At 55.4% G+C, this 115343-nt stretch carries 103 protein-coding genes, 2 tRNA genes and 1 other annotated feature (2 of these 106 running past the window's edge); of the genes, 65 read left to right on the top strand and 40 right to left on the bottom strand.

Annotation, left to right across the window (positions count from 1 at the left end):
* On the bottom strand, positions 1-761 hold the 5' portion of the coding sequence (locus GWQ27_RS01255; protein ID WP_275906487.1) for a TraB/GumN family protein. 118 nt of this gene lie to the left of the window's left edge; 761 of the gene's 879 nt are visible here — the first part of the coding sequence; the start codon lies at positions 759-761; the stop codon falls past the left edge of the window.
* A 70-nt stretch (positions 762-831) separates the two neighbouring features.
* On the opposite strand from GWQ27_RS01255, the gene GWQ27_RS01250 reads away from it, so the two are divergent.
* Positions 832-1164, top strand: coding sequence for a DUF1904 family protein (locus tag GWQ27_RS01250; RefSeq protein ID WP_005311886.1), 333 nt, complete (start codon positions 832-834; stop codon positions 1162-1164).
* A 118-nt stretch (positions 1165-1282) separates the two neighbouring features.
* On the opposite strand, the gene GWQ27_RS01245 is transcribed toward GWQ27_RS01250, so the two are convergent.
* From GWQ27_RS01245 to GWQ27_RS01225, 5 genes are all read right to left on the bottom strand, one after another.
* Complete coding sequence (locus GWQ27_RS01245) at positions 1283-2113, bottom strand: SDR family oxidoreductase (protein ID WP_275906486.1); 831 nt, start codon at positions 2111-2113, stop codon at positions 1283-1285.
* 114 nt (positions 2114-2227) lie between these two features.
* Complete coding sequence (locus GWQ27_RS01240) at positions 2228-3673, bottom strand: OprD family outer membrane porin (RefSeq protein WP_275906485.1); 1446 nt, start codon at positions 3671-3673, stop codon at positions 2228-2230.
* A 508-nt stretch (positions 3674-4181) separates the two neighbouring features.
* A complete protein-coding gene (locus GWQ27_RS01235; RefSeq protein ID WP_275906484.1) occupies positions 4182-6125 on the bottom strand; it encodes a methyl-accepting chemotaxis protein in 1944 nt (647 codons plus the stop codon).
* A gap of 95 nt (positions 6126-6220) precedes the next feature.
* A complete protein-coding gene (locus GWQ27_RS01230) occupies positions 6221-7123 on the bottom strand; it encodes a DMT family transporter (protein ID WP_219593493.1) in 903 nt (300 codons plus the stop codon).
* 538 nt (positions 7124-7661) lie between these two features.
* Complete coding sequence (locus GWQ27_RS01225; protein ID WP_275906483.1) at positions 7662-12860, bottom strand: RecQ family ATP-dependent DNA helicase; 5199 nt, start codon at positions 12858-12860, stop codon at positions 7662-7664.
* A gap of 261 nt (positions 12861-13121) precedes the next feature.
* On the opposite strand from GWQ27_RS01225, the gene GWQ27_RS01220 reads away from it, so the two are divergent.
* Entirely contained in the window at positions 13122-13748 is a 627-nt protein-coding gene (locus GWQ27_RS01220; RefSeq protein ID WP_275906482.1) for a class I SAM-dependent methyltransferase, read from the top strand.
* Positions 13732-14793 carry an HNH endonuclease gene (locus GWQ27_RS01215; protein WP_234576518.1) on the top strand — a complete coding sequence of 354 codons (1062 nt, stop codon included), beginning with the start codon at positions 13732-13734 and terminating at the stop codon, positions 14791-14793. The genes GWQ27_RS01220 and GWQ27_RS01215 overlap by 17 nt, the downstream gene beginning before the upstream one ends.
* Here GWQ27_RS01215 and GWQ27_RS01210 read toward each other — a convergent pair.
* Both GWQ27_RS01210 and GWQ27_RS01205 read right to left on the bottom strand, forming a co-directional pair.
* A complete protein-coding gene (locus tag GWQ27_RS01210; protein WP_275906481.1) occupies positions 14788-16677 on the bottom strand; it encodes a DNA phosphorothioation-associated putative methyltransferase in 1890 nt (629 codons plus the stop codon). The two genes, GWQ27_RS01215 and GWQ27_RS01210, sit on opposite strands and share 6 nt — an antisense overlap.
* 205 nt (positions 16678-16882) lie before the next feature.
* A complete protein-coding gene (locus GWQ27_RS01205; protein WP_275906480.1) occupies positions 16883-17218 on the bottom strand; it encodes a hypothetical protein in 336 nt (111 codons plus the stop codon).
* Positions 17219-17659: 441 nt separating this feature from the next.
* Between GWQ27_RS01205 and GWQ27_RS01200 the strand changes: the two genes are divergently transcribed.
* Complete coding sequence (locus GWQ27_RS01200) at positions 17660-18994, top strand: site-specific integrase (protein WP_275906479.1); 1335 nt, start codon at positions 17660-17662, stop codon at positions 18992-18994.
* A gap of 11 nt (positions 18995-19005) precedes the next feature.
* Here the strand turns inward: GWQ27_RS01200 and GWQ27_RS01195 are convergent, their stop codons facing one another.
* Positions 19006-19929: a hypothetical protein gene (locus GWQ27_RS01195; protein WP_275906478.1), complete on the bottom strand. Its 924-nt coding sequence runs from the start codon at positions 19927-19929 to the stop codon at positions 19006-19008.
* Between the two features lie 482 nt (positions 19930-20411).
* Between GWQ27_RS01195 and GWQ27_RS01190 the strand changes: the two genes are divergently transcribed.
* The 3 genes from GWQ27_RS01190 to GWQ27_RS01180 all read left to right on the top strand — a co-directional run bounded on the left by GWQ27_RS01190 (position 20412) and on the right by GWQ27_RS01180 (position 22804).
* Complete coding sequence (locus GWQ27_RS01190) at positions 20412-20588, top strand: AlpA family transcriptional regulator (RefSeq protein WP_275906477.1); 177 nt, start codon at positions 20412-20414, stop codon at positions 20586-20588.
* A 387-nt stretch (positions 20589-20975) separates the two neighbouring features.
* Complete coding sequence (locus GWQ27_RS01185; protein WP_275906476.1) at positions 20976-21644, top strand: inovirus-type Gp2 protein; 669 nt, start codon at positions 20976-20978, stop codon at positions 21642-21644.
* Positions 21645-21766: 122 nt separating this feature from the next.
* Positions 21767-22804, top strand: coding sequence for a Fic family protein (locus GWQ27_RS01180; RefSeq protein ID WP_275906475.1), 1038 nt, complete (start codon positions 21767-21769; stop codon positions 22802-22804).
* A gap of 179 nt (positions 22805-22983) precedes the next feature.
* On the opposite strand, the gene GWQ27_RS01175 is transcribed toward GWQ27_RS01180, so the two are convergent.
* From GWQ27_RS01175 to umuD, 3 genes are all read right to left on the bottom strand, one after another.
* Positions 22984-24555, bottom strand: a complete 1572-nt coding sequence (locus GWQ27_RS01175; protein ID WP_139732913.1) for a hypothetical protein — start codon at positions 24553-24555, stop codon at positions 22984-22986.
* A gap of 343 nt (positions 24556-24898) precedes the next feature.
* Positions 24899-26158 carry a translesion error-prone DNA polymerase V subunit UmuC gene (gene umuC / locus GWQ27_RS01170; RefSeq protein WP_275906474.1) on the bottom strand — a complete coding sequence of 420 codons (1260 nt, stop codon included), beginning with the start codon at positions 26156-26158 and terminating at the stop codon, positions 24899-24901.
* A complete protein-coding gene (gene umuD / locus GWQ27_RS01165; RefSeq protein ID WP_275906473.1) occupies positions 26139-26582 on the bottom strand; it encodes a translesion error-prone DNA polymerase V autoproteolytic subunit in 444 nt (147 codons plus the stop codon). Before umuD ends, umuC begins: the two co-directional genes overlap by 20 nt.
* 86 nt (positions 26583-26668) lie before the next feature.
* On the opposite strand from umuD, the gene GWQ27_RS01160 reads away from it, so the two are divergent.
* The 6 genes from GWQ27_RS01160 to GWQ27_RS01135 all read left to right on the top strand — a co-directional run bounded on the left by GWQ27_RS01160 (position 26669) and on the right by GWQ27_RS01135 (position 36627).
* Complete coding sequence (locus GWQ27_RS01160) at positions 26669-26887, top strand: DUF3283 family protein (RefSeq protein ID WP_345893527.1); 219 nt, start codon at positions 26669-26671, stop codon at positions 26885-26887.
* A 367-nt stretch (positions 26888-27254) separates the two neighbouring features.
* The gene (locus GWQ27_RS01155) at positions 27255-29447 is read left to right on the top strand and encodes a sigma-70 family RNA polymerase sigma factor (RefSeq protein ID WP_275906471.1); all 2193 of its coding nucleotides are present in this window, start codon (positions 27255-27257) and stop codon (positions 29445-29447) included.
* Positions 29444-30940, top strand: a complete 1497-nt coding sequence (locus GWQ27_RS01150; protein WP_345893526.1) for an ATP-binding protein — start codon at positions 29444-29446, stop codon at positions 30938-30940. The genes GWQ27_RS01155 and GWQ27_RS01150 overlap by 4 nt, the downstream gene beginning before the upstream one ends.
* Positions 30937-33846 (top strand): Z1 domain-containing protein, encoded by a 2910-nt coding sequence (locus GWQ27_RS01145; protein WP_275906470.1) that lies wholly within the window; start codon positions 30937-30939, stop codon positions 33844-33846. Before GWQ27_RS01150 ends, GWQ27_RS01145 begins: the two co-directional genes overlap by 4 nt.
* Positions 33797-34843 carry a PD-(D/E)XK motif protein gene (locus tag GWQ27_RS01140; protein ID WP_345893525.1) on the top strand — a complete coding sequence of 349 codons (1047 nt, stop codon included), beginning with the start codon at positions 33797-33799 and terminating at the stop codon, positions 34841-34843. Before GWQ27_RS01145 ends, GWQ27_RS01140 begins: the two co-directional genes overlap by 50 nt.
* Complete coding sequence (locus tag GWQ27_RS01135; RefSeq protein WP_275906469.1) at positions 34840-36627, top strand: AIPR family protein; 1788 nt, start codon at positions 34840-34842, stop codon at positions 36625-36627. Before GWQ27_RS01140 ends, GWQ27_RS01135 begins: the two co-directional genes overlap by 4 nt.
* 111 nt (positions 36628-36738) lie before the next feature.
* Here GWQ27_RS01135 and GWQ27_RS01130 read toward each other — a convergent pair whose 3' ends face one another.
* The 14 genes from GWQ27_RS01130 to GWQ27_RS01065 form a co-directional block, all read right to left on the bottom strand.
* On the bottom strand, positions 36739-38316 hold the full coding sequence (locus GWQ27_RS01130; protein ID WP_275906468.1) for a DNA cytosine methyltransferase: 1578 nt from the start codon (positions 38314-38316) through the stop codon (positions 36739-36741).
* 423 nt (positions 38317-38739) lie between these two features.
* A complete protein-coding gene (locus GWQ27_RS01125; protein WP_275906467.1) occupies positions 38740-39012 on the bottom strand; it encodes a hypothetical protein in 273 nt (90 codons plus the stop codon).
* Positions 39013-39369: 357 nt separating this feature from the next.
* The gene (locus GWQ27_RS01120) at positions 39370-39627 is read right to left on the bottom strand and encodes a hypothetical protein (RefSeq protein ID WP_275906466.1); all 258 of its coding nucleotides are present in this window, start codon (positions 39625-39627) and stop codon (positions 39370-39372) included.
* Positions 39620-40030 carry a hypothetical protein gene (locus tag GWQ27_RS01115; protein ID WP_275906465.1) on the bottom strand — a complete coding sequence of 137 codons (411 nt, stop codon included), beginning with the start codon at positions 40028-40030 and terminating at the stop codon, positions 39620-39622. Before GWQ27_RS01115 ends, GWQ27_RS01120 begins: the two co-directional genes overlap by 8 nt.
* A gap of 9 nt (positions 40031-40039) precedes the next feature.
* Positions 40040-40465, bottom strand: coding sequence for a DUF2787 domain-containing protein (locus GWQ27_RS01110; RefSeq protein WP_275906464.1), 426 nt, complete (start codon positions 40463-40465; stop codon positions 40040-40042).
* A 61-nt stretch (positions 40466-40526) separates the two neighbouring features.
* Positions 40527-41105 (bottom strand): lecithin retinol acyltransferase family protein, encoded by a 579-nt coding sequence (locus tag GWQ27_RS01105; RefSeq protein WP_275906463.1) that lies wholly within the window; start codon positions 41103-41105, stop codon positions 40527-40529.
* Between the two features lie 87 nt (positions 41106-41192).
* Entirely contained in the window at positions 41193-41636 is a 444-nt protein-coding gene (locus tag GWQ27_RS01100) for an IrmA family protein (RefSeq protein ID WP_275906462.1), read from the bottom strand.
* Between the two features lie 40 nt (positions 41637-41676).
* Positions 41677-42120 carry a hypothetical protein gene (locus tag GWQ27_RS01095; protein WP_101318389.1) on the bottom strand — a complete coding sequence of 148 codons (444 nt, stop codon included), beginning with the start codon at positions 42118-42120 and terminating at the stop codon, positions 41677-41679.
* A gap of 75 nt (positions 42121-42195) precedes the next feature.
* Positions 42196-42744: a recombinase family protein gene (locus tag GWQ27_RS01090; RefSeq protein ID WP_275906461.1), complete on the bottom strand. Its 549-nt coding sequence runs from the start codon at positions 42742-42744 to the stop codon at positions 42196-42198.
* A 262-nt stretch (positions 42745-43006) separates the two neighbouring features.
* Positions 43007-43975 (bottom strand): hypothetical protein, encoded by a 969-nt coding sequence (locus GWQ27_RS01085; protein ID WP_234604985.1) that lies wholly within the window; start codon positions 43973-43975, stop codon positions 43007-43009.
* A complete protein-coding gene (locus GWQ27_RS01080) occupies positions 43972-44961 on the bottom strand; it encodes a lambda-exonuclease family protein (RefSeq protein WP_275906460.1) in 990 nt (329 codons plus the stop codon). The genes GWQ27_RS01085 and GWQ27_RS01080 overlap by 4 nt, the downstream gene beginning before the upstream one ends.
* A 94-nt stretch (positions 44962-45055) precedes the next feature.
* A complete protein-coding gene (locus GWQ27_RS01075; protein ID WP_148612695.1) occupies positions 45056-46006 on the bottom strand; it encodes a DUF932 domain-containing protein in 951 nt (316 codons plus the stop codon).
* Between the two features lie 209 nt (positions 46007-46215).
* A tRNA-Arg gene (locus tag GWQ27_RS01070) sits at positions 46216-46292 on the bottom strand.
* 50 nt (positions 46293-46342) lie between these two features.
* A complete protein-coding gene (locus tag GWQ27_RS01065; RefSeq protein ID WP_005311897.1) occupies positions 46343-47497 on the bottom strand; it encodes a flagellar assembly protein FlgT in 1155 nt (384 codons plus the stop codon).
* Between the two features lie 194 nt (positions 47498-47691).
* Here GWQ27_RS01065 and GWQ27_RS01060 point away from each other — a divergent pair, with 194 nt between their 5' ends.
* Positions 47692-48312, top strand: coding sequence for a FlgO family outer membrane protein (locus GWQ27_RS01060; RefSeq protein ID WP_005311899.1), 621 nt, complete (start codon positions 47692-47694; stop codon positions 48310-48312).
* A 16-nt stretch (positions 48313-48328) separates the two neighbouring features.
* The gene (locus GWQ27_RS01055; RefSeq protein WP_021140532.1) at positions 48329-48754 is read left to right on the top strand and encodes an LPP20 family lipoprotein; all 426 of its coding nucleotides are present in this window, start codon (positions 48329-48331) and stop codon (positions 48752-48754) included.
* Between the two features lie 69 nt (positions 48755-48823).
* Here the strand turns inward: GWQ27_RS01055 and pheA are convergent, their stop codons facing one another.
* Entirely contained in the window at positions 48824-49996 is a 1173-nt protein-coding gene (gene pheA / locus GWQ27_RS01050; RefSeq protein ID WP_058393536.1) for a prephenate dehydratase, read from the bottom strand.
* 38 nt (positions 49997-50034) lie between these two features.
* Positions 50035-50157, bottom strand: a sequence feature (Phe leader region).
* Positions 50158-50327: 170 nt separating this feature from the next.
* Between pheA and GWQ27_RS01045 the strand changes: the two genes are divergently transcribed.
* From GWQ27_RS01045 to galE, 21 genes are all read left to right on the top strand, one after another.
* A complete protein-coding gene (locus GWQ27_RS01045) occupies positions 50328-50924 on the top strand; it encodes an HAD family phosphatase (protein ID WP_275906459.1) in 597 nt (198 codons plus the stop codon).
* Positions 50925-50955: 31 nt separating this feature from the next.
* Positions 50956-51234, top strand: coding sequence for a DUF6482 family protein (locus GWQ27_RS01040; protein WP_005311907.1), 279 nt, complete (start codon positions 50956-50958; stop codon positions 51232-51234).
* A 44-nt stretch (positions 51235-51278) separates the two neighbouring features.
* Positions 51279-52151, top strand: coding sequence for a hypothetical protein (locus GWQ27_RS01035; protein ID WP_275906458.1), 873 nt, complete (start codon positions 51279-51281; stop codon positions 52149-52151).
* A gap of 105 nt (positions 52152-52256) precedes the next feature.
* Positions 52257-52805: a DUF3157 family protein gene (locus GWQ27_RS01030; RefSeq protein WP_096118038.1), complete on the top strand. Its 549-nt coding sequence runs from the start codon at positions 52257-52259 to the stop codon at positions 52803-52805.
* Positions 52806-52994: 189 nt separating this feature from the next.
* Positions 52995-53624 (top strand): outer membrane beta-barrel protein, encoded by a 630-nt coding sequence (locus GWQ27_RS01025; RefSeq protein WP_087756313.1) that lies wholly within the window; start codon positions 52995-52997, stop codon positions 53622-53624.
* Between the two features lie 174 nt (positions 53625-53798).
* Positions 53799-54743 (top strand): DUF523 and DUF1722 domain-containing protein, encoded by a 945-nt coding sequence (locus GWQ27_RS01020; RefSeq protein ID WP_059167975.1) that lies wholly within the window; start codon positions 53799-53801, stop codon positions 54741-54743.
* Positions 54744-54805: 62 nt separating this feature from the next.
* Positions 54806-55708 (top strand): MerR family transcriptional regulator, encoded by a 903-nt coding sequence (locus GWQ27_RS01015; RefSeq protein WP_275906457.1) that lies wholly within the window; start codon positions 54806-54808, stop codon positions 55706-55708.
* Complete coding sequence (gene phrB, locus GWQ27_RS01010) at positions 55705-57126, top strand: deoxyribodipyrimidine photo-lyase (protein WP_275906456.1); 1422 nt, start codon at positions 55705-55707, stop codon at positions 57124-57126. Before GWQ27_RS01015 ends, phrB begins: the two co-directional genes overlap by 4 nt.
* Position 57127: 1 nt before the next feature.
* Entirely contained in the window at positions 57128-57556 is a 429-nt protein-coding gene (locus GWQ27_RS01005) for a nuclear transport factor 2 family protein (protein WP_021140940.1), read from the top strand.
* Entirely contained in the window at positions 57553-58287 is a 735-nt protein-coding gene (locus GWQ27_RS01000; RefSeq protein ID WP_275906455.1) for an SDR family NAD(P)-dependent oxidoreductase, read from the top strand. Before GWQ27_RS01005 ends, GWQ27_RS01000 begins: the two co-directional genes overlap by 4 nt.
* Complete coding sequence (locus GWQ27_RS00995) at positions 58284-59543, top strand: FAD-dependent oxidoreductase (protein WP_275906454.1); 1260 nt, start codon at positions 58284-58286, stop codon at positions 59541-59543. Before GWQ27_RS01000 ends, GWQ27_RS00995 begins: the two co-directional genes overlap by 4 nt.
* Positions 59540-60292, top strand: coding sequence for a DUF1365 domain-containing protein (locus GWQ27_RS00990; RefSeq protein ID WP_275906453.1), 753 nt, complete (start codon positions 59540-59542; stop codon positions 60290-60292). Before GWQ27_RS00995 ends, GWQ27_RS00990 begins: the two co-directional genes overlap by 4 nt.
* A 121-nt stretch (positions 60293-60413) precedes the next feature.
* Positions 60414-61670, top strand: a complete 1257-nt coding sequence (locus GWQ27_RS00985; RefSeq protein ID WP_265458729.1) for a cyclopropane-fatty-acyl-phospholipid synthase family protein — start codon at positions 60414-60416, stop codon at positions 61668-61670.
* Between the two features lie 2 nt (positions 61671-61672).
* Positions 61673-62152: a DUF2878 domain-containing protein gene (locus GWQ27_RS00980; RefSeq protein WP_275906452.1), complete on the top strand. Its 480-nt coding sequence runs from the start codon at positions 61673-61675 to the stop codon at positions 62150-62152.
* A complete protein-coding gene (locus GWQ27_RS00975; RefSeq protein ID WP_005311934.1) occupies positions 62149-62367 on the top strand; it encodes a TIGR02450 family Trp-rich protein in 219 nt (72 codons plus the stop codon). The genes GWQ27_RS00980 and GWQ27_RS00975 overlap by 4 nt, the downstream gene beginning before the upstream one ends.
* Entirely contained in the window at positions 62324-62866 is a 543-nt protein-coding gene (locus GWQ27_RS00970; RefSeq protein WP_275906451.1) for a chalcone isomerase family protein, read from the top strand. The genes GWQ27_RS00975 and GWQ27_RS00970 overlap by 44 nt, the downstream gene beginning before the upstream one ends.
* A gap of 14 nt (positions 62867-62880) precedes the next feature.
* Positions 62881-63423: a DUF3833 domain-containing protein gene (locus GWQ27_RS00965; RefSeq protein ID WP_265461613.1), complete on the top strand. Its 543-nt coding sequence runs from the start codon at positions 62881-62883 to the stop codon at positions 63421-63423.
* Between the two features lie 131 nt (positions 63424-63554).
* Entirely contained in the window at positions 63555-64022 is a 468-nt protein-coding gene (locus tag GWQ27_RS00960) for a Dps family protein (RefSeq protein WP_265461614.1), read from the top strand.
* Between the two features lie 218 nt (positions 64023-64240).
* Positions 64241-65890 carry a hydroxylamine reductase gene (gene hcp / locus GWQ27_RS00955; protein ID WP_275906569.1) on the top strand — a complete coding sequence of 550 codons (1650 nt, stop codon included), beginning with the start codon at positions 64241-64243 and terminating at the stop codon, positions 65888-65890.
* A 131-nt stretch (positions 65891-66021) separates the two neighbouring features.
* A complete protein-coding gene (locus GWQ27_RS00950; protein WP_275906450.1) occupies positions 66022-67041 on the top strand; it encodes a hybrid-cluster NAD(P)-dependent oxidoreductase in 1020 nt (339 codons plus the stop codon).
* 83 nt (positions 67042-67124) lie between these two features.
* Entirely contained in the window at positions 67125-68150 is a 1026-nt protein-coding gene (galE, locus tag GWQ27_RS00945; protein ID WP_021140952.1) for a UDP-glucose 4-epimerase GalE, read from the top strand.
* 180 nt (positions 68151-68330) lie between these two features.
* Here the strand turns inward: galE and GWQ27_RS00940 are convergent, their stop codons facing one another.
* Positions 68331-69080 carry a DsbA family protein gene (locus GWQ27_RS00940; RefSeq protein ID WP_021140953.1) on the bottom strand — a complete coding sequence of 250 codons (750 nt, stop codon included), beginning with the start codon at positions 69078-69080 and terminating at the stop codon, positions 68331-68333.
* Positions 69081-69278: 198 nt separating this feature from the next.
* On the opposite strand from GWQ27_RS00940, the gene GWQ27_RS00935 reads away from it, so the two are divergent.
* A tRNA-Ser gene (locus GWQ27_RS00935) sits at positions 69279-69366 on the top strand.
* Between the two features lie 749 nt (positions 69367-70115).
* Here GWQ27_RS00935 and GWQ27_RS00930 read toward each other — a convergent pair.
* Entirely contained in the window at positions 70116-71021 is a 906-nt protein-coding gene (locus GWQ27_RS00930) for a LysR family transcriptional regulator (RefSeq protein WP_275906449.1), read from the bottom strand.
* 267 nt (positions 71022-71288) lie between these two features.
* On the opposite strand from GWQ27_RS00930, the gene GWQ27_RS00925 reads away from it, so the two are divergent.
* From GWQ27_RS00925 to GWQ27_RS00885, 9 genes are all read left to right on the top strand, one after another.
* Positions 71289-72782 carry a DASS family sodium-coupled anion symporter gene (locus tag GWQ27_RS00925; RefSeq protein WP_275906448.1) on the top strand — a complete coding sequence of 498 codons (1494 nt, stop codon included), beginning with the start codon at positions 71289-71291 and terminating at the stop codon, positions 72780-72782.
* A gap of 52 nt (positions 72783-72834) precedes the next feature.
* Positions 72835-73437, top strand: coding sequence for a histidine phosphatase family protein (locus tag GWQ27_RS00920; protein ID WP_275906447.1), 603 nt, complete (start codon positions 72835-72837; stop codon positions 73435-73437).
* Positions 73438-73784: 347 nt separating this feature from the next.
* On the top strand, positions 73785-74555 hold the full coding sequence (locus GWQ27_RS00915) for a LuxR family transcriptional regulator (protein WP_265431623.1): 771 nt from the start codon (positions 73785-73787) through the stop codon (positions 74553-74555).
* A 230-nt stretch (positions 74556-74785) separates the two neighbouring features.
* Positions 74786-75304 (top strand): type VI secretion system effector Hcp1, encoded by a 519-nt coding sequence (hcp1, locus tag GWQ27_RS00910; RefSeq protein WP_021140316.1) that lies wholly within the window; start codon positions 74786-74788, stop codon positions 75302-75304.
* A 188-nt stretch (positions 75305-75492) separates the two neighbouring features.
* Entirely contained in the window at positions 75493-75792 is a 300-nt protein-coding gene (locus GWQ27_RS00905) for a type VI secretion system PAAR protein (protein WP_275906446.1), read from the top strand.
* An 11-nt stretch (positions 75793-75803) separates the two neighbouring features.
* Positions 75804-77849, top strand: a complete 2046-nt coding sequence (locus GWQ27_RS00900) for a type VI secretion system tip protein VgrG (RefSeq protein ID WP_275906445.1) — start codon at positions 75804-75806, stop codon at positions 77847-77849.
* Positions 77849-78718: a DUF4123 domain-containing protein gene (locus GWQ27_RS00895; RefSeq protein WP_275906444.1), complete on the top strand. Its 870-nt coding sequence runs from the start codon at positions 77849-77851 to the stop codon at positions 78716-78718. Before GWQ27_RS00900 ends, GWQ27_RS00895 begins: the two co-directional genes overlap by 1 nt.
* Complete coding sequence (locus GWQ27_RS00890) at positions 78719-82093, top strand: T6SS effector BTH_I2691 family protein (RefSeq protein WP_275906443.1); 3375 nt, start codon at positions 78719-78721, stop codon at positions 82091-82093. It abuts the gene before it with no gap.
* A gap of 4 nt (positions 82094-82097) precedes the next feature.
* Positions 82098-82949: a hypothetical protein gene (locus tag GWQ27_RS00885; protein WP_275906442.1), complete on the top strand. Its 852-nt coding sequence runs from the start codon at positions 82098-82100 to the stop codon at positions 82947-82949.
* Between the two features lie 267 nt (positions 82950-83216).
* Here the strand turns inward: GWQ27_RS00885 and GWQ27_RS00880 are convergent, their stop codons facing one another.
* Positions 83217-91727, bottom strand: a complete 8511-nt coding sequence (locus GWQ27_RS00880) for a glucoamylase family protein (RefSeq protein WP_275906441.1) — start codon at positions 91725-91727, stop codon at positions 83217-83219.
* A 532-nt stretch (positions 91728-92259) separates the two neighbouring features.
* Here GWQ27_RS00880 and atpD point away from each other — a divergent pair.
* From atpD to GWQ27_RS00830, 10 genes are read left to right on the top strand one after another with little or no spacing between them, the layout of a single operon-like run.
* Positions 92260-93681, top strand: a complete 1422-nt coding sequence (gene atpD, locus GWQ27_RS00875) for a F0F1 ATP synthase subunit beta (RefSeq protein WP_275906440.1) — start codon at positions 92260-92262, stop codon at positions 93679-93681.
* Entirely contained in the window at positions 93671-94060 is a 390-nt protein-coding gene (locus GWQ27_RS00870; RefSeq protein WP_270688414.1) for a F0F1 ATP synthase subunit epsilon, read from the top strand. Before atpD ends, GWQ27_RS00870 begins: the two co-directional genes overlap by 11 nt.
* Entirely contained in the window at positions 94053-94388 is a 336-nt protein-coding gene (locus GWQ27_RS00865; protein ID WP_219593511.1) for an AtpZ/AtpI family protein, read from the top strand. Before GWQ27_RS00870 ends, GWQ27_RS00865 begins: the two co-directional genes overlap by 8 nt.
* Complete coding sequence (locus tag GWQ27_RS00860; RefSeq protein WP_265451987.1) at positions 94378-94680, top strand: ATP synthase subunit I; 303 nt, start codon at positions 94378-94380, stop codon at positions 94678-94680. Before GWQ27_RS00865 ends, GWQ27_RS00860 begins: the two co-directional genes overlap by 11 nt.
* Entirely contained in the window at positions 94670-95236 is a 567-nt protein-coding gene (locus GWQ27_RS00855; protein WP_275906439.1) for a F0F1 ATP synthase subunit A, read from the top strand. The genes GWQ27_RS00860 and GWQ27_RS00855 overlap by 11 nt, the downstream gene beginning before the upstream one ends.
* 2 nt (positions 95237-95238) lie before the next feature.
* Positions 95239-95385: a hypothetical protein gene (locus tag GWQ27_RS00850; RefSeq protein WP_275906438.1), complete on the top strand. Its 147-nt coding sequence runs from the start codon at positions 95239-95241 to the stop codon at positions 95383-95385.
* 2 nt (positions 95386-95387) lie between these two features.
* Positions 95388-95669, top strand: coding sequence for a F0F1 ATP synthase subunit C (locus GWQ27_RS00845; protein ID WP_099991851.1), 282 nt, complete (start codon positions 95388-95390; stop codon positions 95667-95669).
* Between the two features lie 3 nt (positions 95670-95672).
* Positions 95673-96461, top strand: a complete 789-nt coding sequence (locus GWQ27_RS00840; RefSeq protein ID WP_275906437.1) for a F0F1 ATP synthase subunit delta — start codon at positions 95673-95675, stop codon at positions 96459-96461.
* A complete protein-coding gene (locus GWQ27_RS00835; protein WP_275906436.1) occupies positions 96451-97992 on the top strand; it encodes an alternate F1F0 ATPase, F1 subunit alpha in 1542 nt (513 codons plus the stop codon). The genes GWQ27_RS00840 and GWQ27_RS00835 overlap by 11 nt, the downstream gene beginning before the upstream one ends.
* Positions 97989-98870 (top strand): F0F1 ATP synthase subunit gamma, encoded by an 882-nt coding sequence (locus GWQ27_RS00830; protein ID WP_099991859.1) that lies wholly within the window; start codon positions 97989-97991, stop codon positions 98868-98870. Before GWQ27_RS00835 ends, GWQ27_RS00830 begins: the two co-directional genes overlap by 4 nt.
* Before the next feature lie 287 nt (positions 98871-99157).
* Here GWQ27_RS00830 and GWQ27_RS00825 read toward each other — a convergent pair whose 3' ends face one another.
* A complete protein-coding gene (locus GWQ27_RS00825; RefSeq protein WP_234576405.1) occupies positions 99158-100042 on the bottom strand; it encodes a LysR family transcriptional regulator in 885 nt (294 codons plus the stop codon).
* Positions 100043-100151: 109 nt separating this feature from the next.
* On the opposite strand from GWQ27_RS00825, the gene budA reads away from it, so the two are divergent.
* Together budA and alsS are read left to right on the top strand one after the other, a co-directional pair.
* Positions 100152-100931, top strand: a complete 780-nt coding sequence (gene budA, locus GWQ27_RS00820) for an acetolactate decarboxylase (RefSeq protein WP_005311953.1) — start codon at positions 100152-100154, stop codon at positions 100929-100931.
* Positions 100932-100958: 27 nt separating this feature from the next.
* Positions 100959-102629 carry an acetolactate synthase AlsS gene (gene alsS / locus GWQ27_RS00815; protein WP_275906435.1) on the top strand — a complete coding sequence of 557 codons (1671 nt, stop codon included), beginning with the start codon at positions 100959-100961 and terminating at the stop codon, positions 102627-102629.
* A gap of 110 nt (positions 102630-102739) precedes the next feature.
* On the opposite strand, the gene GWQ27_RS00810 is transcribed toward alsS, so the two are convergent.
* Positions 102740-103315 carry a DJ-1 family glyoxalase III gene (locus tag GWQ27_RS00810; RefSeq protein ID WP_275906434.1) on the bottom strand — a complete coding sequence of 192 codons (576 nt, stop codon included), beginning with the start codon at positions 103313-103315 and terminating at the stop codon, positions 102740-102742.
* Positions 103316-103350: 35 nt separating this feature from the next.
* Positions 103351-104298 (bottom strand): 2-dehydropantoate 2-reductase, encoded by a 948-nt coding sequence (locus GWQ27_RS00805; protein WP_275906433.1) that lies wholly within the window; start codon positions 104296-104298, stop codon positions 103351-103353.
* 199 nt (positions 104299-104497) lie between these two features.
* On the opposite strand from GWQ27_RS00805, the gene GWQ27_RS00800 reads away from it, so the two are divergent.
* Positions 104498-104980, top strand: a complete 483-nt coding sequence (locus GWQ27_RS00800) for a YajQ family cyclic di-GMP-binding protein (RefSeq protein WP_005311958.1) — start codon at positions 104498-104500, stop codon at positions 104978-104980.
* Between the two features lie 132 nt (positions 104981-105112).
* On the opposite strand, the gene GWQ27_RS00795 is transcribed toward GWQ27_RS00800, so the two are convergent.
* The 6 genes from GWQ27_RS00795 to GWQ27_RS00770 all read right to left on the bottom strand — a co-directional run bounded on the left by GWQ27_RS00795 (position 105113) and on the right by GWQ27_RS00770 (position 110322).
* A complete protein-coding gene (locus GWQ27_RS00795) occupies positions 105113-105955 on the bottom strand; it encodes an outer membrane protein OmpK (protein WP_021139380.1) in 843 nt (280 codons plus the stop codon).
* A gap of 156 nt (positions 105956-106111) precedes the next feature.
* Positions 106112-107491: an MFS transporter gene (locus GWQ27_RS00790; RefSeq protein ID WP_275906432.1), complete on the bottom strand. Its 1380-nt coding sequence runs from the start codon at positions 107489-107491 to the stop codon at positions 106112-106114.
* 85 nt (positions 107492-107576) lie between these two features.
* Entirely contained in the window at positions 107577-107906 is a 330-nt protein-coding gene (locus GWQ27_RS00785) for a hypothetical protein (RefSeq protein WP_159165757.1), read from the bottom strand.
* Between the two features lie 116 nt (positions 107907-108022).
* Positions 108023-108574, bottom strand: coding sequence for a peptidylprolyl isomerase (locus tag GWQ27_RS00780; RefSeq protein ID WP_159165758.1), 552 nt, complete (start codon positions 108572-108574; stop codon positions 108023-108025).
* A 17-nt stretch (positions 108575-108591) separates the two neighbouring features.
* A complete protein-coding gene (locus tag GWQ27_RS00775; RefSeq protein WP_159165759.1) occupies positions 108592-109164 on the bottom strand; it encodes a YajG family lipoprotein in 573 nt (190 codons plus the stop codon).
* Positions 109165-109188: 24 nt separating this feature from the next.
* Positions 109189-110322 carry a methyltransferase gene (locus GWQ27_RS00770; protein WP_275906431.1) on the bottom strand — a complete coding sequence of 378 codons (1134 nt, stop codon included), beginning with the start codon at positions 110320-110322 and terminating at the stop codon, positions 109189-109191.
* Between the two features lie 194 nt (positions 110323-110516).
* Between GWQ27_RS00770 and GWQ27_RS00765 the strand changes: the two genes are divergently transcribed.
* Positions 110517-110837 (top strand): BolA/IbaG family iron-sulfur metabolism protein, encoded by a 321-nt coding sequence (locus tag GWQ27_RS00765; protein WP_059112151.1) that lies wholly within the window; start codon positions 110517-110519, stop codon positions 110835-110837.
* A gap of 43 nt (positions 110838-110880) precedes the next feature.
* Here the strand turns inward: GWQ27_RS00765 and GWQ27_RS00760 are convergent, their stop codons facing one another.
* Positions 110881-111195: a hypothetical protein gene (locus GWQ27_RS00760; protein WP_059112150.1), complete on the bottom strand. Its 315-nt coding sequence runs from the start codon at positions 111193-111195 to the stop codon at positions 110881-110883.
* Positions 111196-111278: 83 nt separating this feature from the next.
* Here GWQ27_RS00760 and GWQ27_RS00755 point away from each other — a divergent pair, with 83 nt between their 5' ends.
* The 5 genes in view from GWQ27_RS00755 to nqrE are tightly spaced (at most 3 nt apart) and all read left to right on the top strand, a layout consistent with a single transcriptional unit that may run on beyond the window.
* The gene (locus GWQ27_RS00755) at positions 111279-112622 is read left to right on the top strand and encodes a Na(+)-translocating NADH-quinone reductase subunit A (RefSeq protein ID WP_219598513.1); all 1344 of its coding nucleotides are present in this window, start codon (positions 111279-111281) and stop codon (positions 112620-112622) included.
* A 3-nt stretch (positions 112623-112625) separates the two neighbouring features.
* Positions 112626-113855, top strand: coding sequence for an NADH:ubiquinone reductase (Na(+)-transporting) subunit B (locus GWQ27_RS00750; protein ID WP_021139371.1), 1230 nt, complete (start codon positions 112626-112628; stop codon positions 113853-113855).
* Positions 113845-114633 carry a Na(+)-translocating NADH-quinone reductase subunit C gene (locus GWQ27_RS00745; protein WP_021139370.1) on the top strand — a complete coding sequence of 263 codons (789 nt, stop codon included), beginning with the start codon at positions 113845-113847 and terminating at the stop codon, positions 114631-114633. The genes GWQ27_RS00750 and GWQ27_RS00745 overlap by 11 nt, the downstream gene beginning before the upstream one ends.
* Positions 114626-115258, top strand: a complete 633-nt coding sequence (locus tag GWQ27_RS00740; protein WP_021139369.1) for an NADH:ubiquinone reductase (Na(+)-transporting) subunit D — start codon at positions 114626-114628, stop codon at positions 115256-115258. Before GWQ27_RS00745 ends, GWQ27_RS00740 begins: the two co-directional genes overlap by 8 nt.
* A gap of 3 nt (positions 115259-115261) precedes the next feature.
* Positions 115262-115343 carry the start of an NADH:ubiquinone reductase (Na(+)-transporting) subunit E gene (gene nqrE, locus GWQ27_RS00735; protein WP_021139368.1) on the top strand. 515 nt of this gene lie beyond the right edge of the window, so the window shows 82 of its 597 coding nt (coding positions 1-82); the start codon lies at positions 115262-115264; its stop codon lies off the right edge, out of view.

Raw genomic sequence — 115343 nt, 5'->3', positions numbered from 1 at the left:
GGCAGGGTTGGCCACTTTTTCAGCCAGTTGTGGTTGCGTTCCGCCAGCAGGGTTTGCTCCAGCCAGGCTTGCAGCTTGGGCGGCGCCATCTCCGCTTTCAGCAGGCTGACGAGGGCGGCCTGATCCCCGTCCTGCCAGGCTTTCATCACATCGCGAAAGCCGGTTTCCAGCTGGGGCAGCTCATCCAGGGTGGTGGATAGCATCAGCGTCTGGTTGTCGCCGACGCTGGCAAGATAACCGAGCTGTTCGAGCAGGGTCTCGAAGCCCACTATGGGCTTGCCACTCTCGGTGGCACGTTTGGCAAAGTGCTGATCCACCCCGAGTGCACTGCTGAAACCGGTGCGCTCGAGCGCGGCCTGGGTCAGGGTGATGGCGGCAAACCAGGGGCGCAGCGGGGAGAGCATGGTCTCGGTCAGGCCGTTCTGACCGGCGGCTATGATGGTGCGTCGGTAGAGATCGGCTGAGACATGATCCTTGAGCGTCTTGCCATCGGTCAGGCGGGTGATGGTGCCCATATCCTGCCACTGCTCCTCACCTATGTGGGTCAGGTCAGCTTCCATCACCAGGGCATGGCTCTGTTGCCAGGCGCGCTCTATGGGGTCGGGCAGCGGATAGAGGGAGGGTTTGCCCGCATGGATGGAGCCCAGCAGCCAGTGCTGCTGGTCGCCCTTGTTCACCCGATAGAAGGCGGGATCGGCAAAGGCGGTCAAAGGCAGCAACAGGCAGAGCAGGAAGGAAATCAGCGTGCGATGAAATCTCATGAGGCACCTTATGTGAGCGGATTGAGTTCTCTATGATAAGTCCTCATTCGTCACAGCCAAGAGGTTTCCCATGCCCCATCTTCGTTTTAGGGCCGTTTCAGTCGATACCCTCCAGCAGATCAGCACCCCTTTGTTGGCTGAGCTGTGCGCCCTCACTGGCGGCAAGCCTGAATTTGTCACCCTGGAGTGTGTCGACAGCAGCTGGGTGCGCAATGGTGCGATCGAAGCTGGCTTCCCGTTTGTGGAGCTGGTCTGGTTCGAGCGGCCGCAGGCGATGCAAGATGCTGCCGCTGCGCTCATCACCCGCCATCTGAAGGCGGTGCTGGGGGAGCAGACTTATGTGGTGGTGCAGGTGCTACCCATAGTCAAAAGTCACTATTACAGCAACGGTCAGCACTATTGAGGGGAGTATCGACGTTCATCCTGGCTGCGGGACAGATGGCGGGCAAGGGGCAGACGGGGGTCACATCATCAACCGCAGGGCGAGCAGGCGGTGCCACTCACCCTGTGTGAATCAAGGATCAGGCCGACTTGGAGAGGATCCGGTCAAGCCAGCTGCTTGGCAGCAGGCGGCGCAGTATCGCAAACAACCGGGTCGGGAAGGTGACCGGATAGCGATGCTTGGGGCGCTTGCTCTGCAGTGCATGGAGCAGTGGCGGAATGCAGGCATCGCTTGGCAGCGTGAAGCCGCTGGTGGCCCCTTCTTTTTCCAATCGGGTCAGGGTCTGGCGATAGGCGCCCTGATGACGACTCTGGGCCGGATCGATATGGCGCACGAAGGCGGCGTGGGCATTGGCACGAAAGCGGGTATCGATGGGACCGGGTTCGATCAGGCTGATGTGCACGCCGCTTCCCTCAAGTTCGAGGCGCAGGGTGTCGGTATAGCCTTCAAGGGCAAACTTGCTGGCGTTGTAGGCGCCGCGATACTTCATGGCCACCAGCCCCAGCACCGAGCTGTTCTGCACTATGCGCCCCTCCCGGGCTGCCAGCATGGTCGGCAGTATCTGGCGGATCAGGTGATGCCAGCCAAACAGATTGGTGTCGAACTGGGCACGCAGCGCCTCTGTGGGCAGGTCTTCCAGTGCGCCAGGCTGGCCATAGGCACCGTTGTTGAACAGGCCGTAGAGACGGCCTCCGGCCAGCGCCAGTGCCTCGGCGGCACCCTGCTCAATGCTGGCGGTATCGGCCAGATCCAGTTGTAAAGCCAGTAAACCCTGCTGTTGCAGCTGTGCTACATCGTCGGCCTTGCGAGCGGAGGCGATCACGGTAAAGCCGTGGTCACCGAGCGCCTTGGCGGCGGCGAGGCCGATACCACTGGAACAGCCGGTGATGAGCACGAAGGGGTTGGGCATAAAAATCATCCATGGTGGCGGCCTGAGTGTGGCCAAGGTGGGCATGGTAGCCTGAGTGCGACCAAAAAGAAAACCGGGCCAAGGGGCCCGGTTTGCTGAGGTTGCACCGCCTGCTTACAGTATGGTGAACGGCATTATGATGTGGAACTTGACGTCATGCTCGGAGGCGAAGATGTTGGGGTATTCGGTCCAACCGCCGCCCTGGCTGATGTCGTTGTTGTAATCTGTGTAGTGCAGTTTGAACAGGGTGCCTTTCAGCTTGCCATCTTGCACCGTGTACATGACGTCGAAGTTGGCTGCCCATTCAGTATCTTCACCGTTGGTGGCCTTGGTGCCGTCGCCTTTCTGGATATCCCAGCCGTAGGCGCCGGAGACACCGACGGACCAGCCTGGTGCACCCACCAGATCATCCAGGGAACGGGTCACACCGAAGAACAGCGCTTTTTCGTTGTTTGCGTTCCAGTCGGAGCGGGAGTCCCACCAGATTTCGTTCGCGCCCTGGGAGTTGCCGTAGCCACGGGTCAGACGGGGCAGGTAGTTGCCTTCGCTACCCTCGGCCTTGGTCCACAGACCTTCCACACGGAAGCCGTACGGACCCATGCCCCAGGCGGCGGTCAGGGCTTGCTGCCATGCCATGCCGTCATAAGTTTCGATGTCGGCACCACCCTTCTGATAGGTGTCGGTTTCGGAACCGTAGAACTGGTAGCTGGTGGAGAGGCCGTTCAGCACGTCAAACTTGTGAGCCAGCTTGAAGTGGTAGCTGTCCATGTAGTTTTCGGAGTTGCCGTAAGAACCGGTCACGGCTGTGCCGTTTTCGAAGGTATAACGTGCTGCTACACCCTGGATGTAGTCGATGACGTTTTCATTGGCGAACGGATCCATCCATGCCTTGGCACGGGAGAACTTCTGGGTCTCCTTGTACCAGGGGGACTTGTATTCGTCGGCGATGGCGTAGGTCAGGTAGAGACCACCGACGTTACCCTCGATCTGGCCGCCACGGTAGGTACCCGGCTGATAGGACCAGTTCACACCGATCACGCCCGGTACGTAGAGCTGGGTCAGACCGCCCTTGGCGGTGACTGCGCCGTCCAGTGCTTTCAGTTTCAGGGAGGCATTGGCCAGGCTGAAGCCACCTTTGGGGGAGCCATCCTTGTAGTTTTCGCCCCATTTGTTGCCGGCGAAGGAGAATTCGTTCTCCTGGTTGACCGCATGGTTCTCGGTCACGGCCAGGTCATAGGCACCAAAACCACCCACGTCGATACCGACGATATCCCAGGCATAACCCGAGTTGAAGTTGAGAGCGGCTTGAGTGGTGGCGTGGCTCAGGTTGGACTGGTACTTGCCTTCTTTCTTGGCGGCAGTCGGGTCACCATCGATACGCTGACGATCACGCTGGAAGTAGAAGAGGCCACCGTTGAGTTTGCCTTCTTCATAGAATTTGCTGGCGGCGGCGGCATAGGCAGGACCGGCTTCGTCGGCAGCAAATGCCATACCGGGGGCGACCAAGGCGGCAACAACAGCTGCGCTCAATGCGGCACGCTTGAAGATCACTTTTTCCATTTTGTATTGCTCCTGATTTTATGGACTTAGCTTTTTGTCCGGCAGTCAGGCAAGGGCCCGCCGCTCGGTATTGGCATTGCAATCAAGACCCCGTAGGGCAAAAAATTCTTTCTATGTCGGCTGCGGCCGCGACGTCTTGGCACATCTGCGGTGGTGCAGTTCTGTTCATCACATCATTTATTTTTTATGTTCCGATTCTTGGCTATCGGACAATTCCAAGAGTACGTTCGCGGTGCGAAATATCAATGGAAAGTTCCCACCAAGTTTCAAAAATATGACCGAGTGCAAATAATCATGGATCTTGGTGTGGACACTCCCAGCCCACTCATATCGCCGCTGATAGCGTTTTCAAGTGAAATGACCTGCCGATGTGGGCGGATCTCTTACAAGGGGCATAACTTTTTTCGTTAACCTGTATGCAACAGATAATTTTGTGGCACAAAAAAAGATATGCCCCCGCGTCGGGACGCGGAGGCAGGGCGTTTTGGAGGGGGGGCCAGCGGCTGATTCAGGCCTGATGGCCGAGGATTCGGGGGATCTGGCTGGCTTGATGATGGATGTGTTCAGATACCTGAACCGAGAGCCGGCTGCCCTGGCGTGCGTGCTGGCTGATGCGAGCGATCAGGTCGGCGAAGCTGGCCAGCTTGTGCTCCTGGCTCTTGGCGTTGTCCGCCCCTTGCAGGGCGATGACGGCGGTGCTGCGCGCCATCTCTCTCACCGCCTGGGTGGTCTGGCGCAACTGCTCCGCCTGCTGGCGCTGGGCGGCTGCTTCTGTGGTGATCCGCGCCAGTACAGTGCCGAGTTGATCGCCGGATTGGGTGAGTCGCACCAGGATCTCGGTGATCTGGCCAAGGGAGCGCTGGGTATCGGCGGAGAGGTGGCGTACCTCGTCGGCCACTACCGCAAAACCGCGCCCCTGCTCGCCCGCCCTGGCCGCTTCGATGGCTGCATTGAGCGCCAGCAGGTTGGTTTGCTGGGCGATGTGGCCTATCACGTCGACGATGGCGGTTACGTCATCCACCGAACGCTTGAGCTGGGTCAGGGCGACGTCGCTTTCATCGATGGCAAGACCGGTCTGGGCGGTGGCCTGCAACATGCCCCCTACCAGCAGCTCGCTCTGGCTCATGGAGTGTTCGTTGTGCTGGGCATGCTGCGCTATCTCGGCGGCCACCTGATGGACCTCGCCAGCCAGCTGGTTCAACTCGCTCATCATCAGGTCGCTCTCGTCCACCGCCTGCTCGGTCGTACGGGTGCTGTGGTGGATCTCTTCGACCTGATTGACCATACCCTGCAGGCTCAATGAGACCGCTGACAGTTGGCCCTCTTTCTGCTGCTGATCCAGTTGCAGGCGAACGATGAGCCGGTTGTAGCTCTCGACTATGTCGCTGAGTTCGTTGCGCTCGCGCCCCGGGGGCAGGGTTTCGGCCTGGCCTGTTTCGTCAAGTTGCAGAAAAGCACCGCGCAGCCGCAGCAGCGGTTTGACCAGCCAGCGACGCTGCACCAGTGCAAACAGCAGGGCGACCAGCACCAGACAGAGCGCCAGACTGCCGAGGATGAGGGCAAGCTCCTGGTTGACGGCCTGACGCCCGGCGGTGAGCTGCTCTCCCATCTCCCCGCTTGCTTGCAGCATGCGGGTGATGTCCTGTTGCACCGCCTGGTGGGCAGCCTGTTGTTGTTGCAGCGCCTTGCGGCTGTTTTCCAGCTCTTGCGGATAGCGCTTGAGCAGGGAGAGCAGTTCGCTGCGCGGCTGGGCGCCGAGCTCTTTGCGCACCGGCTCGCCCAGGGTGAACTCGTCGGCGGGGGGGGCCTCAAACAGGCCAAGCGGCGGCAGGGCGGCCAGTTGCTCAGCCTGTTTTTGCAAGGCGGCGAGCTCGAATTGCAGCCCCTCCAGCAGTTTGGGGCTGGCCTGCTCCATGTAGTTCTGGCGCAGGTGGCCCAGCCCCGGCAGGGTAGCCAGCAGATCGGCCGCCCCTTTGCGGTAAGCCTCAGCACTGGCCTGATCCGTACCCGGATCCATGGCTCCCTGCTGGCCGTAGCGCAGCAGCGCCCTGGCCTGGGTGGTCAGTTCGTTTTCGGCATTTTGCAACAGCCACTGGCTGTTGCCAGAGAGCTTGCCCGCCGCCAGATAATCGCCATCGATGCGCTCTCCCATCTTCTCGAGCAGGGCGCGCAGCGGGGCTGTCAGCTGCTCGTCCTGCTGCGCCAGTTGGCCGAGCGCCAGCTGGCGTACCGTCTGGGCTTCGGCCAGGCGCAGGGGATCGCCGCTGCTCAGGTAGTCGCGCAAGGTGCCTTGCAGGGTATCGGTCAGCCGTTGTTGCAGCCGTTCATGTTGATGCTGGGCTTGTTCGGCCTGATCCAGCTGTTGCCAGCCATGAAACAGGGCGCCAGCCTGTACGCCAGCGACCAGCAGCAGTACCAGGGAGGAGAGGGAGGCATAGTGGGCAATTTTCACGTCAGAATTCCTGCTTGAGCCAGGGGACTGGAAGTCGCCGTGAGCTTAAGCAGGAAAGATGGCGTTTTTATGACATCCGGTTCATGACTGTGAAGTCATGACAATGATGATGCTGCGGGCTCCTCCTGCTTGCGGGCCGCAGGCGACTTGCCCAGCATGCCAAGCAGGGCCCCACCCATGATGAAGGCCCCGGCCAGCAGGTGGCGGGAAGTCAGCTCCTCTCCGTTGAGCAGCACCAGCAATAGTGTGCTCAGTAGCGGTGTCAGGTAGGCAAGCGCCCCGATGCGGCGCGGATCCCCGTCCCGCAATGCCAGATACCAGGTAACGAAGGCCGCTCCCATGGGGCCGAGGGCGAGCCCGACGATGAGCCACCAGTCGTCGGCGGGGATCTGTGCAATGGGCAGCGGCCCTTCCAGCCACCAGGCGAGCAGCAACGCCAGTAGCCCGGCGGGCAGGCAGGCCGCAGCCGTCACCACGGCCGGTGCAGGTGGCAGACGGCGGGAGAGCACCGAATAGGCCCCCCAGATGATGGCGGCACCCAGTGCCAGCAGGTAGCCCGGCAGATAGGCGACCTGCAGTTGCAACTCGCCGTTGACCATTACCAGTACGGATCCGGCCAGACCGAGCGCGCCGGCCAGCAAGTGACGGCTGTGCAGCGGGTGACCGGGCAGCAGCAAGGGGGTGAACAGTATGATGAAGAGGGGCCAGAGGTAGTTGATGAGGTTCGCCTCCAGCACGGGGGCGTGGCGAAAGCTCATGAACAGCAGCAGGTGATAGAGCAGCAGCGCTGTGATGGTCACCAGCCAGCTGACAGGACGGGCCCGCCACTGGCGCCAGAACGGGAGGGCGCCGACGCCACAGAAAAACAGCACCAGGCCAACCAGTACCAGTGGCGACACGCTGGTGACCCGGGAGGTGAGCGCCGCCAGCGAGGCCCACAGCAGTATGGTCAACAGCGCAAGGCCGGTGGACTTGTCCCACCACGAAGAACCCGCCATCCAACACTCCTTTGCAAGATGAATAAGATGAATAAAAAGAGGGCCAGTCTAGCAGACCGACCCTCCCTTGCCTGCTCTAATGGTTGCCGAACTCGTCCTCATTCAGACTGGTATTGGTTTGCGCTGCCATGCCTCAGAGCAGTAGCAGGAGAAACAGGAATAGCCCATTACATTGGCTGAGCATGAAAGGAATCCAACGAAAATTGGGCGCGTATTGTAAGTGCATTAAAAATGCAGTGGCCAACATCAATTTACTCAATATTGATCCGCGACATACCGACGTGAGCCGAGTCGAGTGCCCCGGGATTGCAACCTGATCATAAGGCCTTTGTGCTCCACAGCGAGATGATGCGCCTAGTGTTTTTTTCTGCCAAAGGTCAGATCAAGGAAATGCGGATAATCCGGTGTTTGTCGAGCCCGGCAGCAAGGGAGTGCTATTGGCGTTGTTATTGCTCACGTTTACGCAATCGGCGCGACATGATGCCGTTGTGGTGACGAGCCTTGGAGGAGAGTGATAGACCACTCTCCTCCCAGATCGTTATAACTCCAGCTCGATAATGGGCAGTTCCCATCGTTCACTTCGAACTTGCCCCTGATAGGCATCGTCTTCCTGCTCTTTGCTCCGTTCAATCATGGCGATGACGTTGGCGTGCCGGATAGTTGCAAACTGGTTCAGCCAGATCTGATGGGCACTTTGGGAGAGACGAGCTACGGACGTTTGACCATGGAAAATATGAAGTTTCTGAAGCTTGTCGAGATCGATCCGTACAGCGTCCCCGACGTGTAATTGCCGCAGGTTCTGGTGTATCGGGTGGTTTTCGTTGCTACGGCCGGCATAACCGATATCCAGTTGGCGCATACCCATGATGGCAAAACGGCGTTGCCGTACAGGGGCGGTGGCCTGGATCGACTCGTTGTGACAACGCTCGGTAATGAGAGGAAGGTGAGGATGCCGCTGGTCAGCGCGGGACATAACCACTAACCGTTGGATCGCTCGGGTCATCGCGACATAGAAGAGACGTCGCTCTTCCTCAATGTTGTTCGAGGCACTTTCTGCACTGCGTTGCCAACCGCCATCAAGGATCAATACATGGCGATACTCTTCCCCTTTAACGCCATGTACCGTGCTGAGAAGCACGCCTTTGCCAAAGCGGATCTGCCGACGCTGCTCGCTCAGATATTCGTAAAGGAACTGCAGGAAATAGTGTGCTGACAGCGCTTGTTCCCCTTGACTCTCCTGCCATTGGGCAATCAGATCGTACAGCAAGGCCTCCCAGCGGTTTGCCTGAGCAAAGGGAGGGAGTGGAGCGGCCAGTTGCTGCGCTGTCAGGAGTGCGTGGCCTTGTTGATGCAACCAGTTCTGGTAACGCAAGATCTCGCGACAGCGATGTATCGGGAAGCCATGCTCTCGATCCAGGGTAAATCGGCAGGGGATAGCGGCATCCGCGAGTGCTGAACGTACCCATGCCAGCTCTTCTTTATCCAGCCCATTGCGAGCCAGTACTGCGATAGATTCCAGCAGGCATGTCGGATCTTTTTCACGAATCAGTGCGATGTGTCTGACGATTTCAGCGGCCTGTTGGGCAGCGTCAGTACAGGATTGTACGATGACTTTGCCGCGTGCAGTCTCCAGCCCTTCCCAAGCGCCACCCGGTACCTCCATCTTGCGCCGTTCATCGATCACAATGGGATGCGAACGCTTCATGCGATCCAGATTGTGTTCTATCAGCTGGTTAGCCGTTTCGATGATGTGGTTTGTTGAGCGGTAGTTCCAGGTCAGATAGTGCGTCTGGGCGTTGTAGTCTTGTTCGAAGCGACGGATAAAGCTGACGTTCGCTTCGCGGAAGGCGTAAATGGATTGGTCGTCATCGCCCACCGCCATCAGGTGCAGGCGGGCTTCTTCATCCTCTTCGCTTTTTCCAACCAGTGCAGCGATAAGTTGGTACTGCTGTTCGTCAATGTCCTGATATTCGTCGACAAGCAGGAATTGCAGCCCACCCAACAGCTTTTCCCGCTGTTCTTCCAATTCGAGACCAAGCTGGCTCTGTTCTCCCCGGAGCAGTTTGATAGCGTCATCAATGATGGTGGTAAAGTCGATATCGTCTGATGTCCGGTTTTGCACCGCATTACCTGTCAGGCTCATCGCAAGACCGTGAAAGGTGAATACCGAGACCCTTGCTCCGTCACGCCCCAGTAGCTCGGTCAGGCGTCGGCGCAGGGACATCGCCGCATTATGGTTGTAACAGAGCAACATGATCTTGGATGGGGCGACTTGCTTGACCCGCATCAGGTAGGCGCAGCGGTGGATAATCACTTTGCTCTTGCCTGAGCCCGGGCCTGCCAGTACCAGCAAGTTTTGCTCGGGTGGTGCCTGGACTATCTGCTCCTGTGGCCGGTTGTGAAGATCTTCAACAATGCGCTTCCAGGAGTGTTCGCTGGTCGCCAGCTCCAGGATCTTGTTGCGCCCTTTGAAGTAGTGACCGAGGAACTTGTCAGCTTCCATGGAGAAGTAGTCTGTCACCAGCTTTTTGGCTTGTTTGAAGTGCTCCAGGCTGATGCGGGCGTATTCATTCATCACATGGATCTGAATCACCTTCTGGCGATAGTGATGTTCAAGCGGCTGATAGTCTGCTTTGTTGTATTGCTGCTGCCGCTCCGCTGTCAGAGTGAGGGTCATGGCGCTTCGGAACACGGCGAGACCATTTTGCAGCACGATGGCGTGTTGCTCATGCAGGTAGAGCAGTGCCCGCTCGGCCCCTTTGAGCAACCACTCCTGCTGGCTGTTTGCCTCACGCTTGTTCATGAGCTGGGCCACATCCATGTCTTCTCGCAGGTATTTGACCAGTTGTTCCAGGGCAAACGACAGCATTACCTGGCGCTGGACACTCTCTTCGCTGCTTGCCAACAGGGTGTAGAGAAAATCGAGGGTGGCACCTGTGACGCGATGGCGTTGATCAATCGTCTGCTCAATCTGGGACCAGGTACGGTTGAAGGTGAGTTGGTAGAGATCCCGAGAGAGATATTTGACATCAATGGAGCCTTTCTCGCCCCCCGAGCGACCATCCTGGGACCAGCTGGTCAGCAAATTGCGCAGCAAGCCAGGGTTACTCCGTTCATGCCCCAGATCTTTGATGGCCTGATTGACCAGTCGAATGTTAAAGATCAGACCTTGCCCTGTATCAGGTTCGGGTTCTTGTTCACGCAAGGTGTCCAGCATCGCCTTTTCAATACTGTGCACTTGCCCGCAGAGCACCCGGGCGTTGTCTCTTCCTTTGGGGCGAAGCCAGGTAGTCAGTAACATCCCCTGAGAGAGCAGACCTACATCCGCCATTTGGGTGAGTACCCGCATCACTTCGCTGGCCTGAACACCACTTCCTTGGTCCGCCATGTATTGGCCTGCCTCTTCGGCAATGGTATCGGCACTGAGACCATCATCATCGGCAGCACTCATCAGCGCCTGGATAACAGCTTGCCAGATGGCGTTGGCCTTGGGAGCCAGTTTCAGACTGTCTACCCTTTTCATCGCCTCCTCGGTGGAAGCAAACAGGGGGCGTCCCTGAAATACCTGAGTGATGTTATCGCTGCGCTCCAGATAGCCAGCTCGCTCGAGCCAGGCGATAGCTGTCTTGACCTTGGTATCCGCATTGTTGTCATCGGCAGCGAAGCTGGTTTCCACCTCTGGCTGGTTGATGAGCTCTGCGCTGGTTGCGACCAGTGGCGGGTTGTTCTCCTGCTTTCCTCCTTTGCTGGCCCGGAGTCTTATTCCGCGCAGGATCTGTTTGATATCGCGCAGGCTGACCTCACTCATGGCTTCGAGCTGGAACTGTTTCTCGATGTCTTGTGCATCAAAAAGCAGCACGCAGTGGGCTTGCTCTGTATCGCGGCCCGCTCGCCCCGCCTCTTGCAAATAGTTCTCGAGCGAGCCGGGGATATCGGCATGGATGACCAGACGCACATCATCCTTGTCGATGCCCATCCCAAAGGCATTGGTCGCGCAGATGACCCGGATCTCGCCACTGATAAATTGTTCGAGGGTTGCTTTCTTTTGGGCACTGTCCATTCGGGCGTAAAAGCGCGCGACGGTGAGGGATTGTTGCTGGCCGAGGAAATCAGCCAACTCGCCCACGCTACGCTTGGTTGCGCAGTAGATAACGCAGGAGCCGGGCTTCTCCCCACCAAAGAACTGCTCGAGCAGGTTAAGGATATGGCCCTGTTTATTGAGTCCTGGGCACTCAACGACGGCATATTCGAGGTTGGTACGTTCAACCCCCCCTTCCAGTCTGCGAAGTGGTCGGGGCTGCTTGTCGAGAAACTGTGCGCAGATATCCTCAATCACATCCGGCTTGGCAGTGGCGGTATAGCAGAAGACAGGAGGCATGGGGACCTGCTGCTCGCTGGCAATGGTGGCGATGGCCTTGGCGCAGTAGAGATAGTCAGGGCGAAAATCATGTCCCCATTTCGACAGGCAGTGCGCTTCGTCAAATACCCAGCCACCGATCTGACGTTGTCGTATTGCTTGTTTGACAGTGCGGTTACGAAGCTGCTCGGGGGAGATATAGAGCAGGGCGATATCCCCCATGCGGATCTGCTCAAGAATCGCGCCTCGCTCTGGTAGCGTCAGCAGCCCCGAGATGGCGGCAACCCCTTCGATACCGGCCTTGTATTTAAGGTTGTCCACCTGATCCTTCATCAGTGCCTGCAGGGGGGAGATCACGACCGTGAGCGCGCCACTGCGCTGGTTGCGAACCAGTGCCGGGAGTTGGTAGCAGAGCGACTTGCCGCCGCTGGTGGGGAGGATTCCGAGCAGTGCGACGCCAGCCATGGCTTCCTCGATCAAGGTCTTCTGCAATGGTGTCCCATCAGGCAAATTACGGAAGTTGTCGAGCTCAAAGATACGTTGCAGATGGCGGCGTGCGTCGTGGTTCTCCTGACAATAACTGCAGTCGGCATGACCACAGTGGCGCTCGCGGACAGTGTGAATGATCTCTGCGGTCTGGGGAAAGCGGCGCCAAATCCAGGGCGGCAGCACAGAGTTGCCGCCGGAAACGGGCAACCAGGCGCAGGCATAAGCCAACGGTAACAGCAGCATAGGTTGACGCAGGGCATCGCCAATCACTCGGTTGAGCTGATTGGGGCAACCCTTCTCATGGGCAATGCTCTTGATAAGGGTGGGTAGCTCGGAGACCCTTACTGGAGGACGACCTGTCAGTCTGGCAAACACCAGTGACAGACCCTGAGTGTTAAATTGCGCCATGACTCCCTGGCTGAACAGGTGTTGATAAAGCTGCAATTGGGGTAGTGGTAAGGCTTGCAGGGCTATCAACTGTTCCGAGAAAATCTGCAAGGCGAGCCTTGCATCAGCGACCGGATCATTGAGGGTATCCCGAACCAGTTTGTAATCCTTGACCAAGCGGTGATAGGGGTTTTTGGGAAAGGCAAGGGGAGATAGATAGAGGGTATCTATTACCGGTTTTTCGAGAAGCAACTGGGGGCGTACAGCCTGTTTGGCCAACCAGGGGAGATCAAAATCGAGAATATTGTGGCCAAGGACCACATCAGCCTCTTGTGCCAGCGCATTTAACTCCTTGAGGGAGAGATCCTGCGGGCCCTTGAGATTGAGCTCACGATCAGCCAGGAGTGCACCCAGATGACGGAGCTTTTCATCTCGGGTCAGTTCAAGGTCAAAGGAAAGAATCTTGTCATCCCCAAACAGGGCCACGACATCAGTCGAGTTCATCAATAGCCATCTCCATCTGGCGTTGACCTCTCATGGCGATAATAAGTGCCAAAAGATCAGTGAGTTGGCCGAATATTACCCGAAATGTTGAACGGTGGCATCATTCAGAGCCCTCTGGTCGCAGTTCTTTTTGCTGGCATCCCGTTTTGGTAAATGTCCCTGCATCCTTAATGGTTCATGTTTGGAAAGTGTCGTCCTTGTCATGGTCAACCCACTGATCTTGTGAGACTATTTCCCTTCCTTCTCCGATCGGAACGCATTGTGTCCCTCGATTACTACCAGCGCCACGCCACCGAATTGGCGACCCGTTACCAGCAGGTATCTGCTCGCGCTGTTCACGGCGACTGGCTCACTCTGCTGGAACCTCGGCTCCTGGCTGCGCCGCGCAGGTTGCTGGATGTGGGGGCTGGCAGTGGTCGTGATGCCGCGTTTTTAGCAGGGCTCCATCAGGGCCACTGTGTGGTCGCTGTCGAGCCCTGTCAGGCACTCGCTCTACAGGGGCAATGTCATACCCGTGAGGCTGCGGTGGCGTGGGTCAATGACGCTATGCCTGCTCTCTCTCGCGTGACGGGCACTTTTGATCTGATTTTGCTCAGTGCAGTCTGGATACATCTACCCCCGGAATTTCGTCCCTTGGCTCTGGCACGTCTTCATGAGCTGCTTTCACCAGATGGTTATCTGGTACTGAGTCTTCGCCTGGTTGTATCGGAGCAGGAGATGCGGGAGCGAGCCATGTACCCGGTGGCTGCCGATGAAGTCGAGCAGCTTGCATTGGGGGAGGCGATGACACTGCTCCATGTGTCAGAACCACAGGGGGATGCCTTGGCGCGTACCGGGTTGAGTTGGCAGAGTCTGATCCTTGGGGGCGAGCATGCACGCCTCCCCTGAGCAGCAACTCGCCTTTATTGCTTATTTGCAACGTATCTTTACCGAAGGCGATTTTGTTGCCACTTACAAGTGCGCCTTGCTGCACGGGATTGCAGATATCGCGATTGAGCGCAGTACCGAGACCCATGATCTGACTTTGGCACGCACCATTACGCTGGACGAACTGGCGACCAAGTTTGTGGAGCTCTATTGGCAGCACAGTCTGCCCTACTCCGCGACGGGAGAAACGGCTACTTTGCTCAAACAGAGCAGCGGTCGTCAGGCCATCATGCTGACGGAGTTGTTCAGGCTGCGTGAAGAGGGTGTCCGTTCGGTGACAGCACTGCGTTGTCACGACGCTTGGCGGCTTCTTCTTGCTCGAGTTCGGCGCATCCTCATTGAGGGCCCCTTGTGGCGTCTGCAGATCCTGGGTGGGCGAGAGGAGTGCCACCTCTATCCTCATCAAAGGGGCGCGGATCATATCTGCCTTAACCCCGGAATTCTCTACTGTCTTCACCGCTTTTACGATCTGGTGGTCTCCCTCTCCCGACAGCATTGGCTGCAGCTTATCTGCGACATCAAGGGGAATCAGCCACTGATTGGCCCAAGTGTGGGACTGGAGGATTTTCTCTTTGGTTCAAGCCGTCAGGCGCTTGGGCGGGTAGGACATGTATTAAGAGAATTGCAGGGAGGAACCTGTTTTTACTGTAACAAGGCGATACACGGGCCTGGTGAGGTAGACCATTTTATCCCATGGCGTCGTTATCCAATTGATTTGGGCCACAACTTCGTACTGGCACACGCCAACTGTAACCGGAGCAAACGGGACTTTCTCGCCGCTCCCGAGCATAGGGATGCCTGGTACGAGCAGAATATCCTAACTCACGGGGCGTACCTCACTGACCAGCTGGCCCCCCTGGTGAGCATCGATGCCGAGCGTTCTACCTCAATCGCCACTTGGGCCTATCAGCAAGCAGTCCGTGAGCATGCCCGGTTGTGGCGTGGTATTGACCAGTTTGTGGACGTGACAGCCACTAGTGTGAATATTCCCCTGCGCTTTTTATGAGGCTTGAAAGCTCGATAAAAAGGGCCACCTCTTGCGAGGTGGCCCTATCCAAATGTTTGGTGGCCGGGTCTGCTCATTGATGTAGTCAAAGAAATCGACCTCCTGCTCGGCCATCTTGATCTTCACTCGCTCCACCAGATAGGGAATGGGCTTGCTGAAGTCGTCATACCCCATCAGGCTCACCTTGCCGGAGCGAATGTGCAGTTTGATCACATCTATATCGGTCACGTCACCATAGAGTTGGCAAGCCGCCCCCAGGTAGACACGCAGCAGCGGCGGTAATTGCGCAATAAAGCATTTGTGCAGCAGCAGTGAATGGCTGGGATAGAGCAGGCTGTTGGGTAGCTGTTGATGGGCCAGCTCGCAGGCCTGGTTGATTAGGGCAATGTCGGCAATCTGATAGAGCTGTGCTTTGGCAGCCTGCTGTGCCTGCGGGTTGCCACCGAAAAAGGCTTTGATATCCCGCTGCAGTTCGCTGGGGTACTGGGTATAGGCTTGACGTTTGCCAAACAGGTTGAGTGCCAGGTAAACCAGCAGATCTTGTTGTCGCTCTTGCTCGGCCTGTTTTAGCTGGGCCAGGTCAAAATGCTGCCCAAGCAGGGCCATGGCTTTGCGATGGCTGCCTGCTATCTCCCTTAACTCGTCGCTTTGTTCAAATTCGTCATTGGCCGGTATGCGTCCAAGGGTCAGTGCCCGCTGCCAAAAGGCTTCAAACAGCGGTTGATGGCGAGCAATCAGCAGTGCTGCAGTGGCCCCATGGTTGGGAGGGGGCGCGGTCAGCTGCTGCCAGCTATGGCTTCGACGTTGGCGCTGCGCCAAAAAGCGCTGCTCTTCGAGCTTGTCTTTGAACACGTAAAAGATGCCGGGCCCAACGGCGATGGCATTTTCATCCAGGGTCCTATCGATATAGTGTTTGAGCTCGCTTTGGTTGTAGTAGCGCTGAAAGGTGTTACGAGAGGTGATGACGCCATCTTTATAAGGGGTGAACTGGGCAATAAAGCTGTCGTTGGCCAGCATGGCCGAGACGACCAGCAGAGTTTGGGTCAGCTCCCAGGCGCCGAGCAGCGCCTCCATCCGCTCATCTTGATCCTCAATCACGTTGATCACAAAACCGAGATTGACCAGATGGGAGACAACCTTCTCGCCATCCGGGCGAAAGTTCGGGTCCCAGCCCAGCGCATCAATACCGTGTGCTTCCAGCTCACGCAGGTCATCCCCCCGGCCGCAGCCGTAATCAAACAACGCATGGTCGCCGTTGAGATAACAATGGCGGGCCAGCATTTTCATGGGGGCAGAGAGTTCATGGCGAACCAGCGCGGTTTTATGGCGATCAATCGGTGGGCCACCCTCTTCGGGCGGCAGGGCGGAGGTGCGAAACAGGCGTCCATCAACCAGTTGGTAGCCATGTATTGCGATAAGCCGCTCCCACGAGGCTTTAAAGCCAATCATGCGGGGATGATCGTAAAGTCCCGCTAGCTCTCCCTCTTCGGTGATCTGGCGGCAGCTCTCTGCCTGTGGGTGATCCGGGGTCAGCATGCACTCTTTGCGATGCAGAATGGGGGGATTGTCTTGGCTGTCGTAGCGGGTAACGGTATGGCTCAGTTTGGCCAGGTCAACGGTGACGCTCTGTTTGAGGCTGGGATAAGCCTCATCAAAGAAGCTGGGGTAGCTCAGCAGTGACAGCCGGAAATCTTTCTTGGCCAATTTGAGCAGGTCCCACTCATTTTCTGGCAGCTTTAGCGCTTGAGCTACGGCGCAGACAAAGCGATAAAGCAGCGGGCTGGTAGCGGCCAGGGTCTCTTTATGCAGATAAACCGCATCGGGCAGCACTTTTTTGTATGGCAGGGCTGAGACCAGTTGCGTGAAACGCTCGGGGCTTAGCATCAACACAGACCTTTGAGTTGTTCGAGGGTAAGACGCTTAGGGATACGTCGACCTTGATGAGTTGCCAGCTGTACGATCATGCGACTCTGCTCCGGTCCATAGCTGATATGAAGCGGTCGATCCGCCCCATAAAGATAAAGACGATCAAACGGGGTGTGCTGAGCCAGCCAAAGTGCTACCTGATAGCTGTTTTCCTGTGGGTATATCAAGTCAACTGCTGCTCCTTGCCGAGGGCAGATAAGTCTTCCCCGCTGGTTGAGTTCACATGCTGCATGCTGATCAAGGGGGGGGGGGCTATGCCGGGTGAGGGATTGGCCAGAATAGTTTTACGCAGCACCGCCCCGCAAAACCCGTAGGTGAGTGACGCAGGTCCGAACATGTGTACCAGCGGGTCGAGAATATGGGTTGCTAGTTCACGGTAGGCCAGCCAGCTGTCATTTTGCTCGGGTAAGTTGGGGCATTGAATACGCTGCCAAGTTTCACCACAGTGAAACAGCATCTCGAAGGTAAAGTGGCGGCTACATGAGCGGTAGATATCCATTGCTCATTTACTCTTTCCATGGCGAAAAGGTCAATGCAGGGCTTCCATTCGCTTAAGGAATGGTAAGCGCTGTTTTTGTATGGTCTGCCTAGTACTCAAGGCTGACGCAGAGATACCGTAACAAAAGATGACACATTCGAGAATTTGGGATGTGCAGAAACACCCAAGCCAAAAACGACCAAGGGGTTGGCACCATGACGATGCCAACCCCTTGTTTTATATGGTGCTCCCGACTGGAGTCGAACCAGTGGCCTGTCCCTTAGGAGCCAAGGTCGGCAGTGTTTCAGAAGGTTTTATAAGGTTGATGAAATGATTATAATGTATTGTTTTTAATGTTTATTTTTCTCGTGGTGGGTTTCAGCTAGTTTCATGAAGTCTCACCCTATATCATGTTTGCTGTGGTACCCCAAGTGGTACCCCAAACAGGGGGGAGAGAATGCTATGGCAAGAAAACCGGTAACTCAGGATCGAGAGATCCCCTCATTGATTTTGCAAGGGGAGGCCTCGATTACCCGCTATGCGGTGAAATCTCCTCATGGCGGTGGATTAGCCATTGAAGTTAGGGCTGGGAAGAGCAAGCGATTTGTCTATCGTTATCGGATTGCTGGTACTCAGGCGACAGTTGTTCTGGGTAATTACCCGGCGCTGTCATTGGCGCGAGCCAGGCTTGAGCATGCAGAACTGGCTGCCTTGGTAAAGAAAGGGATTGATCCACGCAAGCATGTTGCTAGTGAAAAGGCTAAAAATGAAACCGCCCTGACGATGGATGAGTTGCTTGGACGATGGCTCGATGCACAGCGTATTGCTCAGGTCGTCAAACCCAAAACCCTCCAATGTCATCAGGATCGTTGGAATCGTCATCTCAAGAAGACCCTCGGCAATATTCGTTTAATCGATCTGACTCGTGCACACTTGGCACAAGCATTAGAGATAACCCGACGAGCAACAAAAGACGAAACCCGTAAGGGGTTGGGAACGCTGAACCAGATGTTGGATTATGCGGTGGTTCACTGCCTGATCGAGGCCAACCCTGCGAGACTGTTGCGACCCAAGGATTTTGGTGCCAGTGCCGGTTCGCCAAGAGAGAGATGGCTGACAGTCCCCGAATTGCGCAGGTTATGGAAGGCGATTGACGAGGATCTTGGAAGTGGTGGTAGCTTAGCGGCTGGAGGGCGTGGTGTTTCTCGCCATGCCACTATTTCTCTGCCCGCAGCGAATGCGATCAAGCTATTGATATTGACCGGATGTCGTAGAGGCGAAGTCGCTAATATGCGTTTTTCACATATTAGAGATGATGTTTGGACGATCCCTGATACCAAGAATGGGAGGCCACATTCGGTATTCTTATCTCGACAGGCGAAAGCGTTGATTGATGAACAGGCACTATATGTAAACGGTGATTTCGTTTTTGAATCAGATAGACCTAAAAACGACGTAATCGAGCCAATTTTAGTTGACTCGATAACCAGATCTTTAAGGCGTTTTATTTCTCGTTCATTATCTGATATGGAACCATTTACCATACATGATTTACGACGTAGTGCTGCAACCAATTGGGCTGAGAGATTAGATGTAGAAGAGAGGGTGATCGAATTATGTTTGAATCATCTCCCACTCAATAAGTTGGTTAGAACCTATCATCGGTCGCGACATGACGATAAGAAAAAAATGCTATGGCAACGCTGGGGGGAGTTGGTTGAACTCGAAGTAGCAAATGAGCCACAAAAAACTAACCATCATGGAAATGTTATTGAGTTTGTAAGAAATGCAAAATAAAAGAAGGCGGACTAGTGTCCGCCTTCTTTTATTTTATCATATTCTTCTCGAATCAGTCTTGTGACTACCTCATTTTTTCTTCTATCTGTGTTTTCACATACAAAGTCTAGTTTTTTAATAATATCTTCGGATAGAACAATACTTACCGCCTTTTTACCATTGTTTTTATCACGATATGCCTTTTGTGACCAAGCTGATTTCATTTTTGCTAGCAATAGCTCTCTTCTATCTTCAGAGTCGTTGAGTAAGTCGAAGGTTGTTATTATTCCATTTAGGTGATTTTTTGGATGCCCATTTTCGACAAACCATATCGGATTGCTACCTTTGTAAAGGTAGTTCCAAGCCCACTCTTTATTGTTTGAGTCTGCCCATTGGACAACATCACGTATCTTACTTACAAATATCCACTTTTCTTTTAAAGTATTAAGTATGGTGTTTTTTATGTTTGGTTCATTGTTCAATAAATCAAAAAAACAAATGATAGATGCTTTCTTTGCTTTACTATCTTTTGGCAGTAGTCGGATTTTATTTATCTCAAAGAGATAGTTGTTAGTTAAGTTCAGACTTACTCCAGTATTGAAAATATCCGCTTTATCTATATGAAGATTATAGTATGATGTTGATGGTTTTAAAATTCTAACGTAAGACCAAATATAATCGCATAACCTTTCATTTTCTGTATCAATCCAGTCAAAGTTACTTAGTTTCATGCATTCAAAATCGATATAATCAATCAACGTAACCTTGTCAATGTTTTGTCCGGCACTGAAAACTTTATATGCCGCGCGGTTTAATATAGCGGTGGCGTTTTTTTGAATTTCTTTTAAAAAGGTATTTTCATCATAAATATGATTGAAGTCTACATTAGGAATTATTTTTGATAGATAGTTTACTTGTCTATTTGTAAGGCCAATTGAATTGATTGTTTGAGGCATTTTAGTGTTCACCCTTTTCAATTACTTAGTAATTTATTGTGCAATTAATGTGTTTTTGTTATGTATTTATGACCTTTTATGGAGTGATTTTCAACTTTATTATGTCATATTTCTGAGCCGGATCACTTAAGTTAGATGCTCTATCTATGCTGGATTTATGTTGTTTAAGGCTCAATGCTACATAAAGTGCTTATGGCTTTGTGCTGCTGTCATTGTGTCTACCTAGAACAAGGTTGCATCACTCATCCACTTGGCCTTGTAACAGTAATGAAGGGGTTGAGCTGTTATCTAGATATCCATTTTGAATAATAAAGCGTTACTCTTGTGTATGACCATAAATGTCAAATGCAGTACAAGTAATGCTTTTATGTATGTTGCAGGACTTATAGTGCGGTGTGTCCTGTAGTTGTTTTTGCTGGTGCTCTGATGAGGCATGTTTTTTACATGTGGGCATTCTCCTATGTACGACAAAGGAGCTCATCATGAAACTACTAAAATTGAAAGTTGTCATGGCAATGACATCACTCTCTAAGGCATCAGTTTATCGTCAGATGAATGACGGTAAATTTCCAGCATCAGTCAAGACCGGCCCAAGATCTGTTGCTTGGGTTAGTTCTGAAATAGAGTCGTGGATTGAAGAGAAAATAAATCTTCGCTAGGGCTAATTTCTGACGAACAATTGAAATATATTGGCACTTTGCTCAGGCTACAAGTCTTGTCCTATCAGGGATTAGAGTTATTTAGCTGGTTTGACATTTAATGCTTTGATGTCGGCAATAGTAATATATAAATAAAGAGTGTAAATAAGGAGAAAAAATAAACACTAAATAAAATTGCATACACACTATGTATATCGGTAGTGCAGATATGTGGATGTCATAACCATCAGCATACCGAAATCCATAACCATCATATCGCTAAGTTGATAGCACCGTTTCAAACCTTCAATGAAAGTGTGCTAGTGCACACTCGCAAACAGCTACCTTAATTCTAACACCGGCATACATTCTCAGAATGTAGCCCTTCTTCTATCTATGGAGTTTAATATGTTTAACACTCTTAATGAATATCGAGTGGCGGCTGAACGCCACTACCAAAATAGTGGGTATACTTTCGATAAGGATAACCTAAGTAAAATTGTTACTGTGATGAATCATGCTTTTGCTCAATACTCTAGGGTCTTTGCTTTTAGAGTTGACCTTCGCTTCCCTGATAATTTGTTTACTAGGATGCTATCAGAAGGTAGTTCACGTTATCATGGTGATGTGCTGAAAGCATTCTTTGCGGAACTTGAAAAACTATTTGTTCTAGATCAGATATGCCAAGCTACAAATGGGAAAAGAGTTCGCAAAACAGCAATCAGATATGTTTGGGCGAGGGAGCAAACAGCAGAGGCTGTCGTTCCTCACTATCACTTGATGTTTTTCTTAAATGGGGATGCCTATTGCTCCCTAGGGAAATTTAAGTCTGAGAATATGAACCTGGCAAACAAGCTTAGAGTGGCTTGGCATCGAGCCGTCTTTGAAGCGGATTTATCAATTGATTTTTGCAGGAGGCGAGGGTTGGTTCAACTGTCAGAGGAGGGACAGCACGAAGTTTTCTCAGATGATCCTGTGGCTATAAAAAAAGTGCTGCTCCATGCAGCATACCTTGCCAAAAAGGAATCCAAGCGCCGTGGGCAGGGATATCAGTGTTTTGGGGGGAGTAACCTTTGAAGGCTTATTGGTGTTGATAAAAGACTTTTACTGCAGCTTTAGATGGCATCTGATCCGGGAGTTTTTGCTCCCGGATCTGTTAAGCTAACCCTCATTTGTTATCGCATCAGTTGGAGTAACCCATGGCAGCCTATTCCCCTCCCTTCACCCTGACCCACGCCATGCTGAGTCGAGTGGCGGACATCGCAGAGTTGGTGGGGCAGTGGCGGTTTGCTCAGAGTTCTCAGGTGCCGATGCTGCGTCGAGAGAATCGGATCCGCACCATCCAAGCCTCCTTGGCTATAGAGCACAATACCCTGAGTGTCGAGCAGGTGACGGCAGTGATTGAGGGGAAGACGGTGCTTGGGCTTCCACGGGAAATCCAAGAGGTCCGTAATGCGTTTGCGGCCTATGAAGCAATGCCTGATTGGGATCCTGCTTCAGCGGAAGATTTACTTGGTGCTCATGGACTCCTGATGCGTGGACTCTGTGATGATGCGGGTCACTGGCGTAGCGGTGGTGTAGGTATCTATCGAGGCGAGCAGTTAGTGCATATGGCACCCCCTGCGAACCAGGTCCCTCGTCTGATGGGACAGCTATTGACGTGGCTGGCAGAGACCGAAGCTCATCCGCTGATCGCTTCCTGTGCCTTGCATTACGAGCTGGAGTTTATTCATCCCTTTGCTGATGGTAATGGTCGGATGGGGCGTCTGTGGCAGACTGTGGTGTTAAGCCGCTGGCAGCCTGTAATGGCCTTCTTACCCGTGGAGACGGTCATTAAGGCACGGCAAGATCACTACTATCAGCAGCTAAGTCAGGCTGATAGTCGCAGTGATTGTACCGAGTTCATCCTTTTTTTACTGGAAGCACTGCGCGATGCGCTGGCCCAAGCGATTGCGATTCAACCTGCAGCAGTATCACCTCATCAGGAGAAAATGCGGGTAGAAATGAAGGTTGAAACGCAGGTAGAAAAGCGGTTCAAAACCCCCCTGGCCATCTTGGCGGAACTGGCGGCTGAGCCGACCATAACGCTCAAGCAAGTCGCAGAGCGGATTGGCAAATCGACCAGTACAGTGGAGAGAGCTGTTGCCGTGCTGGTCAAAGAGGGGCGATTACGCTTTGTTGGGCCGCGTAAGAGCGGACGTTGGGAGGTATTGGATCCTGACACGTCAACCATCTAGCCCCGCAACTAACAGACTCAGGACTAGCTCGCCACCGGCAGGTCTTCCCTGCCTGCCGATGGTATATGGACGCCATCATACTGTTTTTGAGCCTAGGCGCAGGTCTTTAACTGGCAAGTTACCCCTTTGGATTTCTTTAAAAACTATCCACTTACTGAAGTGGGGAGCAAGGGCCAGAACTACATCTGGTGATCGTATCTGGCCATCTTCAACATCCCATAAACGAAGTCTAACTTTTCTTCAGTCGGTTCATCGTCTCGCAGCCAGCGTACTTTGAGACCTAGGTACTGCGCCCATTCAATACCCTTTTTGAAGCATTGCCGCTTGTCGTTTTTGGCAGCTACTTCAACGTACTGATTTACTAGGTCATATTGATTCTTACCAGCCCGATACTTGGCGTGGTCAAAGGCAATCTGATAGTAGCCCATGGCTGTTTTGAAGTTATCTTTACGGTAGTGGTATACAGCACGTAACCAAGGTTCCATCCAACAAAGATGCTCATCTAGCCCGTAAGTTTTTACCTGCTCTGCATATTCGTCTATCTGGTCCCATTGGGTGTCTGCATCTCGTTTGAGTGAGAACCCTAGCATCGCCATTTTGACGAAACCTTCAGGCGGATTAAAAGACATTTTCCGCTTGGAGGTGTCCATGCAAACGCATAAGGCAAAGCGACCATATTTACTGGTTAGTGCTGCAATTACATCCTCACGCATCGGCTGATCCGGTTGCTCATCGTGGAGACGTTGCAGCGTATCAGCCACCATCATTACTTTCCTGTTGAAGAAATTCCAGTAATCGCCACAGGCATCTATCCAGATCGCCAACGCTGATTCAGGCGACTCTTGCCGCTGAATGATGGGCTGAATCTCAGCCTTGAATTCATTCACATCATCAGCAATCCACAAGGCGTATTCTCGGAATTGAGTACAGACATCTTTCAAGTAGGAAACATCGTATGCTCGGACGATTTCCTTCGTTACATAGCTCGTGACCCGTGCAAACACCAAGGCAGTCAGGATACTTGTCTGTACTGGCTTAGGGATCTCTTGACCGTTCTCAGCCATGTTGAGGAATGAATCTTCAAAGTTTTTAATCAGTGCCGGCAGAGCTGGGAGCGTAGCGCCCTGGATCCAGTTGATCGCGTTATCAAGATTATGCTGACGCGCAGCACTGTCACTTTTTGCATTTTTTCCCGGGTAATGGAATTGTGTCTGAGAGGTGGCGCAAAGTTGGTAAGCCCAGCGCATCACCTTCTCTAACGGTAGCGTCAACGTGCCGTCATCAGTTACCGATGGTAGGAACCAAAATTCGTCTTTCGGCGTATCGAGTTCAAAATCAGAAATTTTGTAATAAAGCAGATTCTGGTTCAGCGACACTACGAGCAGAGGAACGGCCTTGACCGAAATGAAGTAACGGAGAGTCTCCGCTTTATCTAGATACGTGCCCTCGCTGCGTACCAACTTGTTATACGCATCGTGAAGATCAGCTAACGTGTCGCCAATAGCACTCATGATTCGGGTGTTGGGTAGATAGCCGGTGAGGATAAAGCTAAGCGATTGAATGGCTCGGTCGAAGTTCGCTTCAAGATGCCCCTCCTCTTTGGCTAGCCTTCCCAGCTGCTTCTGAATAGCCTTTTTGGTTTTTTCATCAAAATCATGATAGGGATCTTCTTTCCGGGGAAGAACACCTAATGCATCGTAAGCTAGTTTGACCAGCTCTCCTTGCGTGGCGAAGCAAACTTTTGTCTTCATATCGAATCCTTGTTTTCCCAGTTTAAAGCCTTGGGGCGTATCCTAGCGCTGGTTCGGGTTCAATTGTTTGCCACGGTTGCCGTGAACATGGGCATTAGTCGGGTTGGTTCCAGAAGAGCCACGATTGTTGTTTAGCGCATTAGCTCTATCGTTTTGCTGTGGGCGTTGCTGATTGCTTGAAGTGGGCTGTTTTGACATATCAGTCTCCTAATGAGTTGGTAAGGCAGTTGAATCTTATCCACTCGACCTAGACGAGTATCTAGGATTTTTGGAGACGTACTTTTTTTGTCAAAGATGATCAACCATAACGCGTTACACTAGTTTCTTGTGAGCAGACCTTCCCTTACCTCGCCACCGGCAGGTCCTCCCAGCGGGTGGTGTAACAGGGGCTCAAGTGCTCTTGTCGCATCATCCACTCGGCTGACCCCGTGCCTTGACTGGCAAAGCCTACGCGCCCCAATCCCTTGGCTTTGATCTGATCCATCACAGCCATCAACGCATCCGATTGAGCGGATGACGGGGCAAACAGATCGGCCTGTTGCTGCCCCTTTGGGGTGAACTCACTCAGCATGACACCCCCCTTCTGATAGCGGTAACCGTCGCGCCAAATCTGCGGTAGCAGCACGTTCACTTGCTGCAGCAACAACCGGGTATCATCGCTAGGGCAGACCAGTCGGACACCAGCCTGCTCACTGTAGTAAGGCGCTCGTTCGTCAAAGGGGTTGGTTCGCACGAACAGGTGCACCCGCTGGCAACACATCCCCTCGGCCCGCAGCTTCTCGGCAGCGCGAGCCATAAAGCCTGACAACGCTTGGGCCATTTCTCCGCGGTCAGTCACGCGCTCTCCAAAGGAACGGCTCGAGAGGATCTGCTGCTTCGCCAGCGGTTCAACGGTCAGCTCCGCGCAAGGCAGACCACGCAGCTCCTGTACGATCCGCTCGACCACCACGCCGTATTGGGCGCGCAACCCTTTGGCATCACTGGCCACCAAGTCAGCCACGGTGTTGATGCCTTGTGCCACCAACTTGGCTCCCAAGCGCCGCCCTATGCCCCATACCTCATCCACTGGGGTGATGGCCATCAGCCGGGCTCGGCGCAGCTCGTCACGCAAGTCCACGACGCCGCCAGTGGCAGGCCACTTCTTGGCGGCATAGTTGGCCAGCTTGGCGAGGGTCTTGGTGGGGCCGATCCCAACCCCTACCGTTAGGCCGGTCCACTGCCACACTCGCTGCCGGATCTGTTGCCCATAGGCTGTGAGGTCCCCTGCAAACGACTCCGACAGTGACAGGAATGCTTCATCGATGGAGTAGACCTCCAGCTCGGGGGCCATGGTCTCTAACGTGCTCATCACCCGGCCAGACATATCGCCATAGAGTGCGTAGTTGGAGCTGAACCCCACACCGCCATGCGCTTCGAACTGCTCGCGGATCTTGAAGTAGGGCCCGGCCATCTTGATGCCCATCGCCTTGGCCTCGGGGCTGCGCGACACCACGCACCCATCGTTGTTGGAGAGCACCACGATCGGGCGGCCACGCAGCTCAGGGCGAAACAGCCGCTCACAGCTGGCGTAGAAGTTGTTTACATCAACGAGTGCTATGGCCATCACGCTGCCTCAGATTGCCAATCACATGGGTGACCACCCCGAACAGCTCCAGGGAGAGGCTCATGCAAGGGTCGATAGGCGCAAACGCCGGATTGGCTGGCAACAACCGCAGACTCGGCTTGAGCTGCAAGATCTTGACCGTGAAGCCGCCGTCGAGCAGTGCAATCACCACATCACCATGGCGCGGGGTCAGGCTCTTATCGACCACCAGCAAGTCACCAGGAAAGATGCCGACCCCGGTCATGCTCTCCCCCTCGGCACGCAGATAGAAGGTTGCTGCAGGGTGCGACACGCAGTGGGTGTTTAGGTCCAACTTGCCTTCCAGATAGTCGCTGGCTGGGCTGGGAAAGCCGCAAGAGGCACGGTGCAAGAACAGCGGGATGGTCACCTCGGCGGGTGATGGGTCTGGGGTTAACAGCTTCATGGTAACAATGCCTGTGTTTATATACAGGCATTATAGCGCGCCACCTTTGAACCAGCGCAAGTCCCGCATGCCACTGGTGGCGTACCATGGCGCCAACAAATAACAAAGAGTTCAGTATGAGTCACAATCTGTGTGCCCTACCGAAAGAGCAGCAAGAACGGGTCGAGGTCGAGAAGGCCGCCGCATATGCCGTATGGAAGGAGCGCAACGGTCACTTGGCCAGCGCAGAAAGCGAAGCAAGCCAACATAAGGGTGAACTGGGGAGCTACTTTCTTAAGCAAGTAAGTAGGTACAAACGGGGCTAGCTTTCCTGTAGTCATGTTCTTATTCTGGTGACATCCTAAGTCCCTTAACTCTCACGCAAATCCGGGCTTCGGAGCTTGCTATTTTGCATGGCATAGTCACTGGCAATGATAGCCTGCTGTCCTTCGCTGAGGGATATGTAATCGACATCGACCCGCAGTTGGCCGTGAGCAGCTTGTACCAGACTTCGGACAATCCTAGGGTCGATATGGCGGTTGATTACATTTCAGATTCAAACGCTAGTTTGATCTGCGTCACCATATCTCATCACAGAGTCTGCTTTTACTTGACCCATCGGTCTTGTTAATGACAATTTGCTTTTGAATATCAATATCCTCGTTCGAAACACTCCCCTTTTGGAATTCTATATTGGGAAAACTCAATCCGCTCTTGCGTCTCGCTGCTATCTCTGGCGCTGAGACTGCGCTCAGATTCCACATTCTTCGGGGGGATGACTTGAACGCTCAAGATCGCAAAGGTTCAACCCCCTTGATTCTTGCTACGACCCGGAATAACAAGGGTGCTGTTAGGTTGCTGCTTGATGCAGGGGCAAATCCAATGCTCTTCGATTCTAAAGGGATGGATGCACTGGCTTATGCTAGGCGAGCCAACTGCTCGGAACTCGTTGAGATGTTGGTGGAGGCGTTACACAGAGCCACTTCTAGTCCTTTTGGATCTGATGTCGTTGTTGCCACATACCAAAAGCATATCTCCGAGAATGTCGGGAATTTATCTGACGACAAGTCATTGGAGAAAGATGACTCTTTGGCTGATGTGATGGAACCAAGCCGTCCCGAGTTCTCTCAAACCGATACAACAATGTTGCAGATTTCAGAAAATGGTCTTCTTTCTCTTGATGACGCCCCCTTGGATGTTGATTTTGACGATGGCTGGGTAGTTGAGCCAACGGTAGTAACTCCTGTGGGTGATGATTTTGTCAAACTAGTGGCTAAAAACATTCACGCAGCAATAGGTCAACACAAGGCACGGGACCTTGATGACGATTGGGATGATGTAGATCTCTACTTACCAGAAAGAACAGCTCTTGTGGAACAAGTTGGCGTCGATGATGCTTTGATGACCACCCTTCTTTCAGCAATGCGTGAGGGCTGTATTTCTGGAGATGTGCTTGTGGAACTCTGCTCAAATGCTGATGGGACTCGCAATGAAGAGTTTGAAAGGCATATTAATATTGCACTGGGTGACCTTGGTGTGGTTGTCGATGAGCAGAATGAAGTTTGTATCAATGATATTTCTCTTGATAATGCCTCTTTTGAGGAAAGAGTTCATTTGGATAATACGGTTGAGTTTATTCGAGGACTTGCCTCGGGACTCAATGAGCCATCCAGACTCTACTTTAAGGATATTGGGGGTAGGCTTCTTAATGCAGAAGAAGAGATCGTTTTAAGTCGTGAGATGGAAGAGGCTTGGGATGATGCGTTATCAGCCCTAGCTCAATGGCCAAAAGGAATGTCAGCTCTATTTTCGTTCGCTGAAAAAGTGGCTCTTGGTGAAATAGATGCCAAATTGTTCAGCGAAGAACCTGAGTTGCTATTAGAGCTAGAAGCTGAGGAAGAGTTTGTTCCTTCGGTAGATATTGACTATGAAAATTATCATGTTGAGGAAAATGAAGAGAAGGAAGATGCTTATTTTTCTGTGGGGTTTGTTTCTGCTATAGCAATAGTTCGCAGTGCTATTGGTGACTTCCAACGCACCAAAGAGGCACTAGCCTCTGTAAAATTGACTAATGTACTTCTATTTGAGCTAGCCGAAATAGCCCAAAATGAGCCTATTGCTAAAGGTTTTATCGATGCAGTTGAACGACACTCTCTAGCTCGGGAACGCATGATTCAATGCAACCTAAGATTGGCGCTATCTATTGCCAAGAAGCATACATGGTCCGGTCTTCCATTGGACGATCTTATTCAAGAGGCAAACATAGGCCTCATCAAGGCAGTGGAACGATTCGATTGGCGTAAAGGCTTTCGCTTCTCAACTTACGCCTCTTGGTGGATTCGTCAGAATGTCACTCGCGCTATAGCCGATAAAACGAGGCTCGTCAGAGCTCCAGTTCATATTCAACAGACAGCTTGGCAAATCATACGGGAGCGTAAAGAGCTTGAGCTGCGATTAGGGCGAGCCGAGCGTGATATAGAAACGTCTCGGCGACTCGGTATGCCACTTTCCAAAACGTGGCTTCTTTTATCGATGTTCGATGACGTTGAGTCTCTCGATGAGATTGATATGAATAGATGTCAGTCAAGACTCTGCACCCTAAAGGATGGGTATATCCCATCACCAATGAAATATGTTGAAAACAGCTCCCTGTGTTCGACTCTATATGAAATGTTAGATTACCTAGATGATAGATCGCGATTAGTCATTATATATCGCTTTGGCTTGAAGGGCGCTGATGAGATGACTTTAGAGGAGGTAGGCAAGATTTTTGGGGTTACTCGTGAACGTATTCGTCAGATTGAATTTCAGGCCTTGCAAAAGCTATCTAGCGAGCACAAGAAGGCGATTTTGTTCCCTTTTACGCGGGAGGATCATCCCGAATGATGCAAAGAGTTAGATACGCCCCCCCAAAAGCTGGTGCGATGTTAGAGGCTCTCAGAGGGCTAGGATATTCGACAGCTGCAGCTCTAGCAGACGTTGTTGACAATGCTATATCCGCTTGTGCTACTGAGGTTCGTCTGCAATTTGATTGGAATGGTGCCGAAAGCCGAATATCGATACTGGACAACGGGACTGGTATGACTGACTCCGAGCTTGAGGCAGCTATGACCCTTGGGACAATCAATCCCTTGGATGAGCGGTCTTTGACGGATCTTGGTCGCTTCGGTATGGGTCTGAAGACCGCTTCATTCTCTCAGTGCCGTAGACTTACGGTAGCCTCTAGGCGCGAAGGTGAGGAGCTGGTGTGCCTGCGTTGGGATCTGGATGTCATAGCAGCAGACCCCGAGGGGGGTTGGCGTATGTTCGAGGGACCAGCTCCCGGTTCTGAGAAGTTTATTGAGCCGTTGATGGGTCTGAACTCGGGGACGATCGTCCTTTGGGAGATTATGGATCGAGTGATCACTTCTGGTTCAGACTTAGAGCACTTTGCTGACTTAGTTGATGATGTTGAATCTCGCTTGGCCATGATTTTCCATCGTCTCCTCGAAGGGCCACAACCGGATTTCACCCTTTTCATCAATAGTAAGCTAGTGTCCCCATGGGACCCATTCATGATCGGCCATCCAGCTAAAGCAATGGAATCTCCTGTGGAACGTAGGATGACCTCGTCGGGTGTCATACGGGTTCAGTGTCATGTGCTTCCGCATAAGGACAGACTTTCGGATACGGAGTTTATTAGTGCTGGGGGGCCTGAAGGATGGACATCCCAGCAGGGCTTTTATGTCTATCGTAACAAGCGGCTTCTTTTGGCTGGTAGCTGGTTGGGTTTGGGGAGAGGAAGGGTATGGAACAGGGAGGAATCGCACCGTCTCGCAAGAATCCGGGTTGATATACCGAATACTGCTGATGCGGACTGGAAGATCGACGTCAAGAAGTCTACTGCTCGACCACCTGTTTTTGTCCGCAATTGGTTGGTTGGGCTTGCAGAGCATACAAGAGAAAGAGCTCGTAAAGTATTTGCCTTTCGTGGTTCCCCGATGCCAGGAGGAGGGGGAATACCGATTGAGCAGGCTTGGCGAGTCGAACATCTGAAGAACGGTGTTCGCTATCGTATCGACGAGGCACATCCTGCCGTAGCAGCAGTCATAGAGGCTTGTGGAGACCGTAAGGAACTTATCAGAGCTATGCTCCGGGTAGTTGAGGAGACAGTCCCTGTACAGCGGATCTGGCTTGATACAGCCGAGAATAAGGACACTCCTAGAACATGCTTTGATGGAGAGCCTAATGATGTTGTTGTGGAGGTCGCTAAAGTCCTTTTCAACGACTTGATTGAGCGCAAAGGGTTGAGTGTCGAGGAGGCCCATAAGTCGATGCTCAGAACGGAACCTTTTCAGAAATACCCGTCCCTGATCGCAAATTTACGGAGAGAAGTATGAATCTGACGGAAGATGCTGGTTTGCAAGTCGAGCTACTGGAAAATGTCATCGCCACTGCTCAGCGGTTAGTAAAAGCTGAGAAAGACCAATCCAAAATTACTCCAGCGTTTATTGCCGGAAAGGTCAACCTTGCAACGATGATGTTCGCCGGGGACTCTCCTCAGTTGGTGGACCAAAAGCAAGCTGTTGCCATATTGATTCAGCGCTTCAGTCACCGAATAGGTAAATCGACTACGTTGAAGAGCGATATAGATCATGTCGACTGGCTCTCTGCTGCTCGCAAACGTGATTGGCAATACTGGCGTCGATACAGTGACTATTTGGAGTCCAAACTATCTGACGTAGTAGTGGAGGGGCTCAACGAAGCTACTGATGATATTCTGAGCCTTCTTGAAGATCCAGAAAGATCGGACCCATGGGATCGAAGAGGGCTTGTTGTCGGACATGTGCAGTCTGGCAAGACGAGTAATTACTCTGGATTAATTTGTAAGGCTGCTGATGCGGGTTACAAGATTATTATCGTCTTAGCAGGTATGCACAATAATTTGCGCTCTCAAACCCAAATGAGATTAGAGGAAGGATTTCTCGGTTACGAAACGACAGTTGATCGAGATCCTGGTATGCCGATAGGTGTTGCTGAATTTGGCGAAGACTTAAAGACCAACTCCGCAACGACGCGAGCTGAGAACGGCGACTTCAGTAAAACAATTGCGAAGCACTTCCACGGGATATCCCCCGAGGAGAGACCATGGCTTTTCGTCGTTAAAAAACAGAAAACAGTTCTGACTGCATTGCTGAATTGGATACAGACAAGAGTGGCTGACAGTACTGATTCAATTGATGGTCGAAAGTTGGTTACTAAGCTTCCGCTTTTGATGATTGATGATGAGGCTGATAACGCATCAGTGGATACTGGAGAACAGATATTCAAGGATGATGGTTTGCCGGATGAGGAACATCAACCTAAGACCATTAACAGCCTTATTCGACAAATCCTTCATACTTTCACTAGAAAGGCTTATGTAGGCTACACCGCGACACCTTTTGCAAATATATTCATTCATCACAAGGGTGCAACTGCAAAAGAAGGACCTGACCTATTCCCCCGCTCTTTTATCATCAATCTTGCAGCTCCATCGAATTACGTTGGTCCAGCAAGGATGTTTGGGAAGATGGAGAAGGATGGTCGCACGAAGGCACTACCTCTTGCTAGGGACATTGTTGACCATTATGACATTCAATCTGACTCGGGTTGGATGCCGCCTAAGCACAAAAAGACTCATGTTCCCATCTACGAAGGTGGGGAGGAGATTCCGCCATCTCTGCGAGAAGCAATCTATGTGTTTGTTTTAGCATGTGCCGCCCGACAATTGCGAGGTCAAGGAAATCAACATAGTTCTATGTTGATTCACGTCACCCGATTTGTTGATGTCCAGAGGCATGTACGGGAACAGGTTGAGAAAACTGTGCGTCGCATGCGACAGAGGATCACCCGAGGGATGGAGGCTGATGACATATTGGGTCAGCTACACAGACTTTGGGAAAATGATTTCCTCCCCACCCGCGATGAAGTGGCTGAGTTATCACCAAAGGAGGAATGTCCATCAGAAATGCCAACTTGGCAAGATCTTCTCGCCGTCCTCCCTGAGGTGTTGGAGGATATAGAGGTTCGTTCTATTAATGGAACAGCCAAGGATGCGCTAGATTATGCGACGCCAGGTGCGGCTTTGAAAGTTATAGCCGTAGGGGGGGACAAGCTTGCCCGTGGGCTAACTCTAGAAGGGCTCTGTGTGAGCTACTTCGTCCGTACCACTAAAATGTACGACACACTCATGCAGATGGGGCGTTGGTTTGGTTATCGTCCGGGCTATCTGGATTTGTGCCGGCTATATACATCTCCCGATTTGGTCCGGTGGTTTGGGCACATTGCTGATGCTTCAGAGGAGCTTCGTGATGAGTTTGATTTCATGGCTGAGGCTAAGCTTACCCCCGAGCAATATGGTCTAAAAGTTATGTCGCATGAGGTTATGACGGTAACCTCTCCCTTGAAAATGAGAAATGCGCAGACTCTTTCTCTAAGCTACAGTGGAACGCGTCCTCAGACGATCCTCTTCCATCGCGACGCTAAGATTCAGCAGCAGAATCTAGATGCTACGGACGCCCTTGTCTTGTCGCTTGGGGAGGCTTGCAAGGAGTCGCCGAAATATGAGCGAGAAGGTGAGCCAAACTCTTGGCCCGGTGCCCGTCTCTGGAAGAACGTTGACGTTTCCAACATTACGGCCTTTCTTGGTGACTACACTACCCATCCCAATGCCACTAGTGCCAAGGCCGCAGTGCTATCTGAATTTATCTCGAAAATGGTTGAAATCGGAGAGCTGACCAAATGGAGTGTTGCTCTCCTCGGTGGAGGAGAGGGGGCTGGGGATGAGCATATATTCCCGGGTGGGCAGTCGTCGAAAAATTATTTCATTCGTAAAACGGATGATCCGGAAGATCCCAGATTGCAGGACCCGAGAAATTTCGCTATCGGTGTGCTTACCGATCCGAAAGATGAGAGTATCGATCTTGATGATGATGTTTGGCAAAAAGCGCTGAATTTGACTCGTGCGGCTTGGAAGCCTGACCCAGCTAGGGGGCGTGAAAAGCAGCCAAGTTTCCCTAGTGGTAAAGGTATTCGTGAGATTCGTGGAAAACTGGGAAATGAGACTAATCGGGGCTTGCTCTTGCTTTATCCGCTTTCTCCTTATGTTTACAAGGACAAAAAGCAGAAGGATGTAATTGTTCCGGGATGGACCAAACCAATCATGGCATTCGCCATTGCTTTCCCTGCCAGCGATAGGGCAATCAAAGTCGAGTATGAAGTCAACCTACTTTATTGGATGCAAGAATATGGCCCGTCCGAGTGAGGAATTTAATCTGGCATGGTTGTCTCTATCGTGCGATAGCGAGTCTTTAGGCTGGCAGGCTATATCGCTACCATCTGCAGGTCCAGTTGGAGTTCAGGCTGGACGGTGCTCGCCGAATAATACTGAGGCCGTCCTTTTCACTTTCCCTACTGCGAAGTTAGCTCGCACTGAGCGGTTGCCTGAGGGGAAAGGTTTTTTGGTCGAGAAAGCGGGGGCTACAGAACAGGGTGGGATCATATTGGCGCTCACTAGGCAAGGTGAGGGTGACCTTGGACTATTTGTCTCAATGGTGTGTGATGTCGTCGGGGCAGTCGACGAAGCCGCCGCTGATCGCGTTTCGGAGTCTAGTCTTTTAAGACTTCTGATAAGACGTGTGCTCGCTTGGCAGCAATTTATGTCTCGACATTCTGGACATCTCAGCCCTGAAGCGGAGCTGGGTTTGGTGGGGGAACTTTGTATTATTACGGCCCTTCTTGATGCGTGTGTGCCACCAATGGAAGTCCTAAAGGGATGGGTTGGACCCAATGATGCACCTCAGGACTTCCTTCTAGGTGATGGGGCTATCGAGGTGAAGGCGACCATGTCTGCGTCCGGGTTCCCGGTGAAAATAGGCTCTTTGGAGCAGTTGGACGATGCGGTAGCATCACCGCTGTTCCTTGCTGCTGTTAGGTTTGCCAACCTAGAGAGTGGACTGACTTTGCCTGAGATGATTGCTCAGATAGAGCAACGTCTGAAAGAAGAGCCAATAGCGATAAGTATTCTTTATGAGCAACTTATGTGTGCGGGATTCACTGAAGCACACGGAAATGAATACACTCGCAGATTCAAATTGAAAGATAGACTGTTCTTTTCCGTATCTGAAGGTTTTCCACGTATGACCTCAGGCTCTGTTCCATTTGGGGTTACGCATGCTTTGTATGAAATAAATTTGGAGCATGTCGGGGATTTTCTCATTGACCTTGATGTGGCCATTAAAAAACTAGGAGTAGCCGGATGACCCTTGATGAGTTTTTGTCTGAGACAAGGACTGAAATCGCAGCTCAGATAAGTGAAGGCGCTGCTTTTACGGAGCTAGTCTTCTGTGAGGTTGTGATGCAACACCTCATGGATGCAGGGATGACTTCTGAGCCTGTTATCTGTCATTTTAAAGGAAAGGTTGGTAATGCAAATCTAAGGCTGAGCGGTTACGCAATTTCAGATGATGCAGATCAACTTGACTTGTTCGTCAGTCTTTATGAAGGGTTCGAGGTTCCAACTCCTATTCAGGAACAAGACACCAAGACGGCTGCTCAACAGTGTGTCCGCTTTCTTGATCTTTGTGCCACAGGGCGTCTTCTTAGCAAGCTAGACCCAACAAGTGATGCCTATTCATTAGCTTTAACTATCAGCGAGAAATACAACAGCCTGGAACAAGTTCGTGTATTCGTTCTCACTGATGGAATTGCCAAATCTAAGAGTTTCAAGTCTCGTGAAGTCGGTGGAAAGACAGTCCGGCTAGAAGTTATGGATATTGAAAGGCTCTTTCGACATCGTTCTGAAGGTAAGCCGCGTGATGAACTTGTAATTGACTTTAATGAGGTATCTGGCTCACCACTTCCCTGTGTCTATGTCCCAGGGCAAACCGGTGATTACGATTATGCATTGACAGCTATTCCTGGAGAAGCGTTGCGTTTTGTTTACGAAAAGTTCGGCCCTAGACTTCTTGAAGCTAATGTACGCTCATTTTTAAGTGTTAAGTCTAAAGGCGTGAACCAAGGTATACAGAGTACTTTGCGTGCAGCACCCGAGCGGTTTATGGCTTTCAACAATGGCATTGTCCTTGTAGCTGACGAGATGCAGCTAGACCGTGCCAAAGATGGTTCTCCAGGAATTGTGTGGTTGCGAGGGATGCAAATAGTAAATGGAGGGCAGACTACAGCTTCTATTTACTTTGCGAGTAAGAAGTTTCCAGATACTGACCTGAGCAAAGTCAGAGTTCCAGCCAAAATAATTATAATTAAGGAGAGTGATCCAACAAAAGAGGAATCACTTGTTTCCGATATTTCTCGATATGCTAATTCACAGAATGCAGTACGGCAATCTGACCTGTCAGCGAATAAACCCTTCCATGTGGATGTGGAGAGACAGTCATTAACCGTCTACTGTCCTGATGGTGAAGGTCGCTGGTTCTATGAACGAGCTGCTGGGAGTTACAATACACTTCTCGCCCGCGAGGGAGCAACTCCCGCTCGCCTTCGGGACCTGAAAGCAGCAGTGCCAACATCGCGTAAGATAACCAAGACGGAGTTGGCTAAATATATTATGGCTTGGGATGTTAGGCCAGATATAGTCAGTCTAGGAACGCAGAAGTGTTTTGATCGATTTATGGCTGTTCTTGGTGAAGCCGAAGTGGCTGGAAAGCCTATTTTACCCGATACAATATATTTTAAAGCATTGGTTGCTAAAGCGATTATCTTCAAGCTGGTGCACAAAACGGCTCGTCCTCTTGTTTCTGCTTTCCTTGCTAACGTAGCTGCTTACACTGTTGCAGTTGTTGCCGATCACTATGGGGATTCTTTTGATCTAGAGAGGGTTTGGCTTCGGCAGGGAGTGTCAGGGCAATTTATTGAGCAAGTCGAAGTTTGGGCTCGTGAGGTTAATGAACGTCTCCATGAAACAGCCAACGGAAAGATGATCTCTGAGTGGGCGAAGAGGCCTGAATGTCGAGAGGCTATGTTTTCTCGTCCATTCTCTAAGCCAATAGTTGAAATACCAGAGTTACGTCGTTATGAATATTTATAGTCACATAGTTCAATCAAAATAATCGTATTGATTTCTATACTAGGGCTTGGTAAAGCCAAGCCCTAGTATGATGACTTTTTATATTTTTCTGGCACAGGTAAGACATCAGCTTTAATCAATATAAGATTGTTGCATAATGTCTAACACCAAACGAGCAATTTTGTTTGCCAATAGGGGAGGAACTGCGTTGCCCACTTGATGATATTGCTGAGTGCGCCCACCTTGGAAAAAATAATTATCAGGAAATGTTTGTAAGCGAGCAGCCTCTCTTACTGTGAGGCTGCGACACTGTGTCGGATCAGGATGAATGAAGTAATGCCCATCTTTAGATATATGACTTGTAATTGTTGTAGAAGGGGCATCAGAAAGTTGAACTCGGAACCGATCCGAAAAATGCCCACTTTCCCAATTCTTGTGCGCAGGAGCTAAGGAGTCAAGACAAAATTCTTTGTGCCCCTTTGGCGATCTTCCTTCTATTTTAGCAAAACATGCAGCAAATCCGTATCGAATCAAATCATCAATTCTATGACCTCTGGTTTCGTGGTTCAGCCAAACTTTCAGTCGGTCATCATTGAACCATTTGTCAAGTTCACTAATACCAGTAGTACCTTCATTTTTCTCTCTTGGATATTGGAGAGAGCCTGTATCAACGTTTTGAAGAAAATCAGCTGTTTTACGAATATTATCTATCAGCTCTGTAGTGAGTTTGGATTCTTTAATTGCATTGTTTGCAAGCTGTTTTAATCCTTCTCGGATTTTTTGTTCCCATGCAGTAGCAGAGTCATCTTCTCGACTTAATTTACTGCGTAATGGGGGTAGATTACCGATAGCATTATTAACTGTAATCCGATTCTCTTTGTTTAGCTTAGGTAAATTATGGCTAAAACGATCGTCTCTGATACCGAGTAGAATTACTCTATGACGAGCCTGGGGTATTCCATAGTCTTCGGAACGAATAATGAAATTAGCTGCATTTATTTTTTGTGGGTCATCACCATCCATGAATGTTTCATCATTGACAAGAGATACGATATTATATCGTAAGCCATTATCTTTTTTATCCAATGCCATGCTAGGGTTTGCAAGATCTCTGAGGATTTGATGAAAAATCAAACCACCATTTATTTTTGATGAAAGAATACCCTTCACGTTCTCCATGACAAAAATATCTGGTTTATTGTTTTTTATGATTCTTAAATACTCCAAGTATAGGAAGTGCCTAGAATCATCTTCGGGTATATAGTTAGAGTTACCTTTATTCCTCGAACGCCCAGCAAGAGAATATGCTTGACATGGAGGTCCGCCAATTAGAACCCATGGTAAATCTTTATTTCCTAATGCAGCTGTAATTGCTGAATCAAGGGCTGCATTCCCCTTATCACTACCGATAGCAATACACATCGCTTCATGATTTGCTCGTTCCCAATACTCATGGGTTCTCTCAGTGAAAGGATGAGGTGATTTCCCATTGCAAAACTGATAGTAATCTGATAGACCATCAGGAAAGTTGCTTTTGAGTAATCGGTAGTAGGCCCTGAGTCTTAGAGTCTGGTGGGCAACAGGATCCTTCTCTGCAGAGACCATAATCTGGAAGGAAGAACCTTCATTAAGTGAAGAGAAACCTTCGCCTAGGCCTCCTGGACCAGCAAATAAATCGATAATTGGGATCGGTGATAAAACGGTGTTCATGGTCTAATACTGTGTTTTTGATCAGCTAACAAAGATACCAGGAAGATGCGCGAACGGGAAGCCAAAGCGTGGCTCTTGTCGATAAAAAGCCTTGCGTAAGGCTCATGGAAGGGTCCCGTAACATCGGATGTATGCCGGAAAAGGTTGTTCAGTCGGTTCTGTATGATGCATGACGTCGGTGCCATGGCCTTATGAAGGCTTTCTTGGGACAACATGGCTATGACTCGCTTACTACCAAGTGTTAAGTTATCCATCTGAGCTAAGCTGGTAAGTATTCGCCCAGCTTGATGTATATAGGGGGCTTTACATCGTTGCTTTCGCCATGTTTTCGCACGATTAATTGGGCAGATTGATAGCAACTTGGAATTTATTGTAATGGTTATGTGTTGACAATATGTTTGCAAATTTCATCTGTATGAAAAATTATGTTGTTTTTTCAAAAGAGATTTTTAGGATGTTGATGGAATAGTTTTTAACGTCTGTTAACCCCCCTGAAAATAACACTGTTTCATGGCGGTCTTCGTTTTTATAATAAAACGCAATAACTTCATAGCATTCTCTGTCCTCATTTTCAAAGATAACGGTCCCATTGTTTTCACTTCCATTTATTAACCATGTCTGGAATATCCAATCAGCAGATAAACCGATCATGGGAAAGTTTTGGTTTAGAATGTCAATTTTATTAGTGTTGCCCATTTTATATTCCTTTGATGTTGATTTATACTTTAATATATTTAATCCGTAATGAAGGCGAAAAAGGGTTATGCCCCCTATCGCATTTACAATGCCTACTGTAACAAATATTCATCGATAATTACCGTACTCTTTGCCTATTTTTGGAGTTCAGTCTGGCTGGCGATAGTCAACAGATCATCTTCGTTAATCAGCTCAGTTACGAGATAGGTGCCGGGGATCTCCCCGGCGATCAGTTTGTGATGCAACATGATTAGGCTCCACTCGCTATCGCCCCACCGCGTTGGACGCGGCAGGGTAGCTAGGTGTTGGTTAATGGGTTACTGAATGGGCTGTGACCGCAGGCTTGGTTGGCGGTGCTCAGTCCGCCAAGGTGTGCGGGGTGTGGTCGTGCAGCGGAATGTAGTAACTGGTGGCGAGCAAGGTGCCTAACTGGGTTAGCCTGCGGTGATCCGGGTGGTCGCACAGCCATTGCACTAGTGCGTCACCCCGTTCGTTTTCATAGCGCAGGTAGAGGGCGTAACCGGCAACCGGCTGGCTTTGGTCATACACAGCTTCAATCTGACCATCGTGCTCAAGATAACCCTCCAGCTCGATGGCGATCACGGCGTTAATCATCTTCGCTCTCCTTGTCGGCGATGGGGTAACTCTCCACGGCATAGCCGCGATGGATGCAGATGCGCTGCAGGTCAGCTAGGAAGCTTGCAAGCACGCGAGGCTGATCGGTGAGTGAGACGGGCCCTTCTTGGCAACGCCAGAAACAGCTGTGTTTAGGGTCGATACAGATCTCATCGACCGGCTGGCTCATAGTGCGCCCGTCATCGGCATTGCTGATGGTGAGCAGTTGCCAATGCACGCCAGACCAACGGACCTGCAGGGTGACTGTGCCGATGTGTGGACTATCCGGTGTCAGGTGCAGCAGCCATCGCTGACTACTGCGGGTGGGGGTTATCTTGGCGTTGGCGGCAACTTGTCCCAACCACTGACGTGAGTAGTGGGAGAGCGCTAATTCTTGGCTCATCGTGTCCTCCTAATCTCCTGCGACCGTGACGCTGAAACACTCCAACCGGCAGTAGGCAATGAAGTTGCTCTGCCAGATATCGAACAGCTCCCGCGCTTCGGCCAGTCGCAGTGGTCCCCAGCCCAACATGGTGTGCTCCCCATCGAGGAAGTTGAAATCGAGCTCTTTGCAGAGCTCGGCATCCAGCCCCAGCCCTTGATAACTGAAGTCGGTGACGTAATCGAACAGCCAGCCATCGAGCCCACGGATCAGCCGGATCTCGACTGGGTGCACGCCGCCTTGTTCGGCGCTGTAGCCGGGGTTACGAAAGTTGAAGGTCAGTTGGGTTAAGCGCTCAAGATTGAGCTCTGTTTTAGCGATTTCCTGGTTGAGCAGAACCAGCAATGCTTGGTCAACGGGCAGGGCAAAGTCGTCCCGGAAAAAGGGAATGGTCATGGTGTTTCCTCATTGAGTTCAAGCAGGGGGGAGCCCCCTGCTTTTGCTTTGAAGTGATGGGTCAGTCGTTTAACCAATCCCACAGCTTGCTGACGCCATAGGCTGCGACGGCGCCCACGGCAAGGGGGGCTAACAATGGGGCTGTGGCAATACCGGTCACCGATACTACCGTTGCAGCAGCGCCACTACCTCCAGCTGTTGTGGCTAGGGTGCTGGCAGCAAGTCCTGCCGTTGCACTGGTGGCTGCCTTGCCTAACGTGTGACGAGCCACTTCGGCAGCCACCACCGTTGCTACAGCGGTCTGCAGCAGCTTGGGAGGATTCTTAACCCCATCGATGCACCAGGTAACAAACCGCTCGCTATTGGCAAACGGTTGACCTTGCTCACCCTCACTGAGTCGGGCGTAAGCCCGTGTCAGGCTTTCCTCTCGACTGAACAGGCGTTGAGCATGGGGTTTGACCTCAATAGCGCAGTGCTGACTGAATTGAGTCAACGAGGTCAGCGCCAGTAGGCCTGAATGCTTTCCTGAAGCGGATGGTAGGCAGTGAATGACCTGGTCATGGCCAACAAAGATGCCATGATGGTGGCCTTCAGACTGTGGTGTTACCAAGTGATCGCCGATAATGAAATGTCGTGTCATGGAGTGATGATCCTCATCAATAGTTGGAAATGAAAAAGGGCGTCACCATTACGGTGACGCCCTTTGGCTTTGTTTTTCCTGAGCGGGCTAATTGCCGCCAACGGTTATCTTCAGTGGTTGATGAAACTCGGGGGTGAAGGTGGAAACTGGTAGCCGGGTGACTTCGTTGTGAGCGAGCACCTCGGTTGCCTGAATGATGGCGATGGACTTGGCTTGCTCTACCTGTCCGCAGTCAATTTCCGTAAAGCCACCGCCATAGCGTGTAGCGGAGCTCCCGCCGAACGGTTCAACTTCCAGCGTTGATTCGACCAGCGCTTTGCCCTTCTTGTCATTAAACTGCAGCGTGATATACAAGTGACCAAACTCATCTGCTCCACCACTATCGAGGGAAAAGTGGTACGCACAGACGCCTTGGTTGGCGTATACAGTGTCGGTGTGTTGGATAGCAAGATAACGTTGTTCTTGGGCACCGCAAGCTATGGCCGAGAATATCAGTGTGGAGGCCAATAAATATCGATTTATGTCTTTCATGGAAATCCTCGTAATAATCACTTTTTCTTAATCTATTCAGTTATTTACGCCCGAGATATCTGAATATTTCTTTTCCATTGTAAAAACCAACCAAGTCATCCTCACTCTTATATTTTTTGTTTGGTTGAAATTTGACAATGGTTCCTGGTCGACACATGTCTTTCATTGAAATATTGAATTTTTCATCAGGCGTAATTGTGTAGCCAACGGCAATTTTCTGGGGGGAGCCCGCAGTGGCGATCCAGCCCCACATGCCTGCTTCACACTCACCGAATGGCTGACTGCGAACAATGACCATTGAAAGATTACTGATTTCAGTTGCGATACATTTTCTATTTAACTTCAAATGGGCGTTACACCAAAATGGTTTCCCTGTTTTGTCCTGCACTAGTGCAGGCAGAAAGCCTGTGAACGGCTCTGCTGCCCGTAGTGATAGACTTCCAGACATAAGCGTTAGTAGTAAGCAGAATGTCAGCTTTTTCATTTTTTATCTCACCGAATAACTATTATTAAATAGAGGCGTATGGCTATCACCAGGAACGGTAAACCACACTACTTTTCAGTTGCTCTGAGATCTGAGTATGCGTTGTACGCTGGAGATACTGATCCCCGTGCGCTTGGCAATTTCAGATCTGGGTAATCCTTTGGCAACCAGTGCAAGAACTTCATTACCTTTTGCCATTGCAGTAGGCTTACGCCCCTTATAAGCACCTCGGCGCTTGGCTAACTCAATACCTTCAGCTTGCCGCTCCAACATCAATTCTCGTTCAAATGTTGCGATAGCACCGATCATGGTGAGCATTAACTTGCCGGTAGGCGTTGAGGTATCAATCCCCAGATTTAATATCAGCAATGCAACTTGCTTGTGTTGTAGAAATTCTGATATCTCCAATAGGTGACGAGTATTACGAGCCAGACGGTCCAGCTTGGTAACCATCACCACATCCCCCTCCTTCACATAATCCAAGAGGAGAGCAAGTTGTGGCCTATCATCACTGGCACCGCTAACCTTCTCTTGGAAAACCTTATTGCATTCGGCCAGCGCTCGAAGCTGGACTTCAAGGCTCTGACCTCCCGTACTAACACGTGCGTAACCTACCAGTGCCATGGTCTCCTCCCGGTCAATAGGGCAAGGTACACTGACCCCCATGGTCAAAAGTCTCGAAGAGACCTTCTTGACCTGAAAATGGAGGGAAATAGATGAAATGAGTGCCGATTTCGTGAGTGTCACTAGGGCTTGATCTATTGACCCCAAACCAGCGATGGAGAGAAATAACGGGACACTTTGTGATAAACGTCCCGTCGTGATGGGTAGCAGAATATTGTGCTACTGATTGATTTGATTGGATGTAACAAGATGCCAACGTAAGTTATTGGCTTTGTGGCTCAGGCGTAGGCGGTGAAGGGGCCGCGTTTTTACCCAGTTTACTGGTCAGGGGCGAGGAACGAGGGCTGAGGCGTTTTGGTACTGTTACGGTTGCCAAAGGTTGTGAGGTGGAAGATGACGCTATCATTTCTGGCTCAGGATAGAACTCCTCCAGCAACATCGGCACCTCTTCATCGATATCCTCAAACTGGCCGTTACGCAGCAGCTCACGAGCGGCCTGCTCCATCTGGTCGATAGCGAGCCCCGCCTCTTGATCACGCTGGGCGGCCTCCTGTGCCAGCCTGACTGCTTCAGTCAGGTTGGTCTCTTCCCGCAAGGTTAAATCCACGTAGTAGACCGGTGTGCGGTAGGACTGGGTGGTGCTCTTGGCTCGCAGCCGCAAGGTGAGCGGCAGATAGCGGGTATGGCCGCCGCTCACAGCCTCCAGGTACTTGAGCCGTGCCGCCAGGGTGCGAACCGAGTTGTAGCCGGTGGTGCGGAAGATAAAGCTACCCAGCTCATCCCCTTGCCCCTCCACAAACAGGTTTAGTCGCCCGTACAGTTTGCAGCCCTGTTGCCCGGCAAAGGCGCAGCGCTCTGGTCCAGAGCAGCTGACCTCCTCCATGCCTTGTGCCCCCACGCGTCTTGCCACCTCCCCATTACCGACACACAGCGGCCTGCCGGTTTGCCGGTCAAAGGCGCTGTATTCCGCCCGTAGATTCAAGTCGCTATCGTTGAACAGCACCCGCACCGGAATGGCGCGGATCTTGGTTTGCTCCTGCCCTTGACCACTCTTTTGTGATGAGTAGTGTTGATGCAGGGGATGGAGCAACCATCCCCCTTTTTGTTGTACCTGAGTGGTGAGGGTGAAGCTGTCGTCCTTCTCCGGCACCCACTTATCCTGTTTTTGCACCAGCTTGCCGATGCAGATCCGCCCGATCACAGGTGGGGTAATTGCCAGTCCTTTGATCATGGTGTTTGCCTCAAGGGTTGAATGGTGAAACGGCGCACGCCGGGCACCGGTTTGACGTAACGCGTGAGCAGGTCGGGATGATCCTGTCCGAGCTTATCCAGATCCGGTGCCAGCCGGTCTTTACTGCGTTTCCAGGTGATCTTGCCATCGGCAAACAGCCCGGCTGTCGCTTCACCCAAAGTGGCTTGTAGCCGCTGCTTGAGCTGCGACTCCTGCAGCTCGACAGCTTCCTTCTGCTGACGCAAGCGCAGTAGCTCGCCAAACAGCTGGTTGAACTCGGGAGAATCGGAGAGATCCACCGTCTGGCCATCGTCACGCGGAAACAGCCAGCTCAGGGCATTGGCGGCATCACTGGATCCATCAGGCTCAGGCTGTTGGTCTTGTTGCACCATCAGCCAGAACTGCGCTTCCCGCTCGGTGAGATCCTGGATCTTCTCCTCATCACGCTCGATGCGGTAAATCCGAAAATCCTGGCCGCCGATCAGCACTGCCACTTCGGCCCAGGCATGGCCGGTAACAGCCAGTTGATGCAGTACCTGACACTGGTAAGCCACCGGCACTCCTTCCTCCCACTGGGGCGCACTGTGATAGCTGGCGGTTTTGATCTCCAGAATGCCCGGCCCATCGGGGTGGCCCACTACCTCCCGATCGAGGTTGGCGAGCATGAAGGGTTGTTCGGGGTGTTGCAGCACCGCATTGACCCGGCGCACCTTGTAGCCGGTGCGTTTGGCGTAGACCTGCGCCAAGACCGGCTCTAGCTCAATGCCCCACAGCACCGCAGCCTTGTGGGAGATATCTTCCGGCTCCTTGCGACCGGTCTTCTCCAACCACAGGCTGAGCGGGCATTTGTAGGGGGATAGCCCCACTGCCACGGCGGCATCGGAGGAGCCAATGCCGAGTTTGCGGATAGCGAGCCACTGCTCGCGGGTTAATTGGGTAGTGGAGGCCAGCCGCAGGGCTTGGCCGTATTTGGCTTTTGCTTTCATGACTATTCCTTGTTGACGGCATAAATGGCTACGCCCGGATTGGCTTGTGCCAGTCCGGGTGAGTTCGTTATGCGGTTTGAATGGGGAAGCGGAATTACTGCAGCAGAGTGAGTGCCTGATTCAGGGCTTGGGATTTGAGTTGGGCACCCTGACCGAACCAGGCGGAATCAAGCCGGTGATCTTGGCTGCGGGCACGGCGGTGGTGATCCACGTATTCGGTGACCGCATTGACCAGCCCCCAGGCGGTATTGCGGGAGCTGGCAAGCTCTGAGCCCATACCCGCGCCCTGATAGAGCTCATGCAGCCGTTGTACCGGCTTGCTGAGAATGATGCTCTCCTCATCCAGCGGTTGCGCCAACAGGTCGCTGAAAAAGCGCAGCGCCTCTTCAGGGGCGACGGGCCGTTGTGCCAATTCCTTAGTCTGTGCCTTGAACTCATCCCAATGAGACAGCCCGAGCCCAAGCGACTCTTTGACGGTCGCCGCATCGAACTGAGTGGAGTGGGGCACCTTGATGGCTCCGGTAGCGCCGCGCAGTGCCATCTGCAGGGTGTTGTTGCAGACCACTCGCAGCGAGGTGAACTGCGCCGTGGTGCAGAGCGTGCCGTCGCAACTGGTCGCCAGTAGCAGATAGGACTTTACCAAGTCATTGCCTTTGAGTTTTAGATCCTGGCCGGTCTTAGCCAGTGCCCACAGCTTGCGGCCACCTTTGAGCGAGCCTGCTGTTTCCAGCTCAAAGCCACCGGCTTCTACCAGGTCTTGATAGAAGTGCAGCACCTCGTGAGGCTGTACCACGTTGTAGCGGCTTGAGACCACTGACAGAGGGGCAAGGGTATCGGAGCGATACAGCACCTTGCTGTCGCTGTAGGGGCGGATATGCAGTGCATCGGAGGCGACGTTAAACATCACGTCGCTCTGTTCGATGGTCCAATCCATTCCGGCAGCCTGCAGCCAGATATCGAGGGATTGTTGCGGGGGTAGGACATTGCCAAGGCCATGCCAGGGCGTTTGACCGGTGTAGGCCATCGTATCGATCAGGTGAGCCATGAGAAATCTCCAATGAAAAAGGGACTGCACAGAGCAGTCCCTTGGGTAGGTTCATGGAGATAATATATATCTGAAATTAATTCAAATGAGACTTATTTGCCTCTCTGGTTTCTAGCTATGGAATGCGCGCTGTGGTACCCCGTGTGGTACCCCAAGCCAAAAACGACCAAGGGGTTGGCACCATGATGATGCCAACCCCTTGTTTTATATGGCGCTCCCGACTGGAGTCGAACCAGTGGCCTGTCCCTTAGGAGGGGACCGCTCTATCCTACTGAGCTACGGGAGCCTTGTGGCGGGCATTATACAAGAAGCCGCTCCCTTTTAAACCCTTGATTCTTATTCCAATACTGCCAAATCCCCGATCTGGATGTTAAACGGCGAATATTTGTTCTGGCTGCTGATGATGGCGCCATCCTCGAATACCTGTACCACTTCGAACAGGCCATCGGCCGGGTTGCGCATCATGCGGGATTTGCCGTAAGGATCGATGAAGTCGGCGCTGTGCTGGATCCGGTACTGATCCCCCAGCCTGACGCCGTTGCGCCGGCCGAGATTGATGTGGGGGCCCCGCTCGTTCTGACCTATCACCCGGGCGGTGACAGGGGCGCAGTTCAGCTGGGCAACCAGATCCTGCACCGCTTCCTGCAACTGATAATTCACCTCCTGGCCATAGCTCGATTGCCAGAACTGGCCGCTGCTGCTGCCGACCTGATCCCGCTTGCCGAAGGTCCAGTTGGCACGCCCCTGATACTCCTTGCGGCTGATCAGGCTGCCGTTGATGCCATCGAACAGGTAGAGCTGCATGCGAAAATTGCGGATGGGGTCTTCATACCAGCTGGTCAGCTGGTTGCCCTGAGGCTCGAGGGAGAGGTCGTCTATGCTACCGAGCACCAGATACTGGCTGTCGGTGCGCAGGCTGAGGGCCTTGATCTCCTCCAGGGCGCTGCGATCCCCCTGTTGCAGGTGGAGCGGATCGATGCGCAGGTTCTCGTCCAGCCACTGACGGGCTGCCACGCCTTGCGGTGCGTTGGCCAGGGTCTCGAACATGCGGCGTGACAGGTTGGCAGGCATGTCATCGAGGGCGCCATGGCTCGCCTGATCCGGATAGCGCAGCCGCAGCCTGACCAGTGTCAAATCCTTGGCGTAATGCTGGGTCTGGCAGATCTGACGCTCGGCCTGGATATCGGCCTGTACCGTGATGTACATGCGGCCGTTGCGCACCTCTTCCCGTTTGAGCCGGTACTGGCGAATGTCGCCACCGGAGCGGATCTGAATCTGCTCGGAGCGCAGGCTGCCGTTTTCCAGGCGCTGTATGCTGGAGACGGCAGCACCGCTCGCCAGCAGGGCCTGGCGCAGGGCGTCGCGGGTCGCCTGCTCACGGGCATAGGCCTCGTCGCCCCCCAAAATGGCGGCACTGCCCTGGGCTTCGATAAGCTCGGCCCGGGCTGACAGGCTGGCCAGCAGCAGGATTAACAGCAGCGGTAATTTCATGACAAACACCTTGAATATGCGGGTCAGCGCATTCACTCCTGTCGAAGTGACGGCGCCGGCCGATACAGACCACAGAACCGTGTCAGTTGCACAGCACACTGCAAATCAAAAGCAAGATTCATGCCTCATTCCTGACTCAAGCTTTGGCCGGTCGAACCGATAACGAATCAGGTGCAGATACAGGAAAGGTATCCATGAACAAACTCATCACGGCGTTGGCCCTTGCGCTGGCCCTGACCAGCTGTAGTTCCGACCCCATCAATCGGGATCAGGGTGATCCTCGCCAGGCCGCTGCTGGCATGGAGCTCAACTGGCTGGTGGCCCGCATGACCGATCAGCTGATGGAGCGCAAGTCGCTCACGACCCTGACCGAGCCCATCGCTGTCTCCTCCTTCGTCGATCTCGATACCCTGCAGGACACCAACTGGATGGGGCAGCAGATTGAGGAGAGCTTTATTTACGAGCTGAACCGTCGTGGGGAAGTGGTGGTGGACTTCAAGATGACCGGCAGCATCAAGGTAACCCCTCAGGGTGACTTCGTGATGAGCCGCAATTACAAGGACCTTTCCCCCCGTCTGCCCATCTCCCGCATCCTGACCGGCACCTTCAGCCGCAATGGCAAGGGGATCCTGGTCAATGCCCGCATCATAGATCTGCGGACCAAGATGGTGGAGACCACAGCCCAGAGCCTGATACCGCAAAAATACCTGTTTGGCGCCAACAATTCGTTCGGCCGGGCCTCCATCAACCGCGGTTATCTGATGCGCGATAGTCAGGCGCGTCCCGGCGGCCATCTGGTCAACCTGACGCCCTGATATAGGAGTGAGCACAATGAAAATCCTGTTTGGATGCCTGCTGGCCCTGCTGCTGACCGCATGCAGTGGCAATCGGGTGGTCAACTATGGTGGCAACAACAAGCCCGATGACTTCCCGGTGCTCAAGGCGGTCGGTTATGCGGTGATCGATATCCAGCCCGGCCCGTCCCAGTCAGAGAAGATGCTGCAAGCCATCCGGGCCTCCAAGATGGATGCCTACCGCGAGCTGGCTGAACAGCTTAATGGCCAGCAGGTACGTGGCCAGAGCAGCTACAAGGACTTGACCCAGACCTCCAATTCGCTGGATGTGTCTGTGGCCGGCATGGTGCGCGGCGCCCGGGTCGTGGCCTCCTATCCCCGTGGCAATACCTATGCCACCGAGATGGAGCTCGATACCCGTGCCCTCTACAACATCAACCAGTTGATGGCGGGTCAGTTCTGACGGCGTGCCGAGCTGAGGTAAAAACAAAAAGGCGAACATGATGTTCGCCTTTTTTGTTTGCAGTTACGGTCAGTTGCCCATCAGGACCGGCGGCACTGTGGTCGGCTTGACGTCTTCGCTCGGGTAGCAGCCCAGCACCTTGATGTAGCGGGTGAGCTTGGTCAGCTCGATCAATGCGGCTTGCATGGCCGGCGTCTGCAGGTTGGCGGAGACATCCAGATAGAACATCTCTTCCCAGGGGTTGCCCTGTACCGGCCGGGATTCGAGCTTGGTCATGTTGATCTCGTTGTTGCGCAGCACCAGCAGCGCCTCCACCAGGGAACCCGGTTTCTGGGAGGTGGACATGATGAGAGTGGTCTTGGCCGGAATTTGCGGCGCTACGTCGATGGGCTTGCGCGCCACTACGATGAAGCGGCTGTAGTTCTCCTTCTGGTTGGCGAGCTGTTCGGCCAGCACGTTCAGGCCATAGAGCTCACCGCCGGCCGCGCTGCCGATGGCGGCGGCATCGGGGCTGGCCAGCTCTTTCACCTTCATCATGGCGCTGGAAGAAGAATCACAGATCTCGTGGCGTGCCCCTTCCAGCTTGCTGAGGTAGTGGGAGCACTGCTGGAATACCTGGGGGTGGGCATAGAAGGTCTTGATGCGACCCAGCTCTGTCGGCACTGCGGTGAGGATGCAGTGCTCTATGGGGTAGGTCAGCTCACCGACGATGGAGAGGCTGGTGTGCTGCATCACATCGTACACCTCGTTGATGGAGCCCGAGCTGGTGTTCTCGATGGGCAAGACGCCAAAGGCGGCGCGCCCTGACTCCACCGCATCCAGCACCTCGCGGAAGTTCTGGCAATTCACCTCTATCACCTGATCCTTGTAGCGGGCCAGATACTTGCGGGCCGCCAGGCTGGAGTAGGAGCCTCGCGGGCCCAGATAGGCGACGCTGGTCATGGGCTCCTGCTGCTCCGGGTTGATCAAGCTCTGCAGATAGGCCTGCTGGGAGAGCACCGAATCTTCGATGATGGTGTGGTAGATGCGGGTGATGTACTGGGCATCCAGCCCCAGCAGCCGGCCCTGCTGGATCAGGGCGACCAGCAAGTCCTGCTCGCGCTGGGTATCGCGAATGGGACGGGGATTGGCCTGCTTGGCACGGGCGACCTCGATACTGAGAGTCTTGCGCTTGGCCAGCAGGGCAAGCAGCTCCTGATCCAACCGGGTGATGTCTTGTCTGATCTCGTCGAGCGTAGCCATGATTGTTCCCTATCCAAGTAATCGATTGTTGTAGCTGCAAAAAAAAGCCTCCACTAGGGGAGGCTCGATTCGTCTTTGGTTGCTGTTCACGCGACGACAGGGCCTTCCCTCATGTGGGCCGGATAAACGAGAAAGCAAAGAAGAATGGTGCGTGCATGGGTCTTGTCCTGAAAATATCGTCATAACCATTAAGGGATTTGGACCCTGGATGCAAGTAAAACTTGCCCGTGGGGTGCGAACGGAGCAGGGTATTTGCTGGCGCTGGCCGGGGCGCTAAAGAGCTGGATTGGCACTGTCAGCCTGGCGGCAGAGGCATATGGAGGAAGTGAACATGGCGATTATTTTCGATCTGGGGCGGGTAGTGGTGAGTTGGGGTCCGGTGGCCATAGTGCGCTCGGTCAGGGGGCCGGATGGCGCTGAGGCGCTGGCGGATCGGCTGTTCAACCACCCGGACTGGCTGGAAGTGGACAGGGGCACGCTGTCACTGCATACCATGGCCCGTCAGGCGCAGGAGCGTACAGGTTTGTCAGCGGCAGAGAATCTCACCATTTTGCAGGCTGTGCCCGCTTCGCTCTTGCCGGATCCCGCTATGCTGACCCTGATAGCCGAGCTACATGGCGCAGGCCACACTCTCTATGCGCTCTCCAATATGGGTCATGCCAGCATCGACTGGCTGGAGCAGCAGCCGTTCTGGCGCTTCTTCAGCGGCAAGGTGGTATCTGCGCGGGTGCGGATGATAAAGCCGGAGCCTGATATTTACCGCTACCTGCTGGTGTCGTTTGATTTGAAGGCCGACGAGTGTCTGTTTATCGATGACAGCCCCGCCAATGTGGCCGCGGCCGAAGCGCTGGGGATCAGGGGCATGGTGTTTACCGATGCGCACAGCTGTCGTCAGCAGCTGGTATCGCTGGGTTATCTGCCCGGTTGAGCCGACTGTCAGGAATGCTCGAGGAGAAGTCATGGAGCATGGCCGGTTTCGCAATTGGTTGAGTCACTATCCGGATGCCGGCTTGCTGATTGCCTGCAAGGATGGCAGCGGTTACCAGCTCTGCGTCGATGTGGATGGCGAGATGCAATGTCTCACCGACAGTGAGGGGGCACGGCTGACATTCGGCTCCCTCGAACAGGCCGAAGGCTTTTTGCGAGCACACAGAGTGCATCAGGCGAAACTGCGGATTTATGACTCCATTCAAGATGAAAATGAAGATAATTGTCATGAAATTATAATTAAATTCTGATTAAACTTGTTTTTTAAGGGTGTATTCAGGATTGCACCGGCACAATGGTCGCCAATTCATCATCCGGTGCTGTCGTTATGGCTGCCAATATAGTTGTGCTGAATCGAGGATACGATCAGACCTTTCAGACCAGGGAACAGTCACTTATCGAGACCCTGGCCAGTTACGGCGAGCTGGTGGTCTCCTTTTCTGGCCGACTGGAATCCTGCTACAGCATGGATTTGTGCCGTGCCAGCGGCGTCCGGATCCGGGCCATCACCCTGGACAGCCCGACCCGCCACCGCAAGGAGATAGCACGGGCCAAGCGCTACTGCCAGCGCTACGGTATCGAGCAGATCGTCATCAAGACCGACGAGATGATCTTCTGCGATCACCTGCGTCACCTCAACGAGGTCATCGACCCTGTGCGCTATATCTGCCACCTTATGGCGCAGGAAACCGACTGGAGCCATCTGCCCATGCTGTTGCCCGCACCGGTCGAGGAGCAACAGGAGTACCTGCGTCGTTTTGGCAGCCTGCCGGCCAACACCCTCTGGCTGTTTGCCGAGCAGGGCATGACCCACAGGGATTTTCGCTATGGTTTCAACAAGCGACAATTGGGGCGCTGGGGCAAGAGTGCCTATGGCTGCTTGAGCCGCCGTTTCTCCGATCCCGAGCTGGTGGACAAGCATCATCTGCGGATGGTGGACATGGCGGAGCAGATGCTGGCCGACATGGGGCTGGAGGAGGCGCAGGTGTTCTTTCATACCCTCTCCGATCAGGCGACCACCCTGGCGCGGGTGAGGGTGCCACCGAAGCTTCGTGCTCAGGCCTTTGATCTGCAACCGGATATCCTCAATGCCCTCAAGAGCACAGAGTTCGATCTGGTGACCCTGGACATGGTGCAGGAAGAGGAGCGACAGGAGTCTCTACGCTGAGACGAGCGCCACGGCAGAGGGCAAGAACGTGAGTCGGGTCATAGGCAAGCCGGAGCGGACTCTTTATACTGACGCCCTTTTCCATCGACGCCGAGCCATCACCCTATGAAACCCTTGTCCCGCCTGCTGGTTGCCCTCTGCCTGTCTCCCCTGCTGGCTCAGGCCGCCCCCATGACCCAGGTGACCCTGCCGGATGGCCGTCAGGTGCAGCTCAACGATGACTTCACCTGGGAATATCTGCTGATCAAGCCGACGGCGAGCGGCGAGAGGGCCACGGGCGCGGTTGCCGTGCCTGTGCTGACCGAGCAGGCGATGACCAATCCGGATCTGCTGGCTCAGGCGGTCAAGGACGGCATCGGCGTCAAGCTCGACAAGGTCGAGGGCTCGGATCCCTTGCTGCTGCAATTCACGGTGAGCAACACCGGCACCCGCAGCGTGGTGCGGGTGCGTGGCACTGTCACCCTGTTCAGCGAACAGGGTGCGCAGCTGGCCAGACAGGAGGCCCGTTTCTGGGTCGGCGAGAACCGTCTGCCGGAATCCTATCTGCGCAAGGGGCAGCAGCGTCCCTCCCTGGTGCTCGAGATGCCGCGCCCGGCTGGCCTGACCGGCAAACCCCTGGTGCGGGTCGAGATTGAGGAAGTGGAGTTTCGCTAAGCCCTTGCCAAACAGGCTCCGTTACGGAGCCTGTTTCAGTTCAAGTGTTAACCCGGTAACCGCCAGCAACAGTTGCTTACATCTGACATGATTTGGCAACAGCTTGCCGCTCGGCATTCTGCACGCCCCTCGGCACAATGACTCCATTCCAGCTAGGTCTCAACTAGCTCAACACGAGGAGTCATCAAAATGAAAAAAGTTGCACTTTCTGTTCTGGTTCTGGCCGGTTTCGCTTCTACTTCCGCTCTGGCACAGGATGCCTTCAGCTACGCCAAGGGCGGCCTGACCTGGGCCCACACCAAATCCGACTACATCGGTGGCAAAGACAGCAACAACCGCGACTTCGGTGGTCTGAACCTGGACGTCTCCAAGAGCTTCGGTTCCAATTTCTATGGCCGCATGGGCAGTGAATACACCTCCCGCAACGACGGCAATGACAGCATGGGCATCTCCAGCCTGGGTCTGGGTGTCTACACCCCGCTCAGCACAGGTCTGAACCTGTACGGTGAAGCTGGCCTGATGGGCTACAGCATGGAGCGCCAGCAGGCTGCCAACGTGAACAACACTGGCTGGGACAACATCAACCGCAAGAACAGCGGCAGCATGTATGGTGAAGTGGGCCTGCGCTATGACATTGGCGCCGTCGAGCTCTCCACCGGCTACCGTTACGCCAACATGACTGACGACATGCAGGACTTCAAGGTGGGCGCCGCCTACAAGGTGAGCCAGAACCTGGCCCTCACCGCCGACTACACCTATCGCAACTGGGATCTGCAAAAAGGTTCCATCTCCAGCCTGGGTGTGAAGTACAGCTTCTGATCTTCCCTCCCGTAGTGTCTTGATTGCTTGCCCATGACGTCAGTCATGGGCTTTTTGGTTTCTGGTGATCCAGATGTCGCCCTTGCGCCGTATTTAGCCCGCAATAGTTATACAGCTTCCATTCTTTTGTATAACTGCTATAACTGAATTAAGGCTTATACAAGGAGCGCCAACATGTACAAGATTAAAGTCGGTATCAGTGCCTGCTTGCTGGGACAGGAAGTGCGGTTCGATGGGGGCCACAAGCGCTCCAGTTTCTGCGAACGGGATCTTGGCGCTCACTTTGACTATCACCCCGTCTGTCCCGAGATGGCCATTGGTCTGGGATCGCCCCGCGCCGCCATTCGGCTGGTCAAGCGCAACGGCGAAATACGCGCCGAGGCGAGCAACGGCAGCTTCGATGTCACCGAACAGCTGATTGCCTTCAGTGAGCAGAAGGCTCGCCAGCTCGACTTCATCTCCGGCTATATCCTCTGCGCCAAGTCACCCAGTTGTGGCATGGAGCGGGTGCGTATCTATGGCGCCAACAACGAGGGGAGTGCCAAGGAGGGAATTGGCCTGTTCGCCAAGGCGTTGATGGAAGCCAATCCCCTGCTGCCGGTGGAGGAAGACGGTCGGCTGTGCGATCCCATACTTCGGGAAAATTTCGTGCTGCGGGTCTTCGCCTACCACGACTGGCAGCAACTCTGCGCCCAGGGGCTGACGGCCGCAGCCCTGATCAGGTTCCACTCCCGCTACAAGTATCTGGTGCTCTCTCACGCCACTACCCACTATCGGGCGCTGGGCAAACTGCTTGGCAACCTCGGCAAGGCCAACTTGCAGGAGGTGGCCGACAGCTACATCAAGGGGCTGATGACAGCGCTGACCCTGAGAGCCAATCGCCGCAGCCACACCAATGTGCTCATGCACCTGCAGGGTTACTTCAAGCGGGTATTGACTCCTTCCCAGAAGCAGGAGCTGGCCGAGACCATCGACAAGTACCGCACCGGCATTTTCCCGCTGCTGGTGCCGCTGACCCTGATCCGCCACTACCTGCGCGAATACCCCAATCCCTATCTGTCCGGGCAGGTTTATCTCAATCCTCATCCCGATACGCTCAAGCTTCGCTACGGGCTCTGATCCCTGTTTTGCGACCCCGGCCCCTTGGGCCGGGGCGCCCCATAGATTGAATGGAAGTCGTTATGTCTGACCTACCCAAACAAGATGATGTCACCCAGCCGGATGAGGGGATCTATCCCATCCGCGACGTTTCCCGCCTGACCGGTGTCAACCCCGTCACCCTGCGTGCCTGGCAGCGCCGCTATGGTCTGGTGCAACCGGCCCGTACCGAGAAGGGGCACCGCCTCTACAGCGAGCAGGATATTCGCCAGATCGGCGAGATCCTGAGCTGGCTGGAGCGGGGGGTGAGCATAGGTCAGGTCAAGGGACTGTTGAGTGAGCCTCAGACCCAGCTGGTCAGCGATCACTGGCAGCAGACCCTGGAGCAGATCAGCCAGGCTGTACTTGGTTTCAATCAGCGCAAGGTCGAAGCGCAGCTTAACGAACTGCTGGCGAGCTACCCGTTCGAGCTGGTGCGCAGCCGGGTGCTGCAACCCTTGGTGGATCAACTGCTCGGCCTGTGGCGTGAGCGGCCCGATGGCGAGCTGCTGCAACAGGTCTGGCTGGGCTGGCTGCATACCCGCTTCGCTCGCCACCTCATCGAACAAGAGAAGGGACGCCCGGTTACCCTCGCAAGCTGGGGGCAGCTTGGTCCCCTCGACTTGGTCTGGAGCGCCTATGAGCTGGTAAGCCAGGGTTATGAGGTGCAACTGCTGGGGGCCGTCGAGCCCAGGCTGGCCACCTTGCTCGAAGGACGTGCCATGACGCCCTGGCTGGTGTTGCTGGGTGCCGGACTTGGCAAGCAGGAGCTGATGACCGCCAGCTGGCCCGATGGTACTTGTCTGTTTGGTGAGCTGGGCAGTCTCTATGACGCCCAGTGGCTGGCGACCCAGGGGTGGCAGCCCACCCTTGCCGACTGGCTGGCTGCACAGTCGGCAGAGACGCCAGTCCAGGGCAAGCGCAGTCGCGGGAGGAAGGCATCATGAAGCTGGTCTGGTTTCGCAATGACTTGCGCCTCGCCGACAATCCGGCTTTGCGACACGCTTGCGCCGAGGCGGGAGAGGTGGCCGCCCTGTTTGTCATCTCTCCGACCCAGTGGCAGCAGCACAAGATGGCCCCTATCCGTCAGCAGTTTCTGCTGGCGCAGGTGGATGAGCTGGGCAGGGCGCTGGCGGCGCTCGGTATCCCGCTCCATCTGCTGCGAGTGGAGACCTTTGCCGAGATGCCAACGGCGTTGGCGAGCCTCAGTAACGATCTGGGTGTCAGCCAGCTGTATGCCAATCAGGCCATCGAGATCGACGAGCAGCGCCGCGACCTGGCCGTCAGCGCCATGCTGGCCAAACAGGAGGTGAGCTGCCACTGGTTCAACGGCTGCTGCGTGCTGCCACCGGGACGGGTACTGACAGGCGCAGGGGAGATGTTCAAGGTGTTCACCCCCTTCAGCCGTGCCTGGCTCAAGGCGCTGGAGGAGGATGGCTTCGTCATTCATCGCGCGCCCGCTCCGCGCGCCGAGCCGCTGCCGTGGCAACCGCTGACCGAGAGGGAATGGAGCTATGGGGCGCTCGGCGAAGTAACGCCGGATCCCCGCTGGCCAGTGGGGGAGGCGGAAGCTCAGCGCCGTCTGCACGGCTTTCTGGAACAGGCGGTGTTTGACTATGGGGAGACCCGGGACTTTCCGGCGCAGGCGGGCACCTCCATCCTCTCGCCTTATCTGGCCGCTGGCATCATAAGTCCGCGCCAGTGTGTCGGGGCGCTGCAACAACGGCTCGGCCACCGGCCTCAATCCAAGGCACAACCCGGTTTCGTCTGGCTCAACGAACTTGCCTGGCGCGAATTTTATCGTCATCTGCTGATGCTGGTGCCAACCCTCTCCATGAACCTGCCCTTCAAACCCGAGACAGCGGCTCTGCCCTGGAGCTGGGATCCCGTGGCCTTTGCCGCCTGGTGCGAGGGACGTACCGGTTATCCCATCGTCGATGCGGCCATGCGCTGCCTCAATGCCACCGGCTGGATGCACAACCGGTTGCGGATGATAGTGGCGAGCTTCCTCACCAAGGATCTGCATATCCACTGGCGCCTCGGGGAAGATTACTTCATGAGCCAGCTGATTGACGGGGATCTGGCGGCCAACAACGGTGGCTGGCAATGGGCGGCAGGCACAGGCGCCGATGCGGCCCCCTACTTTCGAGTGTTCAATCCCACCACTCAGGGGCAACGATTTGATCCACAAGGAGACTTTATCCGTACCTGGGTAACTGAACTGGCCGATATTCCCGCCGCCTACGTGCATCAGCCCCATGACTGGTTGCGACTCAAAGGAGGAAGGGGGTATCCGGCACCCATGGTGGATCACGCCCTTGCACGGGTGAAAGCCATCGAGATGTTTCGAAATCTGGAGAAATAGGATGAAGGAGCCGCTGGCCCGCTTTATTGCCCTTTACCAGCAACTGGACAAGCAGCAACTGCACCGCTTGCCAGAGGTTTATGCCGAGCAGGTGATCTTCATCGATCCGGCGCACCGCATCGACGGGCTGGCCGCGCTCACCGACTACTTTGCTGCCATGTACCAGCGCCTCGCTTATTGCCGCTTCGAGATAACCAGCCAGCAGCAACAGGGTCGTGAGGCCTGGATCAGCTGGGTCATGACCTTCTCTCACCCAAGACTGGCCGCGGGTCAGCCGGTGAGGGTTGAGGGGGCCACCCGGCTTGAGTTCGACGACGCAGACAAGGTGTGTCTGCATCGCGACTACTTCGATCTCGGGGCCATGCTCTACGAGCAGTTGCCGCTGCTGGGCGCCCTGGTGCGCACCATCAAGGGGAGGTTGGGATCATGAGCGGACGAGTGTTGATCACGGGTGCCAGCTCCGGGCTGGGTCGCCAGTTGGCGATGGATTACCGGCAGGCGGGCTGGCAAGTATGGGGTTGTGGTCGCGATGGCGAGCGGCTGGCGCAGTTGGCCCGGGACGGCATCACCCCCTTGCAGTTCGATGCACGGGATGCGGTTGCCATGGCAGAGGTGGCGGCCAGCTTGCCACCCCTTGATCTGCTGATCCTCAATGCCGGCAACTGCGAATACATGGATGTGGCGGACGGCTTTGACGGTGAGCTGTTTGCCCGAGTGATCGAGACCAATCTCATCGCCACTGGCCATGCGCTTGCCGCCTTTTTGCCGCTGCTTGGCGAGGGGGCGCGGCTCGCCATCGTCAGCTCGTCGGTGAGCTGGTTGCCGCTGCCAAGGGCCGAAGCCTATGGCGCCTCCAAGGCGGCACTCGACTATCTGGCTGCCACCTTGCGACTCGATCTCAAGGCCAGGGGAATCGCTGTGACCCTGATCCGTCCCGGTTTTGTACAGACGCCGCTTACCGCCAAGAATGATTTTCCCATGCCTTGTCTGGTGCCGGTGGAGCAAGCCTCCCGGGTCATCATGACCGGGCTTGCTGCGGGTCGGCATCAGATCCACTTCCCCAGCCGCTTTATCTGGCTGCTGCGCGCGCTGGGGGCGCTGCCGGTGTGGTTGTGGCTGCGCCTTGGCAGCTCGCTTGTTTCGAAAGGACGCCATTCATGAAGAAAAAGATTGCCATCGTCGGCTCGGGTATCTCGGGCCTCACCGCCGGTTTTCTGCTGCACAGGTTGCACGACGTTACCCTGTTTGAGGCCGCGCCCACTCTGGGCGGCCACACAGCGACCGTCGATGTGAACCAGGGTGGTCGCAGCTATGCCATCGATACCGGCTTTATCGTATTCAACGATCGCACCTATCCCAATTTCCTCAAATTGCTGGAGCGGATCGGCGTGGCGCGCCAGGACGCCGAGATGAGCTTTTCGGTGAAAAGCCCGGAGGGGCTCGAGTACAACGGACACAACCTGGATACCCTGTTTGCCCAGCGCAGCAATTTGCTGAGCCCGTGTTTTTACCGCTTCGTCGCCGAGATCCTGCGTTTCAACCGGGAAGCGCGCGCCTGGCTGGCCGACAGTCAACGGAAGCAAGATAGTCCTGAGCTGACTCTCGGGGATTTCTTGCAGGTGGGGGATTTCAGTGACTACTTCGCCCGCCATTACATTCTGCCCATGGGGGCGGCCATCTGGTCATCCACCCTGGTGGACATGCGCGCCTTTCCCCTTGGCTTTTTCCTGCGTTTTTTTGCCAACCATGGCCTGCTCGATGTGGCCAATCGTCCCCAGTGGTACGTGATCCCGGGCGGCTCGCGGGAGTACATAGGCCCGCTGACCGCAGGTTGGCAACAGCAGATCCGCCTCGCCTGCCCGGTGCAGGGGATCCGGCGCCTGGCCGAGGGGGTGCTGATCCAAAGCAGCTATGGCGAGGAGCAGTTTGACGAGGTGATCCTCGCCTGCCACAGCGATCAGGCGCTGGCTCTGTTGCAGGATGTCAGCGAGCGGGAGCAGGCGATTCTGGGCGACATGGCCTATCAGGCCAACGATGTCTGGCTCCATACCGATGTCAGCTGTTTGCCCACTCGCCGCAAGGCCTGGGCCAGCTGGAACTATCAGCTGGACTGGGACGATGAGGCGCGGCCGCTGGTGAGCTACAACATGAACATATTGCAAGGGGTGAACTCACCGCAGCCCTTCTGCGTCAGCCTCAATCCCAAAGGAAAGGTGGACGAGAGCAAGGTGCTGCGCCGCTTCGTTTATCACCACCCAGTGTTCAATCAGGCATCCATCCAGGCGCAGCAGGCACGTCTGGAGATCTGTGGTCAGCATCACACCCACTTTTGCGGTGCCTACTGGTACAACGGTTTTCATGAGGACGGGGTGCGCAGCGCCCTGGACGTCGCCAGACGCTTCGGAGCCGAGCTATGAGTACTGTCACCATGGTTCAGACAGTCAGCGCCATCTGGCAGGGCTCTGTGCGCCATCGCCGCTTCGCACCCAGGGCCCACGCCTTCTCCTACAGCCTCTTCATGCTGGGGCTGGATCTGGATGAGCTGCCGAGCCTCAGCCAGGGGCGCTGGTTCGGCGTGGAGCGGGCCGGGTTGCTCTCCTTTCATCGCAAAGACTATCTCAAAGGCAGCGAGGGGAGCCTCAAGCAGGCGGTGTGGCACAAGGTGGCAGAGCTGGGGGGCACAGCCGAGCAGGACGGGCGAGTGATGCTGCTCGGCAATGTACGCTGCATGGGCTTTTACTTCAGCCCGGTCAACTTCTACTTTTGCTACCGGCAGGGTGAGGCGCGTTACCTGCTGGCCGAGGTGTCGAACACTCCCTGGAACGAGCGTCACTATTACCTGCTGGATCTGGCGGCGCTGGCGCCCCACGACAAGGATTTTCACGTCTCCCCGTTTATGGGGCTGGCCATGCGCTACCACTGGCGCATTCGCCCACCGGAGCAGGAGACATTGATCCACATAGAGAGTCATCCCCAGTCCGGCGAGGCCAAGCTGTTTGACGCCACTCTGGCGCTGAGCCGCGAGCCCCTGTCCCGCAAGGGACTGATGGCGCTGCTCGCTCGCTGGCCCTGGATGACCCTGAAGGTGCTGCTCGGTATCTACTGGCAGGCCCTGCGTCTTTTTATCAAGCGAACACCTATTTTCAGCCATCCGGAGACGCGCTAATGGAGCAGATACAATCCACTTCCGCAGCCTCAATTTCCTATCCGGAGGCCAGTTCAATTCATGAAGCAGATTCAATTCAGACTCTCTGCCACTTATTCTTCAGCCATCCGGAGACTCGCTAATGGAACTGGTGCAATCAACAAGTTCGGCCTCTTTCATCGATAAAGGCGCAAGGCAACTGCTGCTCAAGCTGCTGGGGCGTCTCGAGCACGGTCAACTGCTGCTGCGGGACGGCAGCGATCGTCATAGTTTCGGGGTGGCGGGCACTGACCTGCACGCCGAAGTGGTGGTAAAGGATCCGGCCTTCTATCGCCGCTTGTTGCTGGGAGGCAGCATTGCCGCCGGTGAAACCTGGGTAGAAGGGCTCTGGACCAGCCCGGATCCGGTGGCGCTGGTACGCTTGCTGGCCCGCAACATGACACTGCTCGACAGCCTGGAGCGGCGGCTCAGTTGGCTGAGTTTCCCCTTCAACAAGGCGCGCCACTGGCTCAATCGCAATACCCTGACAGGTTCACGATCCAACATCGCCGCCCACTACGATCTGGGCAATACCCTCTATCAGGGTTTTCTCGACAGCCATATGCAGTATTCGAGTGCCATCTATCCGGGGACAGAGTCCACTCTGGAGGAGGCACAACAGGCCAAGCTGCATACCATCTGCGAGCGCCTTGAGCTGGGACCGGACGATCACCTGCTGGAGATAGGCACAGGCTGGGGCGGGCTGGCCATTTATGCGGCCCGTCACTATGGCTGCCGGGTGACCACGACGACCATCTCCCAGGCCCAGCATGACTATGCTCGCGAGTGGATCGAGCGGGAGGGGCTCGCAGATCGCATCACCTTGCTGCTGGAGGATTATCGCAAACTGGAGGGAACCTTCGACAAGCTGGTCTCCATCGAGATGATAGAGGCGGTGGGCCACGCCTTCCTGCCCGATTACTTCCGCCAGTTGTCACGGTTGCTCAAACCCGGTGGCCGCCTGCTTATTCAGGCCATCACCATTGCCGATCAGCGCCACGCCCAGTATGTGCGCAGTGTCGACTTCATTCAGCGTTATATTTTCCCAGGCGGCTGCCTGCCGAGTGTCTCCCAGATGGCGGGACTGATCGCCCGCGAGACCGACATGCAGCTGGTGCGGCTGCACGATCACGGTCATCACTATGCCCGCACCCTGGCGCACTGGTGCGAGCGCTTTCTGGCGCTGGCCCCTGAGCTGCCCAAGCTGGGTTACAGCCAGGATTTCATCCGGTTGTGGCACTTCTATTTCGCCTATTGCGAGGGGGGCTTCTGGGAGCGGGCCATCAGTCTGGTCCAGCTGGAGGCAGCCAAACCAGGGCCAACGGGCTGGCGTGGTGACGTGCCAGTGAGCGGTCACTGACCATGTGGCAGTGGGCCCATTTGCTGGGGTTCAACCTCTATTGGCTGCTGGCGGTGAAATGGCAGCAGCCGGGTCCGCTGCTGTTGATGCTGCTGCTCCACTTCATCTTCTCTCCAAGCTGCAAGGTGGATCTGCGGCTATTGCTGGTGGCTCTGGCCGGCTGTCTGCTCGATGGCCTGCTCTGGCAACTGGGGCTGTTTCAATTCCCGGCCGGCTTTCCTCTCTGGCTGGTGCTGCTGTGGCTGGGATTTGCCTTGAGCCTCAGCCATGGACTGCGCTGGTTGCGCCCCTTGCCTCGCTGGCAGCAAGCGCTGTTTGGCATGGCGGGTGGCGCCTCCTCCTATGTGGCGGGAGCGGCCATGGGCGCAGTACACTTACCTTGGGGCATCTGGATCAGCACAGCACTATTGGCGGTGATCTGGATGTGGTGGTTACCCGTACTCCTGTGGGTAACGGTCAAGCTTGAGGGTGAATCAAGATGAACACCTTTTCGACCGACGCCTTGTTGTTTTCCAAGTGGACCAAAGAGAGCCAGCACGAGCTGACCGAGCGTTATTATCTGGTGGTTGCCTGCCAGCGTGATGCGCAGGGGCGACTGGCGCGCGTGGTGATGCAGGATATCAACACCTTGCTGGAACAGGAGATGGATTGGCATGAACTGGAAGATCCCGCGAATTGGCACATGGGGTGGAATTAGCCTCCTGATTGCCGCGCTTGGCGCCATGATGGCACCCTCTGCACAGGCATCTGCCGCCCCCTGGCAACAGCTGCGTCCGGTCGGACAGGGGGAGATGAACTGGCTCTGGTTCAAACTCTATGATGCCACCCTCTACAGCCAGAGTGGCCGCTATCAGCCGGGCCACTATCCACAGGCACTGACCCTCACCTACGCCAGAGATATCGACCGGGATGACCTGCTGACCGCCACCGCAGAGGAGTGGCAACGGCTGGGGCTTGGCAGCGAGACGCAGCGCCAGCAGTGGCTTGGGCAACTGGCAGTCTTCTGGCCCGATGTGGCGGCGGGGGACACACTGACCTTCTATGTGGATGAAGCCGGGGTTGGCCACTTCTGGTGGCAGGACAAACCCCTCGGCACTCTTCCTGATCCACAATTTGCGGTCGCCTTTCTGGCCATCTGGCTTGCCGACAACAGTCGCGATCCTGCCCTTACCCGCCGCCTGCGCGGTCAACTCTGATGCTGGAGTACTCAATGTCTTTCTATCGTTGCTGTCGTTTTCTGCTCTTGTTGCCACTCCTGTTGCTCACTGGCTGTGGCACCAGCCTGGATGACTATCGCGGTCAGGGGCCGAACTGGGATCTCGCCCGTTTCTTCAATGGCAAACTGGTGGCTCATGGCCTGGTGACAGACCGCAGCGGCGAAGTGACCAGTCGCTTTCGGGTCGAGATGGTGGGGCGCTGGCAGGATGGCAAGGGCGAACTGTTTGAGCAGTTCTACTTTGATGACGGCCGTCAGCAGACCCGGACCTGGTTTTTGAGCAAGGGGGCAGATGGTCACTGGCGCGGTACCGCATCCGACGTAGTGGGGGAGGCGGTAGGCAAGACGGAAGGTTTTGCTCTCAACTGGCGCTATCAGCTCGATCTGGTACTGCCGGATGAGCAGGTGGTTAGGGTGAGCTTTGATGACTGGATGTACCTGCTGGATGAAGATCGCCTGATCAATCGGGCCGAGATCAGCAAGTTCGGCATTCATCTGGGCGAGGTGATCCTCTATATCGAACGCATCCAAGGGTGATAAATCTGGATAATCAGCGGGTTGTCACACCAAGCGATAGCCATTCCCTATCAATCACTCAGGTAGCAACGATTACCTCTTGAGTCTGAATGGCGTTAATCTGCCTTCGTCGTCAAATCTGGAGGTGAAACATGAAAAGTCCGATTGGTCTTGATACCGTTCAATCACAAGCCCTGGCCGCCGAGTTGAACAAGTTGCTGGCCAGCTACCAGATCCTCTACATGAACGTCCGTGGCTTCCACTGGAATATCCGCGGCAATCAGTTCTTCGAACTGCACCTGAAATTTGAAGAGATCTATAACGATCTGCTGCTGAAGGTCGACGCCCTGGCCGAGCGTATCCTCACCCTGGATGGGGTGCCCATGCACAGCTTCAGCGACTACCTGAAAGTCTCTGCCATCCAGGAGCAGAAGGGGCTGCATGACGGTCGTGCCTGTGTCGAATCCCTGCTTGAGAGCTTCCGCGAGCTGCTGGTCGCCCAGCGCCGGATCCTGGGACAAGCCGCCGAGGCCGGTGACGAGGGGACGGCATCCATCCTCTCCGACTATGTGCAGCAGCAGGAAAAACTGGTCTGGATGCTGCGCGCCTATCTGGCCTGACCGCTTGTTGATGTGAGTTTTGTTGTAAACCTTTGTCGTAAACCTGAGTCGTCTCTCCTTTTATCCACCCGCTTGCCGCCCTGTTTGGGCGGCTTTTTTGTTTTTGATCTGCATCAATGAAAACTTAATTGGCAAATTGAATGCCTATTAAGTTTTTGGCGAGGGGCATAGAATCGCCACAAAACAAGCAACTGAAATGTCCAATTAGGAGAGGCATGATGTTTTGTGTGCAATGTGAACAGACAATTCGTACCCCGGCAGGCAATGGCTGTGCTTATGCACAGGGTATGTGCGGCAAGACGGCCGAAACCTCGGATCTGCAGGATGTGCTGATCTATGCGCTGCAGGGCCTCAGTGCCTGGGCGCTGGCCGCCCGCGAACATGGCGTCATCGACAACGAGATCGATGCCTTCGTGCCCAAGGCCTTCTTCGCCACCCTCACCAACGTCAACTTCGACTCCGCCCGCATCGTTGCCTATGTCAACCAGGCGTTGGCTCATCGTCAGCAGTTGGTCGACCGTCTGGCGGCACTGGCGGTGCAAGTCACCGGCTTGCCCGAGGCCGCCGGCTTCGAGCCGGGTGACGAGCTGCTCGCCCAGCTGGCCCATGCACCGCAAACCGCGGTCAATCGCGGCAAGAGCGAGGTGCACGAAGACATCATGGGGTTGCGTCTGCTCTGCCTCTACGGCCTCAAGGGGGCTGCCGCCTACATGGAACATGCCCGGGTACTGGGCCAGCAGGATAGCGAGGTAGCCGCCGAGTTCCATCGCATCATGAGCTGGCTCAGCACGGACCCGAGCGAGCTGGATCCCCTGTTCAAATGCGCCATGGAGATTGGTCTGCTCAACTTCCGTGTCATGGAGATGCTGGATCTGGGCGAAACCACGGCGTTTGGCCACCCCGAGCCGACCCAAGTGCGCGTCACTCCTGTGCCGGGCAAGTGCATCCTGGTCTCCGGCCACGACATGATGGATCTCAAGCTGATCCTGGAGCAGACCGCAGGCACTGGCATCCATGTCTACACCCACGGCGAGATGTTGCCGGCGCTGGCCTACCCCTTCTTCAAGCAGTACCCGCACCTGGTGGGTAATTACGGCTCCGCCTGGCAAAACCAGCAGAAGGAGTTTGCCAACTTCCCCGGTGCCGTTGTGATGACCTCCAACTGCATCATAGATCCCAACGTGGGCGACTATAGCGACCGCATCTTCACCCGCTCCATCGTCGGCTGGCCGGGCGTGACGCACCTCGAAGGGGACGATTTCTCCGCCGTGGTGGCAAAAGCCTTGTCGCTGGACGGTTTCAAGCACACAGAGCTCGAGCACTTCATCACCATCGGCTTTGCCCGCAATGCCCTGATGCAGGCTGCCCCGGCAGTGATTGAGAAGGTGAAAGCGGGTGAAATCAGCCACTTTTTCCTGGTGGGCGGTTGCGATGGCGACAAGGCCGAGCGCGCCTATTTCACCGAGTTTGCCAAGGCCGCCCCCAAAGACAGCCTGCTGCTCACCCTGGGCTGCGGCAAGTACAAGTTCAACAAGCTCGATTTTGGCAACATAGGTGGCATTCCCCGTTTGCTGGACGTGGGTCAGTGCAACGATGCCTACTCTGCCATCCAGCTGGCGCTGGCGCTCTCCGAGGCGTTCGAGTGTGGCGTCAATGACCTGCCGTTGACCCTGGTGCTCTCCTGGTTCGAACAGAAGGCCATCGTCATCCTGCTCACCCTGCTGGCCCTCGGTGTGAAAGACATTCGCACCGGTCCGACCGCTCCGGCCTTCCTGACCCCGGCCCTGCTCAAGGTGCTGGAGGAGCAGTTCGGCCTGAAAGGGACCACCACGGCCGAGGCAGATTTGGCCGAGATCCTGGCTGCCTGAATCCGGTGATACCGCAGGCCGTGCCGGCCTGATCATCTCAGCATGTTGTAAGCCTTTGGCGAGCCTGATGGCTCGCCTTTTTTCAAAGACTCGTGTGTCAAAAGCATGTTTTCAAAATGAGGAGCCTTGTGATGACCTCCACCTCTCTCACCCTGCGCTGCATCGGTCGTCGCGCCGACACCCATGATGTGGTGAGCTGGCAGTTTATGCCGCTCGCAGGCAGCCTGCCTCCCGTGTTGGCCGGCCAGTGCGTGACCCTGCACTCAGAGATAGACGGCCAGCCCATGTGCCGCGCCTATACCCTCTCTTCCTGCCCGCAGGATGATTTCTGGCAAGTCACCATCAAGGATGTGGGGCTAGTCTCCCACCATCTGCACCAAAGTCTGCAGGTGGGGGACGAGATCCGGGTCGACGGCCCTTTTGGCGACTTCAACCTGACTGCGCTGCCCTGCGAGTGGCCGCTGCTGCTCAGCGCAGGCTCCGGCATCACCCCCATGTGGGCCATGTTGCGCGACGAGCTTGCCAAACGGCCTGAGGCGGACATCCGCTTTATCCACAGCGCCCGCTCGCCAGCGGATGTGATCTTCTCAGATGAGCTTGCTGCGCTGGCCGAATCTCATCCCGGCGTGCGCCACGCTTTAGTGCTGGAGCAAGTACCGGAAGAGGCGCCGACGGCTTATCCCTGGGTGGGCCGACTCAGCCCGGACATGCTGAAGGAATTGGCGCCGGACTTGCACAGCCGCCACGTCTACCTGTGCGGTCCTGCGCCTTACATGGCGGCGATGAGTCGCATGTTGGCGGAGCTGGGGTTGCCAGCGGAGCAGTTGCATCAGGAGTCGTTCGGCCTGCCTGCTGTTACATCGGGCGCGGCGCCGGTTGCTGCCGCCAGCGACCATTTCTGGCTGACTCTCAAGAAGAGCGGCAAGAAGGTGAAGATACTGCCGGGCCAGACCCTGCTGGCCGCACTGGAGGGGGCTGGCGAGACCATGATAGCCGCTTGTCGCGCCGGTGTATGTGGCGCCTGTCGCTGCACCACGATTGGCGAGATCGAACGGCAGAGCGTGATGACGCTGAGTGCACAGGAGCTGGAGGGCGGCGTCGCACTGGCCTGTTCCTGCACCGCAAAGGGGGATATCAGTCTCGATTACTGATGGTGTCATGAGTATCTCAGCCTTTTCCTGGTGAAACCGGGCGAGTAGACTCAACCCAGTTTCACCAGAACACGGGATAACAAATGACAATATTGGTCACGGGCGGCGCCGGTTATATCGGTTCCCATACCCTGGTTGAGCTGCTGGGTGCCGGGCAGTCGGTGGTGGTGCTGGACAACCTGTCCAACTCTTCCCCAGAGTCCCTCAAGCGGGTCGAGCGGATCACCGGCAAGCCGGTCATCTTCGTGGAAGGGGACGTGCTGGACAGAGCCTGCCTGCAGCAGCTGTTTGCCGCCCACAAGATTGAATCCGTGATCCACTTCGCCGGTCTCAAGGCGGTGGGGGAGTCGAGCCAGATCCCGCTCACCTACTACCAGAACAACATCACAGGCACTTTGGTGCTGTGCGAGGAGATGGCCAAGGCTGGTGTGTTCCGGCTGGTGTTCAGCTCGTCGGCCACAGTGTATGGCGATCCTGCCTCTGTGCCGCTGCGGGAAGATTTCCCCACCAGCGCGACCAACCCCTATGGTCGCTCCAAGCTGATGGTGGAAGAGATACTGCGTGACTTGTCCAAATCCGATCCGCGCTGGGCCATAGTGCTGCTGCGCTACTTCAACCCGGTTGGCGCCCACGAGAGCGGCCTCATCGGTGAAGATCCTAACGGCATCCCCAACAACCTGCTGCCCTATATCAGCCAGGTGGGCGTCGGCAAGCTCAAGGAGCTGGGAGTGTTTGGCAACGACTATCCGACCCCGGATGGCACAGGCGTGCGCGACTACATCCACGTGGTGGATCTCGCCCTCGGTCATCTCAAGGCGCTGGCCCGCATCGCTGCCGATACCGGTGTCTTTACCTACAACCTGGGTACCGGTCAGGGCTATTCCGTGCTGCAGATGATCAGGGCGTTCGAGGCGGCCAGCGGTCGCACCATAGCGTACCAGATCAAACCGCGCCGCCCCGGTGACATAGCCGAATGCTGGGCCGAGCCGCACAAGGCCCGTGACGAGCTGGGCTGGCAGGCTGAGCGCGGGCTCGAACAGATGATGGCCGACACCTGGCGCTGGCAAAGCCAGAACCCGAACGGCTATGGTCCTGCTGCGAAGCCATGATCAAGGGTCATGCGCTGCTCGGGAGCCTCATTTATTCATATAAACTCCGGTCCCTGCGCAGCTCTTCGCCTTGCTGACAGCTCCTCGCGACGGCCCATCAGGCCTGAGGGCTAAAGCCTGAATGGCAAAACGCCCCGGCATCGCAATGCCGGGGCGTTTTTTTATGTGCGACGGGCCTGGTTACTGAATGCTCTTGCCCGCTCGCACATCCTTGATGAAGCCTTTCAGGCTCGCCAGATCGCGGGGGGCGCCACGCAGTATCTGGTCACCTATGATGAAGGCCGGTGTGCCTGAGATGCTCATGGCTTCGGCCAGCGCCCGGTTGGTGCCCAGGTTCTGATCTATGCTGCCGTCCTTGATCTTGGCCTCGACCTTGCTCCAGTTCACTCCGGCCGCTTCCGCCAGCTGCTTGACCTGTGCTTCATCGGACAGCGGGCCCTGATGGGCGTACAGCTTCTCGTGGAAGGCCTGGTATTTGTCAGGTTGACCCAGTTGCACCGCCAGCGCCGCACGGGCGGCGAAGTAGGAGGTTTCGCTCAGGATGGGGAACTGCTTGTAGATGTAGCGGATATCCTTGTCTTCACCCAGCAGTTGCTTGATCAGCGGATGGGCGCGCTTGCAGTAACCGCAGTTGTAATCGAAGAACTCGACCACGGTCAGGCTGCCCTTGGGGTTGCCGCTCTCGGGATCCTTATTGGAATAGAGCTGCTTGGCGTGCGCCTCGATCAGGCTCTTGTCGTTGGCCGCCTGCTGGCTCTCCTGCTTGGCACGCAGGGCATTGGACATCTCGACCAGGATCTCCGGATTCTTGACCAGATAGTCGCGCACGATTTGCTCGACATCGCTCTTGGTCAGCTCGCTTGCCTGAACCGGCGCCGCAAGCAGGGTGGCGCCAGTCAGGGCGCAAAGCAGGGCATGTTTGATTCTCATAAGTCCATCTTGCTGGGAATTTCGTGATGGTCACTATAGTGGGTGAGTCTGTTTTCAAGTCAAGTTATCTGGTTGAAAAAGCGCTGTTTCTGCCCGTTTTATCGACTTTATGCGTCATTTAGCCCAATAAATCGGCAAACGAACCAAAAGGGGATTTACAAGCCGGATCGCCATGGGTAATATTCGCCGCACTGTCGCGGAGGGGTGGCAGAGCGGCTGAATGCACCGGTCTTGAAAACCGGCGATGGGCGACCATCCGTGGGTTCAAATCCCACCTCCTCCGCCATTTATTTAGCTCAAAAGGCCATCCGAAAGGATGGCCTTTTTGCTATGTAAAAAATGATGCGCGAAGGCATTGGCGGTCACACATTCAAACAATATTAAAATCCTTTTGTGGTTTGGTTTTAGTCTCCCAATACACCATGCAAAATTCGATGCCAACCGCTGTTACAAGTGCGCCTTTCTGCTGCCAGGTCAGATAGCATTACTCCTGACTACAAGTCTTCCTTCCTAAATGGACCATCATTCCCATTATGCTGAAACGGGACTGTGACCGCCGAAGCCACCGCAGGATAGCATCATCATGCAGTTGGCTGCTCCAACGGATCCTTCCACTGTCAATGGCGTGAAGCACTGTTTACTCTGTCCGTCAACATGCGTATCTCCTGTCTATTGTCCAGTGGGTGAAGAAAGTGGCCAAGATGTCTAAGGAGGGAGGCTCGCAACCGGTTCAAGGGATTTATGGGATGGAAAGCATTTGCTGTGGGATTGATTATGAGGACCTGCTATTTATCAATGTGGCTGATGGCTTTGGCATTAATGAAAGATCGAGCGTTGATATTGGAGGATGGTGAACATGATTGAATGCCATAGTGAATTTCTCGGTGAGAGGCTTTAGTACAACATTTATTAATAAGGTGGTTTCTCATATGAGAGTGGCCATATGCGCGCTGATTTATATTAAACCCTAAGAAAGAATTTTTAATAGCATCGGTAAATACCACTCGAATTTATTATTGGTAATGTCAACATTTTTCATATTTTTGATAGGCTCCTCGCAAGGAATTGAATTTCTTTTATAAATAAAGCAGTTGCAGGCGGCATATGTTTCTCCACATGATGGACGATGCGGATGCCTCGTTCGAATGTGAGCCCCTCTATAGGGATCTCGACCAGTCTTCCACTTTCAATATCATGAGAAACTGCCAGCCGTGAAATAATAGAAATGCCTAGGTTGTGAATGACACCTTGTTTAATTGCTTCCTGACTTGAGATCTCTAGCAAATTATGTAACTGGACGTTATGGGACTCTATCGTCTTGAACAGGAATGAGCGTGTTGCCGAGCCAATGGGTTTGGTCAGAAAAGTTTCATTGCACAAATCAGCCAACTGACAATGACGCTGCTGCGCCAAGCGGTGATTAGGTGAGCTGACCAACACCAGAGTATCGCGATAAAAATCAGTTAGTAAGTAACGCTCTGAATCTATTTTTATCTGATCAGACAGTAATAGAAACTCGACCTCATTTGCCTCCAATTTACGTAGTAAATGTTGTGAGGACGTAATATCTATTAAGAATTTAATATCTGGAGCCTGCTTTTTATACAATGAAAGCAGTCTTGGGATAAGATAGACACCAATAAAATTACTGGCTCCAAATGTAACAGTCCCCTTAAGCGGGTTATCAAGTTGGCGCAGATGTTCATGTGCTGCTTGTAATGTATTAATAACCTGTGCTGCGTAAATGCGAAACTCCTCCCCTTGATGAGTCAGATGCATACGCTTCCCAATGCGATCAAATAGTACTGTGTCTAGTTCCTGCTCCAATGTCCGTATTTTCTGGCTCATTGCTGGTTGTGAGCAGTGCATGAGATTGGCTGTTTCGGTCAGATTAAGACAATCGGACAGAATGAGAAATGCTTGAAGCTGATTTAAATTCATCATTTTCACCTAAAAGTTAGGTATGTTATAAAATATATATGCCATAAGCTGCGTAAGAAGAACAGTGGTTTCATATCATTTTCTTCCTGATTTCAAGTTACTACCATGAGGGTTACTATTGGGGTCGACACTCACTCATCATATAGACTTGCTCCATCGATATCCCCCTAATAGGTAAATCTTATGACTTAAATTCAAAAAAGCAATTGGATTTACATACTGTTTTCCATGAAAGTAACATGGCACATGCTAAAAGGAGAAAGTCGCATGAACATCAGTCCATTGGGTGAATCGCATAATATTCCCCCTCAACAATTAAACAAGAAGCTAAAAAGCTCATCATTTTTGAATAAATTTGGTATTCCTATTGCAATAGTAGTATTTTTAGTTTTGATGTTTATGCCAACTCCTGAAGGCCTGACTACTGAAGGTAAAAAGGCATTGGCAATATTTTGTTCAGCCTTGGTGATGTGGGTGTCAGGATCATTGCCCATCTATTTGACATCCATAATTGCTATCATTATGTTGGTGTTGACAAATACAGTAAAAGAAAAAGCTGCATTTAGCACCCTGGGATTTGATGTCATATGGTTAATGGTCTCAGCATTTATTTTGACATCAGCCATGATGAAGTCGAATCTGGCTCGCCGCTTTGCTCTATGGATGATTACTCATTTTGGCCAGACCCCTAAAAAAACTCTATTGGTTCTGATATTCATCAACTTTGCATTGGCCTTTTTCGTTCCATCGACAACCGCTAGAGCCAGCCTAATGGTGCCTATTTGTATTATTTTATTAGAAATTTATCGTGCTATCCCAGGTGAAAGCAACTTTGGTAAATTAACAATGTTGCTAGGAGTGCAAGCTGATGCTATTGCTACATCTGGTGTCATGACGGGTACTGCAGCAAACATGATAGCTGTTCGATTTATTGAAGAACAAACTGGTGCAAATATTGGTTATATGGATTGGTTGATGGCCAGCATGCCAACAGCAATTCTAACTATGCTTCTTACTTATGGCGTAGGATTACGGCTGTTTTCATTCAAGGGCGAAGTGGGTTTTTCTGAAGGAATGAATAAACTGACAGCCGAATTGGCGTCGCTGGGTAAGATAACCAGCAATGAAAAACGAGCGATAGCGATCTTTATTTTTACTGTCGTGCTATGGGCAACGGAGGACTATCACGCAGTCTGGTTCAATGGCTGGAGTATCAGTGTATATATGACAGCTGTGATAGCTGCAGTTTTATGTTTGATGCCGAAAGTTGGCTTGCTGACATGGTCTGAGGCAAATATAAAATGGGACTTGATGTTATTTGCGGCCGGTGCCTATGCTGCAGGTAATGCGCTGGAATCAACCCAGGGGGCTCAATGGATAATTGGTAAGCTGGTCTATGGCTTGGGACTGGAAACAATGACTCCAACAACCACTTATGTTGTGGTTATTTTCCTAAGCATGTATAGCCACATGATTTTTACTTCTAAAACGGTACGTACTACTATTTTGATTCCTGCATTTATTGCACTGGCTAAAACATTAGGCCTTAATCCAGTTACACTCGCTCTAGCAGCAGCCTTTACCTTGACATACACAATTACATTGCCACCTCATTCGAAAGTTAATGCTATTTATTTCTCCACAGGTTTTTTTACAGTTCTAGATCAGCTGAAATATGGTGTTATCACTTGTTTTATTGGGGCCAGCATTATTTCCATCGCAGTATTAAGCTGGTTTAAGCTACTTGGATATACATTGTGATGTTCATCAACTATGAGTGGTGTCTTTATATTGATAACGTGGAGGTATAAATATGCGTCTTATTCTTATGAGACACGGTGAAACACTATGGAATATAGAAAAACGTCTGCAAGGACATGAGAATACACCTCTTTCTCCTCGTGGGATTGCTCAGGCAAAGGCGATTATTCCAAATATACGCGAGCTTTCTCCCGTACGAGTTGTCAGCTCGGATCTTGGCCGTGCTCGACAAACTGCGGAGATCATTGGATATGGTCAGGCAATCTCAGATCCTGAGTTACGTGAATTGAATATGGGGGTGTGGACAGGACAATCCAAGCCTGAGTTAATCGCAACACAAAGTAGTCTTTATGATGCATGGCGGGCAGGTACATTTACCCCTGAAGGTGGTGAGAAATGGGATGTATTTTTATCCAGAATAGAAAAGGCACTTCATTCATGGGTTCAGGCCGGCGATGGAGATCTTTTAGCTGTAGTGCACAGCGGTGTTATAAGAGCAGCTTGTGTGGCGTTCTTGGGATTGAAGCCTTCACAGCTGTTACCTGTAACGCCTGGGAGTCTGACAATTTTTAATTTTTCCAGGCATTCATATCGGCCTCAACTGGAAGCTTATAACATAGGTGGGTTATCACCTGATAAATCTGTAGCGGATTAATTAGATTATGACTCTTCCTTTAAGGAAGAGTCATAATCTTTTCTCCCTCTATAGTCTTGCAGACCTTTGTATTTTTATTGCTATAATTTCTTTTGTGAGATTCATATGGTTTTTTTGAGGTTATCAATAGAACGTTTATCTGGTGTTTAGTGTATTCGAAATTAATGTGTAACTTCGTTTAAAACTTCTGTGGTGTACGTAGCAAACGCCAAGTTTGCAGGCATTATTTACCGAAAAACTTTGGTTCTGTGATGGGAGCTGGTTTACGAGTTGTTGATGCTTGTTAACATGCGGTACGTTTCCATGTTTGGCCACCCTATCTTGTGCACGATCCTCATACCGTAGAAATGAACACCCTGCATGCGCTGGATCTTATCGCCCAGTTTGAGACGGCCGCTGATGAGCGCACCATAGTGACCCTGTTGCGTGAACTGACAGCGCGCATGGGGTTCGATTATTTCAGGCTTGGCTTGATCTTCCCCAGTACCATTCAGCGTCCCGACGTCATCATCTTCAACGGTTGCCCGCAAGCCTGGGTAGATACCTACACGGCCAGCGGCTTCTTTGCCATCGATCCCATCGTCAAACGCGGCATGACCCAAAGCACTCCCATTCTGTGGGCCGATGTGGCGCGCGATGACGAGCGTTGCGATGAGCAGGGCCGGGAGGTGATGCAACTGGCCAGCGAATTCGGCATTCGCGATGGCGTGACCTTTCCCTGGCACGGTGCCAACGGCCATGTGGGCCTGCTCTCCTTCATCACCAGTACACCACGTAGTAGCCAACAGTGGCTCTCTGCGGTGCCGTTTCTCAGCTGGCTCTCCATGCATATCTTCGAGGCGGTAGCCCGGGTCTGTCTGGCCGGTCTGTCACCGCAGGATGCGCTGAGCGTGCGGGAGCTGGAGGTGTGCCGATGGGCGGCGGAGGGAAAGCAGGTGAGTGACATTGCCCAGATATTGGGGATCACCCCTCGTACCGTGACGTTTCATCTGAACAATGTGGTCAGCAAGCTGGGAGCCAGCAGCAAGAGCCAGGCCATCTCATGGGCCCTGAAGCAAGGCGTCGTCAGACTGAATGTAGAGATGGCGTTGGTTGCCAATGTGGATGAAGGGCAGTGATTCACTTTGTATCGCGCAACAAATTGCGCAATATGCGAAATATTCAGCTGGCAGGGCAACTATTCCCGGTGTAAACGGTGGTCGGGCGCAGCTTATTGCGTCATGTGAGCTGGCTGGTGCAAAGCTATGTTGTTAATGCATTGAAAAATATGAAATAAAAAGAGTGGCATGGTCGCTGCTAATGGTTTCGGTCGAGTGTCATTACCGTTCAACCAATCAGGAGCATACCCATGCCAACTCCATGTTATATCAGCATCGAAGGTAAAACCCAGGGCAACATCACCGCGAGTGCCTTCACCTCCGATTCCGTCGGCAACATCTTCGTGCAAGGTCACGAAGACGAGATGCTGGTACAAGAGTTCCAACACGTTGTGACCGTACCGACTGACCCGCAATCCGGTCAGCCTGCTGGCCAGCGTGTCCACAAGCCGTTCAAATTCACCGTTGCCCTGAACAAGGCCGTACCGCTGATGTACAACGCCCTGGCCTCCGGCGAGATGCTGCCGAAAGTGACCCTGAAGTGGTACCGCACTTCTGTGGAAGGAAAGCAGGAGCACTTTTTCTCTACCGTGCTGACCGATGCCACCATCGTCGATATCGACTGCCAGATGCCCCACTGCCAGGACCCGGCGAAGTCTGACTTCACCCAGCTGATCCAGGTCTCTCTGGCCTACCGCAAGATTGACTGGGAGCACACTGTCGCTGGCACCTCCGGCTCTGACGACTGGCGCGCACCCAGCGAAGCGTAAGCTCCGCTCTCTTATTGACGTTATTCCTTGTTGCACACCTAGGGTTCTGGCACTCGCAGTGTCAGCGGTTGCCAGACCCGTGCAAATTTTCTCCGGCCTGTTCATCTGGATGTGGTCGGAGCTTTTGTGTTTTGCCATATGGCCCAGGATCTCGGCCTTATTGCAAAGCACAACAGAGGCCAGTCGAGATGTGTTCCACTATTTCATTGCTCGGTGACATAGGCACCGACCACGATGGTTTTCACCCATCCCCAGTGATTGCCGCGAGCCCGGATGTCTTTCTCGACGGCAAGCCGGTAGCCCGGCAGGGCGATCCGCTGGCGCCCCATGACAAGCCCAATAATCCCCCCCATCCGCGCAGCATCTCGGGGGGTGTCGGCACTGTCCTGTGCTCTTTGCGGCGCAGTGGCAAGCCCATCGCCGTGACCGGTACCGCCATCGGTTGCGGTGGCGTTGTGATTGGCTCGGGCAGCGGACAGGCAGGATAAGGAACAGCGTTATGGCAGACAGCACAGGATTACAATTTACCGTCAAGGTAGGGGCGCTGCCCAAGAGCACTTTCGTGGTGGCCGAGTTTGCGCTGGAAGAGGCACTGAACAGCCCGTTCCAGTTGCGATTGGAATTGGCGAGCCCAGAGCCTGACGTCGACTTTGGCGCCGTGCTGGACCAGCCCTGTGAGCTCATGGTGTGGTATAACGGCGAGCTGCAGCGGCGGGTGTGCGGGGTTGTCAGTGACTTTGCGCAAGGGGACAGCGGTTTTCGCCGCACCCGCTATCAGCTCATGGTGCAGCCGGCCCTGTGGCGACTTTCGCTACGCCAGAACTCCCGCATCTTCCAGGCACAGAAGCCCGATGAAATCCTCTCCATCCTGTTGCAAGAGCACAGCATTACCGACTACGCCTTTGCGCTCAAGAATGAGCACGCCAAGCGGGAATACTGCGTGCAGTACCGGGAAACTGACCTTGATTTCGTCAACCGGCTCGCCGCCGAAGAGGGGCTCTTCTATTTTCATGAATTCGACGCGGGTAAACACCGCATCGTGTTTGCCGACGATGCGGCGGCGCTGACCGCCGGCCCTGAACTCTTCTTCAACCTGGGCAACCGCTCGCTGGAGCAGGGCCCCTATGTGCGCCAGTTCCACTACCGGGAAGTGGTGCGCCCCTCTGATGTGGAGCTGAAAGACTACAGCTTCAAGACCCCGGCCTACGGTCTCTCCCACAAAAAGCAGGGCAGCGAGCTGGAGCATCAGCGCGATACCTACCAGCACTTTGACTTTCCGGGTCGCTACAAGCAGGACCCGAGCGGCAAAGCGTTTGCCCAGCACAGGCTCGATGCGCTTCGCAATGATGCCGTGGCGGGCAGCGGCAAATCCAACAGTGCAGCCCTGCTGCCAGGCCAGTTTTTTTCGCTGACCGAGCATCCGAACGGCAATCTGAATACCGACTGGCAAATCGTGCGTATCAGCCACACCGGCTTGCAGCCACAAGCGCTGGAAGAGGAGGGGGGCAGCGGCCCGACCGTCTACCACAACGAGTTTGGGGTGGTCAAAGCGAGCACCACCTGGCGTGCCCGTATCGGCAGCCCACAAGCCCCCCACAAGCCCATGGTGGACGGCCCGCAAATTGCCATCGTGGTGGGCCCCGAGGGGGAGGAGATTTACTGCGACGAACACGGCCGGGTGAAACTGCAATTCCCGTGGGACAGATATGGCAGCTCCAACGACCAGAGCTCCTGCTGGGTGCGGGTGAGCCAGGGTTGGGCGGGTGGCCAGTACGGCATGATGGCCATTCCGCGCATCGGTCACGAAGTTATCGTTTCATTTTTGGAAGGGGACCCGGACCAGCCTATCGTCACCGGTCGCACCTTCCACGTCACCAACCGGCCGCCCTACTACTTGCCAGCCAACAAGACCCGTACCGTGCTGCGCACCGAAACCCATCAGGGTGAGGGCTTCAACGAACTGCGTTTTGAAGACCAGGCGGGGCAGGAAGAGGTTTACATCCACGGTCAGAAAGACCTGAACGTGCTGATTGAAAATGATGCGGCCTGGCATATCAAGCATGACCAGCACACAGATATCGACAATGAGCGAGTCACCCGCATCAAGGCAAATGACCACCTGACGGTGGAGGGTGAGAAGCGCGACCAGGTCAAGGCGGACTATTCGCTGACCGTCGATGCCTCCATGCACCAGAAACTGGGTCGGTCCCTGCTGGTCGATGCTGGCAGCGAGGTGCATCACAAGGCTGGCATGAAGATAGTGATGGAGGCAGGCGCCGAGCTGACCCTGAAAGTGGGCGGCAGCTTCGTCAAGATCGACCCAAGCGGCGTCACCCTCAGCGGCGGCTCCATCAAGATGAACTCGGGCGGCAGCCCGGGTTCCGGCTCCGGCTGGGGAGGCCAGATGCCGATCCAGCCCGGTGAGGTTGAAGTGGTCGCACCGCCGCCGCCGATGGAGCCTGTGCGTCAGATTACGACGCTAAAATCTGCCGAGCCAGTGTGTGAAATTTGTGAGCAGTTGGCCAGGCAGGAAGGGGGTGATTGATGGGAACTATCCCAATCGAGATGGCACCCGATATTGAGCTGGCCAACGCTGAGCGGCTCTATTTGCTGCTCGATGGTGCCCGTATTCCCGAGCTGGAAAGGGTTTTGTTCGAACAGGATGATGCTCCCGTTTATCAGCCTATTTATCTTTATGCTCCCTGGGACAGCCTGCGAGAGGTGAGCCCCTGTCTGGTGTGTGCAACGCCTAATCTGCTCGATTGGTTTATGCAAAACCGTGAACCATCATGGGGTTACCTGCTATCGTCCCAGCTTGGCTTGTTGCCTCTTGCTGAGCGACTGAGAGCGCTAATCGAAGTCGAAAGCCCTTACGGCAGCCGGATCCTGCTCAAACTTGCCATGCCTGAAACCATGTGGCGTTTGTTTATGGATGACGAGCCCTGGCTCTGGCAAGACGTTGAGCAGGTCTGGATCCCGGTGCGGCAAGCCAACCAGCCAGTGTGGTGGCACAAGACAGTGTCACCTGAGCTGGGCGAGCCGGTTGGCAAACGGTTCAGACTCTCGGATGCGCAGTGGACTCGTCTGGGGGAAGTCACCTGGTTGAGCACTCTGGATGCTATCTGGCGCCATATGAATAAATGGTTTCCGGCTCGTTTGCAGGAACAAATTGAGCCTGCCGCATGGATTGCCCATTGGGCCAAACAGGCTTATCAACTGGGATTTCAGACAGAGCGTGACCTTCTGCTGTTTTTCAATGTACTGGGATTTGTCGGCGATGGATGGTGGGAGAACCATGACTACCCGACCCTGACCAAACTGCTGACCGTACCTTCGGCACAGACACCATCACAACGTGTGGAGCTGGCGGCCAGTTGGGCAGAGCAGCGCGCATTACCACTGGAGTTAACCTAAATGGGCAAAACCTACCTGGTTAAACAGGGTGATACCCTGGGCGACATTGCTCGTCGCAATAACACCACTGTCGATGCCATTGCCAAGCTCAACGGCATTACTGACCCGAACAAAATTGATAGCGGGCAGATCCTTAAACTGCCTGAATCGAACAGTGCGGCTGCGGGCGACACATCGACGCAGCCGAAAGGGGGAGCCAATGCGGATGCGCGGGCTTCAGGCATCACAGATTGCCAGAGTCCAGCCGGTGTATGTCCATGCAATGGAGATATATCGCTGGTGCCGGTGCGTTATGCTATCGATGAGCGACCTGCCAACAAAGGGGGCGCCCAACCCCATCCGTTACCGAAAGGGCCGGACTTTAGATGGCCCTTGGCCCTCAAAGGCAGTGCCTACACGTTGCGCCAACTGCGCGATGGTTGGCTTTATGTCTATAACGAGACCAGCAAAGAACTCGACGAGTATGAAATCAAAGGGGCGCAGTTTATCCATGCCAGCAAGGGTGCCAAGGGGCATGTCATTTATCCGCGTTCAGCGATGTTGTCGCTATGCTATTCACCCCACGTCTGGAGTGAGCGCATCAAATCAATAATGAGTGATGTGGATAAAGGAAAGAGTGTGCGCAGCCAGTGGATGAGAACGCTCAGTTTGCCTGTGTTTGTCCGCAACTTGGGACACACCCATGGCGCGCCCATCGATCAGCTCAATAATGTGGCAGACATGAACGATGGCAATCAGGCTTTTGTGCTCTCTTGTACACCCCTTCTCAAAGATGTTGATGAGGACCAACAAGGGGATGTGCGTTTGCTGTCACACAAGGCAGCCTACAGCCAGTCGATCTATATGACAAACATGCCAGATCCCAAGAGCGCCATGATGATCGCACTCGCTGATCCGCTGGCGGATGTGGCTGATTTGAGCATGGTGGTGAATAGCTTGATGGCGCAGCAGGATGCATTACTGGGAAGTAATGACGAGGAGCGAAAGCAGACGAGTCACAAGCTGATGATGGCAGAGGTTACCCGCAATCTGGCGCGAGTGCGGGTAGGCGAGCAAGACTTGCCCGCCTCGGTGCGCGGGGATGCGGCCAAGGCCTATGAGTTTGAAACTGTGCTAGATGAGTATCTTGGCTATCGCAACCTCGAACAGATGGAAGAGATGTCTGGTGAGGCTCTTGGGGCGATGAGAGGCATACGTTCACCGCTGGCCGAGCGGGTTGATGACTTACAAAAAACATTGGCCAACGAGTATGGTTTTACCCCGAGTCTGGCGCAAGAAAAGGCCTGGAGTGAGCGTAGCCGTTTTCAAAATGAGGTGAACTGGAAGGGACTGAACGACTTTGTGGCTCGTTATCAGGCGCCCTTGGCAGAGCTTGCCCACGAGCTGGCGCTGGCCCATCAGGATTTGAGCGTGGCGATCTCGCATCTTAAAGCAGACCCGCTGCCGTTGGGGCTGGACCCCGAGCAGGTAAAGGGGCAGGCCTATTTATCCTTGCTGTTTGCCGAGGCGGGGCAGGCGCTGAGCTTAAGTTGCCAGGATGAACGCGCGGCCGAGGCGATGAAGAAACTGGCATCGACGCCGAGCAACTTGCTGGCGCTTGGGCCTTACGGCTTTGATGTGAGGCTGTTTGATGGGTTGACGGCGCAGACGGTGGATCAGCCCTGGCTGACCGGCTCATCTGGAGATATGACCGCCTTTTGGGGCCGTCTTGCCGACCTTGAGAGTTTGCTTGGCGATGAGCATATCAAACAGAAGGGATGGTATCAGGCATCAGCGGCAGTTTTTGATGCGATGCGAGAGGCGAGTCGCGAACTGGCCAAGGGGGCCAGGGAAACGCTACTGGCGGTAGTGCTGCCCCATGGCAATATCAACAATCTGGGCACCTTGCTGCGCCTTGTTTTGCTGGAGTCAGTACTGGGCGAGATGCCATTACAATTGGCGGAGCATGGCGCGTACAGAACGAAGCAGAAGGCGTTTGAGCAGAGTGTTGCCAAAGAGCAGCAGAACAGCCACACGGATCGGAGTGGTGGTTATCAGAGCAAACATCATCAGGACGCGCAGAGTGTCATCAAGCAGCAGAAAATGTTGGCGCTGATGCAAGAGGCGTCACCCCTCATCCAGTTGAAGGCGGATGCTTATACCGAAGCGGGGCGGCAGTATGTACGCGGTTATCTGACGCGGGTGAGTGAGGCGCTGGGCAGTGGCAAGCGGGAGCTGTTTACCGCCCTCAATAGCAACAATACCGTGCCGAATATGGGCACCGTTGGCGGTTTGGTGGCGCTGATTAACCTCTGGAACCTGTTGGTGGTTACGCAGGCAACGGGGGAGAATATCAATTCGCTCGGAGAGGCGCGCGCGTCGGCGCAGTGGGGGGCAGCAGTCGGCTGGACAGGCAATGCGGTGATGGCGCTCTATCAAGGCCAGGCGTCGACGGCGTTGTTGGGAAAAGAGACGCTGAAAGGTAACTTAATAACTAGCGTGTCCATTTCAAAGGCCATTGCAGAAGGTAGTGGCGTCTTGGTTAAAACCTTTACCAACAGAATGCTGGCCTTTGCCGGATTGGGTTTGGTGGCCGCGGTGGCGGAGGCGTGGGATACCTTTGAGGCAGCCAAAGACCCGCTATTGGGTGAGGTTGAGAGACTGCTGATGCGGGCCAAGATATGGGTGTTGGGTGGGCAAGGAGTGGTTTTCTTCATTCAAGTTGCCACACTTGGATCCTCAAGTTTTGGGCTCGGTGCTATCAGTGCCATCTTCGCCACCTGGATGCTAACCAGCTTGTTTGTGCTGGGGGTGGCCTATCTGCTGCTGACTGTGCTGATTAATATCTTCAAGCGCAGCGAGCTGGAAAAATGGCTGGCGCAATCAACCTGGGGCACCCAGCCCAATACCCACTGGACCGCCGAGCAGGAGTTAAAAGAGCTGGAGCATATCGTCCATAAACCGGCAGCGCGTATTGTGACGAAAGAGACCTCCTCACACTTTGGTTGGGGTGGCACCAGTTACGACCGCTATCTGGAGATAGATCTGCCGGGTTATCTGCAAGGTCAGTGGTTTGACTTGCACCTGAGCGGCCAACCTCAACTGGGAATAGGGCAAGGGGCAGGTATTCGCAGCGTTGAGGAGGTAAAACGGCTTGCCGCCAGTATGACGCCATATACCCCCGTCCTCAGTGATGGCCGCTGGCAAGGGAGTCAGTTCAGCCTGTGGCTGGGCCCCCAGAATAGCGAATATAGGCTTACGGTGAGCTATGGCGGCCTGTATGGCGGTCAGCTTATCTTTAGCGGCAAGGCGAGCCGGGGGGAGATGACATTAAGCGCGAGCAGCGCGGGGGCGTTGGCAATGACCAGGCTGCCCGTGGGCACAGCAAAGGGATAACTACATGGATAAGAGAGCAACGGCGCAGCCGTCGGCGTCGACAGAACAAGCGCCCCCCCCATTGGACGACAGCCGGTATGAAGACCTGCCGCGCAGTGAGTTCCTGCAATTACCCAAAGAGGAGCAAGACCGGCTCTATCAGCTGCGCCAACAGCGGGTGCGAGAGGCGCCCACGCTTTATGAGTGGGATATTCGGGTGGCGACTGTCTATGGTCTATTTTGGTTAACCTTCCTGATCCCGTGTGGCTGTTTAGCACTTATAGGGAGCTATTTGCTATCTGGCGATACTAGCTTGGGTATTGGGTTAATCATCATGGCCCTAATAATGTGCCTATCTGCTCGTTACCTCTGGTTTGCAGACAAGCAGTACCACTATCGGCTCACCACAGAGGGGCTGGTCACCACCTATCATGATGCTATTCCGGATGCAGCCTATGCGGTAGTGCGGGGGCTGGCTTGGTTTGGGGTAGTGGTTTGCATCGTCGGCGTGGCGTTGTTAGGCCCGGCCGCCTTGGTCGGCGCGGGTGGTTTTGCCGTGATGGCATTTTTCTTCACCGGTTTTAAAAATGTAGAAAGCACCTCAATAAGTGCTATCAAGCGTGGACACCCCCACATGATAAAAGTGACCCAAAAGAGGCCATATATATCCTGTGATACAGACAGGTTTTATTTCGGATATTATTCAAATCTAGACTGTTATTGCCATCCCGAAGATATGCATAAAGTGTTGTCGCTGCTTATGAAGCAATTACCGGGATCGGAACTCTTTTTATTGAAAAATGAGCGAATAGTTGGCCTTTCTAAAGTTGGTACCCGTGACGGCAAACCAGCCCAACTATCAGATTTTGCCCCCTGACAATACCCATGCCGGCTAACGCTTTCTTTCGCGCCTGTTACTGGTGCGATATTTCTTCATCAGCGCCATCTGGATGCTAACCACTTGTTTGTGCTGGGGGTAGCCTATCTGTTGCTGGCAGTGCTGATTAATATCTTCAAGCGCAGCGAGCTGGAAAAATGGTTTGCGCAATCACGTCATGATCAGGATAAAAGTTGGGCGTGCAATCAAGCAAAAAGCGGCCCGGGAGCAGGCCGCTTTGTCTCTAGTTTGTTCAATCAGACTCTGCTATTGCACCGCCAGGGTAATGTCAATCCTGTGGTGCCCGTCGATCAGCGGTACGCGAAATGGTGAGCCGCAAGGCTCCATCAGCACACCATCGAGTCGGAGGGTGTCTGCTTGCAGCCCCGATAATACCTCTGTATTCACCTCTATGTCGTAGTGGGCGGCATCAAGGGTGATGGCTGCGCTAAATCCGGGCCAATGCGCGGGCAAGTTGGGGGCGATGAGCAACAGCTGCCCCTCACGACGGATCCCCAATATGCCTTCGATACCGGCCTGATACATCCAGCCTGACGCCCCCGTGTACCAGGTCCAGCCGCCACGACCGTTGTGCGGCGCGACTGAGTAGATATCCGCAGCCATCACGTAAGGTTCAACCTTGTAACGCTCGACGGCCTCAGGATCCAGTGCATGGTTGATGGGGTTGAGCAGGCAGAACAGGTCATAAGTCTTGGTGCCTTCTTTGAGGCGCGCGAAGGCGAGGATGGCCCAGATGGCGGCATGAGTATACTGGCCGCCATTTTCGCGCAGTCCGGGCGGATATCCGCGAATATACCCCGGATTCTGGGTCAGCTTGTCAAACGGTGGACTGAACAGCAGAGACAAACCCTGATCGTATTTGATGAGGTGTTGCTCCAGGGATTGCATGGCTATTCTGGCTCGGGTCGGGTTGGCCGCACCGGACAGGACGGCCCAGGATTGTGCGATGGAGTCTATCTGGCATTCGGGGCTCTCTTTTGAACCCAGCCAGCTGCCGTCATCGAAGGTCGCCCGGCGATACCAGGCACCATCCCAGGCTTTGCGTTCCAGCGCGACCCCGACCCGGTTGGCATGAGCCAGCCAGAGCTCGGCGCGCTTGTCTTGACGGGCGTGGGCCAGAGGTGCAAACAGACTGATGGTGCGCAGCAGCAACCAACCTAGCCAGACACTCTCCCCCTTGCCTTCACTACCGACCTGATTCATCCCATCGTTCCAGTCACCCGAGCCCATGAGTGGCAGACCATTGCTCCCGGTGAGCGCCATGGCTTGATCCAGGCAGCGAGCGCAATGCTCATACAGAGAGGCTGACGTTTCGGATACTTGTGGCAGGAAGAAGGCATCCTGCTGCTCCGTGCCCAGTGCCGGGCCTTCCAGAAACGGGATCTCCTCATCGAGAATGCTGTCATCGGCACTGCTTCGAACGTAGGTGGCCGTGGCGAAGGCCAGCCAGACCCTGTCATCGGAGATCCGGGTGCGCACACCCTGGCCCGAGTGGGGCAGCCACCAATGCTGCACATCCCCTTCAATGAACTGGCGAGCGGCCGTGCGCAACAAATGTTGTCGTGTGCTCCGGGGGTTGGCAAAGCTGAGCGCCATACCGTCTTGCAACTGGTCGCGAAAACCGTAAGCGCCTCCCGCCTGATAGAAGGCAGAACGGGCCCAGATCCGGCATGCGAGCGTTTGATACATCAGCCAGCCGTTGAGCATTATGTCCATGGCCCTGTCCGGGGTCTTGACCTGAACGGCCCCGAGCAGTGACTGCCATTGAGCCTCCACCTCGTCCAGCACCACATCGAGATCATGACGATAGCGGGTGACGAGGGCACTGGCTTGTTCGGTTGAGCCTGCCTGACCGAGCAGGATCACAAGCTCAAGGCTCTGGCCCGGGGCAAGATCAACATGGGTTTGCAGCGCTGAACAGGGATCAATCCCGGCCCCTGTGCTGCCAGACAAGGCTTTATGGCTTGCCAGCGCTGCAGGAGAGGCGGGTTGACCACGGTATCCCAGAAACTCACTGCGATCGGCGGTCCAGCTCGTTTGCTGTCCCCCCAGATCGAGGAAGGCTACCCGGCCAGGGAAGGCGGCATTCCAGGGGTTGTGTGCCAGCATGGCCCCCGTCTGTATATCCATCTGGGTCGTGATAAAGGGGGCTGTGACGCTGCGAGAGGCGCCCAACACCCATTCCACGTAACAGGTCACTGAGAGACGGCGGGGGACATTCGTTTGGTTGCGCAGTGTCAGGCGGGAGATTTTGACGGGATCCGCTACCGGGACATATTGCAGCAACTCGCTATGGATGCCGTGAACCTGATGCTCGAAGCTGCTGTAACCGTAACCATGACGAGCGATATAGGTACCGCCATCACGAATGGGCTGAGCGGTCGTGGTCCAGAGATCAAGGGTCTCTTCATCGCGAATATAGATGACTTCACTGACGGGATCCGTCACAGGATCATTGGACCAGGCGGTCAGCTGGTTCTCTTTGCTGTTGTCGGCCCAGGTGTAACCACTGCCTTCGGTGGAGGCTTGAAAGCCAAACTGCGGATTGGCAATCACGTTGATCCAGGGGGCGGGTGTGGTGTGACCCGCGCTGAGCAAGGTGACATATTCACGTCCGTCTTTGGCAAACCCACCCAGCCCATTGAAACACTCCAGCTCGGGATGCTGTAAATGTTTGCTGGCGCTGATGTGGGGCGCCCTGAAGACAGGTGAGGGTTGTGGTGACTGTGATGTGTCTGGCAGACGGGCCAGTTGCTCCTGCAGGGAGCCACGGCGAGCGACCAGTACGACCCGCGCCGCCGCATACAGCAGTTGGCAAACCTCGGCATTCATCAGATCGGTGCGCACCGTATAGACGGAGCCGCGGGCCAGCTCGCTATGGAAGCGGGGTCGGGACTGGCTGCTGCGCACGGCTGTCTCTATGCCATTTTGCAGATCCTGCACATAGGTGGCTGCGTGCTCATTGACGATCACCAGGTCGACGGCCAGACGTTTCATGCGCAGATATTCATGGGTCAGCAGCAGTTCGCGTACCTGGGCCAGATCCTCTATGTCATCGATGCGCAGCAGCATGATGGGCAGGTCACCTGAGATGGCGAGCTGCCAGAGGGCGGATTGCAGTGCCAGCCCATGCAATATGGTGTTCGATGAGGCGCGAAAGCGCGAGTCAGCGTAGAGCAGGGGAGCTGCGAGCCGCTGGAAGTTGGCCGCATCCGCCGCCTGAATATCCAGATGGTGCAACTGCACCTGTGCCTGGGTCCATGCCAGTGTCTTGGCCCGTTGGAAGGCATGGCGGTTGTGGTGCTGATCGATGAGATCGAGCAATGCCTGCCGCGATGAGGCAACCAGCGTCCAGAATGCAACCTTGGTACTGCTGCCGGGCAAGACCTGTACCTGCTGGCGCAGCGAGAAAATGGGGTCGAGCACTGTGCCCGTTGTGTTGGACAGGGAAACATCCCGCTGCAAGGCATGGGCCGAGGCCAGGGTTCGGCCCTGACCAATAAACCGGGCGCGATCGGATTCATATTGAAGCGTACCGGCCAGCTGCTCCTCGACAATGATGAAGTGAGCGGCCCAGATCTCGCTGTCTTCCGGTGTTCTGGGGCGCCGGGTCGCAATCAGCGCGCCCAGCTCCGCCAGAAATTCGGTGACCACAAAGAGCTTGCTGAAGGCGGGATGCGCCCTGTCAGTTTCCGGTGTGGTCAGCACGACCTCGGCGTAAGAGGTGAGCTCGATACAGCGGGTGCTGCGACCACGGTTGTTCAGCGAGATACGTCGTACTTCGCCATCCGCTTCACCGGACACCAGGACTTCCAGTGTGGTGGTAAGGCGGTCGTGATGATGAATGAACTGTGCCCGATCCTCGGCAAAAACAACTTCCCCCTTGTGGTCGGAATTGCCCAGCGGGTGCGCACAAGGAGACCAGGTCTCACCACTGTGAACATCGTGCAAAAAGAGGAAAGAACCCCAGTGGTCCCGAGTGGCGTCCTCATGCCAGCGGGTGATGGCAATGTTGCCCCAACGGCTATAGCCGGCCCCCGCACTGGTGAGCATGACGTTGTAGCGACCGTTGGAGAGCAGGTGGGTCACGGGGGCGCCCAGGGTCGATGAGGACAAGCGGCGTACTGATCGTACGTCCTGTATGGTCCTGATCTGCGATGCCTTTATCTCGGCGGCACGGGGTCTGACAATGGGCATGTCCTGCGGGATCCGCTCTTGCAGCAGCAGTTCACAAGCCTGAATGATGGGCTCTTCATGGAATCTGGCGCGCATCAGCCCCTGATGCAGGGCATTGGCGAGGGCGACGATGGTCATCCCCTGATGATGGGCCATGAAGTTGTGCACTATGGCCACATCCTGGTTATCGGGCAAACGGGACGGGGTAAAGTCCAGCGCCTCGTAAAAGCCGTAACGCCCTCCGCCACCCATGGCAGCCAGCCGTTGATAGTTTTTCAAGGCAGCGCCAGGGTTGACCATGGCGGCCAGACCTGTGGCATAGGGTGCTATCACCCGGTTTTCGGCCAGTCCGCGCTTGAGGGCAAGCTGGGGAATGCCGAAGTTGGAGTATTGATAGGTGAACTCCATGTCCCGGGCGTTGAACGCCGACTCCGATATGCCCCATGGAATGCCCAGCGAGTGACCATAGCTTATCTGCAAGTCGACGATCAGGCGGTTGGTACACTCCAGCTGAGAGCCGATAGGGGCCCGCATGACAAGGGAGGGCATCAGATACTCGAACATGGAGCCGGACCAGGAGATCAGGGCCGCGGCTTGGCCCAGCGGGGTAGCAGAGCGACCCAGCTTGAACCAGTGCTTGGTCACGACATCGCCTTTGGCGATGGCGAACAGGCTGGCAAGCCTTGCCTCCGAGGCGAGCAGATCATAGCAACTGTTGTCGAGCCGGTTGTCGGAGAGGGAATACCCGATGGAGAGCAGCTGGCGCTCCGGATCCAGCAAGAATGCGAAGTCCATTCCCATGGCCAGGGTGCGCGCGCGTTCGGCCAGTGCTTGCAGCCGTGGCACAAGCGTATCGGGAAGGCTGGCGTCATCCAGGCGATGTTCGGCCACCGTCTGCCTGAGCGCCTCTGACCAGAAGATAAGCTCGGCCCCCTCTTTGGGATGCGCTTGCAGATCAATACGATGGGCTGTCTCGACGCCTCGCTGCGCAAGCCGTTCGAGCTCAGCTAGCTGGCTTGTTACGGGCTGCTCGCCATAGAGCTGGCTGCAGATTGCTTTCAGGCAGGCCGTGAGCGCGTTCACCGGCTCGCTATTTTTCACCGGGTAGGCTTGCAGGGCCTGAAGCATCAGCAGATAGGTGTCTTGCAAGCCGCTGCGTATCGAGCTGTTGTCGGCGGCTTGTTGCCAGTTTTCGCAGGTGCTCGCGACCACCAGCAGATGGCCCGCAAGATTGCCACTGTCAACGGAAGAGACATAGGCCGGCTCCAAGGTGAGCAGGCGCCGGGTGTCATACCAGTTGAAGAAGTGGCCCTTGAAGCGCGGCAAGTGTTGCATCACCTCCAGGGTGGCTTCCAGCCGTTTGATGACGGCCTCGCGCCCGGCCCAGCCAAAGTCATTGGCCGCCAGGGTCGAGAGCAAATAGAGCCCCATGTTGGTGGGCGAGGTTCGATGGGCAATGACCTCTATCGGAACCTCCTGAAAGTTGTCAGGTGGCAGCTGGTTGTCGAGATCGGTCACAAAGGTCTCGAAATAGCGCCATGTCTTGCGGGCAATCAGCCGCAGCTCTACCGCTTCCCTGGCACTGCAGGTCATCTGTTTGCTCAGATAACGGGGCCGGCTGGTCCAGTACGCCACCAGGGGCGCCAGCAACCAGAGGGTGCCAAAAGGCAGTACCAGCGGCCAGGCGGTGGGGGCACTGAACAGCGTCATGGCGCACACTCCCATTCCCAGTACCGCACCGCTCATCATCATTTGGTAAAAGCCCAGGCAGGCCAGTCGCGGTGCGCCCGAGGTTTGAGCCGTGGTGGTCCACTCCAGCAGGTGGCGATGTGACAGGGATAACCGGAACAGAGTACGGACTATGGCATCTGTCATGCGCCAGGTCTGGTCGGCCAGAAAGGTGAGGCTGAGCAGGGTTTGCATGACGGCACGCTGCAGGCTATTGCCAATCCTGCCCACATAATGGCGCCATAAAATATCCTGTTTGCGGGGGAGTATGGTGAAGATGAGGGGCAAAAATATCGGAAGAGCAAGACAGGCAAGCAGCATCAGATCCGCCGCCACCGCCGTGCCCAACGGCAGTTGCCAGGATGCGAGAAAAGCCAGCAGGGCACTCGGTGCTAGCAGTGAACGGCAGAGGTTATCAAACATTTTCCAACGCCCTATCAGGGGCAGTGAGTGCTGGCCATGTTTGCGCTGACAGATCCAGGCGAGCAGTTGCCAGTCGCCGCGTGTCCAGCGATGCTGCCGTTTGGCACTGACGTCGTACCGCGATGGAAACTCTTCGACAACTTCAATGTCCGAGGCCAACCCTGCGCGGGCAAAGATGCCCTCAAACAGGTCGTGGCTCAGGTGACTATTTTCCGGTACACGCCCTTCCAGCGCGGCGGTAAAAGCATCGACGTTGTAGATGCCCTTGCCGGTGAAAGAGCCCTCCCCGAACAGATCCTGATAGATGTCCGAAACGGTGGCTGCATAGGGATCCATACCGCCAGGCCCTGAGTAGAGCCGTTGGTAATAAGAGCCATCCTGACCCAGTGGAAGAGAAGGTGTGACGCGGGGCTGGAGAATGCCATAGCCATGGGTGACGCGCTGATGCTCGGCATCAAAATGCGCGCAGTTGAGGGGATGCGCCATCTTGGCAATCAGGCGACTGGCGGTATCCCGCGGCAATCGGGTATCTGCATCCAGCGTGATGACATAGCGCACATTGTGGGGGACGGCAGGGGGCTGACCATCGATCACCATAAAACTGGTGTCCGTTGCCCCTCGCAGCAAACGGTTCAGCTCATAGAGCTTGCCACGCTTGCGCTCCCAGCCCATCCAGCACTCTTCGCCCGGGTTGAACTGGCGGTGGCGATGGAGCAGCAGGAAGCGATCCCCTGACGGCCCGGGGCCATATTTGCTGTTCAAGCGGGCGATGGCCTGACTGGCTTCGCTCAGCAGGGCCGCATCTTCGGGCATGTGTTCCTGGGCGGCATCCATCCCGTCGGAGAGCAGGGCAAAGCTGAGATCGCCACTGATCCCTGACAGGTGATGGATCTCCAGCTGCTCGACTTGTGCCAGCAGATCGGAGTGAGAGGTCAGCAGGGTGGGGATGACCACCATGGTGCGCAGGGATGAGGGAATGCCGTGAGTGAGATCCATGGCCGGCAGAGGCATGGGCACCAGATAAAAACTGATGAGATAGTTGACCAGCGAGATGGCTGCCGCCTTGACCGGCAAGAAGGCAAACAGGATGAAGAGCGGCATCCAGAGGGACCATGGTTCACCGGGCTGTGCGAGCTGCGGGTAGGTGAATGTCAGCAAAAGCAGCGTCAGCAGGGTAATGATGCCGACATAGCCGCCGATCCCGAGTCGGGAATGAAACCGGTGAAGTCGAAGGCGTAACGGGGGGCGAAAACCCAGATCGGTTTCCAGGGCGAGTCGGCCCTCAGCCATCAGATGATAACCGGGATCCTGCACCCTCAGTTTCATGTCGTCTGGCAGGGTGTCGACATCTTGTCGGGTCGCCGACAGGACCCGCGCCGTGACATCCAGCTCATCGTGGGGGGAAGAGCGGGCCAGCAGCTCGATTGCCCGGCGATAGAGATTGCGGGTGGGAAAGTCCATCTCGGCGAAGTGGGTACTGGCTCGTAACTGCTGATCCACCAGACTCATCTTTTCAAACTGCTCGCTCCAATCGATGTTCGAGATGAATCGCATGCTGGTGATGATGTTGCGAATGGTGACGTTGGAGGCCCCCTGCCGCTGCTGTGCATGCTGGACCACTTCATCGATGGACCCCCCCTGCAGCGTCAGGCGCGCTTCCAGCCAGCCGAGTGCCGGTGTGATATCGGGATCCTGGTCACGCAGTTGTTTGACGAGTTGAGCGGCAAAAATCTCGGACAGGGGGCCTGTGGCACGGGAGGCAATGTCTTCGTTCAGCGCAGACAAGGCGCACCCTGAGGCGAGCAGGCGCGAGCAAAGGAGATCTGCATCGGCTCTGGCCTGGCGGGCCAGCGTGATCTGCTCAACCAGACGCCGCAAGTTTTCAATGAGCACGATCCTGAGGGTGATGGGTACAGCCCATAACTCACCAATGGTCAGGGGTTGCACACGCTGATAGGCCAGGATGAAACGGCTCAAGATCTCGGGGTCGAAGTGGCTGTCGTTGTGGGCAATAAAAGCCCAGGCGATGCCAAAGACTCTGGGATAACCGGCAAAGGGGCCTTCGGCCAGCTTTGGCAACTGGCGGTAGTAGCTGGTGGGCAGGCTGCTGCGGATCTCGTAGATCTGGGCTTCGACCAGGTGATAGTTGTCGAGGAACCACTCGGCCGCATGGGTCAGATCATGCCCCAGTTCGAGTTCAGCCGCATTTGCCTGATGGGCGGATGACAAGACGGCCTCGTTTTCTTTCAGGCGCAGATGCAATGATTGCACCGCCGCCGGTCTGGCGCTGACTGACTGGGCTTCTGCCAGCGTCATGGCGTGGGATTCCAGCCGCTCTATGCCGAACAACTCTTCACGAACGGGCTCCTTGTCCTGCCAAGGGTCATTGGTTGGCTTGAAGCCAAATAACCTAGCGCACCAACCATTCATGGATATCTCCCTGCTTGTTGTTACCGGACCCGGGTCCGCGTTCGTGGAACATCAATCCATCGTTGGATATGGGTAATGTCTCTCTGTTGTCGGCGGCTCGTTCGGAGCCATCTACATGCATGACTGATGAAGGGGCCAGTCTCGCCTGTCGCGCGACAGCAGACAGGCAAGGGAAGGGCCCAGGTGTTGGGTAGCGAATGAACGGTTCACTGGAAGAACGGGAAAGGTGAGTCCTGGCGGTTCTTCAAAGGCGGGCATAAATGACCTGTCGCCAGATCTGACAGTCGTGGTAATTAAAATAAAAATGCAGTAGCCGCGAAAACACTATGGCGGGAGGGCGGCGGGCTGTCTGTTCGTTAACGTACATATCAAGGTAGGCCGTACTGGTAAGGTCGAACCGTCCTGTTGCACCTTGCTCAACGATTCACTTGAGTTCGCTCATGCCTCAGGCCACTTCCTTGTCAGGGTTGCCAGTGACAGTCTGGTTGTCTCCTGGTCATGGTTGAAGGACAACGCAGACTAGGGAGTTGATATGACTGACAAGACAGCACCATCCCGTACCGGCACAGTGGTCTCGGTGCGTGGCAGCGTGGTGGATGTTCGCTTCGACACGCAATTACCCCCCATTCATTCACTGCTGAGAACGGGTGATGAGGGGGACATCGTCATCGAGGTTCAAGCCCAGCTTGATGCACAACGCGTGCGTGGCATTGCCCTGACTCCCACCCAGGGATTGGCGCGGGGCACCCTGGTGAACGACAGTGGTGGCCCCCTATTGGCGCCGGTCGGCAAGGGCACGCTGTCACGAATGTTTGATGTCTTTGGTCAAGCGATCGATCGTCTGCCGCCCCCAACCGTGGATTGGCGTAGCGTACACAACACGCCGCCGGCATTGGCAAGGCGCTCGACGCAGCCTGAGATTTTCCTGACCGGGATCAAGCTGATCGATGTACTCATGCCCTTGGAGCGCGGTGGTAAAGCCGGCCTGTTTGGCGGTGCAGGCGTTGGCAAGACTGTCCTGCTCACGGAAATGATCCACAACATGCTGGGTCAGCATAAAGGGGTGAGCATCTTTTGCGGGATAGGTGAACGCTGTCGCGAAGGGGAGGGGCTCTATCGCGATATGAAGGCCGCTGGCGTGCTCGACAACATGGTGATGGTGTTCGGGCAGATGAACGAATCCCCAGGCGCCCGATTTCGTGTGGGTCACGCCGCGTTGACCATGGCGGAGTACTTTCGTGATGACGAGCATAACGATGTGTTGCTGCTCGTCGACAATATATTCCGCTTTATCCAGGCCGGCATGGAAGTGTCGGGGCTGATGGGGCAGATGCCGGCTCGTCTTGGCTACCAGCCGACCATGGGCACTGAGCTGGCCCAACTGGAGGAGCGCATCGCCAATACCGATACCGGTGCCATCACGTCGATCCAGGCTGTTTATGTACCCGCAGATGACTTCACGGATCCGGCCGCCGTGCATACATTCTCGCACCTCTCCGCATCGATTGTGCTGTCGCGCAAACGGGCGAGCGAAGGGCTATATCCGGCCATTGATCCCTTGCAGTCAAATTCCAAAATGGCGACGCCTGGCATCATTGGTGAGCGACACTACACGCTGGCACAGGCGATCCGCCGCACCCTGGCGCAATACGCCGATCTCAAAGACATCATAGCAATGCTTGGTATGGAGCAACTGTCGAGCGAGGACCGCAACGTGGTGGCGCGTGCCCGGCGACTGGAACGTTTTCTGACTCAGCCATTTTTCACTACTGAACAATTCACCGGCATGCAGGGGCGACAGGTGAGCCTGGATGATGCCCTGGCGGGTTGCGAGCGTATTTTGCGCGACGAGTTCAAGGATGTACCGGAAAGTGCGCTGTATATGATCGGAGCCATCGATGAAGCGCTCGACAAACAAGCCAACAAAGAGAAAGCGAGTTCCCATGAGACTTAAGATTTTGTTGCCTTTCAAGGTGTTTGCCGAGAAAGCGGATGTGCTGCGCATCGTTGCCGAATCGACATATGGATCCTTTGGTCTGCTACCCAATCGGCTCGACTGCGCTGCCGTACTGGTGCCGGGCATTCTGGTGTTCGAGACGAGTACAGAGCACGAGGTCTGTGTTGCGGTCGATCAGGGGGTATTGGTGAAGACGGGTGACGAGGTGCTGGTGTCCGTGCGCAATGCCATCGGCAACCTGGAACTTGAACAATTGCGTGCCGCCGTTGAGAGAGAATTTTTAACGCTTGATGAGCAGGAAAAAAGCGCGCGAGCTGCGCTGTCAAAACTTGAAGCGGGTTTTGTACACCGTTTCGTGGCCATGCAACATGACTGAGCAAGGACGCAAGCCGGGCGATGGCAAACGCGGGTTCAGCGAGCTGATTGGCAACAAGGCTGAGCGAAAAGTAAAGGCGCAGCAACAAGTCACACGCACCGTCTGGTCGGGTCTGGGCATGATGGGTCTGATTGGCTGGTCGATCGCGATCCCCACATTGCTGGGGGCGGCACTGGGTCTTTGGCTTGATGAGCGATACCCGGGCGGCCAGTCATGGACGTTGGCGCTGCTGGCTGCGGGTCTGACCCTCGGCTGCTTCAATGCCTGGCGCTGGTTGGCAAAAGAAGACAGTGAAATTCACGATAAGGGAAAAAAACATGATGAATGAATGGCTCATTTTGAGTGGCAGCCTGTTTGCCGGCGTCGTGCTGGGCCTGCTCTTTTTTGGCGGCCTGTGGTGGACGGTTCGCCGAGGCGTCGCCTCTGCCCAGATAGCCCTCTGGTTTTTTTGCAGTCTGCTTCTGCGCTCGGCGATCGTGATGGTGGGTTTTTGGCTCGTTGGCGGTGCTGACTGGCAGCGCTGGGCGGCTCTGTTGCTGGGGTTTATCCTCGCTCGGATTGTTGTCACACGAGTCACTCGCAAGATGCCAGTATTGATCGGTGCCCAATATGCACCTTAGCCCGGACGTCCTTGTTTTCTGGCAATTCGGCTTTGTTAAGCTCAATGCCACCATCGTCTACAGCTGGGGCCTTATGTTCGTATTGACGTTCGGTTCATGGCTGGTGACCCGTCGCTTGTCGAAAGGACTGGACCGTAGCCGCTGGCAGAACCTGTTGGAAATCATAGTCACCGGTATCGTCGATCAGATTGCGGAAGTCGGGCTGCTCAAGCCACGGCTCTACCTCGGCTTTATTGGGACGTTGTTTCTTTTTGTCGCCAGCGCCAACCTGGTCACCATCATACCTGGCTACGAGCCACCTACCGGCTCCTTGTCGACGACCACGGCACTGGCTCTTTGCGTATTCTTTGCCGTCCCGATCTTCGGCATTGCCGACAGCGGCCTGACCGCGTATCTGCAAGCCTACGTCAAGCCGACCCTGATCATGTTGCCTTTCAATATTGTCAGCGAATTGTCACGCACCTTGGCATTGGCCGCCCGTCTGTTTGGCAACATGATGAGCGGAACCATGATCCTTGCCATCTTGCTCACCATAACCCCTTTATTTTTCCTGTAATCATGAGTGCGTTAGGACTGCTGACCGGCATGGTGCAGGCCTATATCTTCAGCATTCTGGCGGCCGTCTACATCGCCGCTGCCACCCGGGTCCGTGAACCCAAGCCTGAAGTAGCTCCCGAAACCACACCCATTTCCCAAAAGGACTGATCATGGACAGTTTGACCCTCATTGCCATTGCTTCGATTATCACATCTGGCTTGACCATCGCCATTGGCAGCATAGGCCCGGCGCTCGGTGAAGGCCGGGCGGTGGCGATGGCGCTTAGCGCGCTGGCGCAACAACCTGATGCATCAGCCACCATCACTCGTACCCTGTTCGTTGGCTTGGCCATGGTCGAGTCGGTGGCTATCTACTGTTTTGTGGTGTCGATGATCCTGATCTTCGCCAATCCGTTCTGGAATCAAGCCATCGCCGCCGTGGCAGGAAAATAGATCATGCTTATCGACTGGTTCACCGTCGGCGCGCAAGTGGTCAACTTTTTGATCCTGGCCTGGCTGCTGAAACGCTTTCTCTATCACCCGATACTCGATGCAATTGACGCCCGTGAGAAGCGCATTGCTACCGAGCTGGCCAATGCAGCTAAACAGCAAGCATCGGCTACAGAGGAGAGAGAAAATTTTGAGCAACGAAATTCCGAGCTCGATCGCAACAAGGCAACACTCCTCAAAGAGGCAACAGAGGCTGCTCATGTCGAGCGCCAGCGGCTGCTTGACGAGGCAAGGCAAGCTGCGAGCGCCCTGATTGCCAAAGGCAAAGCTTCCCTGCAAAGCGAGGCGCACGCACTGCACCATGATATTCGCCAGCGGACCAGCCAGGAGGTCTTTGCCATTGCGGGCAAGGCATTGACCGATCTTGCCGGTATCACGCTCGAGGCCCGTATGGTCGATGTGTTCGTCGCCCACCTGCGTGACCTGAACGACACCGACAAGGCGGCGCTGAGCAAGGCGTTGCAGACCTCCGGGCAGCCACTGGTGGTCAGCAGTACCTTCGCGTTGTCGGACGAGCAGCGCAGCTTGCTGGAGACGACTATCCAGCCATTACAAGATAAGGCCCCCGCGTTGCGCTATGAAACTGTGCCGGAACTCGTGTGTGGCATAGAGCTGCGCGCCGAAGGTTACAAGGTTGACTGGAGCATTGCCGAATACTTGGTCAGCTTGGAAAAAAGCATTGGTGAGCTGCTCAAACCCGCCAGTACTCCAGAAGGTACAGCCAATGCCTCCTGATACTCTGCAGCAGGTATTGGCATCGACTTTCTCCGCTATTGAGAAGGGCCGCGACACCTTTGTTCATGGCATAGTGACCCGGGAAGTCGGCTACATCACCCGCGTTGCCGCCGGTATTGCCAGCGTCTCCGGCCTGCCGGGTGTCGGCTTTGAAGAGGTACTTGTTTTCCCCGGCGGCATTCAGGGCATTGCCTTCAATGTCGATGAAGATGAGATTGGCGTTGTGCTGCTTGGAAATTATTGGCTGTTGCACGCTGGCGACCAGGTTGAGCGCAGTGGCCATGTTGTCGATGTGCCGGTCGGGGAGCGCCTGATTGGCCGGGTCATCAATCCTCTGGGCGAGCCTCTCGACGATCAAGGGCCATTGTTGCCCGGGGAGCGCCTGCCGATCGAGCGTCCTGCCGCTGATATCATGGATCGGGCCCCGGTCACAGTGCCCTTGCAAACCGGCATCAAGGTCGTTGATGCGCTCATTCCCATTGGACGCGGCCAGCGCGAATTGATCCTGGGTGACAGGCAGACTGGCAAGACGGCCATTGCACTGGACGCCATTCTCAATCAGCGTGACAAGAATGTGCTCTGTGTCTACTGTGCCATTGGCCAGCGTGCCGCCGGCGTTGCCAAGGTGATTGCGACGCTGCGAGAAAAGGGGGCGCTGGAGTACACGGTTGTCGTCGTTGCTGAAGGAAACGATCCCCCTGGTCTGGCCTATATCACGCCCTATGCCGCGACCAGCATTGCTGAGTATTTCATGGAGCAGGGGCGCGATGTGCTGGTGGTTTACGATGACCTGACACATCACGCCCGTGCCTATCGAGAACTCTCCTTGCTGCTGCGTCGACCGCCGGGTCGCGAAGCCTTTCCCGGTGACATTTTCTACATCCATTCGCGTCTGCTCGAGAGAGCCACCCATCTGTGCAAGGAACTTGGTGGCGGCTCTCTGACGGCCTTGCCCATCATAGAGACCGAAGCTCAGGATATGTCGGCTTACATCCCGACCAACCTGATATCGATCACCGATGGTCAAATTTACCTGTCACCCGTTCTCTTCGAATTGGGGGTGTTGCCTGCGGTCGATGTCGGCCAGTCCGTGTCGCGGGTTGGCGGCAAGGCGCAGCGTGCTGCCTATCGGGCTGTTGCCGGTGATCTCAAGCTGGCCTATGCCCAGTTCGAAGAGCTGGAAACCTTTTCGCGCTTCGGCGCCCGACTCGATGCAGCCACTCAGTTGCAGATCGCGCATGGCCGTCGCATCCGTGCCTGTTTGAAACAACAAGAGTTTTCACCCTTCCCCATGGTGCAGCAAATTGCAGTGTTGCTGGCGCTGAGTGCGGGTTTGTTTGATCAGATCCCGCTCGACAGGATGAAAGAAGCCGAGGATGCCGTTTGCGATGCCGCCGACCAGGTCTCGCCAGCGCTCTGCGCCCGCTTGGAAAGCACCGAAACACTCGAGGATGAAGACAGTGCTCAGATAGTTGACCTGGCGCGGCAAGCACTCGTTCAGTTCCAGCCGGTTGACGAGGTAAGCGAATGAGTAAAACAGCCGTCAGTCTGCGTCGCCAGATAGCCAGTGCCAGTGACCTCGAATCCGTTGTGCGGACGATGAAGGCGATGGCCGCCTCGAGCATTGGTCAGTATGAAAATGCGGTGCGTTCCCTGGATGACTATGACCGAACGGTTCAACTCGGCCTGCTGACCTTTTTTCGCCAACAGCAGGGCGACCTGGTTCGGCCCGCAGCGCTCAAGGATGAGGGGCCCACGGGTGTCATCGTATTCGGGTCGGATCAGGGGCTGGTCGGGCAGTTTAACGAATCATTGGTTGAGTTCGTCAGTGAAACGCTGGATAAGCTGCCAGGTCGTAAAATCATCTGGACTGCAGGTGATCGTATCCGCTCCCGCCTCGATGACAGCGCCCTTACCTTGGGACGGGCTTTTCGTCTGCCCAGCGCCATCTCGGCGATCACTCCGCTGGTCAGCGAGATCCTTATCGAGACAGAATCTCTGCGCGAGCGCGGAGAAGTCAGCAATATCCTCTTGTTTCACAACCGCCCAAAGTCCGGCTCGCTTTACGAGCCTGTCTGTCAACCCTTCCTCCCCCTCGATGCCACCTGGCAACAGGCCTTGATGACCCGGAGCTGGCCGACCCAGTGTCTGCCAGAGTTGATTGGTCGCAGGGAAAATACCCAGATGGCGTTGGTGCGCGAGTATCTCTTTATCTCCTTGTTTCGTGCGTGTGCCGAGTCGCTCGCGAGTGAAAATGCCAGCCGGCTTGCTGCCATGCAACGGGCGGAGAAAAACATTGGTGAATTGCTGGATACGCTTGAAAGTGAATTTCATCGCCTTCGCCAGAGTGCCATCGATGAAGAGTTGTTTGATGTGATCGCCGGTTTTGATGTGCTGCCGGATGACTAGATCCAAGGCAAGAGAGAGGAGGGCGTATATCACCCGTGGCATGCCCGGTGAGAGGGTGACAATTCATGGCGGTCGCATGCTGGCCTGTCGGTTGGATAACGCCATGAATGCCCATGTTCGTGAACCTCATCAATCCATTTAGGTCGCCTGTCCAACCGGATTGGATGCTGGCCGCACGAGTGTGCCCAGCCCTGCCACCTCGTCCATGGCTCTGACCCCCGCCAGCGTCTCGTTCACATGTGCCTTGTTGTTCTGCTGATGGGATGTCGGCCAGTGCCTGGGGAGGCTCAGCGCCGGCTCGGGATCAGCCCTATCAGGTGCTGCAGGCTTTTCTGGCGTGGATGGCGGCGGGTGGCGAGGCTGATGCGGGTGGTGAGCGGTTCATCGGCGATGGGGTGATAGCTGACGCCGTGGGGGTGCAGCTCGCTCACAGATCGCGGGATGATGGCAACCCCGAAACCGGCCTGCACCATGCCGACGGTGGAGATCACCTGCGGGCTCTGGCTGCCGAGCCGAGGGCTGAAACCTGCCCGCTGGCAGCGTTGGGTGATGGCATCGTGCAGGCCCGGCCCCAGTTCGCGGGGGAACAGGATGAAGGGGTCTTGCGCCAGGGCCTCGATGGCGATGGCGCCCGTGCTTGCCAGCGGGTGGTGCGGGGGGAGGGCGATCAGCATCTCCTCCTCATCGATGAGATGGTGGGTCAGCGCCGAGCTGCTGCTGCACGGCAGGCGCAGTATGGCGGCATCCAGCTCCTCGCTCACCAGGTCGCGCACCAGATTGGGCATGCTGTTCTCGATGGGGTGCAGGCTCACCTCGGGCCAGGCCTGACGAAAGTCGTGGATGAGGCGCAGCACGCTCGGGTGCAGCACAGTGGAGCCGGCAAAGCCCAGGCGCAGGGAGCCAAGCTGACCGCGGGCAATGCGCTGGGCTTTCTGCATGGCCTGCTCGGTTTGCGACAGTATGCCCTTGGCATCCTGATAGAGGCTCAGCCCCGCCTCGGTCAGCTCCACACTGCGGGTCAGCCGGTGAAACAGCGGCGTGCCCACCTCCTGTTCAAATTTGCGGATCTGCTGGCTGAGAGGCGGCTGGGCCATGCCCAGCGCCTCGGCCGCCTTGGTAAAGCTCTGCTTCTCTGCCACGGCTACCAGGTAGCGCAGGTAACGAAATTCCATATCTGGTACGTCTCGAAGCTGATGAGTTTGGATATTGGTATCAAAGTGTGATCTTGGTCACTATTGAATCCTGATTCGCCAACCTAACAGGATTGGAGGTTAAATCCAAATGGAAACCCATACACAGTGTGACTGTGCCATCGAGATCAGCCAGCAGTTTGCTCGCTGGCAAGCCCGTCAGGGTGGTGGCGAGGTCTATCAGAGCTCCTTGATGAGCGCCCTGCTGGCAGGCGTCTATGAGGGCGAGACCACCATGGCCGATCTGCTGCGCCACGGCGACTTCGGCCTTGGCACCTTCAACCGGCTCGACGGCGAGCTGATTGCGTTCGAACGCCAGATCCATCAGCTCAAGGCCGATGGCTCGGCCCGTCCTGCCCAGGCCGGGCAGAAAACCCCGTTTGCGGTGATGACTCACTTTCGGCCCTGTCTGGAGCGCCGCTTCGATCACCCCCTCAGCCGCGACGAGATCCATCAGTGGATCGATCAGCTGGTGGGCACCGACAACGTCTTCGTCGCTTTTCGCCTCGATGGTCTGTTTGAGCAGGCCCAGGTACGCACAGTGCCCTGCCAGACCCCGCCCTACAAGCCCATGCTGGAGGCCATAGAGGCACAGCCGTTGTTCTCCTTCAGCCAGCGGCGCGGCACCCTGGTGGGCTTTCGCTGCCCGCCCTTCGTGCAGGGGATCAATGTGGCCGGCTATCACGAGCACTTCATCACCGAAGATCGCAAAGGCGGTGGTCACATCCTCGATTACGCCATGGGCCACGGCCAGTTGCAGTTGTCTGTGGTTCAGCATCTCAACATAGAGCTGCCGCGCAACCCTGCCTTTCAACAGGCTGACCTCAATCCCGCCGATCTGGACCGCGCCATCCGCGCTGCCGAAGGCTAAGCCCTTCGCTTACAAGGAGTTATTCTCATGGAAAATCAACACTGGGGCTGTGGGGCCGAGCTGGTCGTACGCCATCTGGAGGCGCAGGGCGTCAAGCAGGTATTCGGTATTCCGGGGGCCAAGATCGACCGGGTATTCGATGCCCTGGAAGATTCCCCCATCGACACCATAGTGGTGCGCCACGAGGCGAACGCCGCCTTCATGGCCGCCGCTGTGGGCCGTCTGACCGGCAAGGCCGGGGTGGCGCTGGTGACCTCGGGCCCGGGTTGCGCCAACCTGATCACCGGCCTCGCGACCGCCACCTCTGAAGGGGATGCCATGGTGGCGCTGGGGGGCGCCGTGCGACGTGCCGATGGCCTCAAGCTCACTCACCAGAGCCTGGACACCGTCAGCCTGTGCCGCCCCGTCACCAAGTTCAGCGCCCAGGTGGGCACCGGATCCGCCCTGTCCGAGGTGATGGCCAACGCCTTTCGGTCCGCCGAGCTGGGTCGCCCCGGCGCCGCCTTCGTCAGCCTGCCCATGGACATCATCAACGAGCCGACCGATGGCGCCATCCTGGTGCCCAGAGCCATACCCGAACCGGGCGCCGCCGATGAGGCAGGCATCGACAGGGCGCTGAGCCTGCTGGCACAGGCCCGCAAGCCGGTGGTGCTGCTCGGCCTGCTGGCCAGCCGGCCCGAGAATTCCCTCGCGGTGCGCGCTTTTCTCGACAAAAGCCGGTTGCCGGTGACGGGCACCTATCAGGCGGCCGGTGTGGTGGATACCCACCATTTCGATGACTTCGCCGGTCGGGTCGGGCTGTTCAACAACCAGCCGGGGGACAGGTTGCTGCAGGATGCGGATCTGGTGATCTGCATAGGTTACAGCCCCATCGAATATGACCCTGTGCTGTGGAATGGCACGGGTGAGCGGCAATTGCTGCACATCGATGCCCTGCCTGCGGAGATCGACAGCAGCTACTGCCCGGCGGTTGAGCTGGTGGGCTCCATCAGTGCCAATCTGTATTGCTTGACCAAGATGTTGCACAAGCCGCTGGCACGGGATCCCGCCATCGCGGCCCTGCTTGGGGAGATACGGGCCCAGCGTCACCAGCTGACCCAGCATGCCCAGCATCTGGGGGGCATGCCCATCCATCCGCTGCGCATCGTCAAGGAGCTGCAGGACATCATAGGGCAGGACATGACACTGTGCGTGGACATGGGCAGCTTCCACATCTGGATTGCCCGCTACCTCTACAGCTTCCGGGCGCGCCAGGTGCTTATCTCCAACGGTCAGCAGACCATGGGGGTGGCGCTGCCCTGGGCCATAGGTGCGGCCATGGTAAGGCCGGGTGAGAAGATCATCTCTGTCTCCGGCGATGGCAGCTTCATGCAGTCGAGCATGGAGCTGGAGACGGCGGTGCGGCTCAAATCCAACATAGTGCACATCATCTGGGTCGATAACGGCTACAACATGGTGGCGATGCAGGAGGAGAAAAAGTACCGTCGCAGCTCGGGGGTGAGCTTCGGGCCCATCAACTTCAAGGCCTATGCCGAGTCCTTCGGGGCGGCAGGGTTTGCGGTCACCAGTGCCGAAGACTTGCGGCCGATCCTGCGCGCCGCCATGGCGGTCGTTGGGCCTGCCGTGGTGGCCATACCGGTGGATTACAGTGACAACCACCTGCTGATGGAGCAGCTCAGGCCAGAGTTGTTGAGCTAGCGATTGAAGGGGGGCAGTCCGAGTGGTGTCCGCCAACAACAGAGCGCCCCTTGCCGGCTGGCAAGGGGCGCTCTGTCATGACGAGAGGGCATCCGCGATGGCAACAGGGGTCATGGCATGACAGAAGGGGGCATCACCATGGGGCCGGCTACCGCGAGGGCGGTGTCATCTCCGCGCAGCACCCGCACGATCTCGAGGGCAAATTCGATGGCGGAGCCTGGCCCCTGGCTGGTGATCAGGCGATGTGTCTCGTCCGTCACGACCCGCGCCGTGCTGAGCTGGCTGGTGGGCAGTTGGGCCTGCAAGCCCGGGTGGCAGGTCACGTTGGCATGCCCCAGCAGCTCATGATGTTGCAGTACCACCACGGGGGCGGCGCACATAGCCGCCCGCCAGCGGCCGAGCGCCGCCTGTTCCCTGAGCAGATCGATGGCGAGCGGCGTATCGCGGATGGCCTCGCTGCCGGGCAAACCGCCCGGCACGACGATGGCTTCGAAGTCACGGCTGGTCAGCTCGTCGATATGATAGTCAGCGACCAGCTGTACCCCGCGAGAGGCACGGATCTGGCGCAGACCCGCCGGACAGCAGGAGGCCAGCAGCACCTCGATGCGGGCGCGCACCAGGGTGTCGACGATGGCGACGGTTTCGATCTCTTCAGACCCCGGTGCTACCAATACCAATACTGTCATGCTGCACTCCTTGGTTACCCGCCATCTCGGCGGGCTCAGCTCTTCTCTTTGATGGCCTGATAGAGGCCCTGATTGACCGGCACCGCTATGCCGTGTTTGGCGGCGCAGGCCAGCAGGAAGCCGGTGATGGCCTCGATCTCTGTCTCGCGCCCCTGCTCCATATCCTGATGCATGGAGGAGTAGTTGTCGGCGGTCAACTCGACCACCGTCATGGCGCGGCGCAGCAGCTCATCGCTGCTGGTGGGCTGGCCTTCGGCCTGCATGACGTCGGCCACTTCCACGCAGATCTGTTGCAGGGCATCGGCGAAGCGAGGGCCGGCCAGCTCGCCATTTTTGAGCTTATAGAGCGCCGTCAGTGGATTGATAGCGCAGTTGATGGCGAGTTTTTGCCACTGGCGAACCAGGATCTGCTCATCCCAACCGGCCTGACCGAGGGCGGCGGCGAGATCCTCTGCCAGGGAGGCATGAGCCATGGCCGCTTCATTGACCGGGCCGAGCCAGGTCTCGCCCTTGCCGGTGTGGCGGAACACGAAGTGACCGCTCTGCATGGCGCCGTGGCTGGTGACGCCCGCAATGACAGGATTATGCGGAAACAGCTGCACCACCTGCTCGGCAATGCCCATGCCATTGTGCAGCAGCACTATGGGCACGCCCGCCGCCAGCTTGCCTGCCAAGGGGGTCAAGGCCGACACGACCTGACCTGCCTTGGTCATCACCAGCAGGCGCTTGATCTGACCGGGCTGGTCGACGAAGCCGCGCTCGATGGCGATCAGCTGGGTCTGGCCTTCCAGCGAGGTGAAATCAATCCCGGGGTGCAGGGTCGAACGGTGGCGATCGCGCAGCAAGACGCGGGTCGATTGGCCGCTTTGAGTCAGCAGGGAGGCGAAGACACCACCCAGGGCGCCGCAGCCCAGCAGTGACCATTGGGGGGAGGAGGGCAGTCGGCTTGTTTTAAGGTTGTAATCGCGTAATCCGCTTGGCATGGAGAGACTCAATCAAGGTAGGGTTGCATTCCGATCAACCATTTACCGGGGATAAGTGAAATGTCGCTTGGCGGACACTAACGGGTCTCGCCATTCCTGTGCGCAGGGGATTCTAGCAGAGCAACCCCATCGAAATCAGCAAATTTGCCGGTTTTCTGGTAGATTTGCGCCCTTATAGCGCAACATGAGGAGCCCTGACATGCCGTCATTCGATATTGTCTCTGAAGTCAAAATGAACGAGGTGTTGAACGCCGTCGATAACGCCAATCGTGAACTGGCGACCCGTTTCGATTTTCGTGGTGTTGAAGCCAGCTTCGAGCTGAACAAGGAAGAAGTAAAGCTGGAGGCCGATGCCGACTTCCAGCTCAAGCAGATGGTCGAGATCCTGCGCGCAGCCCTGCTCAAGCGCAACATCGAGAACAGCTCAATGGACGTGGGTGACAGCGTTCACTCAGGCAAGCGTTTCCACCTGAACGTCAAGTTCAAGCAGGGGATCGAGAAAGAGATCGCCAAGAAGCTGGTGAAGTTGATCAAGGATTCCAAGATCAAGGTGCAGGTCGCCATTCAGGGTGATGAAGTACGTGTCACCGGCAAGAAGCGTGACGATCTGCAGGAAGCCATGGCGCTGGTACGTGGTGCCGAGCTGGGTCAGCCGATGCAGTTCCAGAATTTCCGCGATTGATGACGGGCGGGGAGGGTTCGGCCCTCTCCCTTGTTCGATTGCACATAGTGCGATAGCAAAAGGCTCGATGACAAAGCCATAAAAAACCGGAGCAGCTGCTCCGGTTTTTTTGTGTCCACATTACCCGTTCGATTAGAACTTGTAGGTAACGGAGAAGTAGTGGCTGAAGCCAGAGCTCTTCCAGGCGGTACCGTCAAACGCGGTAGAGCCGTCTTTGGTGCCGTAGGCATCCATGAAGTACTTCAGGCCATAACCCACTGCGTAGCGGTCGGAGTGCCAGTAGATACCGTGGAAGGTCGCCATGTTGTCGCTGGTGCGGTCAGCACGGTTGTGGGTATCCAGGTCGAAGGCGTAATCCAGGTAACCCTGATAGGAAACGAAGCTGCCGTTGCTGAAGGTGTAGAAAGGCTTGAACCAGTTCATGGCGAACCAGTAACCGTTCCAGTCACCTTCTTCTTCGGTGAAGAACTGGTTTTCGGTAGCGTGGCGGGCATACAGGTTCATGCCAACTTTGCCGAACCAGGGAACCATGACATCAGCACCCAGACCGATCATGTTTTCCATCTGGTTGTCGCCGATGTTGTTCAGGGAGGCGATGTACACCTCTTGCACCGGGCCGAAGGAGAGATCTTTACCAGTCAGCGCATCCAGAGACATACGCGGCGCAAACTTCATGAACAGGTTCTGACCATTGTGCTTGTCGCTGTGACGGGAGTCGAAGATGTCGAACACATCAACGTAGCCGTACAGGTCAAACAGACCGGAGCGACCACCGAATTCCATTTCGAAATAGGTATCGTTGTAGCTATCTTGACCGGAGGTGAAGGGACGCTGGTCGATGGTGTGCATGACGTTGAACTGCATCCACTTGTAATCATTCTTGTGGATGTCACCGCTGTAGTCAGCAGCGAAGGCCGGAGTAGCGGCAGCAGCCAGCAGACCGGCAGCGATCAGAGTCTTGGTAAATTTGGCCATTTTATTGGTCTCTTGTGCGTTAGTTGAGGTTTTCCGTAGCCTGCCCACAAGGAGCGGGAGGGATTCTAGCCAAATAAATTCATCGGAGAAACAAGCACCGGGGAACTTTATTCGGAAGTGTGAATCTAATCACCCCCAATTTCACGCAAACGCTTGCTATTTGTCCGATTCCGAGAGCAAAGCCCTTCCTCGTCTGGCAACCATGACGATCAGGATCAACACCGGAATGCCAAGCAGGCTGGTGCCAATAAAGAAGGTGCTGTAGCCAAACTGTTCGACAAAGCGGCCGGAAAAACCTGCCAGCAGCTTGGGCATCAGCAGCATGACGGAGCTGAACAGGGCGTATTGGGTGGCGGAGAAGGCCACGTTGGTCAGGCTCGACAGATAGGTCACGAAGGCGGCAGTCGCTATGCCGGCGCTCAGGTTGTCGACCGAGATGATCAGGGTCAGCAGCTGCAGGTTGTGGCCCACTTCGTTGAGCAGGGCAAACAACAGGTTGGTGCTGGCGGTGAGCAGGGCGCCGAGGAACAGGATCCGCAAGGTACCAAAGCGCATCACCAGCACGCCCCCCAGGGCAGCACCCACCAGCGTCATGATGACGCCATACACCTTGGTAATGGTGGCCACTTCTGTCTTGCTGAACTGCATGTCCACGTAGAAGCTGTTGGACATCACGCCCATCACCACGTCCGAGATGCGATAGCAGGCGATGAGCCCGAGGATCAGCATGGCCGATCCACCGTAACGGCGGAAGAAATCGGCAAACGGACACCAGATGGCCTCATAGATCCAGGCACCGACTCCGGCCAGCGAGGTTGGCCAGCCATGGGAGAGCAGCAGCGCCTTGCGCGCCTCCTGCTGTTCGTCCTGACCGGCGAGATCGATATCCGGCTCATGGCAGATCAGTGTGGTGATGACGCCAAGAGACATGAGTCCCGCCATCAGCAGATAGGTGAGTCGCCAGCCGTTGTAGTCATAACCGGTGTTGCTGCCAAGCCAGGCTGCCAGCGCCAGTGCCCCCGCACCCGCCATGATCATCGCCAGTCGATAACCTGTCATATAGGAGGCGGCCATGGCCGCCTGTAGCCGCTCCGGCGCCGACTCGATGCGATAGGCGTCGATGACGATGTCCTGAGTGGCGGAGGCGAACGCCACCAACAGGGCGAACAGGGCCAGTTGGGCCAGCTGGGTCTTGGGATCGCAGAAGGCCATGCCCACCAGTGACGCGGCAATCAGTATCTGGGAGAGCAGCATCCAGCTGCGACGCCGCCCCAGCCAGCGGGAGAGCAGTGGCAGGGGCAGTCGATCGACCAGCGGTGACCACAGCCACTTGAAGCCATAAGCCAGTGCTACCCAGCTCATGTAACCTATGTCGGTCAGGCTGACATCGGCCTCGCGCAGCCAGAACGACAGGGTGCCAAACACCAGCAGCAGCGGCAGACCGGAAGAGAAGCCCATGGCAAACAGGATGAGGACCCGAGACTCAAGATAGACGGCGAGCGAGTCTCGCCAGCTCGGTGTGCGGACAGTGTTCAAATACCTGACTCCTCTGGGAAAATTGCGCCATTTTGTCAGGTTCGGGGGGGATAGCCAAGGCAAGCCGAGCAGGGCGGACCAGGATTCAGGGGCGGGAACCCATGCAGTGGCGGGGGCAGGGGCCTTCCATGGTCAGATAATTGGCACACGCCATCAGCTGCATGCGCAGCCAGACATCGGCGATGATCTGCTGCTCGTCCCACTGATGCAGGCTGTGCAGCAGGAACCAGAAGACCCCTTCCTGATCGGTGGCGGCTTGGGTGTTATAGGGATCGTGGGGCAAATCTTGCCAGTGGGAGAGGAGCTGCCAGCTCAAGTCTTCCAACTGCTGATAGGGGATTTCTCGTGCCAGAAAGTGACGAACCGCCTGAGCCAGCGGGACGGCGTGTTGGGTTAAATACTGGTGGTAGATCACCGGAACCTCCTTCTCTTCGGGTGGGCCCTGCCCCGGGGAAACGGGGCAGGGTCAGAGTATAGAAAGGGGCACCGGTGACCCGGGCAAAGACGCGGCGGAATGTGATCCGGCTCGTGTTATTTCTCCGCCAGCAACACCATCTTCTTCAGGATGATGGGGCTGGTGGGTACGTCGTTGGCGCGCAGAATGGAGCTGTAACCCGTCTGCACCTGGGCCAGCTTGTCCAGTACATCCATACCCTGCACGACCTGGCCGAATACGGTATAACCGGCGCCGGCATTGGCGTTGAGGTTATTGTTGTCGGTCAGGTTGAAGTAGAACTGGCGGGTGGCGCTGTCCACGGCCTGGGTACGGGCCATGGCGATGCTGCCGCGTTTGTTGGGCAGGCCGCCCTTGGATTCGTTGACCACGGGATCGAAGGTCGGCAGTTGCTGGAACTGCTGGTTGTAGCCGCCCCCCTGCACCACGAAATCCTGGATCACCCGGTGGAACAGGCTGCCGTCATAACTGCCGTCCGCTACGTAGCGCAGGAAGTTCTTCACCGTCTGCGGCGCCTGTTTGGATGCCAGCTCCACCACTATATTGCCGTGGTTGGTCTCCATCCTGACCTTGGGGCCGGCAAACGCCAGCGGGGCGATCAGCATGGCCAGTAACCAGAGTTTCTTCATTGTTTAGCTCTCCTTTCTCAGCTCGGCTGACCCTTGAGGTAACCACGCAGAGCGTCATCCGTCATGATCTGTTGCAGCAGGCTGCCCAATTGCTGGTTCAGGATGGATTCCAGTTCGGCCATGCTCGGCTCCCCCGGACCTTCCTTGCTGGAAGACATGTTGAACTGCTTGGTCAGCTTGCTGCCCTGGAAGTCGGCAATCACCTGCAGGCTGACGCGGGACTTGGTGACATAGGTGAAGGTTTTCTCTTCCACCGTGACGGCGGCGCTGGAGATGGCCAGGGTCAGGTTGGTGGTACCGCTGTTGCCAACGATCAGTCCCTGACTGCGCAGCCCTTCGGCCAGTTTCTCGGCCAGCAGGTTGTTGAGCGGCTGTTCGCTGTTGACCAGCACGGCTGCCTTCTCTTTCTTCTTGATGGAGAAGACGTAGGCGGCTTCACGCTTGTCGACCCCTTCCAGGGTGATGCGGTTGCCAGAGTAGTACTGCTGGTTGGAGGGGATGACCTGCGGGTTCAGCAGCGCGGTTTCCGGCCAGTGAGTGGCACAACCACCCAGCATCAGGGCGGCCAGCAGCAAGATTGACTTTTTCATCATGGGTTTCCTTTAACCTTATCTTTAGCGTTTGATGGCTTTCAAAATAACGAATTTGCTGTTCGACGCAACGACTTGTGCGTTGGCAAACAGGCGCTTGAGTTTGTTGTGATAATCCAGATGACGGTTGCCTACTATCCAGAGTTCGCCCCCCTGGGGCAACACCCGGTGGGCATCGGTGAACATCTGCCAGGCAATATGATCGGTAATAGCCTGCAGCTGGTGGAAGGGGGGATTGCAGAGGATCCTGTCCGCCGAACCGACAGCCACACCGTCGAGACAGTTATTGACCATGAAGCGGGCCCGCGGCAGGCCGTCTGGCAGATTGTGCTCGACGTTGAGTTGCGCCGAGGCCACTGCCATATAGGACTCGTCGATGAAGGTCACTTCCACCTCGGGATCCTTCGCCAGCAGTGCCAGCCCCAGCACACCGTTGCCGCAACCGAGATCGATCACCTTGCGCGCACTGTGGACAGGCAAATTGTCCAGCATGAAGCGGGCACCTATATCCAGGCTGGTACGCGAAAACACGTTGGCATGGTTGTGGATGAGCATGCCGGTGCCCTCCAGCGGCCAGACCGTCGGATAGGGGTTGGCCAGTTCCGGGTGTATCGCTTGCGGCTCACAATGGATCAGGCGCGCCTTCTTCCAGGCCAGCGAGGTGCGGGTCGGCCCCAGGTATTTTTCAAACAATGCCAGGGTCGAGCTGTGAATGTCCTTGGCCTTGCCGGCGGCAATGACGCGAGTAGCCGGTGTGACCACCGCACGCAATGCCAGCAGTTGCTGCTCCAGCAGCGCCTGATACTTGGATACCTTGATCACTACCAGTGCCGGAGCCAGGGGCAGTGGCGCGAGCGCATCCTGCAATCTGATGGCGTGAGGATCCAGTTCGTTCTCTGCGAGGTTGGCAAGGGTCGCCCGCTCGCTGATATAGGAGTCGCTGACACAGACAGGGGCGTGAGGATGCAGAAACGCCGCCAGTGCGCCGAAGCCGTCATTCATGATGATGACGGGGCCGGCTTGTTCGAGTGGCGTCTCGGCCAGGGTATTGATCAGATACTCGTCTGCCGCATCCCAGGCTTGCAACGGATCCTGGCTCTGGCGTGGGTAGCGATACAGGGTCAGACGACAATGAGCCGTGTCGAGAAGGGTTTGCATAAGCGAGAGTCCAACGTGATTCATAAAACAGGCGCCGACGGGGCGCAAAGTGGCGCTATTCTAGCGGGGGCGGAGAATTTCACCAGTCCGGCAGCTGTGTGGGCGGGGCAAATTTGCGGCCATTTTCCCACGCCGGGCAATTTCGTCATACCGCCAACTCTGGCTACAATGGCCGGACATCTATTTTGGGAGTGATGCTCGTGACCATGCAACAACAGATAGAGGCCAAGCTGGCCGCTGCCTTGTCCCCCACTCATCTTGAGGTCGTCAACGAAAGCTATATGCACAGGGTGGCACCGGGTTCCGAGAGCCACTTCAAGGTGGTGGTGGTGAGCCCGCATTTCGAAGGTCACCGGTTGCTGGCCCGCCATCGTCAGGTCAATGCCGTGCTGGCCGACGAGCTGGCTGGCGCCATTCATGCACTGGCGTTGCATACCTATACGGAGCAGGAGTGGTTGCAACGGGAGCAGGCACCAAAGACGCCGAGCTGTGTCAGCAAAAATGGGCTGACCTAACATTATTGACTAATCAGTTACTTAATCCGCGACCAGTTAACAATTAACAAACGTTTTTTGGGCTGCGTCTTGTGTCCGGAAGCAGGGCGCTATTCCCCTGCCCAGACATCAAAATTTCTAATCCATTTTTGAACATAAAAACTATTACCCATTTTGGGGTATTAATGGCTAACTCAACGCAGAGCCTGAGGTTTAGCGAAAAAAACGGCGCGATTAAATTTCGATGATTTTGTGATAGAGCGGGGATTTTCCCCATTTTGCATAGAAGCTGACTTGCCATAAGTGCTAAACTCAAGCGCTTTTGAATGACCCTGTATGTTGCTGATTTGTTTGTCGCTTCGACATTATCCTGCAACATGAACGGGCTCATTCAACAACTCGTCGTGATGTATTTCTCGGCGCTAACCAACCTGTCTTCCCTTAACGGTAGTGCAAGTGAGTATGATTACAATTAAAAGAGGACTGGACATCCCCGTGCTGGGTGCTCCGGAGCAAGTAATCTACGATGGCCCGGCCATCACCCGTGTTGCTACACTCGGCGAAGAGTTCGTGGGGATGCGTCCTACTATGCTTGTCAAAGTAGGTGATCGCGTCATTAAAGGTCAGGAGCTCTTCGAAGATAAGAAGAACCCTGGCGTTAAATTCACGGCCCCTGCCACCGGTGTGGTTTCAGAGATCAACCGGGGTGCCAAGCGCATTCTGCAATCCGTTGTCATCGATATCGATGGGTCCGACGAGCAGGTGACCTTTGAACACTTTGCGTCTGCCGAGCTGGCACAGCTCGCGCGCAGCAAGGTGCAGGAGATCCTGGTCGCATCAGGCCAATGGACTGCGTTGCGTACTCGCCCGTTCAGCAAGGTGCCGGCCGTGGAGTCTTCTCCCCGTGCCATTTTCGTCACCGCCATGGACACCAACCCGCTGGCTGCCAATGCCGAGCTCATCATCAAGGAACAGTCACAGGCTTTCCTCGATGGTCTGGCCGTATTGACGCGCCTGACCGATGGCGCCGTCTACGTCTGTAAAGGCGAGGCCAGCCTGCCGCACGCTTCTCTGGCGCAAGTCAAAGAAGAAGTGTTCGTCGGTCCGCATCCTGCCGGTCTGCCAGGTACCCATATCCATTTCCTGGATCCGGTCAGCACCAAGAAGGTGCAGTGGCATATCAACTATCAGGATGTCATCGCGTACGGCAAGTTGTTCACCACTGGCCAGATCTTCACCGACAAGGTGATCGCCCTGGCTGGCCCGAACGTACTCAAGCCACGCCTGCTGCGTACCCGTCTGGGTGCCTGCATCAGCCAGTTGACCAACAACGAGCTGCGCGCGGGTGAAAACCGCGTCATTTCCGGTTCCCTGCTCAGTGGTGCCAAGGCCGAAGGGGTTCATGACTACCTGGGTCGTTACCACAATCAGGTGAGCGTGCTGAGTGAAGGTCGTGAGAAAGAGTTTCTGGGATGGGTCAAACCCAGTGCCAGCAAATTCTCCATCACCCGTACGACGCTCTCTCATCTGATGAAGGGCAAGCTCATCAACTTCACTACCACCACCAACGGTAGTGATCGCTCCATGGTGCCTATCGGCAACTATGAGCGTGTGATGCCGCTCGACATCCTGCCGACCCTGCTGCTGCGAGATCTGGTCTCCGGCGATGCCGACAGTGCGCAAGCGCTCGGTTGCCTTGAGCTGGATGAGGAAGATTTGGCGCTGTGTACCTTCGTCTGCCCCGGCAAGACAGAGTACGGCCCGATCTTGCGTGAGTGCCTGACCAAGATAGAACTGGAAGGTTAAGCGATGAGTTTCAAGCAACTTCTTGAAAATATGGAACATCACTTCGAGCCGGGTGGCAAGTACGCCAAGTACTATGCCCTGTTCGAAGCGGCGTACACCCTGTTTTATACCCCCGGGTCCGTGACCCGCAACGCTGCCCACGTCCGTGATGCGATCGATCTGAAGCGCATGATGATCATGGTGTGGCTGGCCGTGTTCCCGGCCATGTTCTGGGGCATGTTCAACGTCGGCAACCAGTCCATCGCCGCCATCGCCCATCTGGGCAGCGCGGCCGGTGCCGATACCTGGCAATACACCATAGCGACTCTGCTGGGAGCCTCACTGGATCCAGCGGTTGCCGGTATCGGCAGCAAGATGCTGATCGGTGCGGCTCACTTCCTGCCCATCTACCTGACCGTGTTCCTGGTCGGTGGTTTCTGGGAAGTGCTGTTCGCCATGGTGCGCAAGCACGAGATCAACGAAGGCTTCTTCGTGACCTCCATCCTGTTCGCCCTGATAGTGCCGCCAGAGCTGCCCTTGTGGCAAGCCGCTCTGGGTATCACCTTCGGTGTGGTGATGGCCAAAGAGGTGTTCGGTGGTACCGGCAAGAACTTCCTGAACCCGGCCCTGGCGGGTCGTGCGTTCCTGTTCTTCGCCTACCCGGGCCAGATCTCCGGTGATGCCGTCTGGGTTGCCGTTGATGGCTATTCGGGCGCGACTGCGCTGAGCCAATGGGCCCAGGGCGGCCAGATGGCGCTGATCAACGGTACAACCGGCCAGGCCATCAGCTGGATGGACGCTTTCCTTGGCAACCTGCCGGGTTCCATCGGTGAAGTCTCTACCCTGATGATCCTCATCGGTGCTGCCATGATCGTCTACATGCGGATCGCCTCCTGGCGCATCATCGCAGGCGTGATGATCGGTATGGTCGCCACCTCCCTGCTGTTCAACGTCATAGGTTCCGATACCAACCCCATGTTCAGCATGCCGTGGCACTGGCATCTGGTGCTGGGCGGCTTTGCCTTCGGTATGGCATTCATGGCGACCGATCCGGTCTCCGCCGCCTTTACCAACAAGGGCAAGTGGTGGTATGGCGCCCTGATCGGCGTCATGGTAGTGCTGATCCGGGTGGTGAACCCCGCTTTCCCGGAAGGCATGATGTTGGCCATTCTGTTTGCCAACCTGTTTGCCCCCTTGTTTGACCATTTCGTGGCGCAGGCGAACATCAAGCGGAGGATCGCTCGTGGCGTTTAATAAAGACTCTACCGTCGGCACCCTTACCGTCGTGGCTGGTCTGTGTCTGGTGTGTTCCATCGTGGTCTCAGTGGCTGCTGTGGGGCTGCGTCCGGCTCAGCTGGAAAACAAGGCGCTGGACAAGCAAAGCAATATCCTGTCCGTTGCCGGTGTCGATATCAGCAGTGTGGCCAAGCGTGACCTGGCCCAACTGTACGGTGACAAGATTGAAGCGCGTCTGGTTGACCTGACTACCGGTGAATTCGTTGACGGCGATGCCGACAACTTCGACACCAAGCTGGCAGCGAAAGACCCGGCAAAAAGCATTCGTCTGGCACCTGCCGATGACAAGGCTGGTTTGCGTCAAATCTCCAGGCTGATCCCTGTGTTCTTCGCCAAGGATGCGCAAGGCAAGGTCGACAACATCATTCTGCCAATTTATGGCCAGGGGCTGTGGTCCACCATGTATGCCTTCGTTGCCGTGGCGGCAGATGGCGAGACCATCAAGGGCATCACCTACTATGACCATGGTGAAACCCCGGGTCTGGGCGGCGAGATTGGAAACCCGGTCTGGCAAGGTCTGTTCAAGGACAAGAAGTTGTTCGATCAGGACGGCATGCCAGCCTTGCGAGTCATCAAGGGCCACGCCCCTGAAGGTTCCAAGCATGAGATCGATGGCCTGTCTGGCGCGACTCTGACCGGTAACGGTGTACAGCACACGTTCGACTTCTGGATGGGACCCAAGGGCTTTGGTCCTTTCCTGGCCAAGATTCGTGCAGGAGAAATCAACAATGGCTGACAAGAGCGAAATGAAGAAGTTGCTGTTGACGCCTGTGCTCGGCAACAACCCCATCGCCTTGCAGGTGCTGGGTGTCTGTTCCGCGCTGGCCGTTACCAGCCAGATGAAGACGGCATTCGTGATGACGCTGGCCGTTATCTCGGTCACTGCCTTCTCCAACCTGTTCATCTCCCTGATCCGCAACCAGATCCCGAACAGTGTGCGGATCATCGCCCAGATGGCGATCATAGCGTCACTGGTTATCGTGGTTGACCAGGTGCTCAAGGCTTATGCCTATGAGATCTCCAAGCAACTGTCGGTATTCGTGGGCCTCATCATCACCAACTGTATCGTGATGGGTCGTGCCGAAGCCTATGCCATGAAGAGCGCTCCGTTGCCCTCCTTCCTGGATGGCATCGGTAACGGTCTGGGTTACGGCGCCGTGCTGCTGACCGTGGCCACAGTGCGTGAGATCCTGGGTTCCGGCACCTGGTTCGGTATCGAGCTGCTGCCGCTGGTGAACAATGGTGGCTGGTATGTGCCTAACGGTCTGCTGCTGCTGCCGCCGAGTGCGTTCTTCATCATTGGTCTGATCATTTGGGGCGTTCGCACCAAGGATCCCAAGCAGGTGGAGGCGAAGGATTAAGGTATGGAACACTATCTGAGTCTGTTGATTCGTTCGATTTTCATCGAAAACCTGGCCCTCTCTTTCTTCCTGGGGATGTGTACCT

Source organism: Aeromonas sp. 5HA1, from assembly GCF_029237245.1.
GTDB lineage: Bacteria > Pseudomonadota > Gammaproteobacteria > Enterobacterales > Aeromonadaceae > Aeromonas > Aeromonas salmonicida.
The sequence above is the reverse complement of the archived record's forward strand: the minus strand, read 5'-3'. Positions and strand labels throughout refer to the sequence as shown.

Excerpts from the sequence above, each read along its gene's own strand:
- GWQ27_RS01250 (WP_005311886.1), top strand. The coding sequence starts at position 832 with ATGCCCCATCTTCGTTTTAGGGCCGTTTCAGTCGATACCCTCCAGCAG.
- GWQ27_RS01245 (WP_275906486.1), bottom strand. The coding sequence starts at position 2,113 with ATGCCCAACCCCTTCGTGCTCATCACCGGCTGTTCCAGTGGTATCGGC.
- GWQ27_RS01240 (WP_275906485.1), bottom strand. The coding sequence starts at position 3,673 with ATGGAAAAAGTGATCTTCAAGCGTGCCGCATTGAGCGCAGCTGTTGTT.
- GWQ27_RS01230 (WP_219593493.1), bottom strand. The coding sequence starts at position 7,123 with ATGGCGGGTTCTTCGTGGTGGGACAAGTCCACCGGCCTTGCGCTGTTG.
- GWQ27_RS01225 (WP_275906483.1), bottom strand. The coding sequence starts at position 12,860 with ATGAACTCGACTGATGTCGTGGCCCTGTTTGGGGATGACAAGATTCTT.
- GWQ27_RS01215 (WP_234576518.1), top strand. The coding sequence starts at position 13,732 with ATGCACGCCTCCCCTGAGCAGCAACTCGCCTTTATTGCTTATTTGCAA.
- GWQ27_RS01210 (WP_275906481.1), bottom strand. The coding sequence starts at position 16,677 with ATGCTAAGCCCCGAGCGTTTCACGCAACTGGTCTCAGCCCTGCCATAC.
- GWQ27_RS01205 (WP_275906480.1), bottom strand. The coding sequence starts at position 17,218 with ATGGATATCTACCGCTCATGTAGCCGCCACTTTACCTTCGAGATGCTG.
- GWQ27_RS01200 (WP_275906479.1), top strand. The coding sequence starts at position 17,660 with ATGGCAAGAAAACCGGTAACTCAGGATCGAGAGATCCCCTCATTGATT.
- GWQ27_RS01195 (WP_275906478.1), bottom strand. The coding sequence starts at position 19,929 with ATGCCTCAAACAATCAATTCAATTGGCCTTACAAATAGACAAGTAAAC.
- GWQ27_RS01190 (WP_275906477.1), top strand. The coding sequence starts at position 20,412 with ATGAAACTACTAAAATTGAAAGTTGTCATGGCAATGACATCACTCTCT.
- GWQ27_RS01185 (WP_275906476.1), top strand. The coding sequence starts at position 20,976 with ATGTTTAACACTCTTAATGAATATCGAGTGGCGGCTGAACGCCACTAC.
- GWQ27_RS01180 (WP_275906475.1), top strand. The coding sequence starts at position 21,767 with ATGGCAGCCTATTCCCCTCCCTTCACCCTGACCCACGCCATGCTGAGT.
- GWQ27_RS01175 (WP_139732913.1), bottom strand. The coding sequence starts at position 24,555 with ATGAAGACAAAAGTTTGCTTCGCCACGCAAGGAGAGCTGGTCAAACTA.
- umuC (WP_275906474.1), bottom strand. The coding sequence starts at position 26,158 with ATGGCCATAGCACTCGTTGATGTAAACAACTTCTACGCCAGCTGTGAG.
- umuD (WP_275906473.1), bottom strand. The coding sequence starts at position 26,582 with ATGAAGCTGTTAACCCCAGACCCATCACCCGCCGAGGTGACCATCCCG.
- GWQ27_RS01160 (WP_345893527.1), top strand. The coding sequence starts at position 26,669 with ATGGCGCCAACAAATAACAAAGAGTTCAGTATGAGTCACAATCTGTGT.
- GWQ27_RS01150 (WP_345893526.1), top strand. The coding sequence starts at position 29,444 with ATGATGCAAAGAGTTAGATACGCCCCCCCAAAAGCTGGTGCGATGTTA.
- GWQ27_RS01145 (WP_275906470.1), top strand. The coding sequence starts at position 30,937 with ATGAATCTGACGGAAGATGCTGGTTTGCAAGTCGAGCTACTGGAAAAT.
- GWQ27_RS01140 (WP_345893525.1), top strand. The coding sequence starts at position 33,797 with ATGAAGTCAACCTACTTTATTGGATGCAAGAATATGGCCCGTCCGAGT.
- GWQ27_RS01135 (WP_275906469.1), top strand. The coding sequence starts at position 34,840 with ATGACCCTTGATGAGTTTTTGTCTGAGACAAGGACTGAAATCGCAGCT.
- GWQ27_RS01130 (WP_275906468.1), bottom strand. The coding sequence starts at position 38,316 with ATGAACACCGTTTTATCACCGATCCCAATTATCGATTTATTTGCTGGT.
- GWQ27_RS01125 (WP_275906467.1), bottom strand. The coding sequence starts at position 39,012 with ATGGGCAACACTAATAAAATTGACATTCTAAACCAAAACTTTCCCATG.
- GWQ27_RS01120 (WP_275906466.1), bottom strand. The coding sequence starts at position 39,627 with ATGATTAACGCCGTGATCGCCATCGAGCTGGAGGGTTATCTTGAGCAC.
- GWQ27_RS01115 (WP_275906465.1), bottom strand. The coding sequence starts at position 40,030 with ATGAGCCAAGAATTAGCGCTCTCCCACTACTCACGTCAGTGGTTGGGA.
- GWQ27_RS01110 (WP_275906464.1), bottom strand. The coding sequence starts at position 40,465 with ATGACCATTCCCTTTTTCCGGGACGACTTTGCCCTGCCCGTTGACCAA.
- GWQ27_RS01105 (WP_275906463.1), bottom strand. The coding sequence starts at position 41,105 with ATGACACGACATTTCATTATCGGCGATCACTTGGTAACACCACAGTCT.
- GWQ27_RS01100 (WP_275906462.1), bottom strand. The coding sequence starts at position 41,636 with ATGAAAGACATAAATCGATATTTATTGGCCTCCACACTGATATTCTCG.
- GWQ27_RS01095 (WP_101318389.1), bottom strand. The coding sequence starts at position 42,120 with ATGAAAAAGCTGACATTCTGCTTACTACTAACGCTTATGTCTGGAAGT.
- GWQ27_RS01090 (WP_275906461.1), bottom strand. The coding sequence starts at position 42,744 with ATGGCACTGGTAGGTTACGCACGTGTTAGTACGGGAGGTCAGAGCCTT.
- GWQ27_RS01085 (WP_234604985.1), bottom strand. The coding sequence starts at position 43,975 with ATGATCAAAGGACTGGCAATTACCCCACCTGTGATCGGGCGGATCTGC.
- GWQ27_RS01080 (WP_275906460.1), bottom strand. The coding sequence starts at position 44,961 with ATGAAAGCAAAAGCCAAATACGGCCAAGCCCTGCGGCTGGCCTCCACT.
- GWQ27_RS01075 (WP_148612695.1), bottom strand. The coding sequence starts at position 46,006 with ATGGCTCACCTGATCGATACGATGGCCTACACCGGTCAAACGCCCTGG.
- GWQ27_RS01065 (WP_005311897.1), bottom strand. The coding sequence starts at position 47,497 with ATGAAATTACCGCTGCTGTTAATCCTGCTGCTGGCCAGCCTGTCAGCC.
- GWQ27_RS01060 (WP_005311899.1), top strand. The coding sequence starts at position 47,692 with ATGAACAAACTCATCACGGCGTTGGCCCTTGCGCTGGCCCTGACCAGC.
- GWQ27_RS01055 (WP_021140532.1), top strand. The coding sequence starts at position 48,329 with ATGAAAATCCTGTTTGGATGCCTGCTGGCCCTGCTGCTGACCGCATGC.
- pheA (WP_058393536.1), bottom strand. The coding sequence starts at position 49,996 with ATGGCTACGCTCGACGAGATCAGACAAGACATCACCCGGTTGGATCAG.
- GWQ27_RS01045 (WP_275906459.1), top strand. The coding sequence starts at position 50,328 with ATGGCGATTATTTTCGATCTGGGGCGGGTAGTGGTGAGTTGGGGTCCG.
- GWQ27_RS01040 (WP_005311907.1), top strand. The coding sequence starts at position 50,956 with ATGGAGCATGGCCGGTTTCGCAATTGGTTGAGTCACTATCCGGATGCC.
- GWQ27_RS01035 (WP_275906458.1), top strand. The coding sequence starts at position 51,279 with ATGGTCGCCAATTCATCATCCGGTGCTGTCGTTATGGCTGCCAATATA.
- GWQ27_RS01030 (WP_096118038.1), top strand. The coding sequence starts at position 52,257 with ATGAAACCCTTGTCCCGCCTGCTGGTTGCCCTCTGCCTGTCTCCCCTG.
- GWQ27_RS01025 (WP_087756313.1), top strand. The coding sequence starts at position 52,995 with ATGAAAAAAGTTGCACTTTCTGTTCTGGTTCTGGCCGGTTTCGCTTCT.
- GWQ27_RS01020 (WP_059167975.1), top strand. The coding sequence starts at position 53,799 with ATGTACAAGATTAAAGTCGGTATCAGTGCCTGCTTGCTGGGACAGGAA.
- GWQ27_RS01015 (WP_275906457.1), top strand. The coding sequence starts at position 54,806 with ATGTCTGACCTACCCAAACAAGATGATGTCACCCAGCCGGATGAGGGG.
- phrB (WP_275906456.1), top strand. The coding sequence starts at position 55,705 with ATGAAGCTGGTCTGGTTTCGCAATGACTTGCGCCTCGCCGACAATCCG.
- GWQ27_RS01005 (WP_021140940.1), top strand. The coding sequence starts at position 57,128 with ATGAAGGAGCCGCTGGCCCGCTTTATTGCCCTTTACCAGCAACTGGAC.
- GWQ27_RS01000 (WP_275906455.1), top strand. The coding sequence starts at position 57,553 with ATGAGCGGACGAGTGTTGATCACGGGTGCCAGCTCCGGGCTGGGTCGC.
- GWQ27_RS00995 (WP_275906454.1), top strand. The coding sequence starts at position 58,284 with ATGAAGAAAAAGATTGCCATCGTCGGCTCGGGTATCTCGGGCCTCACC.
- GWQ27_RS00990 (WP_275906453.1), top strand. The coding sequence starts at position 59,540 with ATGAGTACTGTCACCATGGTTCAGACAGTCAGCGCCATCTGGCAGGGC.
- GWQ27_RS00985 (WP_265458729.1), top strand. The coding sequence starts at position 60,414 with ATGGAACTGGTGCAATCAACAAGTTCGGCCTCTTTCATCGATAAAGGC.
- GWQ27_RS00980 (WP_275906452.1), top strand. The coding sequence starts at position 61,673 with ATGTGGCAGTGGGCCCATTTGCTGGGGTTCAACCTCTATTGGCTGCTG.
- GWQ27_RS00975 (WP_005311934.1), top strand. The coding sequence starts at position 62,149 with ATGAACACCTTTTCGACCGACGCCTTGTTGTTTTCCAAGTGGACCAAA.
- GWQ27_RS00970 (WP_275906451.1), top strand. The coding sequence starts at position 62,324 with ATGAACTGGAAGATCCCGCGAATTGGCACATGGGGTGGAATTAGCCTC.
- GWQ27_RS00965 (WP_265461613.1), top strand. The coding sequence starts at position 62,881 with ATGTCTTTCTATCGTTGCTGTCGTTTTCTGCTCTTGTTGCCACTCCTG.
- GWQ27_RS00960 (WP_265461614.1), top strand. The coding sequence starts at position 63,555 with ATGAAAAGTCCGATTGGTCTTGATACCGTTCAATCACAAGCCCTGGCC.
- hcp (WP_275906569.1), top strand. The coding sequence starts at position 64,241 with ATGTTTTGTGTGCAATGTGAACAGACAATTCGTACCCCGGCAGGCAAT.
- GWQ27_RS00950 (WP_275906450.1), top strand. The coding sequence starts at position 66,022 with ATGACCTCCACCTCTCTCACCCTGCGCTGCATCGGTCGTCGCGCCGAC.
- galE (WP_021140952.1), top strand. The coding sequence starts at position 67,125 with ATGACAATATTGGTCACGGGCGGCGCCGGTTATATCGGTTCCCATACC.
- GWQ27_RS00940 (WP_021140953.1), bottom strand. The coding sequence starts at position 69,080 with ATGAGAATCAAACATGCCCTGCTTTGCGCCCTGACTGGCGCCACCCTG.
- GWQ27_RS00930 (WP_275906449.1), bottom strand. The coding sequence starts at position 71,021 with ATGAATTTAAATCAGCTTCAAGCATTTCTCATTCTGTCCGATTGTCTT.
- GWQ27_RS00925 (WP_275906448.1), top strand. The coding sequence starts at position 71,289 with ATGAACATCAGTCCATTGGGTGAATCGCATAATATTCCCCCTCAACAA.
- GWQ27_RS00920 (WP_275906447.1), top strand. The coding sequence starts at position 72,835 with ATGCGTCTTATTCTTATGAGACACGGTGAAACACTATGGAATATAGAA.
- GWQ27_RS00915 (WP_265431623.1), top strand. The coding sequence starts at position 73,785 with ATGAACACCCTGCATGCGCTGGATCTTATCGCCCAGTTTGAGACGGCC.
- hcp1 (WP_021140316.1), top strand. The coding sequence starts at position 74,786 with ATGCCAACTCCATGTTATATCAGCATCGAAGGTAAAACCCAGGGCAAC.
- GWQ27_RS00905 (WP_275906446.1), top strand. The coding sequence starts at position 75,493 with ATGTGTTCCACTATTTCATTGCTCGGTGACATAGGCACCGACCACGAT.
- GWQ27_RS00900 (WP_275906445.1), top strand. The coding sequence starts at position 75,804 with ATGGCAGACAGCACAGGATTACAATTTACCGTCAAGGTAGGGGCGCTG.
- GWQ27_RS00895 (WP_275906444.1), top strand. The coding sequence starts at position 77,849 with ATGGGAACTATCCCAATCGAGATGGCACCCGATATTGAGCTGGCCAAC.
- GWQ27_RS00890 (WP_275906443.1), top strand. The coding sequence starts at position 78,719 with ATGGGCAAAACCTACCTGGTTAAACAGGGTGATACCCTGGGCGACATT.
- GWQ27_RS00885 (WP_275906442.1), top strand. The coding sequence starts at position 82,098 with ATGGATAAGAGAGCAACGGCGCAGCCGTCGGCGTCGACAGAACAAGCG.
- GWQ27_RS00880 (WP_275906441.1), bottom strand. The coding sequence starts at position 91,727 with ATGAATGGTTGGTGCGCTAGGTTATTTGGCTTCAAGCCAACCAATGAC.
- atpD (WP_275906440.1), top strand. The coding sequence starts at position 92,260 with ATGACTGACAAGACAGCACCATCCCGTACCGGCACAGTGGTCTCGGTG.
- GWQ27_RS00870 (WP_270688414.1), top strand. The coding sequence starts at position 93,671 with ATGAGACTTAAGATTTTGTTGCCTTTCAAGGTGTTTGCCGAGAAAGCG.
- GWQ27_RS00865 (WP_219593511.1), top strand. The coding sequence starts at position 94,053 with ATGACTGAGCAAGGACGCAAGCCGGGCGATGGCAAACGCGGGTTCAGC.
- GWQ27_RS00860 (WP_265451987.1), top strand. The coding sequence starts at position 94,378 with ATGATGAATGAATGGCTCATTTTGAGTGGCAGCCTGTTTGCCGGCGTC.
- GWQ27_RS00855 (WP_275906439.1), top strand. The coding sequence starts at position 94,670 with ATGCACCTTAGCCCGGACGTCCTTGTTTTCTGGCAATTCGGCTTTGTT.
- GWQ27_RS00850 (WP_275906438.1), top strand. The coding sequence starts at position 95,239 with ATGAGTGCGTTAGGACTGCTGACCGGCATGGTGCAGGCCTATATCTTC.
- GWQ27_RS00845 (WP_099991851.1), top strand. The coding sequence starts at position 95,388 with ATGGACAGTTTGACCCTCATTGCCATTGCTTCGATTATCACATCTGGC.
- GWQ27_RS00840 (WP_275906437.1), top strand. The coding sequence starts at position 95,673 with ATGCTTATCGACTGGTTCACCGTCGGCGCGCAAGTGGTCAACTTTTTG.
- GWQ27_RS00835 (WP_275906436.1), top strand. The coding sequence starts at position 96,451 with ATGCCTCCTGATACTCTGCAGCAGGTATTGGCATCGACTTTCTCCGCT.
- GWQ27_RS00830 (WP_099991859.1), top strand. The coding sequence starts at position 97,989 with ATGAGTAAAACAGCCGTCAGTCTGCGTCGCCAGATAGCCAGTGCCAGT.
- GWQ27_RS00825 (WP_234576405.1), bottom strand. The coding sequence starts at position 100,042 with ATGGAATTTCGTTACCTGCGCTACCTGGTAGCCGTGGCAGAGAAGCAG.
- budA (WP_005311953.1), top strand. The coding sequence starts at position 100,152 with ATGGAAACCCATACACAGTGTGACTGTGCCATCGAGATCAGCCAGCAG.
- alsS (WP_275906435.1), top strand. The coding sequence starts at position 100,959 with ATGGAAAATCAACACTGGGGCTGTGGGGCCGAGCTGGTCGTACGCCAT.
- GWQ27_RS00810 (WP_275906434.1), bottom strand. The coding sequence starts at position 103,315 with ATGACAGTATTGGTATTGGTAGCACCGGGGTCTGAAGAGATCGAAACC.
- GWQ27_RS00805 (WP_275906433.1), bottom strand. The coding sequence starts at position 104,298 with ATGCCAAGCGGATTACGCGATTACAACCTTAAAACAAGCCGACTGCCC.
- GWQ27_RS00800 (WP_005311958.1), top strand. The coding sequence starts at position 104,498 with ATGCCGTCATTCGATATTGTCTCTGAAGTCAAAATGAACGAGGTGTTG.
- GWQ27_RS00795 (WP_021139380.1), bottom strand. The coding sequence starts at position 105,955 with ATGGCCAAATTTACCAAGACTCTGATCGCTGCCGGTCTGCTGGCTGCT.
- GWQ27_RS00780 (WP_159165758.1), bottom strand. The coding sequence starts at position 108,574 with ATGAAGAAACTCTGGTTACTGGCCATGCTGATCGCCCCGCTGGCGTTT.
- GWQ27_RS00775 (WP_159165759.1), bottom strand. The coding sequence starts at position 109,164 with ATGAAAAAGTCAATCTTGCTGCTGGCCGCCCTGATGCTGGGTGGTTGT.
- GWQ27_RS00770 (WP_275906431.1), bottom strand. The coding sequence starts at position 110,322 with ATGCAAACCCTTCTCGACACGGCTCATTGTCGTCTGACCCTGTATCGC.
- GWQ27_RS00765 (WP_059112151.1), top strand. The coding sequence starts at position 110,517 with ATGCTCGTGACCATGCAACAACAGATAGAGGCCAAGCTGGCCGCTGCC.
- GWQ27_RS00760 (WP_059112150.1), bottom strand. The coding sequence starts at position 111,195 with ATGTTGCAGGATAATGTCGAAGCGACAAACAAATCAGCAACATACAGG.
- GWQ27_RS00755 (WP_219598513.1), top strand. The coding sequence starts at position 111,279 with ATGATTACAATTAAAAGAGGACTGGACATCCCCGTGCTGGGTGCTCCG.
- GWQ27_RS00750 (WP_021139371.1), top strand. The coding sequence starts at position 112,626 with ATGAGTTTCAAGCAACTTCTTGAAAATATGGAACATCACTTCGAGCCG.
- GWQ27_RS00740 (WP_021139369.1), top strand. The coding sequence starts at position 114,626 with ATGGCTGACAAGAGCGAAATGAAGAAGTTGCTGTTGACGCCTGTGCTC.